109 protein-coding genes, 3 tRNA genes and 2 pseudogenes (2 of these 114 running past the window's edge) are annotated in these 114,609 nt (G+C 54.7%); 47 read left to right on the top strand and 67 right to left on the bottom strand.

Going from position 1 to position 114,609, the window contains the following annotated elements:
• Positions 1–865 carry the 3' portion of a L,D-transpeptidase family protein gene (locus tag P2R09_RS13495; RefSeq protein ID WP_275770385.1) on the top strand. Its footprint begins 161 nt before the window's first position, so only the last 865 of its 1,026 coding nucleotides appear in the window; its start codon lies off the left edge, out of view; its stop codon occupies positions 863–865.
• Between the two features lie 74 nt (positions 866–939).
• Here the strand turns inward: P2R09_RS13495 and P2R09_RS13490 are convergent, their stop codons facing one another.
• The 6 genes from P2R09_RS13490 to P2R09_RS13465 form a co-directional block, all read right to left on the bottom strand.
• Entirely contained in the window at positions 940–1,176 is a 237-nt protein-coding gene (locus P2R09_RS13490; protein ID WP_003853216.1) for a major outer membrane lipoprotein, read from the bottom strand.
• A 303-nt stretch (positions 1,177–1,479) separates the two neighbouring features.
• Complete coding sequence (pykF, locus tag P2R09_RS13485; protein ID WP_275770377.1) at positions 1,480–2,892, bottom strand: pyruvate kinase PykF; 1,413 nt, start codon at positions 2,890–2,892, stop codon at positions 1,480–1,482.
• 345 nt (positions 2,893–3,237) lie between these two features.
• Positions 3,238–3,314, bottom strand: a tRNA-Val gene (locus P2R09_RS13480).
• An 11-nt stretch (positions 3,315–3,325) separates the two neighbouring features.
• Positions 3,326–3,402 (bottom strand) — tRNA-Val (locus P2R09_RS13475).
• Between the two features lie 3 nt (positions 3,403–3,405).
• Positions 3,406–3,482 (bottom strand) — tRNA-Val (locus tag P2R09_RS13470).
• 152 nt (positions 3,483–3,634) lie between these two features.
• Positions 3,635–5,008, bottom strand: a complete 1,374-nt coding sequence (locus tag P2R09_RS13465; RefSeq protein ID WP_275770375.1) for an MATE family efflux transporter — start codon at positions 5,006–5,008, stop codon at positions 3,635–3,637.
• 203 nt (positions 5,009–5,211) lie between these two features.
• Between P2R09_RS13465 and P2R09_RS13460 the strand changes: the two genes are divergently transcribed.
• Positions 5,212–5,871: a riboflavin synthase subunit alpha gene (locus P2R09_RS13460; protein ID WP_275770373.1), complete on the top strand. Its 660-nt coding sequence runs from the start codon at positions 5,212–5,214 to the stop codon at positions 5,869–5,871.
• 217 nt (positions 5,872–6,088) lie between these two features.
• On the opposite strand, the gene cfa is transcribed toward P2R09_RS13460, so the two are convergent.
• On the bottom strand, positions 6,089–7,237 hold the full coding sequence (gene cfa / locus P2R09_RS13455) for a cyclopropane fatty acyl phospholipid synthase (protein WP_275770371.1): 1,149 nt from the start codon (positions 7,235–7,237) through the stop codon (positions 6,089–6,091).
• A gap of 309 nt (positions 7,238–7,546) precedes the next feature.
• The gene (punC, locus tag P2R09_RS13450; protein WP_275770369.1) at positions 7,547–8,749 is read right to left on the bottom strand and encodes a purine nucleoside transporter PunC; all 1,203 of its coding nucleotides are present in this window, start codon (positions 8,747–8,749) and stop codon (positions 7,547–7,549) included.
• Positions 8,750–8,856: 107 nt separating this feature from the next.
• Between punC and punR the strand changes: the two genes are divergently transcribed.
• Positions 8,857–9,762 (top strand): DNA-binding transcriptional activator PunR, encoded by a 906-nt coding sequence (punR, locus tag P2R09_RS13445; RefSeq protein WP_003850292.1) that lies wholly within the window; start codon positions 8,857–8,859, stop codon positions 9,760–9,762.
• Here the strand turns inward: punR and purR are convergent.
• A complete protein-coding gene (purR, locus tag P2R09_RS13440) occupies positions 9,759–10,784 on the bottom strand; it encodes an HTH-type transcriptional repressor PurR (RefSeq protein WP_003850290.1) in 1,026 nt (341 codons plus the stop codon). The genes punR and purR overlap by 4 nt on opposite strands.
• A 281-nt stretch (positions 10,785–11,065) precedes the next feature.
• On the opposite strand from purR, the gene P2R09_RS13435 reads away from it, so the two are divergent.
• Complete coding sequence (locus tag P2R09_RS13435) at positions 11,066–11,155, top strand: YnhF family membrane protein (protein ID WP_010245592.1); 90 nt, start codon at positions 11,066–11,068, stop codon at positions 11,153–11,155.
• Between the two features lie 44 nt (positions 11,156–11,199).
• On the opposite strand, the gene P2R09_RS13430 is transcribed toward P2R09_RS13435, so the two are convergent.
• Positions 11,200–12,009, bottom strand: coding sequence for a C40 family peptidase (locus P2R09_RS13430; protein ID WP_275770711.1), 810 nt, complete (start codon positions 12,007–12,009; stop codon positions 11,200–11,202).
• Between the two features lie 364 nt (positions 12,010–12,373).
• Between P2R09_RS13430 and P2R09_RS13425 the strand changes: the two genes are divergently transcribed.
• Positions 12,374–12,709, top strand: coding sequence for a Grx4 family monothiol glutaredoxin (locus P2R09_RS13425; protein ID WP_170933470.1), 336 nt, complete (start codon positions 12,374–12,376; stop codon positions 12,707–12,709).
• A gap of 43 nt (positions 12,710–12,752) precedes the next feature.
• On the opposite strand, the gene rnt is transcribed toward P2R09_RS13425, so the two are convergent.
• The 4 genes from rnt to P2R09_RS13405 form a co-directional block, all read right to left on the bottom strand.
• Positions 12,753–13,421 carry a ribonuclease T gene (gene rnt / locus P2R09_RS13420; protein WP_275770363.1) on the bottom strand — a complete coding sequence of 223 codons (669 nt, stop codon included), beginning with the start codon at positions 13,419–13,421 and terminating at the stop codon, positions 12,753–12,755.
• A gap of 120 nt (positions 13,422–13,541) precedes the next feature.
• The gene (gene gloA, locus P2R09_RS13415) at positions 13,542–13,949 is read right to left on the bottom strand and encodes a lactoylglutathione lyase (protein ID WP_008926200.1); all 408 of its coding nucleotides are present in this window, start codon (positions 13,947–13,949) and stop codon (positions 13,542–13,544) included.
• A gap of 116 nt (positions 13,950–14,065) precedes the next feature.
• Positions 14,066–15,163 (bottom strand): alkene reductase, encoded by a 1,098-nt coding sequence (locus tag P2R09_RS13410; RefSeq protein WP_003850277.1) that lies wholly within the window; start codon positions 15,161–15,163, stop codon positions 14,066–14,068.
• Between the two features lie 50 nt (positions 15,164–15,213).
• On the bottom strand, positions 15,214–15,810 hold the full coding sequence (locus P2R09_RS13405; RefSeq protein ID WP_003850276.1) for a TetR/AcrR family transcriptional regulator: 597 nt from the start codon (positions 15,808–15,810) through the stop codon (positions 15,214–15,216).
• Between the two features lie 183 nt (positions 15,811–15,993).
• On the opposite strand from P2R09_RS13405, the gene P2R09_RS13400 reads away from it, so the two are divergent.
• From P2R09_RS13400 to P2R09_RS13385, 4 genes are all read left to right on the top strand, one after another.
• Positions 15,994–16,233: a DUF1289 domain-containing protein gene (locus P2R09_RS13400; RefSeq protein ID WP_003850275.1), complete on the top strand. Its 240-nt coding sequence runs from the start codon at positions 15,994–15,996 to the stop codon at positions 16,231–16,233.
• 68 nt (positions 16,234–16,301) lie between these two features.
• Positions 16,302–17,198 (top strand): aldo/keto reductase family oxidoreductase, encoded by an 897-nt coding sequence (locus P2R09_RS13395; RefSeq protein WP_003850274.1) that lies wholly within the window; start codon positions 16,302–16,304, stop codon positions 17,196–17,198.
• An 84-nt stretch (positions 17,199–17,282) separates the two neighbouring features.
• Positions 17,283–17,801 (top strand): superoxide dismutase [Cu-Zn] SodC, encoded by a 519-nt coding sequence (sodC, locus tag P2R09_RS13390; RefSeq protein ID WP_275770357.1) that lies wholly within the window; start codon positions 17,283–17,285, stop codon positions 17,799–17,801.
• A 130-nt stretch (positions 17,802–17,931) separates the two neighbouring features.
• Positions 17,932–18,399: a hypothetical protein gene (locus P2R09_RS13385; protein WP_275770355.1), complete on the top strand. Its 468-nt coding sequence runs from the start codon at positions 17,932–17,934 to the stop codon at positions 18,397–18,399.
• On the opposite strand, the gene P2R09_RS13380 is transcribed toward P2R09_RS13385, so the two are convergent.
• Genes P2R09_RS13380 through P2R09_RS13370 form a run of 3 tightly spaced genes read right to left on the bottom strand, consistent with a single transcriptional unit; the run spans position 18,400 to position 21,496 of the window.
• Entirely contained in the window at positions 18,400–20,400 is a 2,001-nt protein-coding gene (locus tag P2R09_RS13380; RefSeq protein ID WP_275770353.1) for an FUSC family protein, read from the bottom strand. It abuts the gene before it with no gap.
• Positions 20,397–21,254 carry an HlyD family secretion protein gene (locus P2R09_RS13375; protein WP_275770351.1) on the bottom strand — a complete coding sequence of 286 codons (858 nt, stop codon included), beginning with the start codon at positions 21,252–21,254 and terminating at the stop codon, positions 20,397–20,399. Before P2R09_RS13375 ends, P2R09_RS13380 begins: the two co-directional genes overlap by 4 nt.
• A gap of 5 nt (positions 21,255–21,259) precedes the next feature.
• Positions 21,260–21,496, bottom strand: coding sequence for a DUF1656 domain-containing protein (locus P2R09_RS13370; RefSeq protein WP_003850269.1), 237 nt, complete (start codon positions 21,494–21,496; stop codon positions 21,260–21,262).
• A gap of 150 nt (positions 21,497–21,646) precedes the next feature.
• Between P2R09_RS13370 and slyA the strand changes: the two genes are divergently transcribed.
• A complete protein-coding gene (gene slyA / locus P2R09_RS13365; protein ID WP_003850268.1) occupies positions 21,647–22,084 on the top strand; it encodes a transcriptional regulator SlyA in 438 nt (145 codons plus the stop codon).
• 40 nt (positions 22,085–22,124) lie between these two features.
• Here the strand turns inward: slyA and slyB are convergent, their stop codons facing one another.
• Entirely contained in the window at positions 22,125–22,592 is a 468-nt protein-coding gene (gene slyB, locus P2R09_RS13360; protein WP_003850267.1) for an outer membrane lipoprotein SlyB, read from the bottom strand.
• 282 nt (positions 22,593–22,874) lie between these two features.
• Here slyB and anmK point away from each other — a divergent pair, with 282 nt between their 5' ends.
• On the top strand, positions 22,875–23,996 hold the full coding sequence (anmK, locus tag P2R09_RS13355) for an anhydro-N-acetylmuramic acid kinase (RefSeq protein WP_275770347.1): 1,122 nt from the start codon (positions 22,875–22,877) through the stop codon (positions 23,994–23,996).
• Between the two features lie 47 nt (positions 23,997–24,043).
• Here anmK and P2R09_RS13350 read toward each other — a convergent pair whose 3' ends face one another.
• The 5 genes from P2R09_RS13350 to P2R09_RS13330 all read right to left on the bottom strand — a co-directional run bounded on the left by P2R09_RS13350 (position 24,044) and on the right by P2R09_RS13330 (position 28,707).
• On the bottom strand, positions 24,044–24,277 hold the full coding sequence (locus P2R09_RS13350) for a DUF4060 family protein (RefSeq protein ID WP_003850264.1): 234 nt from the start codon (positions 24,275–24,277) through the stop codon (positions 24,044–24,046).
• Between the two features lie 228 nt (positions 24,278–24,505).
• On the bottom strand, positions 24,506–25,717 hold the full coding sequence (locus P2R09_RS13345; RefSeq protein ID WP_275770344.1) for a diguanylate phosphodiesterase: 1,212 nt from the start codon (positions 25,715–25,717) through the stop codon (positions 24,506–24,508).
• Positions 25,718–25,815: 98 nt separating this feature from the next.
• Positions 25,816–26,340: a GNAT family N-acetyltransferase gene (locus P2R09_RS13340; protein WP_275770342.1), complete on the bottom strand. Its 525-nt coding sequence runs from the start codon at positions 26,338–26,340 to the stop codon at positions 25,816–25,818.
• 673 nt (positions 26,341–27,013) lie between these two features.
• Positions 27,014–28,162: an MFS transporter gene (locus P2R09_RS13335; protein ID WP_275770340.1), complete on the bottom strand. Its 1,149-nt coding sequence runs from the start codon at positions 28,160–28,162 to the stop codon at positions 27,014–27,016.
• A complete protein-coding gene (locus P2R09_RS13330) occupies positions 28,159–28,707 on the bottom strand; it encodes a TetR/AcrR family transcriptional regulator (RefSeq protein WP_275770338.1) in 549 nt (182 codons plus the stop codon). Before P2R09_RS13330 ends, P2R09_RS13335 begins: the two co-directional genes overlap by 4 nt.
• A 542-nt stretch (positions 28,708–29,249) precedes the next feature.
• On the opposite strand from P2R09_RS13330, the gene P2R09_RS13325 reads away from it, so the two are divergent.
• Positions 29,250–29,525, top strand: a complete 276-nt coding sequence (locus P2R09_RS13325; protein WP_275770336.1) for a hypothetical protein — start codon at positions 29,250–29,252, stop codon at positions 29,523–29,525.
• A 100-nt stretch (positions 29,526–29,625) separates the two neighbouring features.
• Here the strand turns inward: P2R09_RS13325 and P2R09_RS13320 are convergent, their stop codons facing one another.
• The 4 genes from P2R09_RS13320 to treZ form a co-directional block, all read right to left on the bottom strand.
• Positions 29,626–30,390, bottom strand: a complete 765-nt coding sequence (locus P2R09_RS13320) for an SDR family oxidoreductase (RefSeq protein WP_275770334.1) — start codon at positions 30,388–30,390, stop codon at positions 29,626–29,628.
• Between the two features lie 127 nt (positions 30,391–30,517).
• Positions 30,518–32,593, bottom strand: coding sequence for a glycogen debranching protein GlgX (glgX, locus tag P2R09_RS13315; protein WP_275770332.1), 2,076 nt, complete (start codon positions 32,591–32,593; stop codon positions 30,518–30,520).
• A 56-nt stretch (positions 32,594–32,649) separates the two neighbouring features.
• Positions 32,650–35,178 carry a malto-oligosyltrehalose synthase gene (gene treY / locus P2R09_RS13310; RefSeq protein ID WP_275770330.1) on the bottom strand — a complete coding sequence of 843 codons (2,529 nt, stop codon included), beginning with the start codon at positions 35,176–35,178 and terminating at the stop codon, positions 32,650–32,652.
• Positions 35,175–36,959 carry a malto-oligosyltrehalose trehalohydrolase gene (gene treZ, locus P2R09_RS13305; RefSeq protein ID WP_275770328.1) on the bottom strand — a complete coding sequence of 595 codons (1,785 nt, stop codon included), beginning with the start codon at positions 36,957–36,959 and terminating at the stop codon, positions 35,175–35,177. Before treZ ends, treY begins: the two co-directional genes overlap by 4 nt.
• Before the next feature lie 425 nt (positions 36,960–37,384).
• On the opposite strand from treZ, the gene P2R09_RS13300 reads away from it, so the two are divergent.
• Entirely contained in the window at positions 37,385–37,678 is a 294-nt protein-coding gene (locus tag P2R09_RS13300) for a hypothetical protein (RefSeq protein WP_275770326.1), read from the top strand.
• Between the two features lie 55 nt (positions 37,679–37,733).
• On the opposite strand, the gene P2R09_RS13295 is transcribed toward P2R09_RS13300, so the two are convergent.
• The gene (locus P2R09_RS13295; RefSeq protein ID WP_003850244.1) at positions 37,734–38,990 is read right to left on the bottom strand and encodes a mechanosensitive ion channel domain-containing protein; all 1,257 of its coding nucleotides are present in this window, start codon (positions 38,988–38,990) and stop codon (positions 37,734–37,736) included.
• Positions 38,991–39,212: 222 nt separating this feature from the next.
• Here P2R09_RS13295 and P2R09_RS13290 point away from each other — a divergent pair, with 222 nt between their 5' ends.
• Positions 39,213–40,871 (top strand): methyl-accepting chemotaxis protein, encoded by a 1,659-nt coding sequence (locus P2R09_RS13290; protein WP_275770324.1) that lies wholly within the window; start codon positions 39,213–39,215, stop codon positions 40,869–40,871.
• Positions 40,872–40,968: 97 nt separating this feature from the next.
• On the opposite strand, the gene katE is transcribed toward P2R09_RS13290, so the two are convergent.
• Positions 40,969–43,233, bottom strand: coding sequence for a catalase HPII (gene katE, locus P2R09_RS13285; RefSeq protein WP_275770322.1), 2,265 nt, complete (start codon positions 43,231–43,233; stop codon positions 40,969–40,971).
• A 411-nt stretch (positions 43,234–43,644) separates the two neighbouring features.
• On the opposite strand from katE, the gene zinT reads away from it, so the two are divergent.
• A complete protein-coding gene (zinT, locus tag P2R09_RS13280; RefSeq protein WP_275770707.1) occupies positions 43,645–44,271 on the top strand; it encodes a metal-binding protein ZinT in 627 nt (208 codons plus the stop codon).
• A gap of 59 nt (positions 44,272–44,330) precedes the next feature.
• On the opposite strand, the gene P2R09_RS13275 is transcribed toward zinT, so the two are convergent.
• Positions 44,331–44,714, bottom strand: a complete 384-nt coding sequence (locus tag P2R09_RS13275; protein WP_275770320.1) for an MmcQ/YjbR family DNA-binding protein — start codon at positions 44,712–44,714, stop codon at positions 44,331–44,333.
• An 84-nt stretch (positions 44,715–44,798) separates the two neighbouring features.
• Here P2R09_RS13275 and P2R09_RS13270 point away from each other — a divergent pair, with 84 nt between their 5' ends.
• Positions 44,799–45,809 (top strand): UV damage endonuclease UvsE, encoded by a 1,011-nt coding sequence (locus P2R09_RS13270; RefSeq protein ID WP_275770318.1) that lies wholly within the window; start codon positions 44,799–44,801, stop codon positions 45,807–45,809.
• Between the two features lie 253 nt (positions 45,810–46,062).
• Here P2R09_RS13270 and P2R09_RS13265 read toward each other — a convergent pair whose 3' ends face one another.
• Complete coding sequence (locus P2R09_RS13265; protein ID WP_275770316.1) at positions 46,063–46,299, bottom strand: hypothetical protein; 237 nt, start codon at positions 46,297–46,299, stop codon at positions 46,063–46,065.
• Positions 46,300–46,360: 61 nt separating this feature from the next.
• On the opposite strand from P2R09_RS13265, the pseudogene P2R09_RS13260 reads away from it, so the two are divergent.
• The 3 genes and pseudogenes from P2R09_RS13260 to tssD all read left to right on the top strand — a co-directional run bounded on the left by P2R09_RS13260 (position 46,361) and on the right by tssD (position 47,617).
• Positions 46,361–46,881, top strand: a pseudogene (locus P2R09_RS13260) (DUF2778 domain-containing protein).
• On the top strand, positions 46,856–47,122 hold the full coding sequence (locus P2R09_RS13255) for a hypothetical protein (RefSeq protein ID WP_275770314.1): 267 nt from the start codon (positions 46,856–46,858) through the stop codon (positions 47,120–47,122). The pseudogene P2R09_RS13260 and the gene P2R09_RS13255 overlap by 26 nt, the downstream one beginning before the upstream one ends.
• Positions 47,123–47,125: 3 nt before the next feature.
• A complete protein-coding gene (gene tssD / locus P2R09_RS13250) occupies positions 47,126–47,617 on the top strand; it encodes a type VI secretion system tube protein TssD (protein WP_275770312.1) in 492 nt (163 codons plus the stop codon).
• A gap of 171 nt (positions 47,618–47,788) precedes the next feature.
• Here tssD and P2R09_RS13245 read toward each other — a convergent pair whose 3' ends face one another.
• Positions 47,789–47,983, bottom strand: a complete 195-nt coding sequence (locus P2R09_RS13245; RefSeq protein WP_223296455.1) for a biofilm development regulator YmgB/AriR family protein — start codon at positions 47,981–47,983, stop codon at positions 47,789–47,791.
• 609 nt (positions 47,984–48,592) lie between these two features.
• On the opposite strand from P2R09_RS13245, the gene P2R09_RS13240 reads away from it, so the two are divergent.
• Positions 48,593–48,817, top strand: a complete 225-nt coding sequence (locus P2R09_RS13240) for a hypothetical protein (RefSeq protein ID WP_003848959.1) — start codon at positions 48,593–48,595, stop codon at positions 48,815–48,817.
• 107 nt (positions 48,818–48,924) lie between these two features.
• Here P2R09_RS13240 and P2R09_RS13235 read toward each other — a convergent pair whose 3' ends face one another.
• On the bottom strand, positions 48,925–49,176 hold the full coding sequence (locus P2R09_RS13235) for a hypothetical protein (protein ID WP_003848961.1): 252 nt from the start codon (positions 49,174–49,176) through the stop codon (positions 48,925–48,927).
• A 337-nt stretch (positions 49,177–49,513) separates the two neighbouring features.
• Here P2R09_RS13235 and umuD point away from each other — a divergent pair, with 337 nt between their 5' ends.
• The 3 genes from umuD to P2R09_RS13220 all read left to right on the top strand — a co-directional run bounded on the left by umuD (position 49,514) and on the right by P2R09_RS13220 (position 52,221).
• A complete protein-coding gene (gene umuD, locus P2R09_RS13230; protein WP_003848963.1) occupies positions 49,514–49,933 on the top strand; it encodes a translesion error-prone DNA polymerase V autoproteolytic subunit in 420 nt (139 codons plus the stop codon).
• A 2-nt stretch (positions 49,934–49,935) separates the two neighbouring features.
• Positions 49,936–51,204, top strand: a complete 1,269-nt coding sequence (gene umuC, locus P2R09_RS13225; RefSeq protein WP_275770705.1) for a translesion error-prone DNA polymerase V subunit UmuC — start codon at positions 49,936–49,938, stop codon at positions 51,202–51,204.
• Positions 51,205–51,606: 402 nt separating this feature from the next.
• The gene (locus P2R09_RS13220; RefSeq protein WP_275770309.1) at positions 51,607–52,221 is read left to right on the top strand and encodes a TetR/AcrR family transcriptional regulator; all 615 of its coding nucleotides are present in this window, start codon (positions 51,607–51,609) and stop codon (positions 52,219–52,221) included.
• 317 nt (positions 52,222–52,538) lie between these two features.
• On the opposite strand, the gene ycgZ is transcribed toward P2R09_RS13220, so the two are convergent.
• The 5 genes from ycgZ to P2R09_RS13195 all read right to left on the bottom strand — a co-directional run bounded on the left by ycgZ (position 52,539) and on the right by P2R09_RS13195 (position 54,780).
• Complete coding sequence (gene ycgZ / locus P2R09_RS13215; RefSeq protein ID WP_275770307.1) at positions 52,539–52,778, bottom strand: regulatory protein YcgZ; 240 nt, start codon at positions 52,776–52,778, stop codon at positions 52,539–52,541.
• Between the two features lie 228 nt (positions 52,779–53,006).
• The gene (locus tag P2R09_RS13210; RefSeq protein ID WP_003848983.1) at positions 53,007–53,279 is read right to left on the bottom strand and encodes a hypothetical protein; all 273 of its coding nucleotides are present in this window, start codon (positions 53,277–53,279) and stop codon (positions 53,007–53,009) included.
• Between the two features lie 465 nt (positions 53,280–53,744).
• On the bottom strand, positions 53,745–53,975 hold the full coding sequence (locus P2R09_RS13205; protein ID WP_003848985.1) for a YgdI/YgdR family lipoprotein: 231 nt from the start codon (positions 53,973–53,975) through the stop codon (positions 53,745–53,747).
• A 15-nt stretch (positions 53,976–53,990) separates the two neighbouring features.
• Positions 53,991–54,224: a YgdI/YgdR family lipoprotein gene (locus tag P2R09_RS13200; protein ID WP_010245442.1), complete on the bottom strand. Its 234-nt coding sequence runs from the start codon at positions 54,222–54,224 to the stop codon at positions 53,991–53,993.
• A gap of 352 nt (positions 54,225–54,576) precedes the next feature.
• Entirely contained in the window at positions 54,577–54,780 is a 204-nt protein-coding gene (locus P2R09_RS13195; protein WP_003848989.1) for a hypothetical protein, read from the bottom strand.
• Positions 54,781–54,969: 189 nt separating this feature from the next.
• Between P2R09_RS13195 and P2R09_RS13190 the strand changes: the two genes are divergently transcribed.
• The 4 genes from P2R09_RS13190 (at position 54,970) to pdxY (ending at position 58,298) form a co-directional block, all read left to right on the top strand.
• Entirely contained in the window at positions 54,970–55,284 is a 315-nt protein-coding gene (locus tag P2R09_RS13190) for an MliC family protein (RefSeq protein ID WP_003848990.1), read from the top strand.
• A 26-nt stretch (positions 55,285–55,310) separates the two neighbouring features.
• The gene (pdxH, locus tag P2R09_RS13185) at positions 55,311–55,967 is read left to right on the top strand and encodes a pyridoxamine 5'-phosphate oxidase (RefSeq protein WP_003848991.1); all 657 of its coding nucleotides are present in this window, start codon (positions 55,311–55,313) and stop codon (positions 55,965–55,967) included.
• A gap of 140 nt (positions 55,968–56,107) precedes the next feature.
• The gene (gene tyrS / locus P2R09_RS13180) at positions 56,108–57,382 is read left to right on the top strand and encodes a tyrosine--tRNA ligase (protein WP_008926220.1); all 1,275 of its coding nucleotides are present in this window, start codon (positions 56,108–56,110) and stop codon (positions 57,380–57,382) included.
• A gap of 55 nt (positions 57,383–57,437) precedes the next feature.
• On the top strand, positions 57,438–58,298 hold the full coding sequence (gene pdxY, locus P2R09_RS13175) for a pyridoxal kinase PdxY (protein ID WP_003848993.1): 861 nt from the start codon (positions 57,438–57,440) through the stop codon (positions 58,296–58,298).
• A 32-nt stretch (positions 58,299–58,330) separates the two neighbouring features.
• On the opposite strand, the gene gstA is transcribed toward pdxY, so the two are convergent.
• Together gstA and dtpA are read right to left on the bottom strand one after the other, a co-directional pair.
• Entirely contained in the window at positions 58,331–58,936 is a 606-nt protein-coding gene (gene gstA, locus P2R09_RS13170; protein ID WP_275770296.1) for a glutathione transferase GstA, read from the bottom strand.
• A 150-nt stretch (positions 58,937–59,086) separates the two neighbouring features.
• Positions 59,087–60,589 (bottom strand): dipeptide/tripeptide permease DtpA, encoded by a 1,503-nt coding sequence (gene dtpA, locus P2R09_RS13165; protein ID WP_275770294.1) that lies wholly within the window; start codon positions 60,587–60,589, stop codon positions 59,087–59,089.
• A gap of 668 nt (positions 60,590–61,257) precedes the next feature.
• On the opposite strand from dtpA, the gene P2R09_RS13160 reads away from it, so the two are divergent.
• Positions 61,258–61,953 (top strand): CTP synthase, encoded by a 696-nt coding sequence (locus tag P2R09_RS13160; RefSeq protein ID WP_275770292.1) that lies wholly within the window; start codon positions 61,258–61,260, stop codon positions 61,951–61,953.
• A gap of 39 nt (positions 61,954–61,992) precedes the next feature.
• On the opposite strand, the gene P2R09_RS13155 is transcribed toward P2R09_RS13160, so the two are convergent.
• The 13 genes from P2R09_RS13155 to P2R09_RS13095 form a co-directional block, all read right to left on the bottom strand.
• Entirely contained in the window at positions 61,993–63,336 is a 1,344-nt protein-coding gene (locus P2R09_RS13155) for an enolase C-terminal domain-like protein (RefSeq protein WP_008926222.1), read from the bottom strand.
• The gene (locus P2R09_RS13150; RefSeq protein WP_275770290.1) at positions 63,314–64,657 is read right to left on the bottom strand and encodes an MFS transporter; all 1,344 of its coding nucleotides are present in this window, start codon (positions 64,655–64,657) and stop codon (positions 63,314–63,316) included. The genes P2R09_RS13155 and P2R09_RS13150 overlap by 23 nt, the downstream gene beginning before the upstream one ends.
• A 233-nt stretch (positions 64,658–64,890) precedes the next feature.
• The gene (locus P2R09_RS13145) at positions 64,891–65,610 is read right to left on the bottom strand and encodes an HPP family protein (protein ID WP_275770288.1); all 720 of its coding nucleotides are present in this window, start codon (positions 65,608–65,610) and stop codon (positions 64,891–64,893) included.
• Between the two features lie 205 nt (positions 65,611–65,815).
• Positions 65,816–66,448 carry an endonuclease III gene (gene nth, locus P2R09_RS13140; protein WP_003849001.1) on the bottom strand — a complete coding sequence of 211 codons (633 nt, stop codon included), beginning with the start codon at positions 66,446–66,448 and terminating at the stop codon, positions 65,816–65,818.
• Positions 66,445–67,149, bottom strand: a complete 705-nt coding sequence (locus P2R09_RS13135) for an electron transport complex subunit E (protein WP_003849003.1) — start codon at positions 67,147–67,149, stop codon at positions 66,445–66,447. The genes nth and P2R09_RS13135 overlap by 4 nt, the downstream gene beginning before the upstream one ends.
• Positions 67,142–67,774 carry an electron transport complex subunit RsxG gene (rsxG, locus tag P2R09_RS13130; RefSeq protein ID WP_275770285.1) on the bottom strand — a complete coding sequence of 211 codons (633 nt, stop codon included), beginning with the start codon at positions 67,772–67,774 and terminating at the stop codon, positions 67,142–67,144. The genes P2R09_RS13135 and rsxG overlap by 8 nt, the downstream gene beginning before the upstream one ends.
• A gap of 3 nt (positions 67,775–67,777) precedes the next feature.
• The gene (rsxD, locus tag P2R09_RS13125) at positions 67,778–68,836 is read right to left on the bottom strand and encodes an electron transport complex subunit RsxD (RefSeq protein ID WP_275770283.1); all 1,059 of its coding nucleotides are present in this window, start codon (positions 68,834–68,836) and stop codon (positions 67,778–67,780) included.
• Positions 68,837–71,416 carry an electron transport complex subunit RsxC gene (gene rsxC / locus P2R09_RS13120; RefSeq protein WP_275770281.1) on the bottom strand — a complete coding sequence of 860 codons (2,580 nt, stop codon included), beginning with the start codon at positions 71,414–71,416 and terminating at the stop codon, positions 68,837–68,839.
• Positions 71,409–71,987, bottom strand: a complete 579-nt coding sequence (gene rsxB, locus P2R09_RS13115; protein WP_275770279.1) for an electron transport complex subunit RsxB — start codon at positions 71,985–71,987, stop codon at positions 71,409–71,411. Before rsxB ends, rsxC begins: the two co-directional genes overlap by 8 nt.
• Positions 71,987–72,568, bottom strand: a complete 582-nt coding sequence (rsxA, locus tag P2R09_RS13110) for an electron transport complex subunit RsxA (protein ID WP_003853423.1) — start codon at positions 72,566–72,568, stop codon at positions 71,987–71,989. Before rsxA ends, rsxB begins: the two co-directional genes overlap by 1 nt.
• A 123-nt stretch (positions 72,569–72,691) precedes the next feature.
• Positions 72,692–73,135: a DUF2569 domain-containing protein gene (locus P2R09_RS13105; protein ID WP_275770274.1), complete on the bottom strand. Its 444-nt coding sequence runs from the start codon at positions 73,133–73,135 to the stop codon at positions 72,692–72,694.
• 110 nt (positions 73,136–73,245) lie between these two features.
• The gene (gene ydgT / locus P2R09_RS13100; RefSeq protein WP_003853427.1) at positions 73,246–73,461 is read right to left on the bottom strand and encodes a transcription modulator YdgT; all 216 of its coding nucleotides are present in this window, start codon (positions 73,459–73,461) and stop codon (positions 73,246–73,248) included.
• Between the two features lie 290 nt (positions 73,462–73,751).
• Positions 73,752–73,931 carry a hypothetical protein gene (locus P2R09_RS13095; RefSeq protein ID WP_275770272.1) on the bottom strand — a complete coding sequence of 60 codons (180 nt, stop codon included), beginning with the start codon at positions 73,929–73,931 and terminating at the stop codon, positions 73,752–73,754.
• Positions 73,932–74,147: 216 nt separating this feature from the next.
• On the opposite strand from P2R09_RS13095, the gene ytfQ reads away from it, so the two are divergent.
• The 4 genes from ytfQ to yjfF all read left to right on the top strand — a co-directional run bounded on the left by ytfQ (position 74,148) and on the right by yjfF (position 78,693).
• Positions 74,148–75,104 (top strand): galactofuranose ABC transporter, galactofuranose-binding protein YtfQ, encoded by a 957-nt coding sequence (gene ytfQ / locus P2R09_RS13090; RefSeq protein WP_008926228.1) that lies wholly within the window; start codon positions 74,148–74,150, stop codon positions 75,102–75,104.
• Between the two features lie 76 nt (positions 75,105–75,180).
• Positions 75,181–76,701 carry a sugar ABC transporter ATP-binding protein gene (locus P2R09_RS13085; protein ID WP_275770269.1) on the top strand — a complete coding sequence of 507 codons (1,521 nt, stop codon included), beginning with the start codon at positions 75,181–75,183 and terminating at the stop codon, positions 76,699–76,701.
• Positions 76,694–77,710, top strand: a complete 1,017-nt coding sequence (gene ytfT / locus P2R09_RS13080; protein ID WP_008926230.1) for a galactofuranose ABC transporter, ATP-binding protein YtfT — start codon at positions 76,694–76,696, stop codon at positions 77,708–77,710. The genes P2R09_RS13085 and ytfT overlap by 8 nt, the downstream gene beginning before the upstream one ends.
• The gene (yjfF, locus tag P2R09_RS13075) at positions 77,707–78,693 is read left to right on the top strand and encodes a galactofuranose ABC transporter, permease protein YjfF (protein ID WP_003853433.1); all 987 of its coding nucleotides are present in this window, start codon (positions 77,707–77,709) and stop codon (positions 78,691–78,693) included. The genes ytfT and yjfF overlap by 4 nt, the downstream gene beginning before the upstream one ends.
• 43 nt (positions 78,694–78,736) lie before the next feature.
• On the opposite strand, the gene P2R09_RS13070 is transcribed toward yjfF, so the two are convergent.
• The 3 genes from P2R09_RS13070 to P2R09_RS13060 all read right to left on the bottom strand — a co-directional run bounded on the left by P2R09_RS13070 (position 78,737) and on the right by P2R09_RS13060 (position 83,057).
• Positions 78,737–79,204 carry a GNAT family N-acetyltransferase gene (locus P2R09_RS13070; protein ID WP_275770266.1) on the bottom strand — a complete coding sequence of 156 codons (468 nt, stop codon included), beginning with the start codon at positions 79,202–79,204 and terminating at the stop codon, positions 78,737–78,739.
• A 446-nt stretch (positions 79,205–79,650) separates the two neighbouring features.
• The gene (araA, locus tag P2R09_RS13065; protein WP_275770264.1) at positions 79,651–81,150 is read right to left on the bottom strand and encodes an L-arabinose isomerase; all 1,500 of its coding nucleotides are present in this window, start codon (positions 81,148–81,150) and stop codon (positions 79,651–79,653) included.
• Between the two features lie 203 nt (positions 81,151–81,353).
• Complete coding sequence (locus P2R09_RS13060; protein WP_275770262.1) at positions 81,354–83,057, bottom strand: ribulokinase; 1,704 nt, start codon at positions 83,055–83,057, stop codon at positions 81,354–81,356.
• 365 nt (positions 83,058–83,422) lie between these two features.
• Between P2R09_RS13060 and P2R09_RS13055 the strand changes: the two genes are divergently transcribed.
• The 5 genes from P2R09_RS13055 to P2R09_RS13035 all read left to right on the top strand — a co-directional run bounded on the left by P2R09_RS13055 (position 83,423) and on the right by P2R09_RS13035 (position 89,348).
• The gene (locus P2R09_RS13055) at positions 83,423–84,406 is read left to right on the top strand and encodes an arabinose ABC transporter substrate-binding protein (protein WP_003853437.1); all 984 of its coding nucleotides are present in this window, start codon (positions 83,423–83,425) and stop codon (positions 84,404–84,406) included.
• A gap of 99 nt (positions 84,407–84,505) precedes the next feature.
• A complete protein-coding gene (gene araG / locus P2R09_RS13050; protein WP_003853438.1) occupies positions 84,506–86,026 on the top strand; it encodes an L-arabinose ABC transporter ATP-binding protein AraG in 1,521 nt (506 codons plus the stop codon).
• A 12-nt stretch (positions 86,027–86,038) separates the two neighbouring features.
• Complete coding sequence (gene araH, locus P2R09_RS13045) at positions 86,039–87,022, top strand: L-arabinose ABC transporter permease AraH (protein WP_003853439.1); 984 nt, start codon at positions 86,039–86,041, stop codon at positions 87,020–87,022.
• Positions 87,023–87,098: 76 nt separating this feature from the next.
• Positions 87,099–88,016 (top strand): arabinose operon transcriptional regulator AraC, encoded by a 918-nt coding sequence (gene araC / locus P2R09_RS13040; protein WP_003853440.1) that lies wholly within the window; start codon positions 87,099–87,101, stop codon positions 88,014–88,016.
• A 285-nt stretch (positions 88,017–88,301) separates the two neighbouring features.
• Complete coding sequence (locus P2R09_RS13035; RefSeq protein WP_275770252.1) at positions 88,302–89,348, top strand: oxidoreductase; 1,047 nt, start codon at positions 88,302–88,304, stop codon at positions 89,346–89,348.
• Positions 89,349–89,546: 198 nt separating this feature from the next.
• On the opposite strand, the gene P2R09_RS13030 is transcribed toward P2R09_RS13035, so the two are convergent.
• Positions 89,547–90,092: a hypothetical protein gene (locus P2R09_RS13030; protein ID WP_275770250.1), complete on the bottom strand. Its 546-nt coding sequence runs from the start codon at positions 90,090–90,092 to the stop codon at positions 89,547–89,549.
• A 1,171-nt stretch (positions 90,093–91,263) separates the two neighbouring features.
• Here P2R09_RS13030 and P2R09_RS13025 point away from each other — a divergent pair.
• Positions 91,264–92,040 carry a hypothetical protein gene (locus tag P2R09_RS13025; protein WP_275770248.1) on the top strand — a complete coding sequence of 259 codons (777 nt, stop codon included), beginning with the start codon at positions 91,264–91,266 and terminating at the stop codon, positions 92,038–92,040.
• Between the two features lie 82 nt (positions 92,041–92,122).
• Here the strand turns inward: P2R09_RS13025 and P2R09_RS13020 are convergent.
• A pseudogene (locus P2R09_RS13020) lies at positions 92,123–92,227 on the bottom strand (IS6 family transposase); the annotation flags it as partial.
• A gap of 154 nt (positions 92,228–92,381) precedes the next feature.
• Here P2R09_RS13020 and P2R09_RS13015 point away from each other — a divergent pair.
• Complete coding sequence (locus P2R09_RS13015) at positions 92,382–92,921, top strand: hypothetical protein (RefSeq protein WP_275770246.1); 540 nt, start codon at positions 92,382–92,384, stop codon at positions 92,919–92,921.
• Between the two features lie 207 nt (positions 92,922–93,128).
• Here P2R09_RS13015 and add read toward each other — a convergent pair whose 3' ends face one another.
• From add to manA, 3 genes are all read right to left on the bottom strand, one after another.
• The gene (gene add, locus P2R09_RS13010) at positions 93,129–94,124 is read right to left on the bottom strand and encodes an adenosine deaminase (protein WP_275770244.1); all 996 of its coding nucleotides are present in this window, start codon (positions 94,122–94,124) and stop codon (positions 93,129–93,131) included.
• Positions 94,125–94,315: 191 nt separating this feature from the next.
• Positions 94,316–95,815, bottom strand: a complete 1,500-nt coding sequence (locus tag P2R09_RS13005) for a YdgA family protein (RefSeq protein WP_275770242.1) — start codon at positions 95,813–95,815, stop codon at positions 94,316–94,318.
• A 132-nt stretch (positions 95,816–95,947) separates the two neighbouring features.
• The gene (gene manA, locus P2R09_RS13000; RefSeq protein ID WP_003853447.1) at positions 95,948–97,123 is read right to left on the bottom strand and encodes a mannose-6-phosphate isomerase; all 1,176 of its coding nucleotides are present in this window, start codon (positions 97,121–97,123) and stop codon (positions 95,948–95,950) included.
• A gap of 197 nt (positions 97,124–97,320) precedes the next feature.
• On the opposite strand from manA, the gene fumC reads away from it, so the two are divergent.
• On the top strand, positions 97,321–98,718 hold the full coding sequence (gene fumC, locus P2R09_RS12995) for a class II fumarate hydratase (RefSeq protein WP_003853448.1): 1,398 nt from the start codon (positions 97,321–97,323) through the stop codon (positions 98,716–98,718).
• A gap of 44 nt (positions 98,719–98,762) precedes the next feature.
• On the opposite strand, the gene tus is transcribed toward fumC, so the two are convergent.
• Positions 98,763–99,692, bottom strand: a complete 930-nt coding sequence (gene tus, locus P2R09_RS12990; RefSeq protein WP_275770239.1) for a DNA replication terminus site-binding protein — start codon at positions 99,690–99,692, stop codon at positions 98,763–98,765.
• A gap of 201 nt (positions 99,693–99,893) precedes the next feature.
• Here tus and P2R09_RS12985 point away from each other — a divergent pair, with 201 nt between their 5' ends.
• The 4 genes from P2R09_RS12985 to P2R09_RS12970 all read left to right on the top strand — a co-directional run bounded on the left by P2R09_RS12985 (position 99,894) and on the right by P2R09_RS12970 (position 102,560).
• A complete protein-coding gene (locus P2R09_RS12985; RefSeq protein WP_003853453.1) occupies positions 99,894–101,081 on the top strand; it encodes an MFS transporter in 1,188 nt (395 codons plus the stop codon).
• A 204-nt stretch (positions 101,082–101,285) separates the two neighbouring features.
• Positions 101,286–101,780, top strand: a complete 495-nt coding sequence (locus P2R09_RS12980) for an Rrf2 family transcriptional regulator (protein ID WP_003853455.1) — start codon at positions 101,286–101,288, stop codon at positions 101,778–101,780.
• A gap of 170 nt (positions 101,781–101,950) precedes the next feature.
• Positions 101,951–102,211 carry a type II toxin-antitoxin system HicA family toxin gene (locus P2R09_RS12975; protein ID WP_085980568.1) on the top strand — a complete coding sequence of 87 codons (261 nt, stop codon included), beginning with the start codon at positions 101,951–101,953 and terminating at the stop codon, positions 102,209–102,211.
• Positions 102,204–102,560, top strand: a complete 357-nt coding sequence (locus tag P2R09_RS12970; protein WP_008926241.1) for a type II toxin-antitoxin system HicB family antitoxin — start codon at positions 102,204–102,206, stop codon at positions 102,558–102,560. The genes P2R09_RS12975 and P2R09_RS12970 overlap by 8 nt, the downstream gene beginning before the upstream one ends.
• Before the next feature lie 85 nt (positions 102,561–102,645).
• On the opposite strand, the gene oqxB is transcribed toward P2R09_RS12970, so the two are convergent.
• Both oqxB and P2R09_RS12960 read right to left on the bottom strand, forming a co-directional pair.
• A complete protein-coding gene (gene oqxB / locus P2R09_RS12965; protein ID WP_003853459.1) occupies positions 102,646–105,798 on the bottom strand; it encodes a multidrug efflux RND transporter permease subunit OqxB in 3,153 nt (1,050 codons plus the stop codon).
• 12 nt (positions 105,799–105,810) lie between these two features.
• A complete protein-coding gene (locus P2R09_RS12960; RefSeq protein ID WP_003853461.1) occupies positions 105,811–106,965 on the bottom strand; it encodes an efflux RND transporter periplasmic adaptor subunit in 1,155 nt (384 codons plus the stop codon).
• Positions 106,966–107,267: 302 nt separating this feature from the next.
• Here P2R09_RS12960 and P2R09_RS12955 point away from each other — a divergent pair, with 302 nt between their 5' ends.
• The 3 genes from P2R09_RS12955 (at position 107,268) to P2R09_RS12945 (ending at position 108,396) form a co-directional block, all read left to right on the top strand.
• Positions 107,268–107,609 carry a helix-turn-helix domain-containing protein gene (locus P2R09_RS12955; protein WP_003853463.1) on the top strand — a complete coding sequence of 114 codons (342 nt, stop codon included), beginning with the start codon at positions 107,268–107,270 and terminating at the stop codon, positions 107,607–107,609.
• An 86-nt stretch (positions 107,610–107,695) separates the two neighbouring features.
• Positions 107,696–108,130, top strand: coding sequence for a ribonuclease domain-containing protein (locus P2R09_RS12950; protein ID WP_003853465.1), 435 nt, complete (start codon positions 107,696–107,698; stop codon positions 108,128–108,130).
• A gap of 2 nt (positions 108,131–108,132) precedes the next feature.
• Positions 108,133–108,396, top strand: a complete 264-nt coding sequence (locus P2R09_RS12945) for a barstar family protein (protein WP_275770233.1) — start codon at positions 108,133–108,135, stop codon at positions 108,394–108,396.
• Here P2R09_RS12945 and P2R09_RS12940 read toward each other — a convergent pair.
• The 3 genes in view from P2R09_RS12940 to P2R09_RS12930 are tightly spaced (at most 2 nt apart) and all read right to left on the bottom strand, a layout consistent with a single transcriptional unit that may run on beyond the window.
• A complete protein-coding gene (locus tag P2R09_RS12940) occupies positions 108,393–110,759 on the bottom strand; it encodes a virulence factor SrfC family protein (protein WP_275770230.1) in 2,367 nt (788 codons plus the stop codon). The genes P2R09_RS12945 and P2R09_RS12940 overlap by 4 nt on opposite strands.
• On the bottom strand, positions 110,756–113,719 hold the full coding sequence (locus P2R09_RS12935; RefSeq protein WP_275770228.1) for a virulence factor SrfB: 2,964 nt from the start codon (positions 113,717–113,719) through the stop codon (positions 110,756–110,758). Before P2R09_RS12935 ends, P2R09_RS12940 begins: the two co-directional genes overlap by 4 nt.
• A 2-nt stretch (positions 113,720–113,721) precedes the next feature.
• Positions 113,722–114,609, bottom strand: partial view of an SrfA family protein gene (locus P2R09_RS12930; protein ID WP_275770226.1) — the 3' portion only. The gene runs 507 nt beyond the window's last position; the window shows 888 of its 1,395 coding nt (coding positions 508–1,395); its start codon lies off the right edge, out of view — the gene reads right to left on this strand; the stop codon is at positions 113,722–113,724.

Genomic DNA, 114,609 nt, shown 5'->3' with positions numbered 1-114,609 from the left:
GATCGCGTCCCGTTACCAGGTCGGCCTGCTGGGTCTGCTGGAGGCAAATCCCGGTACCGATCCCTGGCTGCCCAAAGCGGGTACCCAGCTGACGGTGCCGCTGCAGATGATCCTGCCCGATACGCCGCGCGAAGGGATTGTAGTGAATCTCGCCGAGCTTCGCCTTTACTACTATCCCAAAGGGGAAGATAAAGTCATCGTCTATCCCATCGGCATTGGCCAACTGGGCGCGGCAACACCCGTCATGGTGACGCAAATCAGCCAGAAAATCCCTAATCCTACCTGGACGCCCACTCCGAACATCCGCAAGCGTTACGCCAAAGAGGGCATTACGCTACCTGGCGTGGTCCCAGCCGGACCGGATAATCCGATGGGACAGTTTGCCATGCGTCTGGCGCGCGGCACTGGCCAGTACCTGATTCACGGCACCAATGCGAAGTTTGGCATCGGCATGCGCGTCAGTTCAGGCTGCATCCGCCTGCGCTCAGAGGATATTGAAGCACTGTTTAACGCTGCGCCAAAAGGCACGCGTGTTCAGATTATCAACCAGCCGGTGAAGTACGCCGTGGAGCCGGATGGGAAACGCTACGTGGAAGTGCACCAGCCGCTATCGCATAACGACAAAGACGATCCGCAGACCATGCCGATTGCGATCACCGGTGACCTGAAGAAGTTCATGAAAAATGAGAAGAGTGATAATGCGCTGATTAAAGCCAGCTTAACGCGCCGCTCAGGCATGCCTGTGCTGGTGAGCAGTGGAGATCCGGTACAGAGTGATACCGTGCCGCCTGCGGGGCTGGAGAGTGCCTCTGCGAGCGCGGAGAACCCGGTTTCACAGACTGAAGGTAAAGCCGTTCAACCCTGAGCAACATGTACCCGAAAGGGGGAATTCAGGCAAAAAAATGGCGCCATAAAGGCGCCATTTTTAAACCAGAACTCTTACTTACGGTAAGAGTGAGCCTGGTTGTCCAGACGCTGGTTAGCGCGAGCTGCGTCATCTTTAGCAGCCTGAACGTCTGAACGCACTGCGTTCACGTCGTTGCTCAGCTGGTCAACTTTAGCGTTCAGAGTCTGAACGTCTGAAGACAGCTGGTCGATTTTAGCGTTGCTTGAGCAACCAGCCAGCATAGTTGAAGCCAGAACTACCGCGCCCAGTACCAGTTTAGTACGATTCATTATTTATACCCTCTAGATTGAGTTAATCTCCATGTAGCGTTACAAGTATTACACAAAGCTTTTTAAGTTGAGAATAAATTTTTGATGAGAAGATGCTTAAATTTGATCGTTCGCTCAAAGAAGCAGCGGATCACAGAATATGATAAAAAAATTAAGGGAAAACAGAGAGATTTAATCGGATTAACCTTAATATTAAGAGTATTTGAATAGTTATTTTCGATTGGAATTTTCTGGTATTTGGTTTAAGTAGAAATAAAAAAAGCGCCTGGCTCAGGCGCTTCAAAATAATGGCTTAAGAAAGTTTTACAGGACGTGAACGGAAGCAGTGTTGGTAGTTCCGCTTGGTACTAATGCACCTGACACCAGAACCACGACATCACCTTTCTGGCCATAGCCACTTTCCAGCGCCGCTTCTTTACCCAGACGATAGAAATCGTCAGTTGATGCGATCTCAGTCACCAGACGCGTCTCAATGCCTTTACTCAGGATTAGCTGACGTGCAGTGGTCGGATTGGTGGTCAGCGCCAGAATAGTTGCGTTCGGGAAATATTTACGTACAGATTTCGCCGACTTACCGCCTTCGGTAGCCACCACAATCAGTGGAGCTTCCAGCTTCTCAGCGGTCTCAACAGCACCACGGCAGACGGCTTCAGTGATACGCATCTTGCGGTTATCACTCTGGCTATCAATACGGGACTTCATCACACGATCGGTACGTTCGCAGATGGTCGCCATAATGGTGACTGACTCCAGCGGATAACGGCCTTTGGCGCTCTCACCTGACAGCATAACTGCATCAGTACCATCAAGGATGGCGTTGGCGACGTCACCGGCTTCTGCGCGGGTAGGGCGCGGGTTCTTGATCATGGAATCAAGCATCTGGGTAGCTGTGATAACCACTTTGCGTGCTTTATTACATTTTTTGATCATCATCTTCTGCGCGAAGATCACTTCTTCAACCGGGATCTCAACGCCCAGGTCACCACGTGCAACCATGATGCCGTCTGACGCTTCGAGGATTTCGTCGAAGTTGTTCAGACCTTCCTGGTTTTCAATTTTGGAGATGATCTGGATGTGTTCGCCACCGTTCTGTTTCAGGTGCTCACGAATTTCCAGCACGTCTGAACGTTTACGGATGAAAGAGGCAGCGACAAAGTCAACGCCCTGCTCACAACCAAAAATCAGATCGCGCTTATCTTTTTCAGCCAGAGCGGGCAGCTGGATAGAAACACCTGGCAGGTTAACGCCTTTGTTCTCACCCAGATCGCCATTGTTCAGGACTTTACACACCACGGTATTTTCAGTGACTTCGGTGACTTCCATGCCGATCAGGCCATCATCGACCAGCACTGTGTTGCCGATTTTCAGGTCAGCCGTGAAGCCTGGATAGGTAACTGCAACGCGTTCGCTGTTACCGATCACGCTCTGATCAGTCGTAAAGGTAAATGTCTGGCCAGCTTTCAACGCCGCATCGTTACCGCCTTCCAGCTTCATGGTGCGGATTTCAGGGCCTTTGGTATCCAGCAGAATCGCGGCCTGACGACCGGTTTTTTGCATAACGGCACGCATATTGGTGATGCGCTGACCATGCTCGGCATAGTCGCCGTGAGAGAAGTTAAGACGCATGACATTCATGCCAGCTTCAAGGAGCTGAGTCAGCATCTCTTCGGATTCGGTTTTCGGGCCGATTGTACAAACGATTTTAGTCTTTTTCATGACGGATTTTCTGTAAGTTGTGATGGATGAATAAGGGCGGAATTCGATGGCAGCGCATCGAAGTGAAATTTCTGATTGAGACTGAAAAGGGCAGTACTGAGTAAGAATAGGTGACGAAGGCCAGGCGTGCAGGGAAGTTGTGCGGTTACGGTTGGTAACCACCACGCTGTTGTTGCGCAAATCATTTGAGTTATCGCAGTAAGCACGTGATCGCTGAAACCTTTCAAGTAAGCAACGCGGGACAGTATAGACGCTAAGTATGCGAAAACCAATCAAAAAGCAGAGGGGAGAAGCGATGCAGATCAATAAAAGGAGGCGTTGCGCAAACTGAAGGAATTCTGAAAGTGGTGCGCTCTAATGGACTCGAACCATCGACCCCCACCATGTCAAGGTGGTGCTCTAACCAACTGAGCTAAGAGCGCATACTAAATATTGGTGCGTCCGAGTGGACTCGAACCACCGACCCCCACCATGTCAAGGTGGTGCTCTAACCAACTGAGCTACGGACGCACTTGGTGCGCTCTAATGGACTCGAACCATCGACCCCCACCATGTCAAGGTGGTGCTCTAACCAACTGAGCTAAGAGCGCAACATGCTGTCAGGGCGACAGCGGGGACGAATATTAACGGCAGTGTGTAAGCCTGGCAAGGGGAAAATAGTTTTTTCGCCATGACTGAGCAGCAACTGTGCTAACCGTCGTTTTTTTCGACATTGCGGGCCACGAATGACCCGCGTTTAAAGCTATCGCGCTGCACGCGTCAGGATAATGTCCGCCGGTAACTGCTGTAACCGCCTGATACGCCAGAGCATCATCAGCGCCGCTGAGGTCAGACCGATAATAAAACCGCACCAGAAACCCGCCGGACCCATCCGCGGCACAATCCAGTCGGTCAGTGCCAGCAGGTAGCCCGCGGGCAGTCCCAGCAGCCAGTAAGCGATAAAGGTAATAAAGAAAATCGACCGCGTATCTTTATAGCCGCGCAGGATCCCGCTGCCAATCACCTGTATTGAGTCCGAAAACTGATAAATGGCCGCCAGCAGCATCAGCTGTGCCGCCAGTGTCACCACCTCGGGATTATCGTTATAGAGCAGAGCGATCTGATGACGAAACGTGACGGTAAAAATCGCGGTCAGCGCGGCCATGCTGATGCCCACGCCCTGGGCGGTCCAGGCCGCGACCCGTGCCTGCTCGGTGGAACCCTGACCCAGACGATAACCGACGCGAATGGTGGTCGCGACACCCAGCGACAGCGGCAACACAAACATCAGTGAACTGAAGTTCAGCGCAATCTGGTGACCCGCCACATTGACGATACCCAGTGGCGAGACCAGCAGAGCAACAACGGCAAACAAGGTGACCTCAAAAAAGAGTGCCAATGCCACTGGCAATCCCAGCGTCATCAGGCGGCTCAGAATCGGACGCGAAGGAGGCGACCAGCGGCTCTCAAGCCGGATATCACGCATGCTGCCCATCCGGCGCACCCAGAAGCGCATACAGATAAATATCACCCAGTAAACAGAGGCGGTCGCTACACCACAGCCGACACCCCCCAGGGCAGGCATGCCGAAGTGCCCATAAATAAAGACATAGTTGAGCGGGATGTTGAACATCAAGCCCAGAAAGCCCAGCACCATGCCGGGTTTGGTTTTCGACAGCCCCTCGCACTGATTGCGCAGCACCTGGAAGAAGAGGTAGCCAGGCGCGCCAAACAGCAGGGCATGCAAATAGCCTTCTGCTTTCAGCGCCAGCGCAGGATCGATGTCATGCATCGCCCGGATGAGATAGCCTGCATGCCATAACAGCACCATAATCAGCAGCGAGACGAAGAAAGCGAGCCAGTATCCCTGGCGAATCTGTTCGCCGATGCGTTCGCGGCGACCTGAACCGTTGAGTTGCGCAACGGTGGGCGTCAATGCAAGCAGAAGACCATGACCAAACAGGATGGCCGGAAGCCAGACAGAGGTGCCGACAGCAACGGCGGCCATATCCGTGGCGCTGACTGCACCGGCCATAATGGTATCCACAAATCCCATTGCGGTTTGCGCCACCTGAGCAAGGATGACTGGAATCGCAAGGGCCAGCAATTGACGCGCTTCTGTTAAATACTTCTGCACGTTAACACCTGACTTGTTGAAAGAATTAAAAGGGCAGAAAAGCCCAGGAAATTGCGCGGGCTAGTGTAACTGGCGCAATAGCATTCGCCAATCTTTGTCACACAATGCGTTTTACGCCGTCATTAAATAGAGGGCGTCGGCTGAAATCTAACACCTGACCTGAGCTGTGATAAACTAGCGCAAACTTCGCAGAGGCAAAGACTATGTTTACCGGTATTGTGCAGGGCACCGCAGAAATCGTGTCCATTGAAGAGAAAGAACTGTTTCGTACCCACACTGTCCGACTGCCGGAAGCGCTTTTACCGGGTCTGGCGCTGGGCGCATCTGTCGCGCACAACGGTTGCTGTTTAACCGTGACGGCAATTGACGGCGACTGCGTCAGTTTTGATTTAATTAAAGAGACCTTGCGGGTAACTAACCTGGGTGATTTACGTCAGGGTGATGTGGTCAATATTGAGCGTGCAGCCCGATTCAGCGATGAAATAGGCGGTCATCTGATGTCAGGTCATATTATGACCACCGCTGAGATCTGCAAGATTATCCAGTCAGAACATAACCGCGAAGTCTGGTTTAAAATCCAGGACCCGACGCAGATGAAATATATTCTGCATAAAGGTTTTGTCGGCATCGACGGTATCAGCCTGACAGTCGGCGATGTGACGAAGACCAAATTCTGCGTCTATCTGATCCCGGAAACGCTGGAGCGCACCACGCTGGGCGCGAAGACGTTTGGCGATCGGGTTAATATTGAGATCGATCCGCACACGCAGGCAATCGTAGAGACCGTTGAGCGGGTATTAGCACAGCGCGATGCCGCGGCAGCGATGAGCATGCTGACCGGCCAGACTGCCTCTGAGAGTTAATAAGCGGCAAAGATTGCTCGAGAGCCAATCCGGGTGAATCTGGCAGCGATATAATAGCCTTAAGCACAGGGAACACAGTCAGAAGAGGAAAGCATCCCCCGCCACGGATAACGGGTTTTGTCTCTTTCAAATCTTTCTGTGTTCCTGTGCTGTTACACGCTCAAAACTGAACAGGCCCTTATTTTAAAGCCTTTAGCGCGGCAGCATCTTTATGACCCTACCGCGCCACCCGTAATCCGCCCTCAACACCGCGACTGAACACAATCTGCCACAGCTGAATATCACGCGCCCGGAAGGCACCGGCACAGGCATTGAGATAATAAGAGAACATCCGTTTAAAGCGTTCACCATATTTATCAGCCAGCTCTGGCCAGGCCTGCACAAAGCGTTCATGCCAGGCCATCAATGTTTTGTCGTAATCGGCACCAAAGTTATGCCAGTCTTCCAGAATAAAGTGGGGCTCGCTGGCATCCGCCACATGACGCACTGAAGGCAGACAACCATTGGGGAAGATATATTTATCGATCCAGGGATCGACGCTCATATCGGTCCTGATTGCACCAATAGTGTGAAGCAGGAAAATACCGTCAGGTTTTAAATTACGATCGACCACATCGAAATAGGTGGCGTAATTTTTTGGCCCGACATGTTCAAACATCCCCACTGAAACAATACGATCAAACTGCTCATTCAGATCGCGATAATCCTGTAACAGAATCGTGACGTCTAATCCGTTACAGCGCTGCTGCGCCAGTTTTTGCTGTTCGGCGGAAATCGTCACGCCATGCACTTTGACGCCGTAATGACGTGCAGCAAATTCCGCCAGCCCGCCCCAGCCACAGCCAATATCCAGCAGCGACATCCCGGGTTCCAGCGCTAATTTCCGGCAGATCATATCCAGCTTGGCTTCCTGTGCTGTCGCCAGCGTCGTGGCCTCTTTCCAGTAGCCACAGGAATATTGCATATAAGGATCAAGCATCAGTGAAAAAAGATCGTTGCCGAGATCGTAATGTTCTTTACCGACAATCCAGGCCCGTTTTTTTGATTGCAGATTCGTTAAGCGAGCGGCGGCAATGCGCAACGTATCTTTAAAGTGATGAGGCAATTGCTGATCGAGTTTATGTTTAAGTACGTGATGGAAGAACATATCCAGCCGGTCACACTCCCACCATCCATCCATATAGCTCTCACCGAGCCCAAGTGAACCCTCCTGCAGAACACGTTTAAAAAAACCTGGATGCGTGACATGAATATCCCATGGACGTGAACCATTGATTTCGACATCCGCTGATTCCAGCAGTTCATGAACGATGCGATACCAATGGTTCTCTTCCGGGCTCACTACTTCAGCATAAGATGAACTCATAGCTTTTCCACCACCTGTCCAATCTGAACCTGAACAAAGAGTAGCCAATTTCGTCAGGCATTGAGAAACGTTACGGATGACTCCGCACACCGGTTATTGTGTGATACAGAGGACTGGAATAGCCTGCAGCTGGACGGGCAAGATGAGAATAACGCGCGCGAATACCGTCCCGGCAACAGGGTGCCAATCAGATTATTACGTTATTATATTGTTGATTTATTACAGATTTGTTGACCCGAATGAGTATATTCTCACGCGGGTCAATATTCAATGACTTATTGTTAGGATGCTAACTAAGAAGTCAGTATGTCAGTGATTATCCTGGCAGGCAGGTTGCGCTGAGGCAACAACACTTTGTGCGCTGGCGGCACGCTGCATGGCGAAGCCGAACAGCGCGAGCACAATGGTCGCCGTCATCGTGAGTGTGGTGGTAAACAGAGCCTGAGTTAATCCGGCTGATACCGCCAGGCTTGCGGCGAAGCACAGCCCCAACTGCAGTGTGTTCTGCAATGCGGCCGCTTTGCCGGTGGCATTCGGGAAGGGCATTAATGCACTGGACACCACAATTGGATAGATCGCGCCGTTAGCCAGCGCCATGCCGCAGAATGGAACCATGAGGCTCACCAGCGTGCTGTTGCCGGCAAGCGCAACAGCAAACAGCGCCAGAATGCTCAGGCTGTAGATACCCAGTAACCAGGGCAGCAATTGTGCGCCGTTAAAGCGGTTGAGCAGGGTGCGACAGCCGAAGCCACCTATCAGAAACGCGAGGGTCTGTGGCACATAACTCAGGCCGATGTCGGCAGGCGAGAGACCCAAATCCGCCAGAATAAACGGCGAGCCCGTCAGCCAGGCAAAGAAGCTGGCAGAACAGGCAGAGTAAATCAGCACGTTGCCACTATAAACCCGCGATTTGAGCAGAGTAAAGAAACCCGGCTGTGCCTTTTTTTCACCTGCGACTTTGCGAACAGTGGGCAGACGCAACGTGGTCAGGATTAGCGCTACCGCAATCAGGGTCAGCACCAGGAAGATTGAACGCCAGTGGAAATGACCAATCAGCCAGGCGCCCAGCAACGGGGCCAGTGCCGGAGAGAGTGCAACCAGCGGCATAATGGTGGCGAAAACTTTGTTGGCACGTGCGGCAGGGTAGCGATCCACGACCAGTGCCTGCCAGCTAACGGCAGCAGCACAGACGCCAATCGCCTGAACAAAACGCAGCGCCAGCATCAGATAGATATCATTGACCCACAGCATGCCTGCACAACCCACCCCAAACATGGCCAGCCCGGTCAGCAGCACAGGTTTACGGCCGATGCGATCGGAGAGGGGTCCCCAGAAGAGCTGACCCACAGCGAAGCCTCCCAGAAAGAGACTCATACTGGCGCTAATCAGGCCGGGTGAGGTGTTAAACGTTTGCTGCATCGCGCCAAAGGCGGGCAGGTACATATCGGTGGCTAAAAAGCCGAGCATGCTCAGCAGGGCAAGGTAAGGCATAAATCCTTTATTCGACAACATCTCATTCTCATTTTTGCAGGATAAACGCGGCAGAGTGTAAAAGGTGCGTTTGCTGCTGTGAAACGGTAATATTTGCCGCTTGCTGTTAAAAATTTTGAAGGCAGATTATGTGGTCAGAATATGCATTAGAAGTGGTTGACGCGGTCGCCCGTGGAGGCAGCTTTAGCGCTGCCGCGCAGGAGTTACATCGGGTGCCCTCTGCCATCAGTTACACGGTGCGGCAGCTGGAGAGCTGGCTGGCCGTGCCGCTGTTTGAGCGTCAGCACCGTGAAGTGGTACTGACTCCGGCAGGCGAGCATTTTGTCCGTGAAGGGCGCAGCGTCATCAAAAAAATGCTAGCCACACGACGACAGTGTCAGCAGCTGGCCAACGGCTGGCGCGGTCAGCTCAGCATCGCGGTTGACCGTATCGCTAAACCTCAGCGCACCCGGCAACTGGTTAAAGATTTCTATCGCCATTTCCCCGATATGGAGCTGATCATCAGCTATGAAGTTTTTAACGGTGTCTGGGATGCGCTGGCCGATGGCCGGGTAGAAGTGGCCATTGGGGCTACCCAGGCGATCCCGGTGGGCGGACGTTTTGCGTTTCGCGATATGGGCACGCTCAACTGGCGCTGCGTGGTCGCGCCCGATCATCCCCTGACGCAGGCGAGCCAGATCGATGACGACACGCTGCGTAGCTGGCCGTCACTGGTGCTGGAAGATACTTCACGCGCACTGCCGCGCCGAATGACATGGACGCTGGATAACCAGCGCAGGCTGGTGGTGCCGGAATGGCAAACCGGGCTGGAGTGCGTGCAGGCGGGATTGTGTGTGGCGATGGTGCCGGGTCATCTTGCCAGGCCACTGCTCGACAGCGGCGATCTGGTTGAACTGACCCTGCCGGTGGCGTTTCCGGACAGTCCCTGCTGTGTCAGCTGGGCTGAGGATCGCGCATCACCGGCGACTGGCTGGTTGCTCAGCTACCTGGGTGATGCGCAAACGCTTAATCAGGAGTGGTTAAGCGAGGATTAACGGCGATAGTCGCGGAATGGACCGTCGGCCACCGAGCGCCGCTCAATCAGCGTAGGGTGGACTTCAATCGTCTGTGACACTTCACGCTTACTGGTGATGCGGTCCAGCAGCATATCCAGCGCTTTTTCACCTAACTGGGCTTTAGGCTGATGCACGGTGGTCAGCGCCGGTGCGAAATAGCGGGCGTTGCGCACATTATCATAACCGATCACCGAAATATCCTGCGGTACGCGCAAACCCATTTCGTCGGCGGCGCAAATTGCACCCATTGCCATGATATCACCACCGCAGAACACCGCCGTCGGGCGCTGTTTCTGTGACAGGATCTGCTGCATCGCCTGATAGCCCGATTCCGGCTCAAAGTCACCCTGGACAATCCACTCGGCGCGCGGCTGAATGCTGGCTTCTTCCAGCGCCTTCAGGAAACCGGCGTGACGTCCGCCACCGGTATTGCGCTCCATCTGACCGGGGATAGCACCAATGTCGCGGTGACCGCGTTCAATCAGATAGCGACCTGCCAGATATCCACCCTGGAACGCATTATCCAGAACCGTGTCGGTGAAGTCGGCGCGCGATTCGCCCCAGTCCATTACCACCATCGGGATGTTACGGTTCTCTTCCAGCATCTGCAGCAGGTCGTCTGGATATTCTGAGCACATCACCAGCAGACCATCGACACGCTTCTGCGCCATCATGCTGAGATAGGCGCGCTGTTTTTGCAGATCGTTATGCGAATTCCCCAGAATCAGCGTATAGCCTTTGTCAAAACAGTGATTTTCAATCGCTTCAATAATCTCTGCGAAATAGGGGGCTTCGCTGGAGGTCGCCAGCAGGCCCAGCGTTCTGGTGTGGTTCACTTTCAGGCTGCGCGCCACGGCGCTTGGCGAATAGTGCAGTTCTTTTATCGCCTGCCAGACCGCGTTGCGCGTCTCTTCTGCGACAAAGCGGGTTTTATTGATGACGTGCGAAACCGTCGTCGTTGAGACGCCAGCGCGTTTCGCCACATCTTTAATTGTTGCCATGAAAATCGGACTCCAGTGCTTATCTAACTCTATGATAAGCGTAGTGTTAAACGTTTGCGTCTGCTCAGGGTTTTTTCCGCAAAAATGCCGCGTTTCTGGCCGGTTTACAGGCCGCTGGCGAAAATAAAACGCCTGAAAACCGGCGCAAACGGAATCAGGATTGCGCGCGTTGCGCAACAAAGGCGGGATTCTAACAAGGCTGAACGGATAAAACGAGATTTTTACCGGGCCCTGTGGGAAAATGCGATATCCCCACAAATTGTGTGACTAAGGAGCAAGCAATGAGTACCGATCTTAAACTGGCTTTAATGACGACTGCGGGCTGTCTGCTGATGATTGTAGCCTTTAGTTTTACCGCCATTCTGCACTAATAAAAAAGCCGGGAATCTCCCGGCTTTTTACGACGGTTTTCTGATTAGCGTATGGTTTTCGGCGTCATCACACGACGGGCACCAATGTAATGGCGCTGCCAGTAATCTTCCCCTAATGCGCTTATCTGAATGTCTTTTCCGGTACGCGGTGACTGGATAAACTTGCCATCTCCCAGGTACACGCCAACGTGATCCGCTGTACCACGACCATTAATACGGAAGAAGACCAGATCGCCTTTCTCCAGCGACTCACGCTTGATGGGTGCGGCGTCACGCAGGTGATACATCTCATTAGCGGTACGCGGAATCTTAAACTTCACCAGATCTTTATAGGCGTACCAGACCAGGCCGCTGCAATCGAAGCCGGTATGCGGCGAAGTGCCGCCCCACTGATAAGGTTTACCCAGCTGGCCCATCAGTTTGGTCATCGCGGTTTCGCGAGCCTTCTGATAACGCTGACGGTGGGATTTGCTCATTTTAATTGTGCCCGGTTCGCTGGTGGTGACCTCAGCGGTTTTTAGCAGGCGCTGATGGCCATAGCGTTTCTTCTCTTTGTTCTTTTCCAGGCTTTTGCTTATACGGGCGGTTTTAAGCGAGGTCTTCTTAGCAGGCGTCTGTTTGGCAGTGAGTTCGACTTTTTTCTGTTTTTTCGTTTTGAGTTTTTGAACAGGGCTGAGGCGAGTCTTTTTCGTCACCGTTTTTACCTGGCGACGTTTGCGGCGTTCATCGTCGCGCGCACTCTTTTTTTCTGCTTTATGCGTACTGACGTTCACCGGCGTGTGCGGTGAAGCAGCAGCGACGTTGAAAAACAGTTGCGCAATGGCCAGCATGAAAAGCGTAATGATTAAACGCATAGTCCGTTGATTAGTTAAGTTGTCAGGGCCACTACGCACCGCGACAAAGTTGAGATTAATCTGATCCAGGATCAGTGCCCAGGCCATTCTAGTCCAGTTCGTTTAAAAACTGTAATGCCTTTTAATATTAATCTGTGCAACCCACGTAATCGCGCTGAAAATGAACATTTTCAGCGTCTTATATCAGCGAAATTATTACGAATTATTAAACTGTTACCCGCTGTTAATAATCAGAGGGTCGTGCATCCCGCTGCAGGACTTAACAATGATGGCGGTATAATCGGTAGCGGACAAAATCTCGTTTTCAGTCACGCTGCGAAGTCGCTACAATAAACAAACACGAAGTCACGATTTAAGGAAGGCAATTATGAGTACTGTAGAAAAAATTCAGCGCCAGATCGCAGAAAATCCGATCCTGCTGTACATGAAAGGTTCCCCGAAACTGCCTAGCTGCGGTTTCTCTGCACAGGCGGTACAGGCGCTGTCAGCCTGTGGTGAGCGTTTTGCTTACGTGGATATTCTGCAGAACCCGGACATTCGTGCCGAGATGCCGAAATTCGCTAACTGGCCAACCTTTCCGCAGTTGTGGGTTGATGGCGAGCTGGTCGGTGGCTGCGACATCATCGTTGAGATGTTACAGCGTGGTGAACTGCAGACGCTGATCAAAGAGACTGCAGAAAAATTTAAAGAAGCAGAATAAAAAAAGGCCGACATCACGTCGGCCTTTTCCATTGCAGCATCCCTTATGCGGATGCACTGGCTTCTGTATCGCCTTCCGCGAAGGGCAGTGGCCAGCCACCTAAGCGTTTCCAGCGGTTCACCAGCTCGCAGAACAGTGTTGCTGTCTGCTGCGTGTCATAAAGCGCCGAATGCGCCTGGGTACTGTCAAACTCCATTCCCGCCGCAATGCAGGCTTTCGCCAGTACCGTCTGACCCAGCACCAGTCCGCTGAGTGCCGCGGTATCAAAGGTGGCAAAGGGGTGAAACGGATTGCGCTTCAGGCTGGCACGTTCCGCCGCCGCTGACATAAAGTTCAGGTCAAAAGTAGCATTGTGCGCCACCATAATGGCGCGATTGCAGCCACTGTCCTTAATGCCCTTGCGCACCATTTTAAAAATGGCGTGCAGCGCTTCATATTCACTGACTGCTCCGCGCAGCGGATTGCTGGGATCGATACCGGTAAACGCCAGCGCTTCAGGATGCAGCAGCGAACCGACAAAAGGTTCGACGTTGAAATGCAGCGTCTGGTCAATCTGAATCCAGCCCTCTTCATCCATTTTCAGCGTGATGGCGGCAATCTCCAGTAACGCATCGGTTTGCGCGTTGAAACCTGCGGTTTCAACGTCGATCACCACCGGATAGAAGCCACGGAAACGTTGATTGAGTGCATTAGGGGAGTTCGATTCAGACATCAGGATCTCGTTGCAGAAAAAGGGCAGCGCGTATTATGGCAAAAAACGGGGCCGGGTGCAGCAGATGAAGCGCAGAGAAGGGGATTCAGCCCACCCGAACGGGCAGGCTGAGGGGCAGGTTTAGTTGCCCAGGCCGTTGCCGGCATCTTTGTTTTCAATCAGCTCGATTTTGTAACCATCGGGATCTTCAACAAAGGCAATAATGGTAGAGCCGCCTTTGACCGGGCCAGCCTCACGCGTCACGTTGCCGCCATCTTTACGGATGCGTTCGCAGGCAGCTGCCGCGTCATCCACGCCCAGTGCAATGTGGCCATACGCATTACCGAGGTCATACTTATCGACGCCCCAGTTATAGGTCAGTTCGATTACCGCACCTTCGCTCTCGTCGGTGTAGCCCACAAAGGCCAGGGTATATTTATATTCGGTGTTTTCGCTCTGACGCAGCACGCGCATGCCAAGCACACGAGTGTAGAAATCGATTGAACGTTGCAGATCGCCAACGCGCAGCATGGTATGAAGTAAACGCATAACATCCTCTTTTAAATAAAACGCCATCGCTGGATGACCCAGGCGATAAGTATAGCGATGAAAATCGCCATTGAATAATGGCTGCTGTCATCGTCCCGGACGGCAGCCCAAAACGATTACAGCGTCGGGTAGTCGATATAGCCTTCAGCGCCGCCGCCGTAGAAGCTTTCCGGGCGCTGTGGATTGAGTGGCGCATCCTGCTGCAGACGCTCAACCAGGTCCGGGTTAGCAATGTAATCGCGACCAAAGGCAACGGCATCGATCAGACCACGACCAATCAGGTCATCCGCTTTCTCAACGGTGTAGGCACCCGCACCAATGATGGCACCCGGGAAGAGATCACGCACTTTCTGGCGGAAAGCGTCGGTGTAAGGCTGACCACCAGCCCAGTCTGGCTCAGAGAGGTGCAGATAGGCGATATTGCGTTTTGCCAGCTCGCCGATGTACCACAGTGCCGCTTCTTCTTCGTCCGGACCGTTATCCAGATTCTGGAAGCTACCGATAGGTGATACGCGAATACCAATGCGATCGGCAGACCAGTTAGCAATCACCGCATCAACCACTTCAAGCGCAAAGCGACCGCGTTTTTCAATGCTGCCACCATATTCATCGGTACGCTGGTTGGAGTCTGGTGCCAGGAACTGGTGAATCAGATAACCGTGCGCCGAGTGCAGCTCAAGCAGATCAAAGTCCGCTTCACGTGCGTTGGCCGCAGCCTGACCAAAATCGGCCACGATCTGCTTGATCTCCGGCACGGTCAGTTCACGCGGCGTTGAGGTATCTTCGCGATAAACGCTGCCATCTTCCGCACGCAGTGAAGTACGGGTGCCTGCAGCTATCGCCGAGGGAGCCACCGGTGCTTTGCCTTCCGGCTGCACGCTGTTATGAGAGATACGACCGGTATGCCAAAGCTGCACGGCGGTATGGCCGCCAGCCTGATGCACGCCTTCGTTAATCGCTTTCCACGCTGCAATCTGTGGCTGCGTATGTAAGCCTGGTGCACCGGCATAGCCTTTCGCCTGGAAAGAGATCTGGGTCGCTTCAGTGATGATCAGACCGGCGCTGGCGCGCTGACGGTAATATTCCGCCATCATCGGGGTAGGGATGTCGCCAGGCTCAATGCTGCGCAGACGGGTCAGCGGTGCCATGAATACGCGGTTTGGGACGGTAATTGCGCCGACTTTCAGCGGATTAAACAGCTGGGTACTCGCCATAATAGCTCCTGATTAGTAGACCAGTCGTCTACAAATGCGTTTTTTAAAAATCAGTGGCTCTTAAGCCACTGTTCGATGGTACTCAATGCCAGACGCAGTGGCTGCGCCTCGCGGGAAATTTTGCTCTGCAGACTGGCGCCAAGCCACAGCAACGACAGTAATTCGGCCATCTGCGCGGGAGGCTGTGGCAGGTTCATCGACTCCTGCTGCTCTGCAGCGATCAGCGTCCGGGCGTAGAGGGCCGTGATTTTCGCTGCGCCCTGCTGCAGTGCATCACGCATTGGCTCTGAAAGATCGCATACCTCAGCGGAGACCTTAACGCCCAGACAACCCATAATGTGACCCTGCTGCACAAACAGCTCAACGGCCGCACGAAAGTGGTTCAGCAGACGCTCACGCGGGGTGCCGCTGGTCTGGTTGAGCTGCAGCTCAACATCCTGCAGGAAACGCGCAAAGTAACGTTCCAGTAACGCCACGCCAAACGCTTCTTTAGAGCGGAAATAGTAGTAGAAGGAGCCTTTCGGCACCGCCGCCTGCGTCAGCAGCTCACTGAGGCCCATTCCGGCAAAGCCGCGCTGGAGACAGAGTGTCTCCCCTGTCTGGAGCAGGTGTTCACGGGTTTCATTACGTTGCAGCGTCTTATTCATGGCTCTGAGATTAGTAGACCAGTCGGTCTAACGCAACTCACTCTGTTGCATTTGGCACAGAGTGTTCACCCCAGAGAGAAAGAAAAGGATAATTCTGACCGGTCAGGATTTTCTTCCTGCGCAACCAGGCTACGCTTTTGAGTGGACTGATTTTGCTTTTTAGTTAATGAATCTGGAGTCGTGGTGGCCGAGCAGCTTGAGTTTTTTCCGGTTCCCAGCCCCTGTCGCGGCATCTGCCAGACGGATGCACGCGGTTACTGCCTGGGATGTTTACGCAGCCGCGATGAGCGGTTCAACTGGCTGCGCTTTAGTGATGCGCAAAAGCGTGAGGTGATACGCCTTTGTCAGCAGCGTCGACAGCGTCTGCAGCGTCAACAGAAAGGCGACGAGCCACCCGAGCCACAACAGCCAGAGTTATTCTGACGACTTTGCGCTTTCCGTTATACTCTCTGACACACTAATTACAGCCCATGCGCAACAGGGAGAACGTCATGTTAGAACCGCAAGCCATCGCTTCACAGGGGCCCGAATTTTCACCGCTGGTTATGGGGTACTGGCGCCTGATGGAGTGGGGCATGTCACCTCAGGAGCGCGTCGCGTTTATTGAGCACCATCTGCGGCTTGGCATTACCACCGTTGACCATGCCGACATCTACGGTGACTACCAGTGTGAAGCGGCATTTGGCGAGGCGCTGAAACTGGCACCCGGACTGCGCGACCAGCTGCAGATTGTGACCAAATGCGGTATTGCTACCCGCGCCCGGCCTGAGCATCAGATTGGCCACTACATCACCGATAAAAACCATATCCTGCAGAGCGCTGAAAACTCGCTGCGCCATCTCCACACCGATCGCCTTGATTTGCTCCTGATCCATCGGCCCGATCCGCTGATGGCGGCTGACGACGTGGCTGAAGCCTTTATGGCATTGCATCAGAGCGGCAAGGTTCTGCATTTTGGCGTCTCAAACTTCACACCTTCTCAGTTCTCCCTGCTGCAATCCCGCCTGCCGTTCTCGCTGGTCACCAATCAGCTGGAGATTTCACCGGTTCAGCAAAGCGTGCTGCTGGATGGATCGCTGGATCAATGCCAGCAACTGCGCATTCGTCCGATGGCCTGGTCCTGTCTGGGAGGAGGCCGCCTGTTTAACGATCCGCACTATCAGCCACTGCGTAACGAACTGGAAGCTGTGCGGCAGGAAACGGGCGCCACCAGCCTGGATCAGGTCGTTTATGCCTGGATACTGATGCTGCCGTCGCGCCCGCTGCCAATTATCGGTTCAGGTAAAACATCCCGGGTCAGCGAAGCCGCTGGCGCACTGAATGTCATGCTGACACGTCAGCAGTGGTTCCGCATTCGTAAGGCGGCGCTGGGATTTGATGTGCCCTGAAGCGTAAAAGTGCGTCAATCTTCAGCAAAATAGCGCAACAGCGACCAGACTTACCTCAATCCCTGGGATGCAAAAGGAGTCATCATGAAAATGAAAGCTGTTGCGCTATTCGCCCTGATCGCCTGCGGTGCAGCACAGGCTGCCAGCGAGCAGGTTACGGTCCATCAGGTTACCGCTGAAGGCATCGGGAAATCGGTTGGCACGGTAAAAATTGACGAGACACAGTATGGTCTGCAGTTCACGCCAGATCTGAAGAGCCTTCAGCCAGGCATTCATGGTTTCCATGTCCATGCTAAAGGCAGCTGTGAGCCGGGCGAGTCAGAAGGCAAAGTGGTCGCCGCCGGTGCGGCGGGCGGTCACCTTGATCCTGCCAACAGTGGCAAACATCTGGGGCCTTACGCTGAGGGACATCTCGGGGATTTGCCTGCGATTTATGTCGATGACAAAGGCAATGCAACCTATCCGGTGCTGGCACCTCGTCTGAAATCCTTAAACGAGATCAAAGGAAAAGCGCTGATGGTGCATGCTGGCGGGGATAACCACGCCGATCATCCTAAACCGCTGGGCGGCGGCGGGGCGCGTTATGCCTGCGGTGTAATCTGAGTGTCAGGGCGGCAGATAATGGCCGCCCGATTTTCTCCTGACTGTTTATGAAATGTTGTACCATCCCTGACATTTCCCCCCTATGATGTTGATTCAGGTAAGAAAGCGTGATGGGGAAAGGAGCAGGATAATGAAATTCAAGGGCGCATTACTGCTATGTCTGCTGCTGGTGGGATGCGATAAACCCAACGATACGCAGCTGGTGACCGAAACCGGTCGTGAACTTCAGCGCACCATTGATACCAGCCCGATGCGTACCACCTGTGAAAAGATTGCTCAGGGTCGTGAATGGCTGAGCCGCAGCAGGGTGCGTAAGCTGGAAGCGCAGGGTTGTGATCAGGTTTTTCGTAGCGCAACCGAAACCAATTTTACGGATACCACCATTTATCGTCACACTATGACGATGGTGTGTGGTGGCATTCATGGTCAAAGTTTTACCGGCACTGAACTGACACGCCGTTTCATCTTTTCACCCGACGAGAAAGCGCTGGTCATTGAACCGATGACCGAAATGGATAAAACCCGATTTGAAGGCCATAAAACGCTGCAGCAGTTGCAGGAAGATTTTAACCGGCAGCAACAGCAATATTGCCAGTAATCACGCCGGCACCGCCTGTTTCAGTTGTGCGAGCGAACAGCGCAGACGCCAGATAATGCCAGCCAGTTCGCTGGCTTCGTTGTTTTCCAGCGCCAGTAATGCGGTGATACTCTCCTCCAGTTCCCTTAGCATCTGATCCAGCGAGCTGTGGCGCACGCCACGGCTGCTGATGATCTGCTGCAGATTGTGCAGACTGCTATCACGAAAACCTGTCAGGGCCGCCGAACCGGCGCGCCATTCACGCAGTTGCCAGACAATATGTGAGCAGTTGAGTAGCACTACGCCCCAGCGAAGTAGCCAGGTGCGCGCCTGCTCATCCCGGCTATGGCTGAGCTGGCTGATGCGGTGGTAAATCTGCGATTCGAAGCGACTCTCACTGAGTCGTGGCCGCTGCCGCAGCTGATCGAGGAATTCCAGCCGCAGCGCGCGGATATGGCGTCGGCTGCGCCGCGCATCAGAGCTGGGCCGCAGAATCTGGAACGCCAGCCAGGCGAGCAATACCCCGCACACCTTGGCAATGTTATCGTTGAAAAAGTCCTGGTAATCCCAGGTGGGTGGGTTTGTCACCGCGATAAACGAGCCCATAAAGACGATGAACTGTCCCCACATCCCGGCGCGCTGTTTCTGCTGCAGCTTGAAGAGTTGTAGCGTCACCAGCAGCGGAAACAGAAACAGTAAAAATTGCCACAGCTGACTGATCTGCACCATCAGGCCAAACTTCATCACAAAGCTAAACGCAAACAGCCATAACAGGGTTTTCAGCAGCAATGTGACGCTACCACCGGGTGAGGGCACGGAGGCGTAAAGCACGCAGGCAATGGCGGTCAGGGTGAGCGCGGAAGCACCGGAAGACCATTGCGTATTGATCCAGAAGGCGCAGCCCAGCACGATCACACAGAAGGTGCGCAGGGCGCTCCAGCCCGCTTCGGCACTGTCACTGTCGCGCGCCAGCGCCGGAACCGGCGGGGGTTGAAAACGGGTATCGGCATCGGCACGATCCAGCAGACGAATCCAGCGCAGCACGTTGAGGTACATCCAGCAGAAGTAGCGCAGCCGCTGACAAAACGCGCGCTGCCGGTAGTCACCGTCCGCGGCAGGCGTCACGCTGCGCAGGATTTGCGCAAGACGATATTTATCACACGCCGGTTTCGCCAGCTCAGCCAGCAGGCACTGCAAGGCGTCAAACAGCGGCTCTGGCGCGTCGGGCCAGTTCAGCAACATGCGCCGCAGGCTCGAAAGCACACTGGTGAGTCGCAGCTGCTGATGCAGCACATAGTTCAGGACGTTGTTCTGTCGGCGAAAGCGGTAGTGGCTCCAGAACGCCTGAATCCGCAGCAGATTCATGGTCAGGATCTGGCTGATGACGTTTTCATGCGCGACACGAATGGTATCACTGGCCGAGGGCTGCAGCAGTAACACCGCATGCTCCAGCAAACGGGCATGCATCTGCTTCAGTGAGGTAATCAGCGCCTCGCCATCCGAGGTGCTCGGCAGCACCATCATCATCAATCCGGCGCAGAGAATGCCGGAGATCACCTCGCAGACGCGTGCCTGCGCAATCGTCCACAGCGTGGTGATATCGGTGATATTCACGCTGCTGAAAGCGATGATGGCAGCGGTGTAACCCGCCAGTGAAAACGCGTAAGCGACGTTGTTCTGGTAGTGGTTCGAAATGCCGGTGCAGAGCGCCAGCCAGCCGGCAATGGCAAAGGTAAACAGCCAGGGCTCGTTCAGGGTGTGGCCGGCGATCAGCAGTGCGGCGGTGGCCCCCAGCAGGCTGCCGACAATGCGGCCAAGACTTTTACTGATCGCGCCGCCAACGGTGGGAAAGCTGATCACGGCGGCAGAGGTCATCGCCCAGTAGGGTTCATCGAGATCCAGTCCATAGGCGATGCTCAGTGCCAGACACATCGCGATCGCGTTACGTAACGCATAGCGCCACTGGCCTCTGTTCGCTTTAATCCAGGGCAGTTGATCCCAGGCCAGCCACTGAACATTCATGGCTGGATGGTGATGGTGCAGCTGGTGCCGGCCACCAGATCAGCATTGGCCGGAAGCGAATCGAGACGAATGCGTACCGGTACCCGCTGCGCCAGCCGCACCCAGGGCACGTTTGGCTTGATATCGGGCAACAGGCCGCTGTCAGTCTCAATGCTCTGGTCATAGATGGCGCGGCCAATGCTGTCCACCTGGCCCTGCAACCGCATGCTACTGCTGTAAAGCACCACCTGTGCCGTTGCGCCCGGATGAATATGGCGCAGCTTGGTCTCTTCGAAATAGCCCATGACGTAGTAAGAGTGGCTGTCGACCAGGGCAAACAGAGGCGAACCCGCAGTGGCGTAGCTGCCGGGCCGAAGCGTGAGATTAGTGATCCAGCCATCCGCCGGTGCGGTCAGCGTTGTCTGTTGCAGATTCCAGCGTGCCCGTTCCCACTCCGCCTGCGCGGCTTTAGTGCTGGCCGCCGCAGCTCCGGCGCTTAAGCGTGCCGCATCGAGATCCTCGGCGGAGATGATGTTGCGCGGCAGGCTGCTGCGCCGGTTAAATTCATGCTGCGCTTTCGCCAGGTCCGCCTGCGCTTTGCTGAGCTGAGCGGCGGCGTTGTCGAGCGCAATCTGCCACGGCACCGGGTCCAGCGTGACCAGCAGCTCGCCCTTGTGCACAAATTGATTGTCTTTGACCTTCAGTTCCGTAACCCGGCCCGAGACCTGAGGCGTGATATCCACCAGCTCTGCCCGCACTTTCCCGTCACGGGTCCAGGGCGACTGCATGTAGTAGTTCCATAGCCAGCCGCCGGCCAGTAACGCCAGTGCAAAGACAATGAGCGTTGAAAAATATTTTACCGCGTTAAATTTCATATCGATTATCCATGACCGATGAGCCAGAGAGCGGCGGTGACGCACAGCACAAACAGGGAGAGATCAAACAGGGTGGGATGCCAGATATCACCGGAGTAGATCCAGCCGCGCACCAGCGGGTGAATCAGCAGCCAGAAAAAGAAACCGAGGATCACCGCCTTGAACATAGGCGGGAAAAAGAGTGAGGCGCCAACCACCAGATCGGTCAGCGGGTTCTCACCTGAAAAAGCAGGAGTGAGCACGTGATAACATCCTTCGTTAACCCAAACAGCAGACGGGATGCGCTGCCGCGTTATCGTGGCCTGGCCCGGGATTTGTAATTTGTCCTGTAAACTCGCAGAATAGTGTAAAATCTGGCTTGATAGCTAGCAAGCTAATTATAAGGAGATGAAATGGATACGCCCCTCGGAACGGATTTATCTCGCCTGGTGCGCATCTGGCGCGCGTTGATTGATCAGCGGCTGAAACCGCTTGAGCTGACTCAGACACACTGGGTGACGTTGCACAATATTCATCAACTGCCGCCAGAACAGTCGCAGATTCAGTTAGCCAAAGCAATTGGGATTGAACAACCTTCGCTGGTTCGCACGCTGGATCAGCTGGAAGAGAAAGGACTTATAACCCGTTCGACCTGCGCTAACGATCGTCGTGCCAAGCGCATTAAGCTGACGCAGCAGGCTGAGCCGATTATCGAACAGGTTGAGACGGTAATTGATGAGACGCGGGATGACATTCTTTCCGGCATCAGCCAGGAAGAGATCCGTCAGATGGTGACGCTGATCGCCCGGCTTGAGAAAAATATTCTCGAACTTCAGAACAAAGAGAAATAAAAAAACCGACGCCCAGGCGTCGGTTTTTTGTTTCACAACATCAGCGAGGTGAAACCGTCACCTGGCTGCCGTTGGATGCCATTGCAACACGCTGGCCAACAGAATACCGCGAGGCAGCCTGTTTCTGAACCACCATGATGGTGTTGCCATCATCCTTGCGGATTTCCAGCTCTACGCCATCCGTTTTATTCACTGCGCCCTGAACGCCCTGGCCCGCAACGCCACCCAGAACGGCACCACCGGCTGTCGCCAGGCTACGTCCGGTGCCGCCACCAATGGTATTACCCAGGAAGCCACCCAACACCGCACCACCAATGGCACCGATGACATTGCTCTCATCGCCGCCCTGGATCTTCACAGGACGAACGGAGACTAAGGTACCGTACGAAACGCTCTGGATTTGCTTTGCTTCACTGGCACTGTAGGTATCACCCGACAGCGTACTGGTATTGCTACAACCTGCGAGCATAGCACCGGTCAGAGCGACCACAATTACACGCTTAATCATTTGAAACTCCTTTAGTCGAGAAGGCGCCACGTTTACCGCTGTATCCTGCACACAGTATAAGACACAAACCTGGCAAATTAATCCCTGTCCGAATAAAACACGGTTGAACGAAGCATAGACTATGCAGGATTAACAATAATTCAATCGTGGTCTAAAAATAGTCCCCTTACGTTATCAGTGAGCACGATTGGATAAAAACAATTTAATCATAGAATTAGCGATCATTATTTGTCAGGCTAGCCGCAGACGAATTGCACTTCCTGCCGGAAGTAAGGAATAGCTATGAAATCAGGACGCTATATCGGTGTGATGTCAGGCACCAGCCTGGATGGGGTGGATGTGGTGCTGGCTGCCATTGATGAAAATATGGTGGCACAGCAGGCAAGCTACTGCCATCCGATGCCAGCCGCGCTGCGTCAGGCGATTCTGGGAGTGTGTCAGGGGCAAACTCTGACGCTGTCACAGCTTGGCCAGCTCGATACCCGCCTCGGCCAGCTCTTTGCTGATGCCGTGGTGACATTGATGAAACGCGAAGCGCTGGAGGCCAGTGACATCACGGCGATTGGCTGTCATGGTCAGACCGTCTGGCATGAGCCCCAGAGTGACGCGCCGAATACGCTGCAGATAGGTGACAATAATCAGATTGTCGCGGCGACCGGCGTGACGGTGGTGGGTGACTTCCGCCGCCGTGACATGGCGCTGGGTGGGCAGGGTGCGCCGCTGGTGCCTGCCTTTCATCAGGCGCTGCTGATGGATGCCACTGAACGCCGCATGGTGCTGAATATTGGTGGCATTGCCAATCTCTCTCTGCTCATCCCGGGTCAGCCGGTGCGCGGCTTTGATACCGGCCCGGGGAATATGCTGCTGGATGCCTGGATCTGGCGCAATCAGGGGCAGCCCTATGACAAAGATGCGCAGTGGGCGCGCAGCGGAACCGTGATTCAGCCACTGCTGGAGGCGCTGTTGCGTGAGCCATGGTTTGCGTTGCCGCCGCCGAAAAGCACCGGGCGCGAACACTTTAACCTTGGCTGGCTTGAACAGCATCTGCGCTATTTTCCGGGGCTGGCCCCACAGGATGTACAGGCCACACTGGTTGAGCTCAGCGCCATCACTATCACGCAGCAGGTGTTACTCAATGATGGCTGCGACCGTCTGCTGGTGTGTGGCGGCGGGAGTCGTAATCCCCAGCTGATGGCGCGCCTGGCGGCGCATCTTCCCGGAACGGAAGTCACCCCTACTGATGCGGCGGGAATCAGTGGCGATGACATGGAAGCGCTGGCATTTGCGTGGCTGGCGTTTCGCACACTCTCCGGCCTGCCGGGCAATCTGCCTGCGGTTACAGGCGCACGGGAAAAGAGCGTGATTGGCGCAATCTATCCTGCCAATTCTCTCTATCGCCGTTAAGCGGGAATGGCGGGGGCACTTTGCCCCCGCGCTATGACAAGCGGCCGTCAGGCGGCGCCGGAGAGGTGTGTCAGATTGCGGACCCCGGTAATGACCGTAGCAACCATGGTTTCGCGTCGGGTAATCACCTCAACCTGGTAAAACCGGCTGCGGTAGGCGATGGAATAGATAATGGGATGGTACTTATTACCTTCTCCGTAGCGTGAGTAGTGCGCTTCAAGCGCACGGGTCGCTGCCAGGATATGGGAGGGCTCTTTATCACCGCGGATGATTTGCTTCATTCAGTTCCTCAAATGCTGTCCCTGGAGTCACGTCGCACGCATGGCGCGTAGCGCTGGCCTAAACACTGAACATCTGACTGCTAAACATTTAATCACTGATTGGGTAATGTCTGACTGTGACGCGGGAAGATGACAGAAAGATGATCCCCCGGCGCTGTTAATTATTTAGCAGCCGCCGGGAAATCCAGCAAGGCAGGGGATTGAAAATTCATCCAAATCGCAGTGGGATTAAACCAGCTCCGGCCAGGCGACGGCTGCAAGGCCATTAAGTTGCGGTTGTGAGAACAGGAAACCCTGGAACTGAGTCACGCCTGCCGCTTCAAGCCACATCCACTCTTCTGGCTTTTCAATGCCCTCGGCGATAACGCCGATCTCCAGCGAGGAGCAGCATTTCAGAATGGCATGAATGATCGCCTGCTTGGGCCCGCTTTTATGCACATCCGAAATGATGGCACGATCAATCTTAATCTTGTCGGGCTGAATGCGGGTCAGCAGCGAAAGCCCGGCAAAGCCGGCACCAAAATCATCCAGCGCCAGGCTGATGCCGGCTGCTTTCAGCTGCCTGATAGCGGCTTCAAATGCCTCAGGTTGCGAGATGATTTCATTCTCGGTGAATTCCACCATGATCTGCTCCGGTACCAGCCCCTGGGCAGCAATCTCAGCCAGCAAAAACGGCACCGCGTCGGGCATTTCCACCAGTGTCATCGGCAGCAGATTGATCGACAGGGTCATCCCCTCGATTCCCAACTGCTTTGCCTGGGCAAACGCGACCTTTTTAGACGTCAGATCAACCTGATAGAGCTGCTCCCGTGACAATCGGGAAAAATAGGCCAGCGGGGATTCACCCTTAGGGCCACGCAGCAGGGCCTCAAGCGAGACAATTTCGCAGGCAAAAGGGTCGACGATAGGCTGAAAAGCAAAACTGACGGCATTCTCTGCCAACAGTGCCGCGTCGCCTTCGCGCTGTTCTGATTCGTTACGGATAAACGTCCAGCCGCTGGCGGCTGGAATTTCAAAATAGTTCTCTTTTTCCCGCGCTTCGACAAAAGTACGCAGGAACTGCAGGGCACGATCAGCGTAGGTCAGCTGATATTTCGTGGTGCATTTTGCCAGCACCGCTTCCAGCACCGTCTCTTTATCATGCAGCCGCAGATCGAACAGCTCCATTCCGACGTGACCAAAACGACGCGCAGGGGCGTAGTCGCGCAGCAGTTCGACCAGATTATGATGGCGCGGGTCCTGGCAAATCCGGCTGTAGACCGACTTAACCGCCGCCTCTGGACCTTCGAGCAGTTGGAAAAAGTGCGTGCCATTGAACAGCAAAATTCCGGTGACATTGGATGATTTATTGATTTTATTCGCTTTTAACGCCAGATCATTCAGGGTTTTCAGCGGCACATTCTCTGTAATGTGGCTGCGATAAATGATTGTCGACAACATAAAGTTTTCCGGAATTTTTAATTTTTGTTAACGCACTTTACCAGAAGGTTCTCCACGGGAGAACGTGGGGCCGTGTGCCTTTCTCGCCAGCGCAATATTTAGTCTGTAATCGGTAGCGCTGAATTGCCCGCGCCCAGAGTGCGCTGCATAAAAACGGTATCCAGCCAGCGGCCCTGTTTAAAACCCACCGATCGCAGAATGCCGGTCATTTCAAAGCCCGCTGCGCGATGCAGGGCAAGCGAACCCTGATTCTCGCTGTCACCAATGTTAGCGATCAACTGGCGATATCCTGCCTGCTCAGCCCATCTGATGGCATGTGCTAACAGATGTGAACCGGCTCCTCGCTTTTGAAATCCGGGATCGACATAAATGGAGTCTTCCAGCGTATGCCTGTAGGCGTGCCGTGGACGATAGGGAGCCAGATAGCAAAATCCACGGACGTCACCCTCACTGACAGCGACGAACCACGGCAGGCCCGCCTGCTGGATCTTACCGATCCGCTCGCCAATCGCGACAGCGTCGGGCGGCACGGTCTCAAAGGAGCCGGTACCGTTAATGACATGCCAGGCGTAGATTTGCTGAATCGCTGTGATGTGGCGCTCATCAGCCTCAAAAATTTCCATTATCTGGTTTTACCCCAACAATCTGCACCTGATGAAAAACAACGGTATAGCGAGAGGTAAGAGGTCGCAATATAAATATTTCGCCTTTCAATGATTTTTTATAGCGCCGTTCTCCAGGAAAAGTCCTGGCAGGTATAGTTAAATAAAACAGGTGGATTTAGTGCCACGACTCAATGGCGGTTAAGCCTATTCTGAAAACGGTGTTCGTCAGATGATCCGGACCAGAGTTAACGTTATTATCTTTGCAATCAGGGCAGGGGCGATTATTTATCTGGAGGCGTGGCGTGATGCGATTTGTGGATTTTCTGAATAGTAAGCAGGGGCTGCATGCAGCCAGAAATCACTGCTTTGAATTAAATGGCGTGGTGCTGGGCCATTTCACGGCGCTATTTCTGCACGACAATCAGATTATTTTCACTAAAGACGGTAGACAGTGCGCTGTGCCTTATTACCTGGGTCCTGAAGACGATTTGCTCCAGCAGCAAATTAATCCTCGCGTTAAAAATATCCGCGCTATCTGATTAGCGTGGGTGATTGTTATCACGCGATAGCCCGCCACGTAAAATTATTACGCCTCATTATTCGGATACCTATTTTCGGGCTGTCTGGCATGGCACGTTAGCGACTATTAATTACGTTTACCGGCGATTTTATCCCTTTCATTTGAATCTGCTTATTTAACCGCCTCACCGCTGTTCTCTGCCGGTACAACAAACAGCAACAGCAGGGCAACGATCGCAAAGAGCGTTAAGGCCGTAGTGGCACCCCAGCAGGCGTAGAGCTGCCCAAACAGCAGCGATCCCACAACCTGACCTACCGCCAGCATAAAAAACAGGATGCCGACGCCAGTCGCCGGATCTTCGGCGGTGGCGCGCGCGCCCCAGACCAACAGCACGCCCGACAGGGTAACGTAACCTGCGCCGCAACAGGCAACCGCGATACCTAAGCCGATAGATTCACCATGACTCAGGGCCAGCACCAGCAGCGGCAGTGCCATACCACACAATGACAGCCGGTAAACGCCATTTAGCCCTATACGGGCAGCGGCCAGGCCGGTTGCCGCACCCACAATGCCTGCACTTCCCGCAATCAGCCAGAGCAAGCGGGCGGTTTCTGCATCAACACTGACATGCTGACGCAGAAGCGCCGACCCAAAGCTCCACCAGGCTGCACTGACCAGGCCCGACGTCAGCGCGATACCCATCAGCTGGCGCATAGCGCGGCGATACAATCGCTGCTGCCAGTGACGCACTCTGGAGGTGCGTTCCGCCGCTTGATCCTTTAACACGCGCATTACCGGCAGCACACAGAATAGTGATAGCAGGGCAAACAGCAGGCAGGCCGCGCGCCAGCCGCCTGGCAGCATGCTCAGGATCACTACCGTCAGGATAATGCCCGCGCTGGTACCTGCATTAATCAGGGTATTTATGCGCGGCTGACGTGCTGCAGGAATTCTGTGACTGACCACCGCAGCCAGTGCGGGTGAAGCCAGACCAGAACTCAATCCGGCGATAAACAGTCCGGCCGCCAGCATCAGTACTGACGAGGCACTGGCGAGCAGAAGAAGACCTGCTGTTGCACTGAGTGAGGCCAGCAGCGCGGTCACGCGTGTGCCATAGCGATCTGTCAGCGCGGCAGAAGTGAGAATAGTGAAGCAGTAAGCCGCAAAGCTGCATGCCGACAGCAACCCCGCCTGCTGTGGGGTAAACGGGATATCTGACGAGATAGCGGGCAGCATCAATCCCCATGAGAAGCGGGCCATGCCATAAGTCGCGGCGATCAGACTGAAGCCGGTGAGTGCCAGAGCGGTAGTCGATCTCATCCGGTCACGCCGTTTTGACGCAGTAACTGACGGGCGACCTGAGCCGCCTGTCGGGCTGCGGCGGGACCGGTGAGCAGCGCCGTGGTAATCGCACCTTCGAAGAGAATCCAGATGGCATCACTCAGTTGCCGATCTTCAGCACCGTACAGATGCGTCACACACTGTGTTATGTAGTGGCGCATTGTGGCACGGAAGGCCAGTGCCTGAGCGGCCAGCTCACTGTCACGCTCAGCGTATTCCCCCCAGGCTTTCAGGAAAAAGCAGCCGTGGGCACCGTTCGCCTTTGTCCAGTCGCCCAGCACCACAAACAGCTGCTCTATCGCCTCTGGCTGTTGCGGTGGCAGCAATTCAGCCATAAAACGCTGCTCGCGCGCACTCAGCACGGCAGAGGTCAGTGCTTCGCGTGAAGCGAAATGATGATAAAGCGTACGCGTAGAGACGCCGGCTTCCCGACAGAGTTGATCGGTGCTGGTGGCGTGAAAGCCATGTGTGTAGAAGAGCCGCTCGGCAGCCTGAATGATAATGATATCGTTTCTCTTTTTCATTACTCAAAAGTAAACCGATCGTTTTACTTTTTCAAGCCCATTCCTATTCTTTGCACACGGCGGTATTGATAAATCCCCGACGGCGGGCACACTGGCGCTTCGCTTAAAGGGGCACTGGAGGCTGCTTTTTTTCTTTTTCAGTCTCTGTTTACCAATACTCATACTTACCCCGGCGGGGGTTAACTTTGTTAGTTGTGACTCTAATCATAACGGTGGGTACTTACAGGGAATGCTTGCCGGTTTAATCATTAGCCTGTTGTTTTTAATGCATTATTTTAAGTTTTGCTGATTTATTGATGCATTAGCATTACAAATACAATCGGGGGTGTAAAACGGGTAGGTATGTTTCAGTGCGTCGAATGCCTGAAGCGATGCAAACGGCAAAAAAGGGCATATTCTCAAAGTCAGTTTGAGTTACGCAATAAAGTGGTTTTAGGGATAATTCTCAGTTAGTTTAATAACACTTCAGATTACAACAAAAACCTCTTACGAATTTTGGTTCGTTTTTTAAGATACATACAGCAACTATCAGGATGACTACCATGCTCAAAGCCAGCTATTATTATCTGTGCCCGCGCCCCATGGGTGGATGGATTTTACACAAAGAAGGTTGCGTTAATCTGTCAAAGAACGACAAACGCATTTTTATTGGTTCACTTTATACCCGGCAGCAGGCGCTGGCCGTGGCAAAAGTTCATCACGCAAATGCCATGCTCTGTAATGCCTGCCTGAGCACGTTTATTTGCCCGACCAGTAGCAGTACGGCCATTAAAACGACGCGTGCGGCAACGCCAACCCGCCATACGCCAAGACATTAATGTATTCACATTAATTTGCTGTATAAAAAAGAGAATAAAGCGAATTAATCAGGCCAGGTGCTCAGAATAAACAGGCAGCGTAATAACGCTGCCCTGATATTTATGCCTGCTTAGGCTGACCATTTGATGCGGTAATTCCGCCATCGACCGGCAAATTAACACCTGTAATATAACTGGCTTCTTCGCTGGCAATAAACAGAATAGCATGGGCGATATCATCGGCTTTCCCGGCGCGCTGCAGCGGAATACGATCGTAAAAGCGTTCCATCAACTCCTGGTCCTGACTGGCATCTTCAGTCAGATCGGTTAAGGTAAAGCCAGGACAGATTGCATTGACCCTTACGCCATCTGCACCGTAGTCCATAGCCAGCGCACGGGTGAAGTTTGTAATCGCCCCTTTTGCTGCGTTATAGATGCTCATGCCCCAGTCGCCGCCTAAGCCGGAAACGGAAGAGATGTTGACCACGTTGCCTTTGCTTTTTAGCAGGGCAGGCATGAAATAGTGAACACCATGGAAAACGCCATCAAGGTCGGTTTTCATCAGGGTTTTCCATGCGTCGAGTCCGACTTCATGAACGCGGCCCTGCACGATAACGCCTGCATTATTGACCAGCACGTCAACACGGCCATATTTCTTCAGCACGGTTTCTGACAGCTGTTTAACCTGTTCGGCTTCTGAGACGTCGCATGCTGCCACCAGGTGGTCACCCGGTGTCATCCCAGCCAGCGTCTCTTCCAGTTTCTGTGCGGTACGTCCCACCAGCACCACTGACGCCCCTTCTTCAGCGAAGCGCTTCGCGGTGGCTTCGCCAATGCCGGACCCGGCACCTGTCACAACCACAACTTTCTGCGTAAATCTGGACATTATGCCTCCTTATCAGCATCAATTCTTACTATTAACAACCGGTTAAGCCTGGCACCCATTGGCAGAAACACAAGCGCAGCGCGAAATGCGCTGCGCCAGATGACTGCTTTTTAACCGGAGTTAACGGCTAGGGACGTCTGAACAGGGCGAAACTGCGTCCTTCCAGTTCGAAATCCTTCTCTTTGGTGATCACCAGACCGCGCTTCGCGGTGTCGCTGGTGGTCAGCTCCAGCACCCAGCCGCCTTCACCGAACTGCGGAATGCGGAACGGCACATTGCCTTCAAACGGGTTAAGCAGCATCAGTACATCATGCCAGATGCCTTCCTCGGTCTGCAGATCCGGCCGGCCGATATAAACCCCCAGCGTTGAGCCTTCATCCCACTGCTCAGACTGCTGGAAGCCGCCACCGGCGTTAAACCATTTGATGTCCATACCGTCGCGCCAGTTTTCGCGGCGCAGCAACGGCTGTTGAGCACGCAGTGTCAGGATCTGACGGGTGAACTCGCGCAGCGCCTCAGCGGACTCAGGCAGGTTATCCCAGTGTACCCAGGAGATTTCGCTGTCCTGACAGTAGCCGTTGTTGTTGCCCATCTGGCTGCGACCAAACTCGTCGCCTGCCAGCAGCATCGGCGTGCCGTGAGAGAAGATCAGCGTAGCAAGGAAGTTACGTTTCTGACGCTCACGCACCGCGTTAATGCCTTCGTCATCGGTCGGGCCTTCAACGCCGTAGTTGTATGAGCGGTTGTCGTTGTGACCGTCGTTATTATCTTCGCCATTCTCATCGTTATGTTTGTCGTTGTACGACACCAGATCGTTAAGGGTGAAGCCATCGTGTGCGGTAATGAAATTGACGCTGGCCCACGGACGACGTCCGTGCTGATCGTAAAGGTCGCCAGACCCCAGCAGGCGGGCGGCAAAGTCGGTAGAGACGTTGTTGCCTTTCCAGTAATCACGCACGGTATCGCGGTACTGATCGTTCCATTCTGCCCAGCCAGGCGGGAAGCTGCCCACCTGATAGCCGCCCGGACCGATATCCCAGGGTTCGCCAATCAGCTTTTTCTGCGACAGGATTGGGTCCTGCATTATGGCATCGAAGAAGCCGCCGCGCGGGTCGAATCCATCGGGCTCACGACCGAGAATGGTGCCGAGGTCGAAACGGAAACCGTCGATATGCATCGACTCTGACCAGTAACGCAGCGAGTCGAGCACCATCTGCAGCACGCGCGGATGTGAGGTGTTGACGGTATTGCCGGTGCCGGTGTCGTTGATGTAGTAACGATGCTGGTCTGGCATCGTACGGTAATAGGAGAAGTTATCGATGCCCTTAAACGACAGCGTCGGGCCCAGCTCATTGCCTTCGGCGGTGTGGTTGTAGACCACGTCGAGGATCACTTCGATACCGGCATCATGGAAGGCGCGCACCATGTCACGGAAGCCCTGAATACCGCGCGGCCCGAAATAGCGGGTCGCGGGCGCAAAGAAGCCCAGCGTGTTGTAACCCCAGAAGTTTTTCAGCCCTTTATCCAGCAGATGCTGATCATCCGGGAACCAGTGCACCGGCAGCAGTTCAACCGAGGTAATGCCCAGACTTTTGATATAGTCGACGGTCGATTTGTGGCTCATGCCGTCAAAGGTGCCGCGCATTTCCGGCGGCAGCGCGGTATTGAGCTGCGTGAAGCCTTTGACGTGGGTTTCATAGATGACGGTTTTCGGCCATGGCACGTTCGGGCGGTTTTGATCGTGCCAGTCGAATTCATTAGGATCGATAACCCGGCACTTTGGTGTAAACGGTGCGCTGTCGCGGGTGTCGAACGTCAGATCTTTATCGTCGTGGTAGAGATCGTACGCGAAGTGTGCCTCGTTCCAGGCGATATCACCCGCCAGTTCACGCGCGTACGGGTCGAGCAGTAACTTGTTCGGGTTAAAGCGATGACCATTTTCCGGATCATAAGGGCCATAGACGCGATAGCCATAGAGCGCGCCGGGTTTCAGCCCCGGAATGTAGCCGTGCCATACTTCGTGGGTATATTCCGGCAGTTCCAGCCGGGCAATTTCCGTTTTACCGCTGGGATCGTACAGACAGAGTTCAACCCGCTCGGCGTGGGCGCTGAACAGGGCGAAGTTCACGCCCTGACCATCAAAGTTTGCCCCCAGTAAATGGCTGTAACCCGCCGTAATTTCAAAACGCTGACTGTTTGACATTTATGCCTCGTTATTCAATGAACAGATTGACGCGTATAAAACTTCGGTGCCGGTTTTCATTTTGCGACCAGCACAGCGCACCACTGTGCCGCCAGCTCTGTAAGCGGCAGCGGGTCGCCTGCATCAAGCGTTTTACCGCTCAGGACATCCTGATACTCACGCTGGCCCAGTGCCGCAGGCAGGGCGATGACCGTATCAGCCCAGCGCGCGGCGGGTGGCTGATCGAGATTCTCTGGCAGCGCGTTAAACACCCGGCGTGACACAATTACAATCACCGCCTGATCCTGAAGCGTGCGGGCAAAAGCCAGCACCTTATCCTGCTGCTCGCCCTCCGCCGACAGCGCCAGATAATCGCCGCGACGGAACAGCTCAGGCTGCTGCTGACGCAGCGCCAGCAGCTTCACAATCGCCTGTTGATTGACCTGACCACGCAGCCAGTGCGCTTCACTGCCGTCGTGCTGTGGCGCGGTAAGCATCGCCGCCAGGGCGTCGAAATCGGGCTCGCGGCGGTTATCGGGATCGACCAGGCTGAAGTCCAGCGCCTCGCTGCCCTGGTAAATATCGGGTACGCCAGGTGCGGTAAGTTTCACCACGGTCTGGGTCAGACTGTTAACCAGTCCGGCACGCATAAAGGGTTGAAGTGACTGGCAGAAGTCACTGAGGAATGCGCTGTTAGCGGGCGCGAGCAGGTGACGGGCATAGCCCAGCACCGCCTCTTCATAGGCGTCGTTGTTGTCGGCCCAGTCAGTGCGGAGTTTGGCTTCGCGCAGTGCTTTCTCCACATAGACCACAAAGCGGGCTTCCAGCGCCGCCAGGCCGTCAGCATCCTGCGGCTGAAGCGTCGTAGGCCAGACCCCGGCCAGTGCTTCATACAGCATCCACTCGACGGCCGGCTCCGGTGCCGGACCATCTTTCAGGCGAACGACATGATCCTGATTCATCTCCCGCCAGCGGCTGACGCACTCCGCCCAGCGCTGCGGCGCTTCGGTCAGCGTATAGAGACGCGCACGGGCATCTTCACCGCGCTTGGTATCGTGCGTTGAGGTGCCTGACAGCGCATCGGGTTGATGTTCGCGCCGCGCCTGCATCTCGGCATGAAACTGATCCAGCGAGAAGTGACGTGCCAGCGGTTCAGCGCCGACTTCATTCAGCGCCAGCGCCATATGCTGACGGAAGAAGAGGGTGTCCTCGACTGATTTCGCCATCAGCGGCCCGGTCAGCTGCTGGAAGCGGGTGCGGAACTGCGTGGCATCGTCGCGAGCAGCGTCGGCAACGTCAGCGCGCAGAATACGCGTCAGGAAGTCGAGCGCCTGGGTGTCTGGCGCGTGGTCGCTGGCTTTGACCTCGCTGACCACCTGTTGCAGCAGCGCAGTGTCGGCGGATGTCAGGCCTTCTGGCGTGCCGTAGGTGCGATAAACCGGGAAGGCAACCAGCAGCTCACGCAGCGCATTTTTCAGTTCCGCCTCCGGCTGTGGTTCGCCCTCTGCACCGGCAATCTTCAGTGCCAGTTGTTGTAACCGGTTAAATTCACCGGCGAAGTTGCGGTTCGCCATCAGCAGTTTGGCAGCACGCAGCTCCGCTTTCATATCGACGGTTTTGCCGATAACGGCCTGATACGCCTTGCGCAGGCCGCTCAGGCGGTCGCTGTCGACCAGCAGATTGGCGAGAGCAGCCATAAACTCATACCCGGTGGTGCCGGAAACCGGCCACTCGTCAGGCAGCTGTTCATTGTCGCCGAGGATTTTCTCCACGGTAAGATAGCAGTCGGGACCGGCAGCCTGGCGTAACTGCTCCAGATAGCCGCGCGGGTCGGCCAGACCATCCACGTGGTCAACGCGCAATCCCTGCACCGCGCCGCTGTGGACCAGTTCGAGGATCAGCTGATGTGCGGCATCAAAGACCGTTTTATCTTCCACACGCACGCCCACCAGACCGGTCACTTCGAAGAAGCGACGGTAGGAGAGATCGTTGGGCGCATCGCGCCAGGAGATCAGGCGCCACGGCTGCTGGTCATGCAGTTCAGCAATCTGTGCAGCATCACGCAGGGCCAGTACGGCCTCTTCCCGATCCTGCCAGGTTTCCGGCTTCAGCGGATAGAAATTATCGAAGTAGGCCAGCGCCGGTTTGCCGGTTTGCGGATCGCGCTGCACACTGATCTCACCTTTTTCCAGCACAGCCTCAAAAGTGTCACCGAGGAACGGCAGCGTCAGGCGGCGCGACCAGTCGATGTCGAAATAACGGGCATAGCGACTCTGTTCGCCATGCTCAATAACGTCGCGCCACCAGGTGTTCTCCAGCGAGGCGGCCATATGGTTAGGGACGATATCGAGAATCAGCCCCAGACCGGCGGCTTTCAGCGCGGCAGCCATGCGATCAAAGCCTTCACGGCCGCCAATCGACGGCTCGATCTGGTTAACGTCGGTCACGTCATAGCCGTGAGTCGACTCTGCGGTCGCGCTGAAGATCGGCGACGCATAGAGATGGCTGATACCCAGCTGTTTCAGGTAGGGCACCAGCGCCGCCGCACGGTCAAAGGTCATGCCGTTGCGGAACTGAATGCGGTACGTTGCGGTTGGAATATTCATTCTGCTTCTCTCTTTTCCAGACGCACGACAATCGCGTTGGGAATCAGTTCGGTGGCGGTCTGCGGCCAGGCAAACAGGGTTTCGCCCGGCAAATCCGGGATCGGCTGCGTGCTGTCGCCGACGTTCAGCGCCAGTGACAGTGTGCCCAGCGGGAAGTCCCAGCGTACTGCCAGGAAACCTTCTGACGTTTCCACCATCTGACCGGCATCACCCCCGGCCGTCTGCAGCAGTGGCACGATATGTTCCTGACGCAGCGCCAGCAGATGACGCGTCAGCGCCAGCCACTGCTGACCCTCCGGCGTTTCTGTGCGCGGCCAGTTAAGCTTCGACTGTTCAAAGGTGGTGACATCATTGGGATCCGGCACCGTTTCGCCGTGACCGGCATGGCCTTCAAACTCGCGGGCACGGCCTTCGCGCACCGCTTTGGCCAGATCACCGTGGAAATCGGTAAAGAACAGGAAAGGCCGGGTTTCACCATACTCTTCACCCATAAACAGCAGCGGGATGTGCGGCGAGACCAGTAACATGGCCAGCAGCACCTGCGTCCGCTCTGCACCTGCCAGCGAGACCAGCCTTTCGCCCTGTGCACGGTTACCCGTCTGATCATGGTTCTGGATAAAGTCGACAAAGGCGACAGGCGGCTGACCGCTGCTTTTCACGCCGCGTGGCTCGCCCGACTGCGGTGAAACCTCGCCCTGATAGACAAAGCCTTCGGCCAGCGCCCGCGCGACACGCTGTTCCGGCTGGTCGGCGAAATCCTGGTAATAAGCGTGCGTTTCACCGGTTGCCAGCACATGCACGGCGTTATGGAAGTCATCGTTCCATTCGCCGGTGAACAGCGGCGCTTCTCCGTTTTCATCACGCGGATGCAGGAAGGTAACGTTACGGCAGTCTTCGGTAGTGAGATGAACAGGGCGGTCGGTAATAGTGGCGCGGATGCGCTCAGCAATCTCAATCAGCACATGTTTTTCGCTCGGGTCATCAATCTGATCGATGGCGTCAAAGCGCAGGCCATCCAGATTAAACTCCTGCAGCCAGTAGAGCGGCGCTTCCACGATATAGCGGCGTACCGCATCCACGTCATAGGCGATACCCGCGCCCCACGGCGTCTGGCGCTCTTTGTGGAAGAAGTCTGGCGCGAGCAGCGGCAGATAGTTACCTTCCGGGCCGAAGTGGTTCAACACGATATCCAGCACAACAGACAGACCATGGCCGTGCGCCGCATCGATAAAGGCTTTGAAATCATCGGGCGAACCGTAGGCAGCATGGGGTGCATAGAGCAGCACGCCATCGTAGCCCCAGCCGCGATTACCGCCAAACTGCGACACCGGCAGCACTTCAATCATGGTGATGCCGGTTTCAGCCAGCATCGGCAGTTTTTCAATTGCCGCCCGGAAGGTGCCTTCAGGCGTAAAGGTGCCGATGTGCAGTTCATACACTACCGACTCCTGCCACGGACGGCCCTTCCAGCCTGTGTTTTGCCACTGATACGCATCAGGATCGATCACCAGCGACGGGCCGTTAACTTCCGCTTTCTGAGCGCGGGCGGCGGGATCGGGCACGGTCGTGCCATCCGCCAGCACAAAATCATATTCGGCATTCGCTGCCACACCCGCGACCTGGGTTTCAAACCAGCCATCTGCCTGCGGTGTCATTTCAATGTCTTTGCCGGAGAGACGCAGCGTCACGCGTTGCTGACCGGTTGCCCAGAGGCGGAAACGCACCTCATCAATGGCAACCCGTTCAGCGCCCCAACTTTTAAAAAAAGATTTGGATTCCATTCAGTTGCCTCATTTAGCCTGGAAATACGCGATGGCGACCACCGCGTGAAAAGGATGTCGATGACGTAAGCGTCAGAAATCATAAACCGTGCAGCGAGACCAGGATGCCAGGTGGGCTGGCGCGTCTCTTCAGCCAGAACGCAGGACTGATGTTCAGCGTTATGCGGCGGGAAGGGGGAGTGAGACCGCTTCCACGCGGCATACAGAAAGTAATCATAGACTAAGATGTTGCAATCGCAGGGCGGCGAGGTGTCTGGTGGCATTAATTTGCGTTAATTACCCTGAATCGGCCTCTGCCTGGGGAAAGGAGACGGCGCAGGCGCAGAAAACCCTGCCGGATAGCGCGGATTCGCTATAAGCTTAAGCGCGATCGCGCAGGTCGTACTGGATGACCTGCGGCGCTGAACACTTCAAAAGGATGTTACGTGAGGAAACGCGTTCTGTTAGCCACGCTCTTACTGCTCGCCGCCTGTTCTAATCGGGTCGGACATCGGCTGGACAACAGTAATCTGCAGCACATTCATGCCGGTCAGACCACCAAAGCTCAGTTGATTGCGCTGTTTGGTCAGCCTGACAGTGAAACGCCTTACCCGGACGGGCAGCGGCTGCTGAAATGGACCTACAGCGAGGCGCGCACCCTGAACACCACCGAGGGGCAGACGCTGACCGTGCAGATGAAAAATGACAAAGTGCTGAACTATGCGCTCAGCAAGAGCTAAGGCTTAGCAACGTTTACTACGGCGGTGGCAGGAGATTGCCACCGCGCATCATCGGTTACTGTATGCCGCTCTGCTGCGCATCCCGGCTCTCGGGCCGTGGCTGAGCCAGTCGGGCGAAATCGGAACCTGCCGGATGCTGGTAGATCTGCAGTTCAAACACGCGGGCTATTGCATAGATATACTCAAAAATCGCCGCCTGAGTATTTTCATAATCCGCCCAGAAAATCGATGAGGTGAAGCAGTAGATCTCCACCGGCAGCCCATCCGGCGACGGCTTCAGCGGCCGCACCACGATATACATCTCTTTCATAATGTCATCGCGTTGGGCCAGCCAGGCAGACAGGTATTTACGGAACACCATCAGATTAGTAATGCCGTTCTCCATAAACCAGCGTTCGCCGACGGCATTGATATCGCGTCCATCCAGCAGCTCAGTGATCGTTTCACCTGCAAGGCGGATCTGGCTCATCGATTGCAGCATCTCCTGATTCACAAAAGTGATCGACTTCTGATCCAGATGAAAGCTGCGCATGATGCGGCGCGCACCCGACGAGAACATCGCCTGCCAGTTGGTGTAGGTTTCGGTCAGGAAGTTCTTGGTCGGAATACGTGAAATAGTGTTATCCCAGTTGCGGATGGTGATGGTATGCAGCGCAATGTCGATCACTTCGCCGCTGATGTTTCTGTCCGGCATCTCAATCCAGTCGCCCAGTTGCAGCACATCGTTGGAGGAGAGCTGAATGTTCGCCACCAGCGACAGCAGCGTATGCTGGAAGATCAGCATCAGCACCGCGGCAACCGCACCCAGCGAGGAGATAATAATGGCAGGTGACTTATTGGACATAATCGCCAGAATCATGATTGCGGCGATGATATGCACCAGGATTTTGCCAATCTGGATATAGCCCTTGATCGAGTGATTCTTGCGCTTGGATTTGCGCGTATAGGAGTTGTTAACAATCTCCAGCACTTCGTTGAAAAAGATCGACAGATAGACAAAAAACAGGATGCCGCAGATGGTCTGAATCGCCACTTTCAGGTTTTCAGGCAGGCCTGGCATAAATTGCAGAAAGTTGTAGACCACAATCACTGGCACAAAATTTGACAGCTTCTGAGAGAGGCGAATGTCCTTATCCAGTGGCACACCCTTTTTATGGCTGCTGAAAAAGACCTTCCTGATCACTTTGACGATGAAGAATTTGCAGATCAGGTGAGTGACCAGCCCGGCCACGATCAGCAGCAACAGGCTAAAGCTGATCGACAGCACTCTGTTTCCCTCTATAAAACTCATCAGACTCTGAATGTAATGCATGTTAACCACGTGCGAAAAAGTAAGGGGCGAATTCAACCACAGCACAGGGTCGGTTGTTAAGCGTCAAATGCGTTCAGGCAGAGCCGCAACTTTATTATGTCCTGAGCGGCGCGCTGGCTGCGCCCGGCAGGTGGCGTCTTGTTAACTTCTTGGTTCGCAGACTCAGATAAATCTCAAGCCAGCCGATAACCACTCTAACTTCTCTGATATGAGCCTGCAGACATGCTTAAAAATCTTAAAATAACCCACGGTATTCTGGCGGTGCTTGCCGTCTTTATTACGTTACTGACCCTGACCGGATTTCTGTTTTACAACGGCGTCTCAAACGCCGACAAAAACTTCGTGGCAGCAGAACAGCTGACACTGCAGCAGCAGCACCTGAGCGATGCGGTGAAAACGCTGATTAAAACCCGCGTGACCATCAACCGCGTCGCTATCCGTTTCCTGAAAAACCAGCAGGATCCTAAATCACTGGCCGCCATCGCCACGCTGCTGGAGCAGGCGGGCCAGTCTGCGGACAGAGCCGATGCCGACTTTAAAGCCTGGCAGGCGATGCCGCGCAAAGAGGGGCAGAGCGAAGCGCAGTCGGCGCAGGTTCAGACCGCCTATCAGCAGATGCATGAGACTATGCTGGCCTCAATTACCTTTTTAAAGCAGGGTAATTACGCGGCCTACGGCAACCTCGAAGCACAGGCGGCGCAGGACCAGCTCGACAGTGCCTATGAGGCCTGGCGTGCGGTGAACATCCAGCTGATGAAGGATACCTCAGAACATAACCAGCGTAGTCTGACAGATGCGCTCTGGGCGCTGCTGACGATTGGCCTGATCACTGGCGTGATTGGCGTGGCGGTCTGGATGGGACTGCAAAAATTGCTGATTAGTCCGCTGGCCAGGCTGACAGGTCATATGCGCACCATTTCGGCAGGTGATTTAACCTCTGATATTCAGCACGAAGGCCGCAATGAGATGGGCCTGCTGATTCAGGAACTGCAACAGATGCGCGATGCGCTGGTGGTGACCATTACTTCGGTCGATGATGCGACCCGTTCTATTTTTACCGGTGCAGCGGAAATTTCCGCTGGCAGCATCGATCTCTCTTCCCGTACTGAACAGCAGGCTGCCGCACTGGAACAGACCGCCGCCAGCATGGAGCAGCTCACCTCAACGGTGAAGCTCAACGCAGACAATGCGCAGCAGGCGACAACGGTGTCGAAAGAGGCGTCAGCCACCGCCCTGCAGGGCGGCGAAACCGTTGCCCGCGTTATCGCCAACATGGATCAGATCAGCGAAAGCTCGAATCAGATCGCCGGTATTATCGCCATTATCGACAGCATCGCCTTCCAGACCAATATTCTGGCGCTGAACGCCGCGGTTGAAGCCGCGCGTGCCGGTGAGCAGGGGCGTGGATTTGCCGTTGTCGCAGGTGAAGTACGCTCGCTGGCCGGACGCAGCGCCAGTGCCGCGCAGGAGATTCGTGGATTGATTGACCGTTCAGTGGAGCGCATTAAAACCGGTGCCGGTCACGCTTCCCAGGCGGGTATCGCCATGGAGAGCATCGTGAAGTCGGTGAGCCGGGTGACGCAGCTGATCGAAGAGATCGCTGCCTCCTCGACTGAACAGACCCGTGGCATTGAGCAGGTCTGCATTGCGGTTTCTGAGATGGATGGTGTGACGCAGCAGAACGCCGCGCTGGTGGAGGAGTCTGCGACTGCTGCTGCCTCACTGGAAGAGCAGGCGAGCTACCTGCGTAAAACGGTATCGGTCTTTAAAACCGGCAGCCTGCACGCCGCGTTCTCCGCCGCACCGGTTGCGAAGGTGGTTGCCGTGCCCAAACGCCAGCCTGTCGCGGTGACAGACAATGAGAACTGGCAGACTTTCTGATAACGGAATATCTGACGGATCACTGCGCACGCGGCCGTGCTACAGTTTCAGCATAAAAAAACCGCCCCCAGGGGCGGTTTTTTATTCACTTAACGCATCAGGCAGGAACGGACTGTGCCTTCTGGCTGCGTGACCAAACGCGGTGCGCCTTCATTGCCTGCGTAAAATCAGACATCAGTGCGTCCTCCGCCGAGTCGCCCTGCACAATGCCTTCTTCCTGCTCGGCATCTTCCAGACCGAACTGCGCTTTAAAGCGACGCGCGTCGCCCACCAGACCAATCACCTTGAGGTGCTTGTAGGCTTCCAGCAGGAAGTAGCGGGCATCGCCGCTTAACAGCAGGGCATCAATATTACCATTCGGCACCATCACCGCATCAAAAGTCAGAGACGGCAGGCCGGCGAAGGTGGCATCGATCGGCAGCACAGAACCGTCATCCGCGCGCACCTGGCCCATATGCGGCGCCAGCAGTTTTGTGTGCACACCTTCCGCTTTCAGCGCCTGTAAAATCGCCAGCACATCCGCTGCTTTCACACCATCGCTCAGCAGCAGCGCCACCTGACGGCCTTTAATCTCACCATCCGGGATAGCGTAGAGGCTCAGGCTGTCATCTTTCGTCAGGCCATTCACCGTCGCAGGAGGCTGGATATTGCGCTGCTCATCGGTCAGGGCGAGGCCCAGATTATCCGCTACGCCCTGTGCCAGTTTAGTATCGATGCGTGCCAGAAGATCCACCACGCGCTCACGGATGTAGGCACGGCCCACTTTACTCAGTTCAAATGAGTAGGCACCAATGATGTGCTGCTGTTCAACTTCCGTCTGGCTGTTCCAGAACAGGCGCGGCTGGGAATAATATTCACCGAATGACGGGCTGCGCTCGCGCACTTTGTGGCCCTCAACCCGCTCCTGATAGCTCTCGAAACCGCCGCCTTTCGCAGCCGGTGGCGTTTCGCGCGGCCAGTTGTCGTTGATCGAGTTCGGCTCGTAGTTCGCCGGGTTGGTGTCGATGTCCTGACGATGCATGCCCTGACGCTGGAAGTTATGGTACGGGCAGGTCGGACGGTTAATCGGGATCTCATGGAAGTTCGGTCCGCCCAGACGACTGATCTGCGTGTCGGTATAGGAGAACAGACGGCCCTGCAGCAGTGGATCGTTGGAGAAGTCCAGGCCCGGCACGATATGGCCAGGGTGGAACGCCACCTGCTCGGTTTCCGCAAAGAAGTTATCCGGGTTACGGTTCAGCACCATCTTGCCGACAATTTCCACCGGCACCAGCGCTTCCGGGATCAGCTTGGTGGCATCCAGAATATCGAAGTCGAATTTGAATTCATCCTCTTCCGGGATCAGCTGCAGACCCAGTTCATATTCCGGGAAATCACCAGCTTCAATCGCTTCCCACAGATCGCGGCGATGGAAGTCGGGATCGCGACCGGTCAGTTTCTGCGACTCATCCCACAGCAGCGAAGCTTTACCGGCCACCGGCTTCCAGTGGAAGCGGACAAAGGTCGCTTTGCCTTCGGCGTTGATCAGGCGGAAGGTGTGAATGCCAAAACCTTCCATGGTGCGATAGCTGCGCGGAATACCCCGGTCAGACATCGCCCAGATGACGTTGTGCATGGTTTCTGGCTGCAGAGAGACGTAATCCCAGAAGGTGTCATGGGCACTCTGACCCTGCGGGATTTCATTATGCGGCTCCGGCTTAACGGCGTGCACAAAGTCAGGGAATTTATGGGCATCCTGAATAAAGAACACCGGCGTGTTGTTACCGACCAGGTCAAAGACACCTTCTTCGGTGTAGAACTTGGCGGCGAAACCGCGGATATCACGTACGGTATCCGCAGAGCCAGCGCCACCCTGAACCGTGGAGAAACGCACGAACACCGGCGTGGTCTGCTCGGGGTCGCTCAGGAACTGCGCTTTGGTCAGATCTTTCAGTGAGCGGTAAGGCTGAAAATAGCCGTGTGCGGCAGAACCACGGGCGTGAACGATACGCTCCGGGATACGTTCATGGTCAAAATGCGTGATTTTCTCACGCAGTATAAAGTCTTCCAGCAGCGTCGGACCTCGCGAACCCGCGAGCAATGAGCTTTGGTCATTGGCGATGCGCGTGCCCTGGTTCGTGGTGAGAGCCTGATGAGTGCCGTTTTTACGGCTGGCTTCAAGCTGGTCAAGTTTGGCGCTGTGTGTCTGCGGCGCTTTCAGGCTGCCCGGGGCGGTGGGCTGTTTGCCTGGCGGGGTCGGTTCGGCTGGGGGCTGATGCGAACCATCTTTCGGTGCCAGCGATCCCAGACCCGGTTCTGATGATTCCGGACCAGTGGTGGGGGCGTGTTCGCTCAGTGGTTTCTTCTCTGTTTCTTTCGACATGAATCCATGCTCCAGCTGTTATTTTACTTTCGACGACACTAAATATAGAACAACCTGAACAATACTGAGGGTAAATCGGTCATTTAACCGCTGTCACTGTCCCTTTTTTGTCCGGCAGAATAACCAGGCTTACGTCTGAGTGCCTGTTATCGCTTCGCTTATCCACGCCCTGTGCCGTCTGGCTTAGCGGCGTGTCAGCCCGCACCCGCTATGCTGGCTACCTGCTTTGTAACCCTGTCAGATTCGCCTGCAGCCGGACTGCGTGATATTCCGTGAGAGGGTGAAAATCTATAAATAAAATTAATAGGGAGAGATGTCATTCCTGATTGAGTATGGAAATGTTATATCATAACATTTAATTTTGTGATTTTGACTGAGGATCAGGCTTTGACGAATCATGCAGGTAAATGGATGGGGATCATGGGCGCGCTGCTCATCAGCCAGCAGGCGCTGGCACATGGCACGCATACACATGGCAAACCGCTATCAGTAATGGAGCAGAAAGCAGCCGAAGGGGTTTTTGCTGACAGCGACGTGAAAGATCGCCCACTCTCTGACTGGGACGGAATCTGGCAGTCAGTTTATCCGCTGCTGCAAAGCGGTGAGCTGGATCCGGTCTGGCAGAAGAAAGCGCAGCAGGACAAGAGCAAAACGGCAGAGGAGATTAAAGCTTATTATCGCAAAGGCTACGCCACCGACGTCGATACTATCGGTATTGAAGACGGGGTAATGGAGTTCCATGTCGGTGATCGGGTCAGCGCCTGCCACTATCGCTATGCAGGCCACAAAATCCTGACCTATACCTCGGGTAAAAAAGGGGTGCGTTACCTGTTTGAGTGTCAGGACGCCAGCAGCAACGCCCCGAAATATGTGCAGTTCAGCGATCATACCATCGGCCCACGCAAGTCTGCTCACTTCCACATCTTTATGGGTAATCAGTCTCAGCAGACGTTGCTGACTGAAATGGACAACTGGCCAACTTATTACCCTTACCAGATGACAAATCCACAGGTCGTGGAAGAGATGCTGCATCATTAAGTGAAGGGCGAAAGACCCGCTGATGACAGCGGGGTTTCTGTGACGCGCTGTCACTGCCTTTATCCCACCCAGGCCGGACGGCGTGAGGCGGGGATGCCGCGCACCACTCGCTGATACGACTCTTCAACCAGTTGCTGAATCAGGCCGGGTGAGAGGCCGTCACCCGGATACACCGTAATCCAGTGACGTTTATTCATATGATAACCGGCGGTGATCGAGGGATAGATCACCCTGTGCAGCTCTGCCTGCTGCGGTTCACACTTCAGGGTGATAATCGGCACGTCCCGCAGTTCCGTCAGCAGTAAAAACACTTTTCCACACACTTTATAAACCTGATGTTCCGGCCCGAAGGGATAGCCTGATTCGGCGGCGGGCAGCCGTTCAGCCACGTCGATAGCGGTGCGCTGGATCTTGTGACCCTGCATAGTGATTCTCCCAGTCATGGTTAACCCCGATCTCTGTGGCCCGCGACTGGCTGGTCGCCAGAGGCCTGTTACACTTCTGATAAGCATAAATCAGGAGCAGACATGAAATTAGGTTTTGCATGTAAGTATCTCAATAGCGACGGTAAACAGTTTTTCCCGTTTCGCGCCACCACCCGTAAACGATTTCTGAGTTTACCTCAGGCTGAACGTCATCAGCTGATTCATGAGATTACCGTTACTAACCTTAATAATCTCTACCTGACACTGGAGCATCTGGCTACGTTACCGGCGCCACTCAGAATGATGCGTATCGGCAGCGACCTGCTGCCACTCTATACGGTTCCCGAAGCCACGCCGCTCTTTGCGGAATTTCTGCCTGAGCTTTATCCACTCTTTGCCCGCTGTGGCGAGCTGGCGCGGGCGCATCAAATCCGGCTCTCATTCCATCCCGGACAATATACGGTACTGGCTTCCGATAATCCGGATGTGGTAACGCGCGCACTGGAAGATGTGGAGTATCACGCGCTTTGTGCCTGTCTCATGGGCTACGGTAAGACCTTCCAGGATTTTAAAATCAACATTCATATGAATGGCAGGGCGGGATTCGACGGTTTTAAACGCGCGTTTAATCAGCTCAGCCCGGAAGCCCGGCGGATGCTGACGGTTGAAAATGATGAGATTTCCTGCTCGCTGGATGATGTGCTGCAGGCGGCACCCCTCTGTCCGGTGGTGCTGGATATTCACCATCACTGGGTAAAAGAGAGTGAGTTTATTCAGCCGGATGACGCGCGTGTTGCCAGCGTCATCGACTCATGGCGGGGTGTACGGCCGGTGCTGCACTATTCGATTTCTCAGGAGGGGATTATTCCGCAGGAGGGCTGGCCCGATCAGCAGCAGCTGGGTGTGAGCAAAAGCAAACTGCGGGCGCACTCCGACTACTTCTTTAATCCGACGCTGAATGCGTGGGCACTGTCGTTCCAGGATTTCGATATCATGTGCGAAGTGAAAATGAAGAATCTGGCGCGGGAACCGCTTTATCAGTGGGCCATAGCACAGCAGCTGATGCGTGATCCTCAGACCAAAGGCGCCAGAGAATCGGTGAGCGTTAAATAATGACCCGCCATCTGCGAAGGAAAGGGTAGCCCTCTTAAATGTCGCTGGCTTGATTACTGGCCAGCGTCGCGCAAACTGATGACAGCCCGTCACGCTATCAGGCAGGGCAGGCAATATCAGCAATAAAAAGAGCATGCGGCTCTATTCAGAAGAAATAAAAAAGTCCCTGACAGTAAACTGCACCCCAAAAGTTGGACACCCGGCTGATTAAGGTGCAGTTCAGTGAGCGGTCCTGAGTTTTCCCTCGAATTAATTACGGCTCGCCGATGTCATTTATTATCTCAGCATCCACGATGGCAGAAAGCTTTTCGGCACGCTCAAATCTGAATACTTCTCTCTGGAATAATTCAGCAGCATTCCTGCGCTGAGAGAAGCCACCAACGTCTGTATCCACGACTACAACGATGAGCAAATCAGCCTGCGGGTGCGTGGTCTCTGCCCTGTTGAGTTTTGGTTGCAGCAGAGACAGATAGCATAAAGCAAGGAGCATTGTGCCCTGTTATTTTTCTGTTAAATATCAGTAGCAGCTTAAGGATATCGGTAAATTTATTATGGCATTACAAGGAAAGATGATTCTGAACGGTGCGGATTATGCACCATTCAATCTATATGGCGTTGGCGTTTTTATGGCCTTCTCTGGCAGCGGTATTTATCGAAATAAAAGTGCATGTGGAGCGATTAAAGGTGATGGACCACTACCACCAGGTAAATACTGGATTGTAGAACGCGGCGCTGGCGGCTTCTTTTCAAAAAAAAGGCAAAGATTCAGGATACCTGGAACAAGTACCGACATGGCGCAGCGTTTGGTCGTGATGAATGGTTTGCTCTTTATAAAGACGGCTGGACTATTGAGGATGGTATTTGGATTGATGGTGTATATAGAGGATTGTTCCGTCTGCATCCCGGTACACTTTCAGAAGGTTGCATAACAATTGCGCATAATTCCGATTACGCATTAATTCGAAATGCGCTTTTGAGAACAACACCCATGCAAGTACCTTGCATGAAGTCACTTATGGCGCGTGGTTGGATTGAGGTGGTTGCAGGTGGCACTAACAATACTTGCCCGTAAAGCCACGAAAATCATTTTTTTTATCATGATTATGTTAGTGGTGGGCCGTACGCTCGGCGATCCAGAGAGTTATGTTGATCACGAATTAGCAAAAAAAATAGCTCAACTTATCGGCGGTGACATCAATTCTGAATCACTTTATGACGCTTATTTTTACATCGATTTTTTTACAGTGATCACGACAACTACTGCAATTTACATATTTTCTATGAAGTTAATTAAAAAAATAAGGAGTAAGTGAAAAATGCCAATTCCTCCCTATATGTGGCTTAAAGATGATGGCGGTTCGGAAATTAAAGGTTCCGTAGACGTTCAGGATCGTGAGGGAAGTATAGAAATTATCGGGTTAAGTCACGGTATCAACCTGCCAGTAGACAGTGCGAACGGTAAAATTACCGGAACGCGTCAGCATTCATCCATGATGATTGAGAAAGAAGTAGATAGTTCCACGCCCTATCTTTATAAGGCCGCTGCCACGGGGCAGACGCTGAAGAGCGCAGAAATCCGCTTCTATCACATCAGTGACGCGGGGCAGGAGGTGTGCTACTACACCGTATTTATGGAAAATGTGAAAATCACTGGCGTAAACTGCGGCGTACCGAACGTGAAGCTGGCAGGGAACGACAAAATGAACCATGTTGAAAGCGTCAGTCTTCAGTATGAAAAAATCACCTGGCGTATTGTGGATGGAAACATCCAGTACACCGACGCCTGGAATGAGCGCCCAACCGCCTAAATGAAAGTGGGTGGGATTCTGGCCCATCCACGACATGTGGTGATTTGCGAAGATAGCTTTCATACCTCAACCGGGCGTGTCCAACTTTCGGAGGTCACTTCAGAAGAGGGACTAATTCCATAATGGAAAACATCCGTACCGATTCGCGGTCCCGCTTAACAGGCAGCGGTTTTAGCTTTCGCTGGTGGCCGTTGCACGCTGCAAAACGTGTTCCAGAGCCTGACGGTAAATATCCTGCTTAACTACGTCACGTTCGCTTTCCAGGCGATGAATCAGGCCCAGCACAATGTCTTTATCTGAGACATGGGCTTTTGAATGGGCGAGTTCAGCGTGAACCGCAGCGATAACCTGTTTTTCTGTGGTCATCGCGGCGCCAGAGTTCATAAAATAATCAGAAATCTGAGACTCTGTATTCATTGTTGTTTGCATGTCAGGCCTCATAAAGAATTGGGGAGTGTGCGTCGGTTGATCGCCGGTTGCCGGCTGACGCAAAAAAATTGCATCTGAAGGTGGAAATCCACAACACCTTCAGATGCGGTGCAAAGCACCTCGTTACAAGTGATTTAACATCACGAGATAAAGTTATACAGGAATTTAAAAGTTGTACAAGAAACTTTGACAGAATATTTCATTTTTTTTAGCCTGGTATAAGCCGTGGTGAAGTTCGTTGACTGCGATTTTTTCTTTTAAATCAATAAATACAATAAGTTATGGTTTTTTTGTGTCAGGCGGGGTTTTTCGAGGTGACCGTCTCTGCGTTTTTTACCCGGATCGTCTGGCGGGGTGAAAACGGTTTTTCAGGAGAATTTTAGCAAAAGCTGTACAGCTTTTTACGCCACAAATGGAGAGCAGTGTCAGGATGCGGTGGCAGGCAGCTGCAATCTTGTGCTTCTGACGGCACAGGCTGCATAATTCACTTCCCACGCCTGATGCAGAAAGCTAAGGTGGCCTCTTATTCATCACAAGGAAATGATCATGGTTCACGACTATTTTGCGATTCCGCCTGCGGGCGTGACTCAGGAACAACATAAGCGTTCAGTTGCTGTGGCGGCCGCGCTGTCAGTGGCAAAGGAGTCCGTCAGCGCTTCTACGTCGGCAACCGGCTCAAAAACCTCCTGGGACCTGCAGGCTGTGGCGAATGAAATTGGTAATCTGGCCGATGCGATTCAGGATGCGCTGGAGAGTGACAGCCAGCCTTAATCTCTGACCGCTTCGCCTGAAACGGCTGCTGAAGCAGGCCGATCAGGGAAGGGCAGCGTTCAGGAGCCGATAACGTCGTCGGCAAGCGGACGTTGCCCAACGTTCGGTTATTCCATTGCGGGCGGTTCATATTTAATATATTCACGCAGGGCATCATGGATGGCCTGATTATTACCTTCCTCCAGACCGCGTTCGGCATATTCTTTCGCCAGCGCCGCCAGTACATCGTCAAACTTCCCTTTGTAATTAAGATTATTCAGTGCAATTTGCTGACCGAGTATCGCTTTTAATACTGTCGTCTCAACGGTTAACTGTGCGACTGCCTCTTCCAGATGTTTAATGCGATCGTCGTCTGCCATAACCCCTCCATGCTTTAAAAAGGCAGAATAACCAGCCCGCGCTGAATATTCAAACCTCACCCCATGCCAGAGAGTCGTTGTCGGATTTTCCTTAAGTCAAAATAATCAGCGGATGAATTTATAAGAGGAGTGACTGTAAGTAAAAAGCGAGACTATTACCGCAGTGCGGCGAAAGTGACCTGTTTTCGTTTATTCTCACACCAGCAAGAGAAAAACGGTTAAAAAAAAGTGCATTACCATCAATCTCTTCGCGTAAAAAGGGTCCACGTCACTTGATTAAAAGGGGGATTAGCTATTACTGTATTTATATACAGTAATCTGAAAAAGGAGTGAAATTGTGGAATTCATTAAACCTGCGGACGTCCGCGCCGTCATGTCTTTACCGCTTTATATCGAACGTGTGCCATGTGGATTTCCCTCACCGGCGCAGGATTATGTCGAACAACGTATCGATCTCAATGCGCTCATGGTTCAGCATCCCAGCGCCACCTATTTTGTGCGGGTCAGCGGTGAATCAATGATTGAGGCGGGCATCAATGATGGTGACATGCTGGTCGTCGACAGCTCGCTCACCGCCTCACACGGCGATATCGTGGTCGCTGCCGTCGATGGTGAATTCACCGTTAAACGTCTTCAGCTTCATCCCTGCCTGCAACTGATGCCGATGAACACCAAATTTAAACCGATCGCTATCCAGACCGAAGATGCGCTGGAGGTGTTTGGCGTAGTGACTTTTGTGATTAAAGCGACACATTGATCATGTTCGCGCTGGTCGATGTGAACTGCTTTTATGCGTCGTGCGAAACCGTTTTCCGGCCTGACCTTAAAGGCAAACCTGTAGTCGTGCTGTCGAACAACGACGGCTGTGTGATTGCGCGCAGCGCCGAGGCGAAGAAAGCCGGCATCAAAATGGGCGCGCCCTATTTCAAAATGCGCGAAGCGCTGACTCATCACGATGTACAGGTTTTCAGCTCAAATTATGCGCTTTACGCCGACATGAGCCTTCGGGTGATGACGATTCTGGAAGAGATGGCGCCGTCGGTGGAGATCTACTCGATCGATGAGGCCTTTATGGATCTCACCGGCGTGCAGAACTGTATGGCGCTGGAGACCTTTGGTCACCAGGTCAGAGAGCGGATACGCAAAGAGACCCATCTGACGGTGGGCGTTGGCATTGCACAGACCAAAACGCTGGCCAAACTGGCGAATTTTGCGGCCAAAAAGTGGAGCAAAACCGGCGGCATTGTCGATCTGTCCGATCCCGAACGGCAGAAAAAGCTGCTGGCACTCGTCGATGTGGCTGAGGTCTGGGGTGTCGGTTACCGTATCGGCAAGCGGCTCAACGCCATGGGCATTACGACGGCGAAAGATCTGGCCTGCCAAAGCACCGAGTCTATTCGCAAACAGTTCAGCGTGGTGCTGGAGCGTACCGTCAGAGAGCTGCGTGGTGAATCCTGCCTGGAGCTGGAGTCGGTGATACCGGATAAACAGCAGATCATGTGTTCACGTTCGTTCGGCAGCCGTATTTCCAGCTACGACCAGATGCGCGAAGCCGTCTGCGCCTATGCTGAACGTGCGGCAGAGAAACTACGCCGTGACAATCAATATTGCCGTCAGGTAGGGGTCTTTGTGCGTACCAGCCCCCATGCTACGGATGAACCCTTTTATGGCAATCAGTCTACCGGTCAGTTGCTGATCCCGACGCAGGACACGCGCGACATTGTCGGCGTTGCAATGGCGTGTCTGGATAACATCTGGATTGAGGGGCATCGCTACATGAAAGCGGGCATCGTACTGGGTGATTTTTTCAGCCATGGCGTGGCCCAGCTTGATCTGTTTGACGAACATCAGCCACGCCGCAATAGCGAAGAGCTGATGACGCTGATCGATAAGATTAACAAAAGCGGCAGCGGCAAACTCTGGTTTGCCGGGCAGGGGATCAACAAGGCCTGGGCGATGAAGCGCGAGATGCTGTCACCTGCCTATACCACGCGGGTAACGGATTTGCCGGTGGTTGTGCTGAAGTAGATGCTGGCCCGCCATCATCATGAATATGAGCTTTACGCGGTCGACGGTAACAGCGATATAAAAAACCGACTCTTTTTATATTTTGCTGACAATGAGAACCACGCCAGGCTGTTAATTAAGCCGCTCAGATTATGGCTGACCATAATAAACACACAGCAACGGGCAGATTGCCGCAAAAAAAACGCGTTACTACCTGAGTGAATCATGAGCGGTTTGTCCTGTAACCTGAGCCGGATTGCAGGTCACAACCGGTTACACCCCCTCTGCCATTCAGCGACAGGAACAGACATCTGTCCGAATGTATGCTGCGGGCTGATCGCCGCCAGCTATACTTGTTACCCGAGCCTGGGATAGAATCCCTGTTGATTCTGACAGGAACGCACTTCTTCAGGCCGGTAATTAATGAGCACGACAGCGACAGCGCATAAAAACAAAGAGCGGGGACGGCCCAGGGAGTTCGACATTGAACAGGCTCTGGATCGTGCCATGATCGTTTTCCGGCAAAAAGGCTATCACGCGTCATCAATAGGCGATCTGGGGGAGGCGATGAACCTCTCCGCAGGCAGCATCTATAAAGCGTTTAAAGATAAACGCTCCCTCTTTCTGCTGGTATTCGAACGTTATCTGTTGCTGAGAAATACCGAACTGTGCCGCCGTCTGGCACCCTGTGTCAGCGGACGGGATAAAATCACGGAGTTGTTACAGTTCTACCTGGATTCGGCGCGTGCCATTGAGGGGCGATGCGGCTGTCTGGTTGTGTCCAGCGCCATTGCGATGCAGACGATGGATGAAGACCTTGCGCAGCGCATTGATGATGTCATCAAGCGTAGTCAGCGCTTCCTGGTTTCATTGCTGGAGTTGGGACAACAGGATGGCTCTATCAATCGCACGCTGGACAGTGAAGCGGCAGCCGGTTTAATTCTCTGCATCGCATACGGTATGCGCGTGTCGGGCAAAGTCAGTGATGTGATCCATGAAGAGCAGACGCTGGCGCTGGCATTGAAAATACTGGGATAAGAGTTCTGAGTCGGGATAGCAGCATCCGTAAACAGGCGCTTCTCTGATATACGCTCTCCGGACAGAAAAATTCTTCCGCTTCCTTTCCCCGGGTCTGATTATGTGCCAGGCTTTTACGCTTTATTCTATTGCGTGGAAAATTAAGGCCCGTTTCGTGAAAACTTCAATCTTATTGACACTCGTGGCAGCCATTGGCTGTTCTGTTTTTGCCGCCCGTGGTGGGTTTGAAACCCAGACAGCGAAACATCCTCAGGCACAGCGGGTGACGGAGAGTGGGGAGCCACTGACGCGCTGACCGGGGCGAAGCGTGGGGATGATTAACGACCAAACAGCAAACTGATGAGCGTGCGATAGTGGCGCTCTTCTTCTTCAGTGGACGCTGTTTCGAGGCGAAGCAGGAGTTTGGTACAGATCGACTTACGGTTCACATTCCCGCCGGCATGCAAAATTTCCACGACTACCTGTCCCAGTGTCTCCTGCTGTGAAGGCAGGCTTGCCGCATTGAAATAACGGGCAATATCGTCTGCCGTCCGCGGCAGTCTCTGGTTCGGGTACATGGTGCGTTTCCTGGCTGTTGATGTAAAAACGATCGAATAGCCGCGAAGTTATACGCAAAAAGTGAATCTGTACAGTTATTTCAGCGTGATGATTAATGACATTTTTGGTCAGGATACCGGGGTAGCGCGAGAGCGGCCGTAAAGAGAAGCAAAGGGACAGCAGTATGAAGCGCATGGGAGCCGGAAGGGCGTCCGCTCCCATGAGAAATGAACGACGAAGCCTTATGACTACCGATAATCTTTCAGGGAAACCGGTGCCTGCCCGGTCTCGACCAGCCAGTTCAATTCGGCGCGGTCACGAGGCGAATCTTCAATGAAACCTTTGAGCCAGTGTCGTGCATCAGCAATCTGCTCTACACGTTCATCGCTGCGCTCCTTTTCGGCCATTTCGCCCAACTGACGAATCAGCGATACCAGCGTAATATCCTGTTCTTCAAATGCCAGATTAATTGCTGCTTCACCAAGAATCATATGACCAGTCGTTGTATCGTGATAAATCATTTATAGCCTCCTGATTGATAGCGATATAAATAGTCTAGTTAAAGAGGCGCGGGACTAAAAGGTTACAATTTACAGATGGCATCAGATAATTTTGTTAAAAATAAAGGGAACCTTTATGTCATGGTATAACTTCATGATAGTAAAGAATAAAAAACAACAGATTATTTTTGAAGTGAACAGGTTGAACTATTGTTCTGGTTAAAGAAGCGGACGTTTGCCTGAAATTCAGATAAGTGATGTGGCCTGTGCGCAACAGCATTTTCCAGTCAGTTTTTTACGCCTGTATAAACGATAAATTGCACAGTTCCTTGTAATGCTCTGCAATATTATTGCCATATCGCATCGGATATTTCTGCTTTAAAAAAGCCCGCTCTGAGAGTGGGGCTATATCAGGTAAAAGGCGAAAAACAGGCAAAAATAAAGCCGCTCTTAAGCGGCTTTATTAACGCGAGAACAGCATTGCGATTATTTGTGCGGAACTTCAGAGACGGCTTTAACGTCTGCTTTATTAATCTGCTGCTTCACACCATTGGCATCGGTATAGGCCAGCAGGCCAGCGTCCGATTCAGAAGGCTTGCCATCACTAATAATGGTGCGTCCATCGTTAGTCTGAATCGCATAACTGGTACGGGTGCAGCCAGTTAATACGGTCATACCAATCAATGCGGCGAGAGGTAAAATCAGCGCTTTTTTCATCGTCTTCACCTTATATTAGTTGTCGAGTTCACTCATATTACTGATTTCATTACGATTGATCTGCTCAGTTTTTCCTGTCTGAGCATCACGGTAAGAAACAAGACCGGTATCTGAATCAATTTGCGGTTTGCCGTCAGTCACAATCGTGCGGCCATCGGTCGTCTTAATCGACTGATTCGAGGCGCAACCTGCAAGCGTACCTAAAGAGAGTGCCAGCAGCGCGATGGCTGACAGGGATTTCATTTTCATTTTTCTGCTCCATGAAGTATATCCAGACGTTTACAGCATAGACGGCTTTATAAATTTTGCTGGCTCTGCCGCGCGTCGATGCCTGTTTTTTATACAAAAACAGAGTGTATTGCGTTAATTAACAGGCATGGCGCCGGCGAATAGCATTTATTGCAAATGCATACGACTGTTTATGCATTCAGCTGAGCCCTGACCGCATCGAAATAAAAAACGGAGCAAAAGCGGGAAATAGAGAGCGCAGATAATTCCGTTAATGCGGAATAATCGCATGCAGGATGCCACATCGATGGCTGCACCTGGCGCTATTCACGGGTCCGACGCCTGAATGGCTATCGGACCCGTGAAAAAAGGATCAGAGAATAGAGTCTTCGCCCGCTTTGGCGGCCGCTTTTTCCGCTTTCATGGCGCTGACCGGGTCAGATGCACTCAGCCAGCGGTCAAACTTCTGGTAGGTGTCGATAAAGGTTTTAAAGTAGCTGCTGGCGATGGTGGCATTCTCTTTATGGTTCATAAACGCCACGGCCAGCTTAAATGCATCTTCGTTATCAAATTTCATGTTTGTCTTCCTCGCTTAAGATCTATAGAGCGTAGCCTGATAACACGGCCTGTGCATTCAGACAACCGTCTGAAAAGGCGCAATAATTCAGCCTGGCTGACAGCATCCTCCAGATTGGCGCGGATTCCCACTTACTTCGCGGCAAATCCTTCTTATAATGCCAGCTTCACTCGTGAAGGAGACCCGCTTATGTTGAAAGGATTAACCGTTGTCGCGGTGCTGCTATTGTCAGGCTGTAGCCTGATGCATAAACAGCCGGCATCGCCACAGACCCTGCACTATCGCTGCGGAACAATGCCCCTGACCGTGACGCTGGACGAGGCGCAGGAGCAGGTAAGTTTCATTATGGATGGCAAGCCTTTAACGTTGAAGCAGACCGTCTCCGCCTCCGGCGCGCGCTACAGCGATGACACTTATGTTTTCTGGTCCAAAGGAAACGGCGCATTTATCGAACGTAACGATAAAATTGTCGTGAATGATTGTGAGCTGCAACCTGCCAGCTGACTTTATCTCTGAATAGGCGAGCATTAATGAGCGACAGCGAAACGCTACACACCATTGCCCATCTGCGGCGTGAATATACCCGCGGCGGATTGCGTCGTAAGGATCTGCCGGACAATCCGATCGCGCTGTTTGAACAGTGGCTGAGCCAGGCCTGTGAGGCTAAACTGCCCGATCCGACTGCCATGACCGTGGCCACCGTGGATGAGCAGGGTCAGCCGTGGCAGCGTATCGTGCTGCTGAAACACTTTGATGCGCAGGGCATGGTGTTTTACACCAACCTCGGCAGCCGTAAGGCGTTACAGCTGGCGCACAATCCGCGCATTTGCCTGCATTTCCCGTGGCACTTTCTGGAACGTCAGGTGATGGTGCTGGGCGAAGTGGAAAAACTGTCGCCGCTGGAGGTGCTGAAATATTTCCACAGCCGCCCGCGAGACAGTCAGATTGGTGCCTGGGTGTCGAAGCAGTCGAGCCGGATTTCGGCGCGCGGGATTCTGGAAGGGAAGTTCCTTGAGCTTAAGCAGAAGTTTCAGCAGGGCGAGGTGCCGCTGCCCAGCTTCTGGGGCGGTTACCGGGTGAAATTTCACACAATGGAGTTCTGGCAGGGGGGCGAACATCGTCTGCACGATCGTTTCATCTACCAGCGCGATAATGACGGCTGGAAAATCGACCGTCTGGCTCCCTGAATCTGCACGATTTCTCCCTATCAGCGCTGGCACAGAAAGCGCCAGCGCTTTATGCTATAGCCCTGATTTTTTTCGATTCCGCAAGTCAGCGGAAAGCTGTGTACCAGCATAGGTGCAGTCTGATCAATTTGGAGTCAGTAATGACCAGCAGTAACCTGATACAACAATTGCAGGAGAGGGGCCTTATCGCCCAGGTGACGGATGAAGCCGCGTTAACAGAGAAACTGGCACAGGGGCCAATTTCGCTCTATTGCGGCTTCGACCCCACTGCTGACAGCTTGCATTTGGGTCATCTGGTACCGCTGCTCTGCCTGAAGCGTTTTCAGGATGCCGGCCACAAGCCGGTAGCCCTGGTCGGGGGTGCAACCGGCCTGATTGGCGATCCAAGCTTTAAAGCCGCAGAGCGTAAACTTAATACCAGTGACACCGTCAACGAATGGGTTGAAAAGATCCGCCAGCAGGTGGCGCCATTCCTCGACTTCGATTGCGGCAGCAACAGCGCCATCGCCGCCAACAACTACGACTGGTTTGGCAGCATGAACGTGCTGACCTTCCTGCGTGATATCGGCAAGCACTTCTCTGTTAACCAGATGATTAACAAAGAAGCGGTGAAGCAGCGTCTGAACCGTGACGATCAGGGCATCTCCTTTACCGAGTTCTCCTACAACCTGCTGCAGGGTTATGACTTTGCCTGCCTGAATGAACTGCACGGCGTATCGCTGCAGATCGGCGGCTCCGATCAGTGGGGTAACATCACCTCTGGTATCGATCTGACCCGTCGTCTGCATCAGAACCAGGTCTTTGGCCTGACCGTTCCGCTGATCACCAAGTCTGACGGCACCAAATTCGGTAAAACGGAAGGCGGCGCAGTCTGGCTGGATGCGAAGAAAACCAGTCCATACAAGTTCTATCAGTTCTGGATCAACACCGCGGATGCTGACGTCTATCGTTTCCTGAAGTTCTTCACCTTCCTGAGCATAGAAGAGATCAACGCGCTGGAAGAAGAGGACAAAAACAGCGGTACCGCGCCACGCGCGCAGTATGTGCTGGCTGAGCAGGTCACGCGTCTGGTGCATGGCGAAGCGGGCCTGACGGCGGCGAAACGCATCACTGCCAGCCTCTTCTCCGGTTCTGTAAGCGAAATGACGGAAGCCGATTTTGAGCAACTGGCGCAGGATGGTATGCCAACTATCGCGCTGGGCGCAGACGATGACCTGCAGCAGGCGCTGGTGAAAGCGGAGCTCGTGCCGTCTCGCGGCCAGGCTCGCACCATGATCGGGTCGAATGCCGTCTCACTGAACGGTGAAAAACAGTCCGATGCGGAATACCGCTTCAGCGACAGCGACAAACTGTTTAACCGCTACACGCTGCTGCGTCGCGGTAAGAAACATTACTGCCTGATTAACTGGCAGTAAGATTTAGGGCCGGTTTCCGGCCCTTTTTTATGGCAAGGCAGGACAGGGCAAACAAGTGAAAAATATCTTAGCGATTCAGTCGCACGTTGTATTTGGTCATGCAGGTAACGCGGCAGCTGAATTTCCGATGCGTCGCCTGGGTGCAAACGTCTGGCCGCTGAACACCGTGCAGTTTTCCAACCATACGCAGTATGGCCACTGGACCGGCACGGTCATGCCTGCAACGCATTTAACCGACATCGTTAAAGGCATTGCGGATATTGACCGCCTGAAGACCTGTGACGCGGTGCTGAGCGGCTATCTGGGCTCGGCGGAGCAGGGCGAGCAGATTTTGCAGATTGTTCGTCAGGTCAAAGCGGCTAACCCACAGGCCTGGTATTTCTGCGACCCGGTGATGGGTCATCCGGAAAAAGGCTGCATCGTGGCACCGGGTGTGGCGGAGTTCCACTGCAAGATGGCGATGCCAGCCAGCGACATTATCGCCCCGAACCTGCTTGAGCTGGAGATGCTAAGTGAACGTACAATCACTGACGTCGACGCGGCGGTAGACGCTGCGCGGGCACTGATTGCCCAGGGACCACGTGTGGTGCTGGTGAAGCATCTGGCACGCGCAGGGCGTCGCAGCGACCGTTTTGAGATGCTGCTGGTAACAGCAGAAGACGCGTGGCACATCAGCCGTCCGCTGGTCGATTTCGGTGTCCGTCAGCCCGTCGGCGTGGGCGATCTTACCAGTGGTTTGCTGCTGGTTAATCTGCTGCACGGCAAATCACTGCAGGATGCGCTGGAGCACGTCACTGCAGCGGTGTATGAGGTGATGCTGAAAACTCATGAGATGGGCGAGTATGAGCTGCAGCTGGTGGCGGCACAGGATGCCATTGCCCGTCCGACGCAGCACTTCACGGCAGAAAAGCTGTAACGCATCAGGGCCGGTTAACCGGCCCTGTTCTCTCAGGCTAAGCCTTCCGCTTTAAGCGCCGCCTGCACCGCAGGACGTTCCGCGACACGATCAAACCATGCCCCAAGTGCCGTAAAGCCGGACAAATCCAGCCCCAGCGCTTTTGCCCAGCGCGTCACCACAAACAGATAAGCATCTGCGACGCTGAAATGCATCCCCATCAGCCACTGCCTGTCACGTAATGACTCATCGACATAGCGGAATTTCGCTTCCAGCTGGTTACGGGTCTGCGCTTTCACCTCATCGGAGTATCCTGGGCGAAACAGCGGCCCAAAGCTTTTGTGCAGCTCGCTGCCGATGTAGCTCAGCCACTCCAGGGTGTGATAACGCGTCAGGCTGCCAACCGGCGCCAGAAGATGACGATCGGGTTTGAGGTCTGCCAGATACTGCACAATCGCGGGGCCTTCCGTCAGCACGGTACCATCGCTGAGCTGCAGCGCGGGCACCTGACCTTTAGGGTTGATTTGGCGAAAATCGTCGCCCCGTTCGGTGAGTTTGGTTGCCAGATCAACATTCACCTGCGTAAAGTCCAGCCCGCATTCGCGCATAACAATGTGGGGAGAGAGAGAGCAGGCTCCTGCTTTGCAAAACAGTTTCATGACCATGTACTCCTTGTTGCAATGGGATCACAGCATAGTAAAGACTCAGGGTGGAAATACCAGTGATAAGGATCAGGGATCTGTTAAGGGGGAGATGTGAGCCATAAAAAAAGCCGGGCAGAGCCCGGCTGATTTGTCACGTGGCAGCGATTACGCTTTCACATCGTTTAATCTGGCGTCGCTATCCTGCGCCTGTGTCATGCGGTTCAGCAACGGCGCCGTAATCAGCATCAGCAGAGCAATCACCGCCGTCACGATACCAATCTGCTGGAATACGCGACTGTAGGTTGCCAGCGAAATCAGCGGATCGGTTACGTTTTCAGGCACGGCCATCAGGTTTGCTACTTTACCTGCAATCACAGCTGCACCTGCCGTGGTCAGGAACCAGGAGCCCATAATGAAGCCCATCAGGCGCTGTGGCACCAGCTGCGCGACCATCGCCAGGCCGAGGCCGGAGATCATCAGCTCACCAATACTCTGCAGCGCATAGCTCAGGATCAGCCAGTTTACAGAAACGATGCCTGCATCACTGGCGAACTTTGCACCCACCGGCAGCACCAGGAACGCAGCGGAGCAGAGCACCATACCAAAGGCAAACTTGTGCGGCATGGGCAGTTTATCACCCAGCTTGTTATAGAGCGCCGCCAGCAGCGGACTGGCCAGCATGATCCAGAACGGGTTCAGTGCCTGGAACTGCTCTGGCGCAAACGTAATACCAAGAATGGTGTGTTCAACGTTACGGATAGCGAAGAAGTTGAGCGATGTTGGCATCTGCATATAGAGGACGAAGAACAGAATCGCTTCGACCATCAGCAGGAAGGCCACAATCATCTTACGACGCGCCGCGCCGTGCAGCGCAAAGGCTTCTTTGGCAAACACCAGCAAAATACCCAGCGCAATCACCGCCAGCACCAGTCGTGCGATAACCTGATGATGCAGCATCCAGTTGGCCAGCGCGATCAGCACAACGACGCCCACAAGAGTCATCAGCAGTTTACCGACCTGCAACGGCGCAAAGTCTGGCTTAGAGCCGTAATCCTTGACCATATGTTTACAGAACAGGAAGTTAAACAGGGTAATAACCAGGCCAATGACGCACAGTGAAAAGGCGACGCTGTAGCCATATTTCGCGGCTAACCACGGTGTCAGCATCATCGAAAACAGGGAACCGATGTTGATCGACATATAGAACATGGTGAACGCACCGTCGAGACGCGGATCATCTTTGTCGTAACAGGTCGAGAGCAGCGAAGAGGGGTTTGCCTTGAACAGGCCGCTACCGACCGCGATGGTCGCCATGCCAATATAGACAATGCTGACGTTATGACCGGAGAACGCTACCAGCGCATAACCCAATGCCAGCACCAGCACGCCCAACACGATGACGCGTTTGGTGCCCAGCACTTTATCACCGAGCCAGCCGCCAATCGCGACCAGCCCATAAACCAGCGCACTGAATGAAGAGAACAGGGTAATGGAGTCTGATTCAGACAATCCCAGTTGCTTCACCAGGTAAACCGCCATAATGGCCTGCAGGCCATAGAATCCAAAACGTTCCCATAATTCGATCGAGAAGATTAAATAGAACGCCTTCGGCTGTTTAAACGCATTGAGACTGACAGCCTCATCAGTGTGTTTGTTTGCAGTTGACACATGTACCTCAGTTTTTTCATACCCTGTTTCGGGACAGGAATTAAGTCCGCGTCATGTGAGTTTTCCATGCGCAAGATTGTTATTAGAAGGGAAAAGCGGCGACTAATTTGGCTGATTACGGGCGTCAGGGCAAGAATTTTCTGGCAACCCGTTGAATCCAGGAATGTTGGGTTAAAAAACTTATAACAAATCGTTAATTGGTTTTAAATGTTGAAGCAGCGAACAATATTAGTACAGATACTCTGAATGAGCACCTTGCACTAGCGAGTAATGATATTAACTGCTAAATCGAAGCTAACCAGATAAATCGGTTGGTGAATAATAATCAAACAGTGCTAATGACAGGTTACTGGCTGAATCGCAGTCAATCTGACGAATTATCAGACATTACCTGCCCGGCATTGGCGAAAAAAGAGTCAAAAGGCGATCCGGCGCACAATCAGATGATTTATTTCAGAAAGCAAAAAAAGAAACCGATTGCGTCGTGAGATCGAGAGGGGAAGTGGAGGCCAGAAGGCAGCCAGCAGGAAATTAAAATGACCCCAGACCGCCGGTGAAAAACCGCTCAGTCATATTAAAATCTTATCAATGCGCGGATGCGCAATGTCACCCTCGACAGAAAATTAACATTACTGTAACCTCTCAATTTCTCCAGGAAGGATCAGTTCATGTCGTCTCCACTGCATTTATCTCTCGTCGGTGACTACCGCGCCGATGCGGTTGCCCATCAGGCTATCCCCCTTGCTATTGAACGTGCTGCACGCCGGCTAAATCTTATCGTTGAAACGAACTGGATCGCTACCGACCACCTCGAACAGACAGACCTGACGCGCAGTGATGCGGTCTGGGTTGTTCCTGGCAGTCCTTATCTCAACGATAATGGCGTATTTGAAACTCTGCGCTGGGCGCGGGAGAGCGGTAAACCTTTACTGGGTTCCTGTGGGGGATTTCAGTATGCGGTGATCGAGTATGCGCGCAACGTACTGGGCTGGCAAGATGCCAGTCATGCTGAAACGGATACCGGCGGACGGATGGTCATTGCCCCGCTGAGTTGCTCTTTGGTGGAGCAGCGCGGCAGGGTGAGGTTTGAAGCGGGTTCCCGTATTGCTCTGGCTTACGGGACGCTGGAAAGCGACGAGGGCTACCACTGTAACTTTGGTGTTAACCCGGAATTCAGTGACGCGCTGGGCGATAATACGCTGCGCATTACCGCCTGGGATGAAGCTGGTGACGTACGCGGCGTGGAGTTACCGGATCATCCTTTCTATGTGGCCACGCTGTTCCAGTCTGAGCGCGCGGCACTGCAGGAAAAGGACTCTCCGCTGGTAATTGCCTGGATGCAGGCGGCACTGGCGCAACGCTAAACATAGTCATCCTGTGACACTGTCACAGGACGACGGTCATCAGCGCAACAGGGCCGGTCGTTTCGCGTTGAACGTCCAGTTATCAATCAGAAACTGCATGCCCAACGCGTCGTTTCGGTTTTTATCAGGTAGCGAATGGTAGAGTTCATGGGCTGCTTCGACCCGCGCCATATCCAGGGTAATACCCAGTCCTGGCCCCTCAGGTAGTTCCAGAAAGCCATCCCGAATCTGCGGAGCATGCTGCGTCAGCTGCTGACCATCCTGCCAGATCCAGTGGGTATCAAACGCAGTCAGTCTATCGCCCGGTGCCGCGGCTCCCAGATGCGCCACCATTGCCAGTGATACATCAAAATGGTTGTTTGAGTGGCAGCCGGTTGTCAGACCCCATTCATGGCACAACTGCGCCACAGTATGTGCATTACGCATCGTCCAGAAATGCGGATCGGCCAGGGGGATGTCGATGGCATTAAGCTGTAAGGCATGCTGCAACTGTCGCCAGTCATTGGCGATCATATTGGTGGCGACCGGGATACCCGTGGCTCGCTTAAACTCCGCCAGCGTTTCCCTGCCGGAATAGCCCTGCTCCGCGCCGCAGGGATCTTCCAGATAGGGAATACGGCCCGCCAGCTGTTTACCATAATAAATGGCCTCATCCAGCGACCAGCTGGCATTGGGATCAACCGTTACCCGTGCCTGAGGAAAACGTGTCAGCAGGGCGTTAACCGTCTCCACTTCCACTTCGGCATGATGAACGCCGCCCTTCAGTTTAAAATCCCGGAAGCCATAGCGATCGGCTGCCGCCTCCGCCAGCCGCACCACGCTATCCGCATCCATCGCTTTCTCATGACGCAGTTGCAGCCAGGCATCACCGCCAGCGTGGCCCGCCTGATAGTCCATGCTGGTGAGGTTACGGTCGGCGATATAGAACAGATAGCCAAGTACCGGCACGCGATCGCGCTGCTTGCCGCTGGCAAGTAACTCGGCAACCGGCAGATTCAGGTGCTGGCCCAGCAGGTCAAGCAGCGCAGCTTCAATGGCTGCGGTGGCGTTGTAAAACTTCTCCGGATTCATCTGCGGAATATGAATGTCGTCGGTATGCGCGGTCTGCTGGTGTCGTGCGTCGCTGGCAAACAGCGTCGCGACGGTGGCATTCAGCCGCAGCAGATCGCTGCCCTCAATCTGCGGACGAAAGCGCGCCAGCAGCGCCAGTGTTGAGGCGTGGCAGGGACTTTCGCCGACGCCGGTACGGCCAGCGGAATCGGTCAGGATCACCAGGATGCGGGTAAAATAGCAGTTGTGCGCGCCGCCAATGTTCAGCAGCATGCTGTCATATCCGGCGACAGGCACCACCCGCATTGTTTTAATGACTGGACTGTCTGACATTGTGATTCTCCATAGGATCAAGGGACGGCGGGGAGGGCTTGCGGCGCAGCAGCAGCCACAGCCCGGTCAGCAGCGAGACGCTGGTCAGGGCATAGAGACCGCCGGTGGTGGAGCCGGTCTTCATCTCCAGATAGCCAAACACCGTCGGTGCGAAGAAGCCGCCAAGGTTGCCAACAGAGTTCACCAGCGCAATCCCAGGCGCGACAATTGAGGCGGGCAGTTCTCCCTGCGGCATCGGCCAGAAAAAGGTGGCGCTGACTTTCGAGCCGATACAGGCCACGATCATCGCCAGGAAGCCAAACCATGGAGAACCCAGTGTAGCCATAAAGGTGCCGCAGGCCGCGACCAGCATGGCGACGCCCAGCGCTTTATCGAGTTTGTCGCGGTGGCGGTCTGAAAAGCGACTCAGCAGGTTGATGGCAATAATGGCGCAAAGCCAGGGTACGGCGGTGAGAATGCCGATGCCAAAACTGCTGAAGCCCTGAATACGCTGAATAATCTGCGGCAGCCAGAACACCAGGGTATAGCCTGTCATGGTCATGGTGAAGAAGATGGCGCAGAAGAACAGCAGGCTGCGATTACGTAACAGCGACATTTTATCGGGCGCGCGGTTAAGCTCGTCACGCTGTGCCTCTTCACTATTCAGCTGCTGTATCAGGGCCTGTTTCTCCGCATCGCTCAGCCAGCGTGCGTCGCCGGGGCGTGACACCAGTACCCATGCGGCGAGAATACCGACCAGCACGGAAGCACCGCCTTCAAGAAACATCACCCATTTCCAGCCGGCAATGCCTAAAAAATCGTGCATCATCAGAATGGCGCCAGTGATTGGCCCGGAGAAGAGGAAGGCGCCCGCGGTTGCACTGAGCACCATCGCAGTGGCCCGGCCGCGCCAGGCATTCGGGACCCACTGACGGAAATAGAACAGTACGCCGGGAAAGAAACCTGCTTCAGCCACGCCGAGTAAAAAACGCAGCAGGTAAAACTGGATGGGTGAGGTGACGAAACCCGTCATGACCACCACCAGTCCCCAGGTAATCATAATGCGTGTCAGCCAGACGCGGGCGCCGAAACGCTTCATCATCAGGTTACTGGGTACCTCAAACAGCGCATAGCCGATAAAAAACAGGCCCGCACCCAGACCAAAGGCCGCCGCGCTGATCCCGGCATCGGTGCGCAGTTCCGCCTTGATAAAGCCAATATTGGCGCGGTCAATCTGGTTAATGATCAACATCACCACCAGCATGGGGATGATATGGGTGAAGAATTTTTTGATGGCGGAGGCGATCAGCTCATCTTGCTGCGGGGACAAGGCGCTATCCATCGGTCTTCCTCGTAAGAAACGTAAAGAAGAGCAAAGTGTAGGGCGCGCAAAAGGGCAGCTCTATGGGCATTCGCCCAGGACCCGATGGGCGTCCGGCCTGGGTGGCTGTGTTATCAATATGTTATTAGATATGGCTGGCGCAGCGGCTAAGCAAAAGTGTGGCAGCGATCAATGTCGGCATCCCCGCCTCCGCAAGGAGAAGAGCGAGCACCGACAGTCACAACAGGCAGGTTTCAACCGTTAACCTGACGGCGCCCGGCAATCTCTTCGGCTCGCAGCAGCAATTCCTGCAGATCGTCCTCATCAATATCCAGCAGTTCACCGCCCTGTAAGGCCTGATGCAGATCGGCGCGCGTCAGCGAGACCGGCATCGCGATCGGCTCCGGTTTAACTTCCTGTGGCGCCAGCGGGTGTGGATAGCGGCGACCGGCCAGATTATTAAACAGCAATGCAAGCAGCGCCAGTGTCAGAGAATTGAGCAGGATCGGCGTCAGGACAAACTGATAACCCAGCTGCTCCACGGAAGGTCCGCCCAGAATAGCGGTCAGCGCGACTGCGCCGCCGGGCGGATGCAGACAGCGCAGTTGAAACATCAACAGGATCGCTACGCAGGCCGCGACGCCGCAGGCAATCGCCGGATCGGGGATGAGCTGGCTGACGGTGACGCCCGCCAGCGCAGACAGGGTGTTGCCGCCGACGATGGCCCACGGCTGCGCCAGCGGACTGGCGGGCAGACCAAAGAGTAAAACGGCCGAAGCACCCACCGGGGCAACAAACCACAGATTCAGCTCCCCCAGCATCCAGTGACTCAGCAGACTGGTGAGTACCAGGCCAATGCCCGCACCCAGTCCGGCAATCACCACATGCTTTTTACTTACTGTCAGCGGATGTGGCCAGAATCGTGCCAGAAACAGGCGCAGCGGAAGTCTCTCTGCAGAAGAACCTTTGATCATTACTTTACTCACCGTGTCATAACATTTTCTTATCGTCAGGGGCGGCGATTTTCCATCATCAACATCAATGTAACAACCCGACAAACTGTGGAGGTATTCAGACGAGCCAGAGCGTGCGGTGAAAAGGGTAACCGGACTGGAAAGAAGGTTGCAGAGGGTTTAACCAGACAATAAAAAACCCGCCACAGCGGGTTAGTCAGGCGAATCACTCAACTTTGTCGGGATACTCGCAGAGGTCTTCAATCAGGCATGAGCCGCAACGGGGCTTGCGCGCCACGCAGGTGTAACGGCCATGCAGAATCAGCCAGTGGTGGCAGTCAACCTTATAGGCGGCCGGAACCACCTTCAGCAGCTTCTGCTCCACCTCTTCCACATTCTTACCCGGCGCAAATTTTGTCCGGTTGCTGACGCGGAAGATGTGAGTATCAACGGCAATTGTTGGCCAGCCAAAGGCGGTATTCAGCACCACATTGGCTGTTTTACGGCCAACACCAGGCAGGGCCTCCAGCGCCGCACGATCTTCCGGCACTTCTCCGTTGTGCTGCTCAAGCAGAATGCGGCAGGTCTTAATCACATTTTCCGCTTTGCTGTTAAACAGGCCGATAGTCTTGATGTATTCCTTTACGCCATCCACGCCCAGCGCGAGCATCGCGGCAGGGGTATTCGCCACCGGATAGAGTTTTGCGGTGGCTTTGTTGACGCTGACATCGGTCGCCTGCGCCGACAGCAGTACCGCAATCAGGAGCTCAAACGGCGAGCTGAAGTTCAGCTCGGTGGTGGGATGCGGATTGTTCTGCTGCAGGCGATGAAGAATCTCGGTGCGTTTAGTCTGGTTCACACCGGCTTCCCGACGGCGTTCTGAGGTGCCGCGTTTTCAGCTGCCTGAGCACGCAGAGCTGCCCGCTGTTTCATCTTCTGATCGATCAGGTATTTACCCGCCAGCATCATGCCGAGGCCGATAAACGCGCCCGGCGGCAGCATTGCCAGCAGCATCGGTGAATCGAAATGGACCACTTCGATACGCAGCGATTTCGCCCATGGGCCGAGCAGCTGATCGGCACCGTTAAACAGTGTGCCACTGCCGATAATTTCACGCAGCGAACCCAGCACCACCATGGCGCAGGTCGCGCCCATGCCGATGGCAAAGCCATCCAGCGCGGCAAGCGGGATGCTGCTTTTAGAGGCGACCGCTTCAGCACGACCGACCACAATGCAGTTGGTGACAATGAGTGGGATAAAAATTCCCAGCGACTGATAGAGACCATAGGCGTAGGCGTTGATCAGCATCTGCACGCAGCTCACCACGGAGGCGATGATCATCACATAAATCGGGATACGAATTTCCGACGGCACCCAACGGCGCGAGGCTGAAATAAAACTGTTGGTCAGGGTCAGCACCAGCGTGGTGGCCAGACCTAAACCCAGCGCATTCGTTGCCGTCGCCGTAACCGCCAGCAGTGGGCACAGGCCCAGTAACTGCACCAGTGCCGAGTTGTTTTTCCACAGTCCACCCACCAGCAGACTTTTAGCTTCACTCATTTGCGTCTCCACATGCCGGTAACGAAGAGAGTTTCTCCGGAAGCGTTTTCATCAACAGCGCGGTGCGTTTGGTCGCATTGACCACCGCGCGTGGGGTAATGGTGGCGCCGGTGAACTGATCGAAGTCGCCGCCATCTTTCTTAACCGCAAACGCTTTATCCGCCGGACCATGAATCACTTTGCCATTAAAGCTGTTGATCCAGTCAGAAATGCGTAATTCAATCTTATCGCCCAGACCAGGCGTCTCATGGTGTTCGATCACCCGCACGCCCAGTACTTTACCCTGGAAATCAGCACCGACCAGCATCTGTATCGCACCAGAGTAGCCGTCAGGTGCAGTTGTCTCCAGTGCGGCAGCGACCGGCTGGCCGCCTTTACGCGCCAGGAAGAGGTGGTGCGGGGCGCTATTCCCCAGTGCAGCATCTGTGACAACGTAACAATCCTGCTGAATATTGTTGTCATAAAGGTCTTCAGGCACCACCTGGTCCAGCAAATTTTTCTGCTGCAGCAGGGTCTGATGTTCCACTGTCGGTTTGGTGACCGTATTGACTACTGCAGTAGCAGCCGTGGTAATTGCGGCGAAAATCGCCAGCGTCACACCATTTTTGCGAATCGTCTCCAGCATCGCTTAATCCTTCTGATGGCCGTAAACGCGCGGCTGGGTGTAGTAATCGATGAGCGGCACGCAGATGTTTGCCAGCAGCACAGCAAATGCCACGCCATCAGGATAGCCGCCAAAGCTGCGAATCAGCCAGACCAGCAATCCAATCAGCGCACCATAGATCAGGCGACCCCGGTTGGTAGTAGAGGCGGTCACCGGATCGGTGGCAATAAAGAACGCCCCCAGCATAGTGGCGCCGGAGAACAGGTGAATCAGCGGGCTGTTGAGCGATTCCGGTGAGAAGAACCAGCCCAGCGTGGCGCAGAACGCCAGTGACAGCAGCATGGCAGCAGGAATATGCCAGCGAATCGCACTTTTCCACAGCAGGAACAGGCCGCCAAGCAAATATCCGACATTGACCCACTGCCAGCCCAGGCCCGCCAGCACGCCGCTGTAAATCGGCTGGGCCAGCAAGTGCTCTGCGCTGTGACCGGCGCGTAAACCGGTTTTAAAGGTATCAAGCGGCGTCGCCTGGCTGATGCCATCCACACCCATCTGCAACTGCTGCATGGTTTCGCCCGCCAGCGTATGGCCACTGAACACCATGCTAAGACTGTCCATCAGCCCCGGTTTGATCGCCTGCAGGGTGTCAGGCGGCAGCCAGCTGGTCATTTGCACCGGGAAGGAGATCAGCAGAACCACATAGCCGACCATCGCCGGGTTAAACGGGTTCTGTCCCAGACCGCCATAAAGCTGTTTAGCAATGACCACAGCAAACAGCGTACCAATCACCACCAGCCACCAGGGCGCCAGCGGGGGCAGGCTGATACCGATTAGCACAGCAGTCAGTAACGCGGAGTTATCCGCCAGGGTGCTGCCAACGGGCGCTTTACGCAGCCGCAGAATGGCCGCCTCGGTCAGCCAGGCGGTGAGCGTCGCAAGCAGGACCTGCAAAAAGGTGCCGTAACCAAAGAAATAACATTGTGCAGCAAAACCCGGCACTGCAGCCAGCACCACCAGCAGCATGATGTTGCCTGTGCTGCGGCGGTTATGGGTGTAAGGAGAACTTGCGATACGAAAAGCCATTTAATCCTCAAGCGTCGTAGACGACTGCGCTTTACGCGCTTTGGCACGGGCGATGGCGGCAGCAATAGCGGCCTTGCGCGCATCATCGGGTTGATTCAGTTCAGGTGCCTGTTCAGGTTCAGCGTTGGCGTTATTAGCCTGCTCCTGCGCCTCTTCCGCTTTCTCCACCGCAAAATGCGCGGCAGTAGCGACTGCTGCGGCATCGCGTGAAGCCGTCTCCGCGTCATTTTCAGCCTGTGCAGCTTTCTTCGCTTTGGCGCGGGCAATCGCGGCCTGAATGGCAGCTTTGCGCGGATCGGTTTCGGCAGCGGCGTCTGGCGCGGCCTCAGTAACGCTTGCCGTGCCAGCCGGAGTCGCCGCATCCGTGCTTTCAGCCTGCGCGGCTTTCTTCGCTTTGGCGCGGGCAATCGCGGCCTGCACCGCAGCTTTGCGCGGGTCAGTTTCGGCAGCGGCGTCTGACGCGGCTTCAGAAACGCTCGCCGTGTCAGCCGCATCCGCATTTTCAGCCTGAGCAGCTTTTTTCGCTTTGGCACGGGCAATCGCCGCCTGAATGGCAGCTTTGCGCGGGTCAGTTTCGGCAGCGGCGTCTGGCGCGGCCTCAGTAACGCTCGCCGTGTCAGCCGGAGCCGCCGCATCCGTGCCTTCAGCCTGCGCGGCTTTCTTCGCTTTGGCGCGGGCAATCGCGGCCTGCACCGCAGCTTTGCGCGGGTCAGTTTCGGCAGCGGCGTCTGACGCGGCTTCAGAAACGCTCGCCGTGTCATCCGGAGTCGCCGCATCCGCGGCTTCAGCCTGCGCGGCTTTCTTCGCCTTAGCGCGGGCTACCGCCGCTTCGACAGCGGCTTTGCGCGGATCGACGCTGGCTTCAGCCACGGTCTCCACCGCATCAACCGGTGACACTTTCTTCGCTTTAGCTCGGGCAATGGCCGCTTCAACCGCTGCTTTACGCGGATCGACAGTCTGACGCGTTACCGGTTGGGTTTCCGCCTGAGCCTCGGCCTGACGCAGACGCGCCTGCGCATGACGGGCTTCACGTTGCGCTTCAAGCGTCGCTTCATCCGGCTCAGCGGCCTGGCGGGCTTTCACGCGCGCTTTCGCAGCCGCCAGTTCACTGGTATCGGTACGGGCTACACGCTGTTTCGCCTGCTCATGACGCGCTTCACGGGCCTGTTTCTCGCGCTCCAGCCTTGCCTGACGGGCTTCGAAGCGAGCTTTGGCTTCCAGCGTGCGTTTCGCTTCCAGATCGATGGCGCGCAGTTCCGCTTTTTCCTGACGATAATATTGCACCAGCGGAATATTGCTCGGGCAGACATAGGCGCAGGCGCCACATTCAATACAGTCATCAATGTGGTGTGAGCGCGCTTTATCGTGATCGCCGCCCTGGCTGAACCAGTAAAGCTGCTGAGGCAGCAGCTTAGCCGGACAGGCATCGGCGCAGGCGGAACAGCGAATGCAGGACTGCTCTTCATCGTTGTTACCCATCTCACTGGGAGAGGGGGCGAGAATACAGTTGGTGATCTTCACCACCGGCACATCCAGCGACGGCAGGGTAAAGCCCATCAGCGGGCCGCCCATGATCACCATCTGACGCGGTGCTGGTGTAAAACCGACATGGTGCAAGAGATGGCTGATTGGGGTGCCCAGACGACTCCAGACGTTGCGCGGCTGAGCAATTGACTCGCCAGTCAGCGTCACGACACGTTCGGTAATCGGCTCACCATTAATAATGGCGCGTTTAACCGCCCAGGCGGTGCCAACGTTTTGCATCAGCACACCGATATCGGTGGAACGTCCGCCGTGTGGCACTTCCATGCCGGTCAGAATACGGGTCAGCTGCTTTGCGCCGCCAGAAGGGTATTTAGTCGGGATGACGCGAATGTGCAGATCGCGTTCGTTACCCAATGCCTGTTTCAGCGCGGCAATCGCCTCTGGTTTATTATCTTCAATACCAATCAAAACCCGCTCGGCCTGCAACACCCATGCGAGAATGCGACTGCCTTCCAGCACTTCAGCGGCGTAATCCTGCATCAGACGATCGTCCGCGGTGATGTAAGGCTCGCACTCGGCCGCATTAATAATCAGGGTTTTCACCCCGCGCAGGCCGCCTTTGAGTTTGGTGGCGGTAGGGAAGCCCGCGCCACCCAGGCCCGCAATGCCGGCGTCGTGAATACGTTGCACAATATCGGCGCGCGGATGCTGACGGTAGTCAGGCAGCGGATCAAGCGGTATCCAGCGGTCGTCGCCGTCGGGCGTCATAAAAATACACAGTTCTGACAACCCCGAAGGATGCGCGGTCATATGCTGACCAATATCATCAATGACACCAGAAGTGGGTGCATGGACCGGCAGCATACGGCCTGTGCCAAACGTCAGGGGCTGACCGCGCAATACCTTGTCGCCAGGTGCAACGCAGATCTCACCTTCATGTCCGATATGCTGTTTCAGCGGGATAATAAAACGGTGTGGCAACGGCAGTTCGCTGAGTGGCGTACCGTTAGACTGGGTTTTCATTTCCGGCGGATGAATACCGCCCTGAAAATCCCAGACTTTCTCTTTTTTCAGGAAGTTAAACAGATTAAGCATGAGTATCTACCGGAATCACCCGTACAGGAATGGTATTCAAATCCCACTTCCAGTTAGCTGGTGTGGTGGCAACCGGGCGCATTTCAATACAGTCTGTCGGGCAGGGTGCGACGCAGAGATCGCAGCCGGTACAGACATCGCTCAGCACGGTGTGCATGGCGCGGGTTGCCCCGACAATTGCATCCACCGGACAGGCCTGAATACATTTGGTGCAGCCAATACAGTTGGCTTCGTCAATGAACGCCACCGTGCGCACCGGCTCTTTCGCCAATTCATCGCCATCAATCGGCTGCGGTTCAACGTTAAGTAGCGCAGCCAGCTTGAGCATGGTCTGCTCGCCGCCTGGCGCGCATTTATTGATCGCTTCACCGTTATTGCCGACCGCATCCGCATAGGGACGGCAGCCTGGATAGCCACACTGACCACACTGGCTCTGCGGCAGAATGGCATCAATCTGCTCAACGATAGGATCTTCTTCGACTTCAAAGCGGCGCGAGGCGTAACCCAGCAGCGCGCCGAACACCAGGCTCAGCGCACTTAATACGGCAACAGCAATCCAGATCGCGGTCATCAGAATTTCACCAGACCGCTGAAGCCCATAAATGCCAGCGCCATCAGGCCCGCAGTGATCAGGGCGATGGAGTTGCCTTTAAACGGGGCCGGAACATTCGCCAGCACCAGGCGCTCACGCATACCGGCGAACAGGACCATCACCAGCGAAAAGCCGATGGAAGCACTGAAACCATACAGCGCGGCCTGCATAAAGGTGTGGTTGAGGTTAACACTCAGCAGCGGCACGCCCAGCACCGCACAGTTGGTGGTAATTAGCGGCAGAAAAATACCCAGCAGGCGATAGAGCGACGGGCTGGTCTTACGTACTACCATCTCGGTGAACTGCACGACAACGGCGATCACCAGGATATACGCCATGGTGCGCAGATAGACCAGATCCAGCGGCAGCAGGATCAGATGATTGACCAGCCAGGCGCAGATCGACGCCAGCGTTATGACGAATGTCGTGGCGAGGCCCATGCCAATCGCCGTTTCCAGTTTTTTGGAAACGCCCATAAAAGGACAAAGGCCGAGAAACTTCACTAATACGAAGTTATTCACCAGCACTGTGCCAACAAAGAGAAGCAGATAATCGGTCATTTTTTCGCCTGGGAGCCAGAAAGCGGCTTATTATCATTGATAGCGCGACGTATCTCAACACCCGCGCCACCCGCAAGGCGGCAGACCGCACTCAGAATTAAATTCCTGACACAACTCACCGCGTTACGGCGCGATAAAGGTCTTTTTTACCCGTTCTGAGCGTTTGAAATAGGGCACAAACACCGCAGCGGCCAGCAGCGACAGCAGTAATGTCTGAAGGGCTCGGCTATCAGCGACGGGTGTGAAAGCAAAGGTTTTCAGCGCCAGTAGCACGGTAATCAGCAGCCAGAGCAGATAATGGCGCGGCAGGCGTCGGGATCGCTTCAGGAACAGCCAGCTGATCCAAAGACTATAGGCCCAGACCGCCACGGCGGTAAGCAGGGAAATGGCCCAGTAAGAGAAGAGGGTGCTGCCGTGAGAAAACAACGCCACACGCCACTCCGGATTAAACAGGGGAGTCAGATACATCGCCAGCACCAGAACGGTGGTTAACAGGGTCATTATCAGCCAGGCCAGAGGCAGCAAAAGCCAGCCACCAATGCGCGGCGCAGCAACCTGTTCATTCATCGTAGTTATTCCTGTCTCGGAGAGTCAAAGCGCAGCAGAATAACATGTCCAGAGAGGCACGCCCATCCGGACAACGTTAGCAGTAAACGAAGCGATAAATCAGTGAGAAATCAGACCACGTAGCGCCACACCGTTTTTGGTACGCAGCCCAGATCATATAACCGTCCGCCCGAGACCAGTTCAGCGCGTCGATGGTCGGCAGCCCGGTACATATTGATAATTTCCAGATCATTGGTCAGGGAGTAATTAAGATGATCGAAAAGCTTTTCCAGACTGTCTGAATTATTTACTTTGCGGAATTTAAGCAGGTAATCGTGCGCAGTCATCATTGCCATAATAGATAGAAGTAACAAAGGAGTGCTCAGTATAGGGGGCGGGCTTTGTCTGTCCAGATCATGCAGGTGAAAAAAGCCGAAAATCAGACAAAATCACCTTATTAGTCACTAAAAGTCCATATTCCTCGTTCTGACTATGCACGATGCTGGTAAGTCAGCGCCTTAGTTTACTACGTCAGCCTGACTGGTTCGGGTTACTGCGGCAATTAAACGTAAAAATAAGCAGCACAATATTATTTTTTATTCCATTTGGTCCTGACAGCACATGAATACCTTATTTATTACAATTTAACCGCAGGAAATTTAACCGTTAAATAACGAATGCCATAGAAACGTTTCGCCCCTGATTCGTCTTCACCATCGATTGTGCGGACAATCACAAATCCCATTTTTTGTTCACCGCAAGCCGGATAACCCGTTTTGTACGCCTGCCTGTAATCGTTTCCAGTGGCATTAAACATAAGCGATTCTGTTTATTACATTTATTTAACCGGCATTGTAATTTTATTCAGCGATTTTATCCATAACACCCCTGTTTGAAAACTGCTCGCTCTGCACGTAACCCCTTTAAATTGCTCTGTTTTGTGAAGTGTGTCGCCATTATGCACGCTTTTTTAGTCCAGTCTAAGCAGGCTCTCTACCCTAAACAGCAAACGCCTTTCAGAGGATTAAAAACTATGTGGAAACGTTTACTTCTGACCACGCTGGTCAGCGCCGCGTTAACCGGCCCGGTACTCGCTGCTGATATGACGGTCGGCTTCTCGCAGGTCGGTTCAGAATCTGGCTGGCGCTCAGCGGAAACTAACGTAGCGAAAAGCGAAGCCAAAAAACGCGGAATCACCCTGAAAATCGCCGACGGACAGCAGAAACAAGAGAATCAGATCAAAGCCGTGCGTTCGTTCATTGCTCAGGGCGTTGATGCCATCTTTATCGCGCCTGTGGTACAGACCGGCTGGGAGCCGGTACTGGAAGAAGCCAAAGATGCCAAAATACCGGTTTACCTGCTGGATCGCGCCATCGTGGTGAAAGACAAATCGCTCTATCAGGCGGTGGTGACGGCTGACAACGTGCTGGAAGGCAAGCTGATTGGCGACTGGCTGGTAAAAACCGTAGGCGACAAAAAATGTAACGTGGTCGAACTGCAAGGCACGGTCGGCGCCAGCGTGGCAATCGATCGCAAGAAAGGCTTTGCCGAGGCAATCAGCAACCACCCTAATATTAAAGTGATCCGTTCTCAGTCCGGTGACTTTACCCGCAGTAAAGGTAAAGAGGTGATGGAGAGCTTTATCAAGGCGGAAAACAACGGCAAAAACATCTGCATGGTTTACGCGCATAACGATGACATGGCGATCGGTGCCATTCAGGCAATTAAGGAAGCAGGTCTGAAACCGGGCAAAGATATTCTGACCGGCTCAATTGATGGGGTACCGGATATCTACAAAGCGATGCTGGCGGGTGAGGCTAACGCCAACGTGGAACTGACGCCAAATATGGCGGGTCCGGCGTTTGATGCGCTGGAAAAATTCAAAAAAGATGGCACGCTGCCGCCAAAAGTGATCAAAACCGAATCGAAGCTGTTCCTGCCTGCTGATGCACAGGCGGAGCTGGATAAGAAAAACGGTATGGGTTACTGATTCACCGACCCGTCACAGACCAGCCGCAGACCGCCCTACGGGGCGGTTTTTCATGACGTAAGGCGGAGTGAGCAGAATGACCACGCAAAATGAAACACCGCTGCTATCCATCAGCGGCATTAGCAAAGGTTTTCCCGGCGTCAAAGCGCTGAATAATGTTTCCTTTGATATACGCAAAGGGGAGATCATGGCGCTGCTGGGCGAGAACGGTGCCGGTAAATCCACGCTGATTAAAGTGCTGACCGGTGTTTACAGCCGCGACGCCGGCACCATTACCCTGAACGGCGAGCCGATTACACCGCACAATACGGCGCAGGCTCAGGAGATGGGCATCGGCACCGTTTATCAGGAAGTGAATATGCTGCCGAACATGTCGGTGGCGGATAACCTCTATATAGGGCGTGAGCCGCGTCGTTTTGGCATGATTGACCGTCGCCGCATGGTGCGTGATGCCGATGCGCTGATGCGGAATTACGGTTTTTCCCTTGATGTCACGCGTCCGCTGGGACACTACTCGGTGGCAATGCAGCAGATTATTGCCATCTGTCGCGCGGTCGACCTTTCTGCTCAGGTGCTGATCCTCGACGAGCCAACAGCCAGTCTGGATGCCAGTGAAGTCGAGATGCTGTTTACCCTGATGGCGCAGTTAAAAGCCAAAGGGATGAGCCTGATTTTTGTGACCCATTTTCTTGACCAGGTGTACCGAATTACTGACCGGATTACCGTGCTGCGTAACGGGCAATTTATCGCGACTCGTGAGACCGCCACGCTGCCACAGATTGAACTGATTAAGCTGATGTTAGGACGTGAACTGCTTGAGACGGCGTTACAGCGTCAGGGCAGCACGCTGCGCAGCAATCAGCCGGTGGTTTCATTTGAAGATTACGGCAGAAAGGGCACCATTGAGCCTTTTAACCTGGCCGTGCGTCCCGGTGAGGTGGTGGGACTGGCGGGTCTGCTGGGCTCAGGCCGCACCGAAACCGCAGAAGTGTTGTTTGGTATTCGTCGCGCCGATCGCGGAACCGCGAAGATCAAAGGTAAAGTGCAGCGTATTACCAACCCGGCGAAAGCCTCACAGCTTGGCATGGGTTTTTGCCCGGAAGATCGTAAGACGGACGGAATTATTGGCGCGGCCTCCGTGCGCGAAAATATTATTCTGGCATTGCAGGCGCAGCGCGGCTGGTTACGGCCCATTAAAAAACGCGAGCAGCAGGCGATTGCCGAGCGTTTCATCAAAAGTCTGGGCATTCGCACGCCCCACGCTGAGCAGCCGGTAGAGCTGTTATCGGGTGGCAATCAGCAGAAGGTGTTGCTGTCGCGCTGGCTGGTGACCAAGCCGCAGTTTTTGATTCTCGACGAACCGACGCGCGGTATTGATGTGGGTGCGCACGCCGAGATTATCCGTTTAATCGAATCCCTGTGCGCCGATGGTCTGGCGCTGCTGGTGATCTCCTCTGAACTCGAAGAGCTGGTCGGTTATGCCGATCGGGTGCTGATCATGCGCGATCTGAAGCAGGTGGCAGAAATTCCGCTGGAGCAGCTTTCGGTGGCGTCGATCGTGAATGCTATCGCGGACGGAGGGGCAAAACATGCTTGAGTCACCTATGACATCTGAAAAAACGCCACGTCGTAAGCTGAAACTCCCGCCGGGGATGCCGCAAATCGCCGCGCTGCTGTTGGTGCTGTTGATCGACAGTCTGGTGGCCAATAACTTTTTTGCGGTGCATCTGCAGGATGGCCGCCTGTTCGGCAGTCCGATCGATATTCTTAACCGTGCGGCACCGGTTGCCCTGCTGGCGATAGGGATGACGCTGGTGATCGCGACCGGCGGCATCGATCTTTCTGTCGGGGCGGTGATGGCGATAGCGGGCGCAACGGCCGCCACACTGACCGTCGCCGGGCACGGTGTGCCGTTTATTATTCTCTGCACGCTGGCAACCGGTTTAGCCTGTGGTTTGTGGAACGGGGTGCTGGTGGCGCTGCTGCGTATTCAGCCGTTTGTTGCGACGCTGATTCTGATGGTTGCCGGGCGCGGTATTGCTCAGCTGATTACCCAGGGGCAGATTGTGACGTTCGACAGTGACAGTCTTGGCTGGTTTGGTAACGGCTCGCTGTGGATGTTGCCGGTGCCGGTCTGGATCACGCTGGTGGTCGCGCTGGCCGTCTGGCTGCTGACGCGCAAAACCGCGCTGGGTCTGTTTATCGAAGCGGTGGGGATTAACCTGCGCGCTGCCCGCAATGCGGGTGTGACGGGGTGGCTGGTGGTGATGTCCACCTACGCGATCAGTGGCGTCTGTGCGGCAGTGGCCGGGCTGATCGTCGCGGCGGATATTCGCGGTGCAGATGCCAACAACGCCGGTTTGTGGCTGGAGCTGGATGCGATTCTCGCCGTGGTGATAGGCGGTGCATCCCTGATGGGTGGCCGTTTTAATCTGGTGCTGTCGCTGATTGGTGCGCTGATTATTCAGTCGATGAATACCGGGATTCTGCTCTCCGGCTTCCCGCCTGAGCTGAATCAGGTGGTGAAAGCGGTGGTGGTGATGTGCGTGTTGTTACTGCAGTCACCGCGATTTATTGCGATGTTAAAACGGAGGCGTCCGACATGATTAAACGTCATCTTCCGCTGATGATTACCTTGCTGGTGTTTGTAGCGGGTTATCTGTTTTGTCTGAGTCAGTTTCCGGGTTTTGCTTCTACCCGGGTAATTTGCAATATCCTGACCGATAACGCGTTCCTTGGCATTATCGCCGTCGGCATGACTTTTGTGATTTTATCAGGCGGTATCGATCTGTCGGTCGGCGCAGTGATTGCTTTTACCGGTGTGTTTCTGGCGCGGGCAATTGGTGATTTCCATGTCGATCCGCTGCTGGCCTTTGCGTTGATTCTGTCAATGGGCGCGCTGTTTGGTGCCATGATGGGCTGGCTGATCGATGCCCTTAAGATCCCGGCGTTTATTATTACGCTGGCAGGAATGTTTTTCCTGCGTGGCTGTTCTTATCTGGTGTCTGAGAACTCGATTCCTATTGATCATCCGCTTTATACCATGCTTTCCAGTCTGGCGTGGAAAGTGCCGGGTGGTGGGCGTCTGAGCCTGCTGGCAGTGATTATGCTGGTGGTGGTGATTGGCGGGATTATTCTGGCGCACCGCACGCGCTTTGGTAATCGGGTTTATGCTATTGGCGGGAATCTGACTTCCGCTCAGCTGATGGGTGTTTCAACCCGTGCGACCACCATTAAGATTTATATGCTTTCCACCACGCTGGCGACGCTGGCTGGCATCGTGTTCTCGATCTATACCTCGGCAGGTTATGCGCTGGCCGGGTTGGGTGTGGAGCTGGATGCGATTGCATCGGTGGTGATTGGCGGCACGTTGTTGTCGGGTGGTGTCGGTACGGTGCTGGGTACGCTGTTTGGTGTGTTGATTCAGGGGCTGATTCAGACCTGGATTAACTTTGACGGCACGCTGAGTTCGTGGTGGACCAAGATCGCCATCGGGATTCTGCTGTTTGCGTTTATCGCGCTGCAGCGGTTACTGACGGTGATCTGGGATCGTCAGCAGAACGCACCGGTTAAACGCATCCCAACCTGAGTATTGCGTATCCCGGTTAATGGCGGCTCTCAGGAGCCGCCTTTTATTGCGCCAGATGCAGCACCATCACCGTGACTTCTTCTCCCGCTATGTGCCGCTGTTCCACTGCCTGCCATCCTGAACGCTGATAGTACGCCTGCTGATCGGGAGTATAGAGCCAGAGTTCACTAATTCGCTTTTGTCTGGCCCGCGCAATTACCTGCTGGATCAACGCGTTTGCTACGCCCTGACCGCGAAATTTTTTGTCCGTCACCACTTCACCCATCCAGTATTCTCTTGCCGGGATGTCGTCCAGTTCATAGCGGATGACGCTACAGGTCGCGATGACCGTTTCGCCATCCGGCGTGGCAACAAGGGTAAATTCCGCCGAGCCTGTCTGATTCCTTTGGTGTAAACGCGCAAGGATGGTGGGTTGATGTGACCAGGCTGGATGATGTGACCATTCAGTGTGCAGCAGTTTTGCTGTTTGTTGGGCGTAGTCGGGATGTTGGTTCAGGTCGACAACTTGCATGGCGCTGGCTACCTTCGTTTTGTCAGGCTACAAGCAATACAGGCTGGTGGGGGAAAGTGCAAGATGATGAAAGAGTTGAGTTTTAGCAAAGAGACCGGTGCTCTTATGTATTACCGGGAAAACAATCGCTATTGGATGTTGATGCAAGGTCAGGAAAGGACTGCCTGATCGCAAAGGATTCCCGCATCCCTGCGGATCGGCCGCGCCATCCCTGGCGCAGACGCTTTGCTCTTCAGGCAGTTCTTTCCTTCCCGGTTCGGCTTGATCATTGCTGTAATGGACAGTGCGAAATTGAAAGAATGGAGTGCACAGTTGCAGTGAAAGGAAACTTCCGCTGCGGGAGCTTTTATGACCGACGGAATAGCACGAATCTGCAAACAAACGGCGCTTTATCGATCCTGAATCGATTTCTTTTCAGAACCCCTAAAGCGCCGTTTAATCACTTATTAACGTTTCAGACGGTAGTACGCTTCATTCCAGCGCAGCGCATCTTTAAACGCAGGCAAGGTGGTGTGCTCATCAATCACCAGCACTTCAATATCGTTCATCTCACCGTACAGATACATATCCTCCAGCGTCAGCGCCTGGCTGAACACCGTATGGTGTGCACCGCCGCCCAGAATCCACGCTTCAGAGGCAGTCGCCAGTGATGGCTGCGCTTTCCACAGTGCGCGCGCAACCGGCAACTTCGGCAGCGGTTTCGGCTGTTCGATAGCATCCACCACGTTAACCAGCAGACGGAAACGGTCGCCCATATCAATCACGCTGGCGTTAACCGCACGGCCAGCTGGGGTGGAGAAAATCATACGCGCTGGATCGGCTTTATCACCAATGCCCAGGAACTGCACATCGATCAATGGTTTCTCTTCAATGGCAATCGACGGGCAGACTTCCAGCATGTGCGAGCCAAGCACTAAATCGTTGCCTGGTGAGAAGTGATAGGTGTAATCCTCCATAAAGGAGGTGCCACCTTTGCGGTCACCGGCCAGCACTTTGAAGATGCGTAGCAGGGCAGCGGTTTTCCAGTCACCTTCGCCGGCGAAGCCATAACCCTGACCCATCAGACGCTGAACTGCCAGACCTGGCAACTGCGTCATGCCGTGCAGCGTCTGGAAGTTAGTGGTAAAGGCGTGGCAGCCTTCTGCTTCAAGGAAACGCTTCAGACCGAGTTCGATGCGTGCAGCATCCAGCACGTTATGACGTTTTTCACCGCCAGACGCAGCGACATCGGTAAAGCGATAAAGACTTTCATATTCGTCGATCAGCGCATTCACGTCGCCATCGCTAACGCCATTGATCACCTCAACCAGATCGCCAACGCCCCAGCCATTCACTGAATAGCCGAACTGAATCTGCGCGGCGACTTTATCGCCTTCGGTCACGGCCACTTCACGCATGTTGTCGCCAAAGCGAGCGACTTTCAGCTGCTGGCTGGCCTGTTTAGCCAGTGCCGCACGCATCCAGTTGCCCAGGCGCTGCTGGCTGGCGCTGTCTTTCCAGTGACCCGTCACCACGCTGTGCTGCAGGCCCATGCGCGCGCCGATGAAACCGAACTCACGGCCGCCATGTGCGGTCTGGTTCAGGTTCATAAAGTCCATGTCCATGCTGTCCCACGGGATCTCGGCATTGAACTGGGTATGGAATTGCAGCAGCGGCTTATTCAGCACGCTCAGGCCGCCGATCCACATTTTGGCCGGGGAGAAAGTGTGCAGCCAGGTAATGATCCCAACGCACTGCTTGTCATAATTAGCATCGCGACACAGGGCCAGCGCTTCATCCGGTGACTTCACCAGCGGTTTCAGCTCCAGACGCAGTGGTAAACCGGCCTGATTTAAACCCTCGACGACCTGACGTGCATTCTGTTCAACCTGGCGTAACGTCTCCGCCCCATAGAGATGCTGCGTGCCGATAACAAACCATACGCTGTAGCTGTTTGACTGTTGCATAAAACCACTCCTTTACTTAGCGCCTACCTGATAGGCTATTTTATTTGTCATTCCGAACCTGGGCAGCGCTCACACAGGCTGCTTTAGCAACCTGAACGCCCGTCAGGGCGGCCCTGAACGGGCGAGCGCAGCGAGTAATCCTCACGTACGCCCTCTACGCTCCGTTTGCTCCGCACTGTCCGTGTCCAGACTGCCTGCAACAATTACGCCTCTTGGGAGAGGCTCGTCGCGGAAGCGGGGCGGGCGGCGTATTGCGGTTCAGCCGTCACGCACCATTGTTGATAGCGTTGATACAGTTGTTGATAGCGGGCGACGCGCGCCGGATCGGGCTGCAGCGTCACGGCAATCGGACTGGCCATGACCTGCTGAGCATCCGGAACGCTGGCGTGAACACCTGCGGCAACGGCGGCGAAAATGGCCGCACCCAATGCACAGCACTCGTCAGAGGCGACGATATCCAGTGGCCGGTTCATCACATCGCAGCAGGCCTGCATAATCGCCGGAGACTTTCGCGCGATGCCGCCGAGAGTCAGAATGCTCTCGACCGGGATCTGTTGCTGCTCGAAGCACTCCATAATGGCGCGCGCGCCAAACGCGGTTGCCGCGACCAGACCACCAAACAATGCAGGGGCATCAGTGCCCAGATTCAGATCGGTAATCACCCCTTTCAGACGCTGATTCGCATTCGGTGTGCGGCGTCCGTTAAACCAGTCCAGTACCACCGGCAGGTGATCGAGCTGCGGATTGGCAGCCCAGGCCTCGGTCAAATCCTTAATCAGCGTTTTTTGCATCTCAGCCAGCTGAGGCTTCAGTTCCGGATGCTGCTGCGCCGCCAGCTGTAATGGCCAGCCCAGCAAACGGCTGAACCAGGCGTAGATATCACCAAAGGCAGACTGACCCGCCTCCAGTCCGATAGCGCCAGGTACCACGCTGCCATCAACCTGACCACAGATGCCCTTGATATCGCGATCGCCGACTTTTTCCGCGTCAGCAATCAGGATGTCGCAGGTTGAGGTGCCGATCACTTTCACCAGGGTATAAGGTTTAGCCCCGCCGCCGACGGCGCCCATGTGACAGTCAAACGCGCCACCGGAAAGTGTCACGGTCTGCGTCAGACCAAGACGCTGCGACCATTCCGGGCTGAGGGTGCCCACCGGCAGGTCCGCAGTCCAGGTGTCTGTAAACAGAGGAGAGTCGAGCTGCTGCGTTAACAGCGGGTCGAGCGCATTCAGGAAATCGACATCGGGCAGGCCGTTCCAGTCGCCGTGCCACAACGCTTTATGTCCGGCGGCACAACGGCCGCGACGCAGCTTATCTGGTGCGGTGGTGCCGCTTAACAGGGCGGGCACCCAGTCGCACAGCTCCACCCAGGAGACGGCGGCTTCGCGCACAGCCGAATCTTCACGCGACACGTGCAAAATTTTCGCCCAGAACCACTCCGAAGAATAAATGCCGCCGATATAGCGGCTGTAATCCTGGAAGCGACCACTGTGGCAAAGCTGATTAATCTCTTCCGCTTCTTCTATAGCCGTGTGATCTTTCCACAACACGAACATCGCGTTGGGGTTCTCAGCGAACTCCGGACGCAGCGCCAGCACGTTGCCGTCGCGGTCAATAGGTGCCGGGGTAGAACCGGTGCTGTCAACGCCAATGCCGACCACGGCGTTGCGCTGATCTTCACTCAGTGCATTCAGAACGCCGAGCAGCGCCTGCTCCATAGCGTCAATATAATCCTGTGGATGGTGGCGAAAACGGTTGGTGTGCGGATCGCTGTATAAGCCCTGTTGCCAGCGCGGATAGCTGAACACCGCACTCTGCAGCTCTTTGCCGCTATGACAATCCACGGCCAGCGCACGCACCGAATCACTACCAAAGTCCAGCCCAAGGGTGATGGCTCCAGCACGCATCGGAATCTCCTGTAGTTAGTTAACGCCTTTATCCTGGGTTCGGTGCGCCAAATCAGTTAGTCATGGCTGGCTGACAATATGCACTTTTCTGTCATCGGCAGTGATTTTGTGATCCATTGCATAAGTTAAGGGCCGGTTAAATTTGCTGAATATATGGATGATTTTGCCGTGATTTTAAGATGTGATACCGCTCTACATTTTTCTTCGCTAATACCGCTAATACTAGCCCAGCGTCTGGACACTCTGTCAGCACATGCCAGCCTAAAGCACTGATTTATGGCTGTACCCACAAAACAAAACTTACTGGTAGCGTTTACACCGATTCGTTATTAGCAGCGAAAAATAACCTGGTACCGGAGAGCATCATGCATAAATTCACTAAAGCATTCGCGGCCATCGGCCTGGCAGCGGTTATGTCACAATCCGCTATCGCCGAGACCATGAAGCTGGGTTTTTTAGTCAAGCAACCAGAAGAACCCTGGTTCCAGACTGAATGGAAATTCGCCGATAAAGCGGGCAAAGATCTTGGCTTTGATGTCATTAAAATTGCCGTGCCGGATGGTGAAAAAACCCTGAATGCCATCGACAGCCTGGCGGCGAACGGCGCAAAAGGTTTTGTCATCTGTACGCCCGATCCAAAACTCGGTTCCGCCATCATGGCAAAAGCGCGCGGCTACGGCCTGAAAGTCATCGCAGTGGATGATCAGTTCGTCACCGCCAAAGGCAAGCCAATGGATACCGTGCCACTAGTGATGATGGCGGCCACTAAAATTGGTGAGCGTCAGGGTCAGGAACTTTATAAAGAGATGCAGAAACGCGGCTGGGATGTGAAAACCACCGGCGTGATGGCCATTACCGCGAACGAACTCGACACCGCTCGTCGTCGTACTGGCGGCTCAATGGACGCGATCAAAGCCGCTGGCTTCCCGGCAGCCCAGATCTACCAGGTCCCAACCAAATCTAACGATATCCCTGGCGCGTTTGATGCCGGTAACTCCCTGCTGGTGCAGCATCCTGAAGTCAAACACTGGCTGATTGTCGGCATGAACGACAACACCGTGCTGGGCGGCGTACGTGCGACTGAAGGTCAGGGCTTTAAAGCGGCTGACGTCATCGGTATCGGCATCAACGGCGTCGATGCCATCAGCGAACTGTCAAAAGACAAGGCGACCGGCTTCTATGGTTCGCTGCTGCCAAGCCCGGATATCCACGGCTACAAAAGCAGCCAGATGCTCTACAACTGGGTCAGCAAAGGTGAAGAACCACCGAAATTCACCGAAGTTACAGATGTGGTGCTGATCACCCGTGACAACTTCAAAACTGAACTGGCGAAAAAAGGACTGATGTAACTCTGAGCCTGCCGGGCTGCTCGCAGCCCGGCATCCTTAATAGCCCATTTCGCGTCGCCCGCCATCACCGGCCGGTGGCGCGAAAGAGTGAGGATTAACATGAACACTGATTCAGCATTTCTGTCGTTTCATGGCATCAGTAAAACTTTCCCTGGCGTGAAAGCGTTGCAGGATATCTCCTTCGACTGCCGTGGCGGTGAAGTTCACGCTCTGATGGGCGAGAACGGCGCAGGCAAATCGACGCTGTTAAAAATACTCAGCGGCAGTTATCAGCCGAGCGGCGGTGAGATTCGTATTAAAGGCAAGCCGATGAGTTTTCAGCGCACGACGGATGCACTGGACGCGGGCGTTGCCATTATTTACCAGGAACTGCATCTGGTGCCGGAAATGAGCGTGGCGGAGAACATCTATCTCGGCCAGATTCCGCACAAACATGGACTGGTCAACCGTAAGCTGATGCGTTTTGAGGCGGGCGTACAGTTGAAAAATCTCGGCATGGATATCGATCCCGATATGCCGCTGAAATACCTGTCGCTGGGCCAGTGGCAGATGGTGGAGATTGCCAAAGCGCTGGCGCGCAACGCGCGTATTATCGCTTTTGATGAGCCAACCAGCTCCCTGTCGGCGCGTGAAATCGACAACCTGTTCCGCGTCATTCGCCAGCTCCGCGAGGAGGGCCGGGTGGTGCTTTACGTCTCTCACCGTATGGAAGAGATCTTCGCCCTTAGCGATGCCATCACCGTGTTTAAAGATGGCCGCTACGTGCGGACATTTACTGATATGGCGAACACCCATCACGACGATCTGGTGCAGGCGATGGTAGGGCGCAACCTGGGTGATATCTATGGCTACTCACCGCGTCCCAAAGGGGAAGTGCGGCTGGAGCTGGACAAGGTTGAAGCGAAGGGCGTGCGTACGCCAATTTCGCTGAAAGTCCATGCCGGTGAAATCGTTGGACTGTTTGGACTGGTCGGTGCCGGACGCAGTGAACTGCTGAAGGGCCTGTTCGGCGGCACGCGTTTGCGTGGCGGTCAGGTCATCCTGGACGGCAAGCCACTGCCGCTGCGTGAGCCGATCGATGCCATTCGTGCCGGTATCATGCTCTGCCCGGAAGATCGTAAAGCTGAGGGCATTATTCCGGTGCACTCGGTGCGCGACAACATCAACATCAGCGCCCGCCGTCACAACCTGACTGCCGGTTGCCTGATAAAAAACGGCTGGGAAAACAAGAACGCCGACAGCCATATCCGCTCGCTGAATATTAAAACGCCCAGCGCCGATCAGCTCATCATGAACCTTTCTGGCGGTAATCAGCAGAAGGCGATCCTGGGACGCTGGCTCTCTGAGGATATGAAAGTGATCCTGCTGGATGAGCCAACGCGCGGCATCGATGTCGGTGCCAAACATGAAATTTATAACCTGATTTATCAGCTGGCGAACCGGGGCATTGCGGTGCTGTTCGCCTCGAGCGATTTACCGGAAGTGATGGGCCTGGCCGATCGCATCGTTGTGATGCGTGAAGGTGCCATTGCCGGTGAACTGCTGCACGACGACGCCACGGAGCAGCAGACGCTGAGCCTGGCGATGCCCAAAACTACTCAAGCGGCCGCCGTGGCCTGACAGGAGATCATCATGGCTTCATCTACGACCTCAAATACACCGCAGCCCGCTTCACGCGGCGGCCTGCAGTTAGGTCGCATCTGGGACAACTTCGGCATGCTGGTGGTATTTGCACTGCTGTTTATTGTCTGTGCGATTTTTGTGCCGAACTTCGGCTCGTTTATCAATATGAAAGGCTTAGGGCTGGCGATGTCGATGTCCGGCATGGTCGCCTGCGGCATGCTGTTCTGTCTGGCTTCCGGTGACTTTGACCTGTCGGTCGCTTCCGTCATCGCCTGTGCGGGTGTCGTCACCGCCGTGGTCATCAATATGACGGAAAGCCTGTGGATTGGTGTGGGTGCCGGACTGGTGCTCGGCATGATCACCGGCTTTATCAACGGCTTTGTGATTGCGCGACTGAAGATCAATGCCCTGATCACCACGCTGGCGACGATGCAGATCGTACGCGGCCTGGCTTATATCTTCTCTGATGGTAAAGCAGTAGGTATCGAAGATGAGCGCTTCTTTGAGCTGGGCTTTGCCAACTGGTTGGGTGTGCCCGCGCCGATCTGGCTGACCCTGGCCACCATGGTGATCTTCGGCTTCCTGCTCAACAAAACCACCTTTGGTCGTAATACGCTCGCGATTGGCGGCAATGAAGAGGCGGCGCGCCTGGCGGGTGTACCGGTAGTACGCACCCGTATCATCATCTTTATCCTCTCCGGCCTGGTCTCTGCGGCAGCGGGCATTATCCTGGCGTCACGTATGACCAGCGGCCAGCCGATGACCTCCATCGGCTATGAACTGGTGGTGATTTCTGCCTGCGTACTGGGTGGTGTTTCACTGAAGGGCGGCATCGGCAAGATCTCTTACGTGGTGGCAGGGGTATTGATCCTCGGCACGGTAGAGAATGCGATGAATTTATTGAATATCTCGCCATTCTCACAGTATGTGGTGCGCGGTCTGATACTGTTAGCTGCGGTGATTTTTGACCGTTACAAACAGAAAAAAGCCTGATTGAGCGAGCCGTTGGCCTGCGGACGCAGAGGTGTCTGCAGGCTATCCGAACAATAACAGACTGAGTGAGGACGCTATGTATCACCGCGAATTACCGGCTGAGCAGCAAAACCCCTTGTTGCCGGGCTATTCATTCAATGCCTGGCTGGTGGCAGGGCTGACGCCCATCACTGCCGATGGTCCGCTCGATTTTTTTATCGACCGCCCGCACGGCATGAAAGGTTACATTCTGAATCTCACCATTAAAGGCAAAGGGCGGGTATTCGACGGCGAGCGGGCATTTGACTGCGAGCCTGGCGAAATGCTGCTGTTTCAGCCAAAAACCGCCCACTACTATGGTCGCGCGCCGGACAGTCCGCAGTGGTTCCACCGCTGGGTCTATTTCCGTCCGCGCGCCTACTGGCACGACTGGCTGCGCTGGCAGGATGAGCAGGAGGGTGTGGGACGACTGCTGTTACCTGAGTCACTGCGTGGCGAGTTTGACCGCCTGTTTGCCAGTATTGAGCAGACGCATAACTCGGGTCGCCGCTTTGCGGAAGAGCTGGCGATGAACCTGCTGGAACGGCTGCTGCTGCGGGCCGTTGAAGAAGATCCGCGCAGTCATCAGCTCATCCGCGATCCGCGTGTGATTGAAGCCTGCCAGTATGTGACCAACCATCTCGCCAGCGAGGTCAAGATTGAAGAGGTGGCGCGCCACGTCTGCCTGTCACCGTCGCGACTGGCGCATCTGTTCCGGGAGCAGATGGGGGTCAACCTGCTGCGCTGGCGTGAAGATCAGCGGGTCATCCGCGCCAAACTGCTGCTGCAGACCACTCAGGAACCGATCGCCTCGGTAGGGCGCGAAGTGGGTTACGACGACCAGCTCTACTTCTCACGGGTGTTCCGCAAGCGTGTCGGCGTGAGTCCCAGTGATTTCCGCCGTCGCAACCAGGACGCGCACGACAGCCTGGCGGCGCAGACGGCCTGGCCCCTGGCGCGAAGTGCTATCTCTTAGTTTTTTCGGGGGATTCCTCCTTGTCCTCACCTGGTTAATAGTCTTAAATCAATCGGGTTATCAACGAAGATTCTACCCATCAGGCTATTTTTAGTCAGTCTGAACCTGGACAGTGCTCACACAGGCTGCTTTAGCAACCTGAACGCCCGTCAGGGCGGCCCTGAAGGGGCGAGCGCAGCGAGTAATCCTCACGTAGTACGTGTACGTCTGGTCGTTCCGCGCTGTCTGTGTTCAGTCTGTCTGCGACGATGACGCCTGATGGATCAGAATCCATGAGGAATCCAAATGAGCGATAAATTACGTGTTGGTCTGATCGGCTACGGTTTTGCCAGTAAAACGTTTCATGCCCCGCTGATTGCAGGGACGCCGGACGTTGAGCTTGCAGCCATTTCCAGTAGCGATGCCAGCAAAGTCCACGCCGACTGGCCTGCTGTTGAGGTGGTGGCCGACCCTCAGGCGCTGCTGGACGACCCGACCCTGCAACTGATTGTTATTCCTACTCCTAACGACACCCATTTCCCGCTGGCCAAAGCCGCGCTAAACGCCGGTAAACATGTGGTCGTCGATAAGCCGTTTACCGTGACGCTGTCACAGGCTCGCGAGCTGGATGCGCTGGCAAAAGCCAAAGGTTTGCTGCTATCGGTGTTCCATAACCGCCGCTGGGACAGCGACTTCCTGACGCTGAAATCCCTGCTTGAAACGGGCTCGCTGGGTGAGGTGCGTTACTTCGAATCTCACTTTGATCGCTTCCGTCTGGAAGTGCGTAATCGCTGGCGTGAAATGAAGGGCGCAGGCAGCGGAATCTGGTATGACCTGGGTCCGCATCTGCTGGATCAGGCGCTACAGCTGTTTGGCCCGCCGGTCGCCATCAATGTCGATCTGGCTGAGATGCGTCCGGGCGCGCAGACCACCGACTACTTCCACGCCACGCTGACTTATCCGCAGCGCCGCGTAGTGCTGCATGCCAGCATGCTGGTGGCGGCGGAATCTGCCCGTTATACCGTGCACGGCACACGCGGCAGTTACGTTAAATATGGTCTTGACCCGCAGGAAGATCGCCTGAAGTCGGGTGATTTCCCGCCGCAGGCGGACTGGGGTTATGACATGCGCGACGGTACGCTGACGCTGGTCGACGGTGATTCACTGACGGAAACCACGCAGCTGACGCAGCCGGGCAACTATCCCGCTTACTATGCGGGCATCCGCGATGCGATAGCCGGACGTGGCAACAATCCGGTGACGGCAGAAGAGGCGATTCAGGTGATGGAGTTGATTGAGCTGGGTCTGCAATCCGCCGAGAAACGCCAGACGATGTCGCTGAAACGCGTTTAATGGGTGAGTGTTTAACGCAGTAAGCAAAAAACGAAACGGGCCGGATAGCCGGCCCGTCACTCTGTTGCCACAACCCACTCAGAACGATGCTTAAAACAGCGCAAACCGCGTTGTATATTTTAGGTTTTGGGGAGCAGCGAAACCTGCATCCCAGTTAACTGGCCAATTAAATTAACCCGTTACTTAAGACGAAAATTGTCAATATAAGCGCGTGATATCCAGCATTTTTGCATGGGTAAGCGAATATTGGGAGGGACTGAGTCTGATTCTTTGTCTCGCCAGATTCATCGCCTGCTGACTAGCGCCTGAGAAATCTCGTGGATTTTGACCTTCTGTTATGACACAACCGTTTCGGTAGTGAAAATTAAACGTTTTAGGGAAAAAACCAGAATAATAAGAATTGGAATAGTGTGCTGAAGCGCCCTGTGATTTCATATAATTGACAATTTGATTGCCAATATAACTGCTGGGAGGAGAGCAGCGCAAATAACTTTGTTTTCCATCTCCACCAAAAACAGTGGCTTTAAGCGAACTCATCCTTATGCCATCAATCTCAAGGGAACGTTTAATATCCTGTAAGTTTTCTCTTAATCCCAAGTATGTATCGAAATGTGCACAGAGAAGATAATCATGTTGATCTGATAAAGCATAAAGCCCTATGCAAGTTTGTATCGCAGGCATTGACAGGTCTAACCCATTTCTTTTAAAGATACCGTATTGGCCTTGAAATACCACAACTCTCATAATATTCATATCCTGGTTGTATTGGATTTATTTTGAGCTCAGCCTTATGTATTGAGCGTGTCAGGAATCAGGTTTGATCGGTAGCCAAAAATCAACCAACTTATTTACATCGCAGATTTTCATTTTTAGCCATCTCGTATACGACTGCCAGATTGTCGATTTCAATTTTAGGGATCTGAATACAGCATTCATTTCTCAAGCCTGTATAAGCAGCCCTTTTTACATTGCTCTGATTATTCGACAAAAAAATCATTGTGGATATATATGGTGTAAAAAATCGCGTATATAGATTTATAATCGATGCTTAAAGGTTTTTTTGGTTATTGATCCCGGCTTTCACGATGTCAGCGGGTGGCAGCATAACGCGAGGCTTCTGCAAGCGCTTAAACATGTCAGGCCTGTCTGTTAATCCCGCGTTTGTAGCATCACGACTAATCCCTCAAATTATCTTTCATTTGCTTTTCTATGTTTCATAATGCTCCTGATGTTAAACATTCGAATGCCATTACGCCTTAAAAGATCTGACGGAGAGATGTTAGGGTTGAGTTGTCATGTGATGTTTAATATGTAAAAAGGAGGCTGGTGAGAGAGAAGGGGATTAATCTGTTATTCATCAGGGATGTTCATATTTCATAAATCAGATAAATAGTTACATTCAATCCGTTCCTCGCGCCTGCGCGACTTGTTCGGAACGGGCGATAAAATTTAATTAATTGCCACTCACTACGGGACGCGTTAAATTGATCGTTATTGACGTTCAGTTTTCCTTGTGAATAATTGCATTCAGTCATGATGCGGGTGTTTTAATGTTTCCTCTTTTATTGATTTAACTTTGGGTTCCATTTTGTCATCGTCATCAGAATTATGTCTGTTGATTTATGCCGGGGTAGCCACTTAGAATTAACGGACAATGATTGATTGTATCTGACCTGATGGGCAGTGAATGCTATTAGTGTATTCGTGTCAATACTGCAAAGTTTAAATGTTTTTTCTTCGGGAGAAGAAAAATAAAAAAATATTCTGGCTTCGTTATTGCTGTATTGATGGCAGGATCGTTCTCCACTATTACTGACGTAACGCCTGAGTCGGTTAACGTTGATGTAATACAGCTCGCAGATGCGGCATGACGATAACGTTGCCTCATAGGCTAAATCAACGAAAAGGGGACCTGATGTTAAATAGACGTGTTGTAATGAAATTACAGCAAATAATAACGACGTTCGTAATATCTGCATCGGTCTTATCTGCGCATGGTCAGGATATGGGCGCCTTTGCGCCACGCACGATAAACGTACCTGCCGTCCAGGCAGGGTTAACGGGCCCTTGGGTGGAGAGCTCCTACGCCCTGCAACTCATGTTGTGGCGGCAGGAACCAAACTGGAGCCAGACTGGCTGGTTTGTTGCGGACGAGCTATTTCCGTTTATACGCGCCAATGTTTCAATAGAATGCGTGGACCTCTTCGGAACTCGTTACGCTCATACGTTTACGTGGTGGCGCGGCGAGCCCTGGGACCTCGGCATCGCGTTACCCCGACCACCAACATGTACCATTACAGGCGGGACTATCACAAACACAACGTCAACGACCTATAATAACCTCTTCATTGGCTTTGCCTCCAGGATGGGCGGCAACTTTTGGCGAGGAGGCGGCGCAACGCGGATAGATATACCGGGTGGTACAGAGTGTGTCGCCAGCATTAATGACTTAAACCTGGGAACCTTATACGCCAGGGATTCAAAAAACGTGCAGTGGCCTTACACAACCACGAATGGAAAGATCGAACTGACAGGAAACGATATTTCGCAGAGTGGAATAATGAGGCTGGGAGGGGCCGACATTGAAATTCGCCCGGATAACGACGTGTACATCAAATATGATGGAAATGCGACACGTTGGGTCGCACCCAATAATACGAGTGGGAGCGGTGTGATTCCTCTGTCGGTGTAAAGTTAGCCCAACCCAGTCAGGAGGTCATTTCAGGTCCACTTTGACGGCCAGACTGACCTGTGAATAATGTTCGCCAGTCTGATTCAGTTTCAGGTGAATAACGCTGATCCCAGCGGTAAACCGCGGAGTGATCAACGCTGACACCGCGTTCAGCCAGGATCGCCTGACATTCACGATAGCTGTTGCCGTTAAGCGAAAGAACCTTCGGACCCAGCTTGTGTATTATCGATTTATCATACAATTAATATGCTTATGATATATCCGGCTACATCTACAACAACAGGATTTGTTAATGCCGACCGCAATGTCCATTGCGTTATGGCTGATGGAGAACTATAGCAATGAAATGTCTGATAAAAAGCCGCGGGCGAGTGAGCATAACGAAAAAAAGATTGAAGCATGAGATATCCTCGCCAGTGGATCTGTTTTATAACGATAAGCGATGTTACAAAAATCAGTATCCGGATAAATTGTTAAGCGAAAATTTAAATATCAATAAAATAAAACCTAAAGTCGCTGAAATAAATAATTTATACCAATTAAAGGAATATTTAAAAGCTGTTGGGATGAGCCTGATATCTGACGTTGCGCTGAAGTTTGTTATAACTAAGCAAAGGAAGTTGCTCCTTGGTGAATTTATTAAACGTTCCAGAAACGAGTATGTCACCCATCCTGCAATAATAAATTCTCTCGGATACAACGCTGCTGAAGAGGTTCTTGCCGCAGGAAGAATAGTGGGTTTTTCTGATTACAGCGGTAATTTACAGATTTTCGCAACCAATGAATCAGGGCACTTTAAACCGGGAAATGAATCAATAAAACATCTTGATGCTTTAATTCGGCGTTGGGGAGGATATGGCGCTTTCGATGATGACGATTGATAAGTCTGGCGACTCGCATTCGAAATCCGGTGATGCCTCTGATTGGTTAAATCGGATGTATGATGCGAGCTTTTGCGTCTTTCCGATCTGACTGTGTTCCCTTCGCATTAAGCTGGTTAGTTTCGGCCAGAATCGTTTGGAATTCGTTGTGGCAGTAGAGTGACGGGCCGGTAATCCGGCCCGTTTTTTATGGCTGACGCCAGCAGATTACTGCACGCGGGCCCGAATAGCCGCTTTCTCTGCGTCGCTGAGGAAGGCAATCGTCAGGCCATTTTCCTGCGCCTGACGAATCTGCGCTGCGCTTAGACCGGCGGCCGGTGCGGCGTGCTGATACTCATGTGCCAGCTCAATGCCCTGAACGGCCGGATCGTCGGTGTTGATCGTCGCCAGAATGCCATGCTCAAGGAAGGTCTTCAGCGGATGCTGCGCCAGTGAGGGCACCGTGCTGGTCTGGATATTAGATGTCAGGCAGGATTCAATACCGATACGGTGCTCCGCCAGGAAATCCATCAGCGCGCGATCTTCAATCGCTTTCACGCCGTGACCGATACGCTCAGCACCCAGCTCCCGAATTGCCTGCCAGATGCTTTCCGGACCGGCGGCTTCGCCCGCATGCACGGTCACGCGGAAACCGGCATCGCGTGCCTGGGTAAAGTGGCTCAGAAACTCGCTGCCCGGGAAGCCCAGCTCATCACCCGCCAGATCGACTGCGGTGATGTGATCGCGATGAGCCAGCAAACCTTCCAGCTCGCTCAGGCAGGCATCTTCGCCAAAGGTACGGCTCATAATACCAATCAGACGTACATCGATATCGTGCTGCTGACGGCCTGCACGCACGCCGTCGATAACGGCTTCGACCACACCGGCAATCGGCAGGTTGTGGGTCATGGCCATATAACCTGGGGAAAAACGCAGTTCAGCATAATGAATGCCTGCACGGGCGGCATCTTCGACATTCTCCTGCGCGATCCGGCGGCAGGCATCCAGATCACCCAGCACTTTCACGCCCCAGTCGAGCTTCTGCAGAAAGCTCACAAGGTCAGGTTCATTCTCGCCGACCTGTACATGCGGAAGCAGCGTCTCAAGCGTGGTAGCGGGCATTGCGAGATTAAACTGGCGACCTAAATCGAGAATGGTTTGTGCACGGATGTTGCCATCAAGGTGGCGGTGAATATCAGTCAGAGGAATTTTAGAATCGATCATGGCGCACTCGCTCAGTTGTCGGTGAAGTGCAGAGCATTATAAAAATATCTTGCGCAACCGCGCCAGCTATTTGCGCAACAGCCGCGCCGGATGCTGCTTAATTACCCATAACCGGTGGAAAAAGAGCGGTTCGCGACGGACAGACATGAAAAAAGCGACCCGAAGGTCGCTTTTCCTGGAAGCCAGCTCGATTACTGCGGCATGCCTTCGCTGGTGGGCATACCCAGCATATAGCGTGACATAAACTGCTCCAGCGTCATCTTGTCGCCGTTCATGTTCACCTGACCGTTGGCATACTGCAGGCTGGTCACAATGTTATTATCCTGCTGCTGAGTCAGGCGGAACATCTGACCCATCGCCGCCAGACCTTTCACCTGCTGATCCGCCAGTTTTTGGGCGTCGTCGGCCTGATAACCTTCAGCCAGACCTACCTTACGCATGGTTTCGGTCGCCATCGGCATGTTGATGACCAGTTTGCTATCCAGGCTTTTCAGCACCCGATCAACCATGGCGCTGAGGGTCTGCGCTTCGCCGGTGACGGTGGACGGATCGTTGAAGCTGGCGGTCAGATTGAAGGTACTTTCACCTTTATCGTTTTTCCAGCTCAGCGGAGCGATGCTGATGGATGGCGAGCCTTTCAGCAGCATCGACAGGTTGTTCATCAGAATCTGATGAACGCCCGCCTGATAGCGAATAGGGTCTTCCGCAACGCCAGGCTGGCTCAGCAGTTCCTGCATCTGCGCGTTGTAACGATCGGAGAAGGCTTTGACTGCCTGGGCATCAAACTGGGACAGCTTCATTTTCAGGGCTGCCTGACCAAAATCCTGTTTCTGCAGCTGAACGCCTTCAACCTTGTAATCGATATTGCCGCCAATTTTACCGGCGCTGTTATCGAATGAGGAGGTGCCTTTCATTTTATTCAGCGTCAGGGCATCCTGGCCATTGATGCTGGCATTCACCTTCTCAATGTCGACCGACTGGTCGCCGATACGCACGCCTTCCGGGCTGAGATGGGTGTTACCGCTTAGCTTCAGACCATTAATGGTGAAGAGGACAGGCTGGCCCATCTCATTTTTGCTGGTCAGCGCGAGGCTATCAACGTCACCGTCCAGCGACACTTTATCGCCTTTGTTATCTGCACTGACGTTGAAGGTGCCGCCATTGGTGGCCAGGCGTTCGCCGGTTTGGGCATTCTGATAGTCAACCGGCAAGACGCGCAGCGCGGTATCCGTGGCGCCGCTGTAACCAATGCGGGTGTCTGCGTTAATCAGAGACTTGTTCCCGGTCAGTTCAAACAGTTTTTTCACCGCATCGGTGTTAGCCAGTTCGGTATGAACCGATGCCATGCTTGGAATCAGATTGAAATGCTTCAGCTGCGCGAACGGGAAAGGACCATGATCGATGGTCTCATTCAGGATGATGCTCTGACCCGGTTTCAGCAGCGGATTATCTTCCGTCTGTGAGCTGGCCTGAACCACCAGATTTACTTTGCTACTGAACATGCCGCGCTGATAGTCCTGATAGCTGATCTTCAGTCGGCTGTTTGGAGCATAAGCATTCAGCTGAGCGTTGGCATTTTGCACCAGCTCGTCCCTGTGGCTTTCAATCTGCTTGCCGGTGAACCATGCCGCGCCAGTCCAGACTACGCCCAGTGCGATGATCACACCTACGGCAACATTGGTCTTTTTCATTGCTGATTCGTCCTTATCCTTGAGTCCGCTTATGCCGCAGGTTTAGCCTGGCGACCGAAGAAAAACGCCCGCAGGCGTTTAAAAGCTAATAGGTTGAAATAATAGCAGTTAACAGGCATGCCGTCAGCCGCTTCACCCTAAGTCGTTAAACACCCGCGCCAGTCGGCCCGTGCCAGCCGCCGTAACCGGTGATTCGCTGGCGGCAATGAAGCAGGACTCGCCAGGCTTCAGCGTCACCTGCTGCTCGCCTTTGGCGATCACGGCCTGGCCTTCGATGCAGAACATTATCGCGGCGCTCTGCTGCGCCAGCGACTGGGGTTGTGCATTGAGACTGTGAATAGCAAAGGCAAAATCGTCGACCGGAATCGGGAAGCGCAGTGTGTTGCCCTGGTGCTCCGGCGCTGTCAGCAACGCATTAGCGGGCTTCTCATCGAACTTCAGATTAGCCATCAACTCGGCAATATCGATATATTTCGGGGTTAAACCGGCCCGCAGGACGTTATCGGAGTTTGCCATCACCTCCAGTGCCACGCCTTTCAGATAGGCGTGCGGGGTTTCCGCGTAGAGGAACATCGCCTCGCCAGGTTGCAGGGTAATGACATTCAGCAGCAGCGGTGAAAACAGGCCACTGTCGTCAGGATACTCTGCCGCAATCATACGGATGGTTTCCCATGGCTCGCCCTGTTGCACGTCAAGCGCAGATTTCAGCACGCCCAGCGCCAGCGATTTCGCCTCGCCCTCCAGTGACAGCAGGGTAGAGAACAGCGCGGCCAGCGTATCCTTTTCAGGGTGCTGCAAAAAATGCGCAATCTGTGGATGTGCGCCCGCCACCGGTTCCAGCAGTGAAACCATCTGCGTCAGTGTGCGAAAGCCATTCATCGCCTGAAACGCAGTCAGCGCGTAGACCAGCTCTGGCTTGTGGTTGGCATCTTTATAATTGCGCTCAGCCGCAGCCAGTGGAATACCCGCTGCATTCTCACGCGCAAAACCCACTTCGGCTGCATGCTTGCTGGGATGAACCTGAATCGACAGCGGTTGATCGGCACATAACACTTTGAACAGGAAAGGCAATTCACCAAAACGCTGCGCCACCGCATCGCCCAGCATCGCCGCAGGCGAAGCATCAATCACGTCACGCAAAGAACGCTCGCTGCCCTGATCAATAACGGTTGAAGGGCTTTTCGGATGTGCGCCCATCCAGAGTTCCGCCATCGGCAGCCCTTTGGGGTTCTCAACCCCATAAAGTTCAGTCAACGCAGTTTTGCTGCCCCACGCGTAGTTTTGCAGCGAATTGTTCATTTTTTGCATCGCATAATCCTTTATCACGGGAAATTATTGCGGCTATTAAAGCAGAAACTACCGGTAAAAATACATATCCAGCGCAAAAGGACGCTAAGCTCTGATAATGTTAAATTATTGTATATTACTATTCTGACTGCCTGGCAGCCGATCGTGATCACGGACCAGGCGGTCATTCTTTAAAACAAGGTGAAGGAGACGTATTCATGGCAGCCAACCGCATTGAGAAAGATTCAATGGGCCCCATCGACGTACCGGTAGACAAACTGTGGGGCGCGCAGACGCAGCGCTCACTGGAACACTTCCGCATCTCAACTGAAAAAATGCCGACCGCGCTGGTGCATGCACTGGCACTGACCAAGCGCGCCGCCGCCAGCGTGAACCGCGATCTGGGCCTGCTGCCCGCAGATCGCGCCGATGCGATTATCAGCGCGGCGGATGAAGTGCTGGCGGACAAGCATGCGGATGAATTCCCGCTGGCAATCTGGCAGACCGGTTCCGGCACGCAGACCAATATGAACATGAACGAAGTGCTGGCGAATCGCGCAAGTGAAATCCTCGGCGGCGAGCGCGGTATGTCGCGGCTGGTCCATCCCAACGACGATGTGAACAAGAGCCAGAGCTCCAACGATGTCTTCCCGACGGCGATGCATGTCGCCGCCGTGATTGCCCTGCGCGAACAGCTGATCCCACAAATTCAGGTACTGAAAAAGACGTTGAGCCAGAAGTCTGACGCCTTTAAAGATATCGTCAAAATTGGCCGTACTCACCTGCAGGATGCGACGCCGCTGACGCTGGGCCAGGAGATTTCCGGCTGGGTGGCGATGCTGGAGCATAATCTGAAGCATATCGAACAGAGCATTCCGCACGTGGCGGAACTGGCGCTGGGCGGAACCGCAGTTGGCACCGGCCTGAATACCCACCCGGAATATGCAGTGCGCGTGGCGAAGGCGCTGGCCGACCTCACGCAGCAACCGTTTGTCACTGCGCCTAACAAATTTGAAGCGCTGGCCACCTGTGATGCGCTGGTGCATGCGCATGGCGCGTTGAAAGGGCTGGCTGCTTCACTGATGAAGATCGCCAACGATGTGCGCTGGCTCTCATCCGGTCCGCGCTGCGGCATCGGCGAAATTGCTATTCCTGAAAATGAACCGGGTAGCTCCATCATGCCAGGCAAAGTGAATCCAACGCAGTGCGAAGCGATGACCATGCTCTGCTGCCAGGTGATGGGCAACGATGTCGCCATTAATATGGGCGGCGCGTCCGGTAACTTTGAGCTCAATGTGTTCCGTCCGATGGTGATCCATAACTTCCTGCAATCGATTCGTCTGCTGGCAGATGGCATGGACAGCTTTAATCATCATTGCGCTGTCGGCATTGAGCCGGTGCGCGAGCGTATCGACCAGCTGCTGAACGAGTCACTGATGCTGGTGACGGCGCTCAATACCCATATTGGCTATGACAAAGCGGCAGAAATTGCCAAGAAGGCGCACAAAGAGGGGCTGACGTTAAAAGGCTCCGCGCTGAAGCTGGGTTATCTTACCGAAGAAGAGTTTGATGCCTGGGTCCGGCCGGAAGAGATGGTCGGCAGCATGAAGTCCTGATATTCAGGATGAGTCAGAGGCCAGCAGATGCTGGCCTTTTTTATTCAGAGGGGGCAATCAACCCACAGATGCAGGCGGGGTATCAGCAGATTCAGTGGCTCAGCGGCCGGTTTATGACGATGCGTTATGTTATCGGCGTCGTAATTGAGTAACTCGCCCAGCACCGGAACCTGAGTGCGATCGCGACAGATCACCAGTATTGGCGACGGGCAGGCCAGTTGCGTTTGCTTTTGTTCATCCGCGCGCCAGACACGAGCCACCGGCTGAACTTTTACGGGACGCTTGATTTTAAGCCGTGCCGAAGCGGGCAGGGCGCGTACGCTTGCCAGCTCCTCCTGCACTTTTTCCGCCCACTGTTCCCGTGACCACGGTGTCTTCGCCCGTCCCGACTTCAGGCTTTTTTCCAGCTGGGCGATCACCTCTTCGCGCCTGAGATTCTTGATAATGTGCTTGTTGGCCCAGCCGAAACGCAGGCTGTCTGGCGCGCTCAGCAGGGTAATGGTGCGATAGGCATTCAGGGTAATCAGCCCGCGCAGGTGCTGGTGGACAAACTCAAAACGCGCTTCACTCGGCAGCCCTGAATCCACGGTAATCAGCTGCTCCAGCCTTGCTTTCAGCTGGTTGATAAGTTCGACCAGCGAGACGATTTCCGCTTCCTGTTGCGCATCACATTCAATACAAAGTGCGCCGGGTAAGCGTACGGCTGCTTTCGTGCTCAGCTGTTCAGACTGGTGCTGCATAAAAAGGCGGCAGTAGTGGTCAAGCGCCATCTTTAACGCGCGCTCACCAAGATGCTGCTCAACGGCAATCCGGGTAATCGCCTCATGTTCGCGGCCTTTAACCACGGGCGGCAGGCTGAAGACACGGGCGATCAGCAAGGGTGTCGCTTCAATCTGCTGACGCAATTCACCCAGTGCCAGTTCCAGATCGTTAACACACTGATGCATATCAGCCACTAAGTCATAGCGCGTCATGTTGTGCCTCCATAGTTACAACGTCCACAATGTGGCAGAAGCGTCGGAAGGATGCAAGCGCCATATAGTTACAACATACTATAAGGTTTAATCAAAAAACCGTGCGGTCTGTCTGGCCTGCCAGCGAAAAGGAGATCACGCATTTTGGCTTATCGCAGAACATGTTATAAAACGGTTCGCCTGCTAATGGAGAGACCCCTTGTGAATCAGAACATCAAACCCGGCATCGCCGCCATTTTTACCCTTGGCTGGGTACAGATACTTTCCTGGGGCGGGTCGTTCTACCTGATGGCGGTAATGGCGAATCCGATTGCCGCAGAGACCGGCTGGTCACAGCAGTGGATTTACGGCGCGCTATCAACCGGCATTCTGGTGTCGGGCCTGCTGTCACCGCTGGCGGGCAGAATTATCGCCCGAACCGGTGGCCGCCTGCTGCTGGCACTGAGTGGCGTCGTGATGGCGGTGGGGCTGGTGATAATGGCTTACAGCGTCACGCTGCCGCTGTTTCTGTTCGCATGGGTAATTATTGGCATCGGAATGGCGATGGGCCTCTATGATGCGCTGTTTGCCACCCTCGGCACCTGCTATGGCGGTAAGGCGCGTTCCGCGATTACCAGCATTACACTGATTTCGGGCTTCTGCACCACGCTGGTCTGGCCAGGCACGGCGTTGTTAATTCACGGCTTTGGCTGGCGGGATGCCACGTTGATTATTGCAGCCATGATGGTGGTCTGCGTTTTGCCTGCTTATCTGTTTGCCATACCGGCAAACCACGCGAAGCAGCCTGTGAAAAGACGGAGCAGGGAGCCTGCCTCAGCGGAGATCGAACCTGCGCTGTTCTGGCTACTGTGCGCCATTTTTACGCTGGCGTCCGTGATCATGACAGCGATTTCGGTCCAGCTCATCGCTTTGTTGCAGGCGACGGGCCATACGCTGACCTCGGCGCTGGCGATCAGTGCTGTGATGGGTCCGTGTCAGGTGGGATCCCGACTCGTCGACATCGCCTTTAAGCGCAGTCATCCCATTCGAACCACCTTTTTCTCCGTCGGACTGGTCGCCGCAGGCTTGCTGTTGCTGGCGATCTTTCCACAGATGGCGATACTGAGCATGGTGTTGTATGGCGCAGGAAATGGCTTACGTGCCATCGTGCGCGGAACTTTGCCGCTGGTGATGGTCAAACCAGAGTCTTACGCAATCGTGGTGGGCAAAATGGCCCGCCCGGCATTAATGGGACAGGCGCTGACACCGCTGATTGGTGGATATGTGTTTGAAAGAATGGGCGCGCCGGCGACGCTGTGGTTGCTTTGCACCTTAGCAATCTTTAACGTGGTACTGGTTATGGCGCTGAAGCAGCGATTACCGGCGGTATCGGTCACCACCGCCCGATAGCAGGGGCCATTAAGTTTTGAGAGAAGCGTGCCGTTAGCAGGCTAAGCACCTTGTGCTATCGGGCCTCCGCCTTTGGTGAATACGTGCCTTGTCACCGCTGGCTTGCTTCAAAAAAGCAACAGTGTTTGTTATATTTATTGCTCATTGATTGTTCACTTATGCGGCAATAAAACAATAAGATCCACCGCAACTCAGGATAAAGAAATGCTTGATTATCGCTTCCCGACAGCTTTGCAAATGGTTCTGAGCGTAGCGATGGCGGAGCAAATGGGTAAACGCTCTACCAGCGCGATTCTGGCCTACGGGCTTGAAGCGAATCCCAGTTTCATACGAAAATTAATGGTTCCGCTGACCCGTGACGGCATTATCGTCTCGACGCTGGGCCGTACAGGCTCCATTCACCTGGGCCGTCCTGCTGCGGAAATTACCCTGCGGGATATCTATGTCTCCGTCATCGAAGACAAAAAAATCTGGGCCGCGCGTCCTGATGTCGCACCGCGTTGTCTGGTCAGTGCCAACCTCTGCTGGTACTTTAAGTCGATAGCTGATGAAGCCGAGCAGGCGTCGCTGGATGTGCTGGCAAAACGCACCGTGGCAGACGCGCTGAATGAGCTGAAGGTACGCGATACCAGCAACTGCACTGCCGTGCCAGAGCCTGAACCCGAAGAGATTGATGACCTCTGCAAAAAGAGCCGCTGATAGCGGCTTTTTTTATGCCTGCTGAACGTCCATTTCTGAGCCACTTCTTTGCCAAACCTGCAATGCAGGCCTTCTTTCCGAAAATTCCATCTTGAACTCTTACCGCGTAGCAATAGAATGACTTCACAGGATGAAGTCACGGAGGTCAGGGTGAACGCCGTTGTCAGGGAATTACGGAAAAACAGCGTGAAATACTGGCGCAGATTTTTCAAATGCCCCCACCGTGCGGACTGAAATGGCTGGCAGTTGAGTCAATAATCAGGGCGCTGGGTGGTGAGATTAAAGAAGGCAGGGGTTCAAGGGCCCGCTTTCTTCTCAGAGGAAAAATAGCGCGTTTTCACCGGCCGCATCCTTCGCCAGACACCGACAGAGGTGCTGTTGTTAATCTGCGCGAATGGCTGGAAAGTATTGGAGTTGATCCCTATGAATAATCGTTCAAATTCATCAATCACCGTCGCCGGGCAACCCGCGGTGATCACCTATGTCCCCGAACTCAATATGTTCCGTGGACGCTTTACTGGCCTGTCAGGTTACTGTGATTTTGTCTCTGACAGCGTACAGGGCCTCTACAAAGAGGGCGACATTTCGCTGCGCGAATACCTGGAAGATTGTGCAGCCTCCGGCATCAATCCTTACGCTGAGCAGGAAAAAATCAAAACCTTCACGCTGCGATACCCTGAATCGCTGGGAGAGCGCCTGACTCAGGCGGCAGCTGAAAATGAAACCTCACTCAATGCGTTTATCATTGAAACGCTGAATGAAAAATTAAGTCAGCGTTAACCCGCGAAGCCGGATTGACAGGCAATCAGTGAATCACAAATAAAAAAAGGGCGATCAGTTGATCGCCCTGATTAACTTCTGTGGTTTACACCGTCACTGACTCTGCATTGCCAGACCGGCGCGTCACCAGTTTGCGCAGGGCGACATAGAACACCGGCGTCAGGAACAGGCCGAACAAGGTCACGCCGAGCATACCGGAGAAGACGGTGATGCCGGTCACGCCGCGCACTTCTGCACCTGCGCCTTCACCCAGAATCAGCGGGATGGTGCCGGCGATAAAGGCGATGGAGGTCATCACAATCGGACGCAGACGCAGGCGACACGCTTCCAGCGCCGCTTCCACAATGCCTTTGCCCTGAATCTCCAGCTCCCGTGCAAACTCCACGATAAGAATCGCGTTCTTACAGGCCAGCCCCATCAGCACCACCAGTCCGACCTGCACGAAGACGTTGTTGTCACCGCCGGTCAGCCAGACGCCAAACAGCGCAGAGAGCATCGTCATAGGGACAATCAGGATCACCGCCAGCGGCAGCGTCCAGCTCTCATAAAGCGCCGCCAGCACCAGGAACGCCAGCAGGACAGCCATCGGGAAGACAATCAGCGCGGTATTGCCCTGAGTTGACTGCTGATAACTCAGGTCAGTCCACTCGATGTTCATGCCGTTCGGCAACAGCTGACCGGACATCGCCTCAAGCTGGCTCATTGCCTGCGCTGAAGAGAGCACGCGCGGGTCGGCATCACCAATCAAATCCGCCGCCGGATAGCCGTTATAGCGGATCACCGGGTCGGGGCCATAGGTGGTGGTGATGTTAACCATGCTGCCAATCGGCACCATCTCACCGCGGTCGTTTCGGGTGCGCAGGTTAGCAATATCTTCCACGCTGTCGCGGAAATCGCCATCCGCCTGCGCCATTACACGCCAGGTGCGGCCAAAGCGGTTGAAGTCATTCACATACGACGAGCCAAGATAGGTCTGCAACGTGCTGAACAGGGCAGTCAGCGACACGCCCTGTGCCTTGGCTTTATCCCGATCAACCTTCACATCAAGCTGCGGAACGTTGGCCTGATAGGAGGAGATAGGGAAGTGCATCCCTGGGGTCTGCATGATGCTACCTGACAGCGTATTGATTGCCGTCTGCAATGCGCCATATCCCAGACCCGCACGGTCCTGTACATAGAGCGAATAACCGGAACCCTGACCCAGCCCCAGAATCGGTGGTGGCATAATTGAGAAGCCAAACCCCTGCTGGATTTGCGAGATCTTCGCATTGATCTCCGCGTTGATCTCCGCTGCCGTATGTTTGCGCTCATTAAACGGTTTCAGGCCGAAGAAGACCGTTCCGCTGTTTGGCGTATTAGTAAACTGCAGCGCATTCAGGCCGGGGAACGCCACCGCATAGGCGACGCCTTCGGTCTGCATACCGATTTCACTCATCTTACGAATCACTTCATCGGTGCGCGCCAGTGACGAGCCTTCCGGCATCTTCACGCCGCCAATCAGGTAGAGCTTATCCTGTGTTGGGATAAATCCACCTGGCACGGTGTGGAACATAAAACCGGCACCGGCCAGCAGCAGCACATACACACCAAACACCGCACCACGGCGACGCAGCGTGCGACCAACCAGTGATTCATAGCCATGCGCACTGCGCTGGAAGAAGCGGTTAAATGGACGGAACAGCCAGCCAAACAGCGCGTCAATGATCCGCGTTAACCGATCTTTCGGCGCATCATGACCTTTCAGCAGCATCGCTGCCAGCGCAGGCGAGAGCGTCAGCGAGTTAATGGCGGAGATCACCGTGGAGATCGCAATGGTGGTGGCAAACTGCTTGTAGAACTGCCCGGTAACGCCCGACAGAAACGCCATCGGCACAAACACCGCGCACAGCACCAGCGCAATCGCAATGATCGGCCCGGAAACCTCTCGCATTGCCTGATGCGCCGCAGCACGTGGCGAAAGTCCCATCTCAATATTACGTTCGACGTTCTCCACCACCACAATGGCGTCATCCACCACGATACCTATCGCCAGCACCAGCCCAAACAGGCTCAGGGTGTTCAGCGAGAAGCCGAGCAGATAGAGCACGCTAAACGTACCGACAATGGAAACTGGCACCGCCAGCAATGGAATGATCGAGGCGCGCCAGGTCTGCAGGAACAGAATCACTACCAGCACGACCAGGATCACCGCTTCAAGCAGAGTCTGAACCACCGCTTTAATAGAGTCCCGGACAAACACCGTCGGGTCATAAGGCGCGGCCCATTTCACATCGTTGGGGAAGCGGGTCGCCAGCTCATCCATTTTGGCGCGAACCGCATTGGAGAGGTCAATGGCGTTAGCACCAGGCGCCTGGAAGATACCGATACCCACTGCGTCTTTGTTATTCAGCTGCGAACGCAGGGCATAACTGCCTGAACCCATCTCAATCCGCGCCACATCACGCAGGCGCACCAGCGAACCATCTTCTGAGGTTTTCAGGATGATATCGCCGAATTCCTGCTCGCTCTCCAGACGTCCCTGCGTGTTAATCGACAGCAGGAAATCGCTCTGCTTTTTCAGCGGCTCGGCACCCAGCTGACCGGCAGAGACCTGCACGTTCTGCTCCTGCATCGCCGTCACCACATCAGAAGCGGTCAGACCACGCGCCGCGACTTTGTTGGGATCAAGCCAGACGCGCATCGCATATTCGCCTGCGCCGAAAATCTGGATCTGACCGACGCCCGGCAGACGCGCAAGCTCATCTTTCACCTTCAGCGTGGCGTAGTTACGCAGGTAGAGCGAATCATAGGTATTGTTGGGTGAGAACATGTGAACGACCAGCGTCAGGGTCGGCGACATCTTCTGGGTTGTCACACCCAGACGACGCACATCTTCCGGCAGACGGGCTTCCGCCTGTGCCACGCGGTTCTGCACCTGCACCTGTGCCTGATCGGGATCGGTGCCTGGACGGAAGGTGACGGTAGTCACCAGCACGCCGTCCGAACCGGCCACAGACTTCATGTACATCATGTTCTCGACGCCGTTAATCGCCTCTTCCAGTGGCGTCGCCACGGAGTCTGCAATCACCTTCGGGTTAGCGCCAGGATACTCAGCACGCACCTGCACGCTGGGTGGCACGACGTCGGGATATTCACTGATTGGCAGTAACGGGATGGAAATGACGCCGGTGACAAAAATCAGGATCGACAGCACCGCAGCAAAAATTGGCCGGTCGATAAAAAAGCGGGAAAAGTCCATAGCGGCCTCGAATTATTGAGCGGCTGCCGCACGCATGGCGACCTGCTGAGCAGTGACCGGCATGCCGGGCATAAACACTTTTTGCAGACCGGCGATGATTACCTTGTCACCGGCGTGCAGACCCGACTTAACAATACGCAGGCCATCTATCATCGCGCCGGGCTGGATATCGCGCCGCTGCGCTTTGCCTTCTCCATCCACCACGTAGACATATTTGCGATCCTGGTCGGTTAACACCGCTTTATCATCGATCAGCACCGCCTCGAACTGCGCGCTGCCTGGCAGACGCACGCGGGCAAACAGACCCGGCGTAAACTGACGCTGTTGATTGTCGAGCAGGGCGCGCATCCGAATGGTGCCCGTGCTGGCGGTCAGCTGGTTATCCGTGAAATCGATTTTGCCCTGATGCGGAAAACCCTGTTCACCAACCAGCGCAATCTCGACAGGCAGCGCATGACGCTGCTGGCCCTGACGCGCCATCGCCTGATAGTTGAGGAACGTGTTCTCATCGACATCGAAGTAGACATACATCTGCTGCTGCGACACCAGCGTGGTCAGTACGCTGGCGCTGTCGCCAGCGGTGACCAGGTTACCTGCGGTGATCTGCGCGCGGCTGGCGCGACCATCAATCGGTGCGGTGACGCGGGTAAAGTCCAGGTTGAGTTGCGCCATATCGACCGCGGCTTCTGCGGCCAGCACATCGGCCTGCGCCTGACTGGCAGCAGAACGACGCTGTTCCCACGCCTCGCGGGAAATCGCCTGGGTGCCGATCAGCTTCTCGCTGCGGCCGGACTCACTGCGGGCCAGACTCGCCTGGCTGCGCGCACGGGCCAGTTCCGCTTTGGCCTGCTCCAGCGCCGCGCGGTAACTCCGGTCATCAATGGTAAACAACACCTGACCTTTTTTGACCTCATCGCCTTCCCGATAGTTAACCGAGTCGATGTAGCCCGAGACGCGCGGACGCAACTGCACGCTTTGCACTGCTTCCACCCGTCCATTGAAGTTGTCCCACTGACTGACTGGCTTGATCAGCACGGGTGCGGCGCTCACTTCAGGCGGTGGCGGCGGGGCGTTTTGCGCCACACCCTTGTCGCAGCCGCTCAGTTGAGTGATGAGCAGTACCATCCCTAAGAGGGTTAAACCCTGACGAACCCGGTTCGTAATCATTGTTGTTATTCCGCGATAGATATAAACAGGCGGCCTGCAGGCCAATATTTGCAACTTTTAAGATTGCAATTAATCGCGGTGAGTGTAGGCTTGCGGGGCTGGCAACTGCAAGAATAACAGATACACTTTATGTGCGGTTTAGGGCAGGGCGATGAAGACCTGAACAGATCAGCATAAACCCTACAAAGAGTGCGGCATTTAATGTACTAATAAAACTTGCATTAAATGGCATAGTCAGCCACCCTTAAGTGTAACTGCAACTGATACTAATACTTTTCGCCACGGCGACAGGAGAGACTGGAATGATGAGTGATGCCTTTATTCACGATTTAATCGACTGGATTGATAACAACATCGAAGCACGTCTGGATCTGGATACCGTCTCAGAGCGCGCGGGTTACTCCAAATGGCACCTGCAGCGTATGTTCAAAGAGCACACCGGTTATCCATTGGGTGAATATATCCGCGTTAAGAAGCTCAAAAAATCAGCCGATCGCCTGACCACCACCGATGAGCCGATTCTCAATGTGGCGATCTCGTTAGGTTTCGACTCGCAGCAATCCTTTAACCGCAGCTTCAAACGTCAGTATGGTGTCGCGCCGGGTGCATGGCGTCGTCACAGCGGGGAATCGCACGCAGCTTAACCTCGCCAGGGCCAGCTTGTCTGGCCCGCGCTTTTCTCTGTGCATAAAACTGGTATCATCTGCGTCCTGTTGTCTCGGATGCCATCATGTCAAAAAAACTCTGGATTGGACTTTTCCTTGTCCTCGCGGCCTGTTTCTACGGCCTCAAACCTTATCTGAACACGGGTTCAACGCCTGCCCAGGCGGATATCGCCACCCTGACCGATGCCCATACCGTGGCCCGCTGGGTGCTGCAGCATCAGCAATTGCCGGACTACTACCTCACTAAAAGCGATGCGCGTAAGCGTGGCTGGAATCCAGCCAAAGGCAATCTGTGCGAAGTTCTGCCAGGCAAAGCTATCGGCGGCGATCGATTTACCAACCGTGAAAAACGTCTGCCATCGCGTGCAGGTCGTCAGTGGTATGAAGCGGATGTGAATTATCGCTGTGGTCATCGCGACGCCGATCGTCTGGTCTACTCCTCTGACGGGCTGGTGTTTCTCTCAACCGATCACTACCGTAGCTTCAGACAGGTACCCTGATCATGCTTAATGTGACCTTTGACCTGCGTCAGCTCACCACGCGCGCGGCCTTTTATCAGGCGCTTGCTGATCAGAGCGGCTGTCCGCAGACGTTCGGACATAATCTGGATGCGTTATGGGACTGGCTGACGGGTGGGATGGCGCTGCCAGCCACGGTCTGGCTCCAGCACTATGCTGCGCATCAGGCCGATTTAGCGCCAGTGCTGGCGCTGCTGGAAGAGGCGGCGCAGTCACTGGAGGGCGAACTGCGCCTGATTATTGATTAAGCGCGCAGTGGCTTGAGCAGGGCAACCAGCGCTTCACGAGCTGCCTGTGGCAGATCGCCGCCGCCGGTATAACCATTGTTCTCAATGATGACCTGATTCAGCCCCACCAGCCAGTCGTAGATATAATAGGCAGTATGGTTAGCCGGGGCCGCTGAGAGTTTGGTCAGACGCTGACCGGCACTGAAGCTGACGCTGGGCGCCGGAGGACGTGAGAATATCACCTGACCCCGGTTAACGCGGCTGTCGGGGCGTTCGCTTTCAGGGCGCTGTAAAAAGCCGAGCCAGGCAACAAAATCCCCCAGCACCGTCATCGCCCGCGTCACCTGACGATCGGCGCGTGATTCATGGCTGACGCTCTGCGAATCGGGCTCATGCAGCGCCTGCTGCAGTTTCTGCGCGATATCGGTACGGAAACCAGCCGTGATTAACTCTTCAACCAGCCACTCCATCGTCGCCTTGTCCACGTTGAGCAACGCCAGCAGGCTGCGGTTTTCCGGCAGCTGACGCAGATGATCCAGCCACAGCAGCAGCACCTGACGCGGGAACTGCTGAGCGCTTTGCAGGCTCTGACGCGGCTGAACCGGTGCTTCGGCAGGGCTTTCACTGAACAGGTCAAATTCAAACCCGATGCCGAACTGATTTTCCGGCGCCTGGCTGTTCGTGGGTTTGCTGCCCTGTAATGCTGACTGATTAAGCCAGAGCTGGCGCAGCGCCTCACGTGGCGGCTGCAGGCGTTCCAGAAGTTCGCCATGCAGGCCAGTACGATGCTGCAAACACTTCAGCAACGTGTCGGCGATGTTCTGTTTGCGTGCCGCCTGTTCCGGACTGGCACCCGCTTCGGTCCAGGGCAATAAACGCCGCTCTACCACGGTGTGCTGAATCTGCGCCAGCTGAGCCAGCAGCAGGTCGCGGCGGGCTTCCGGCTGCATCTCATCCTGTAACCAGCTTGCCATGCGGTCGACGCCCGCGCGATCCAGTGCCAGCATCGATCCCCAGTGCTGACCCGGTTGTCCCATCTGACGCTGCACCGCTTCATCCACATTGACCAGCTGATGACGGGCATCGAACGGGGTAATCGCCCAGATCAGGCGCGGTTTCTCTGCCGATTCCTGAGCGGGCTGCTGACGCTGCCATTCGCGCAGCGTTTCGCTGGCGAGATCCACATCCTGACGGTGACTGGCTGCGGTGCAAACCAGCAGCAGGTCAATCGCCTGACGCGCGGCATAAAGACCAGGCAGCAAGGCGCGTTTTTGCGCCAGCAGCTGCGCACGCAGGGGATCCTGCTGCTGCAGACGCTGACGATCTTCCTGGGTGGCCGCATCACCGGACTGACCCGGCGCGGGCAGCTCCAGCATGTCGGCATCATCATAAAGCGCAGTGCGCGGTGTGGAGCTCAGCGGCACCAGCACTTCCAGCGTCAGCAACGCCAGTAATCCCAGCGGCACGTTCTGCGCCTTGCCGATGCGGTTACCGTTCAGCGGGCAGACTTCGACCAGCTGCTGCTGATCCTGCTCGCTGGCTGGCACAATCAGCTGCTCAGCTGGCAGCAGCGAGGCGTCGGTCAGCAGGCTCAGTGGCGCGATTACGCGGGTGCTGTTACGCAGCTGATGACGCAGATGCAGCAGGCTGCGCAGCATCTCGTTCAGTTCCGGCTTAGCAGGCCACAGCAGAGAAAAGAGCTGCACCCGGTCGTCAACGCTGAGCCACGGCGCCAGCTCAACGGCCTGCGGCCAGAAGTGACGGTCCAGCCGCACATCGTGGTGTGAACGACGACGGCACCAGGACCAGAGCGTGACCAGTGCATCACCGTCAAGACCGGCCAGCGGCGTAGCGAGGCGATGACGCTGCAGGCGCTGCAGTGCGCTGTCAATCTGTGCGGTGTCAGGCGTCGTCTCTCCGGCACACGCGACCATCAGCCGCACAATCTCCGCTTCGCTGAGCAGCGTCAGTTCAACCGGCCACTCATTTGAGAGCGGCTCGCGCTGATGGCTGAAGCGGGTCGCGGTAGCAAAGTCGAGGTTGCCGGGATTGATGTGCTGAAACCAGTTCAGCTGTTTATCGCCCATGCGGGTCACGAGCTGGCCCTGCGCATCAGCCACCATTTCGTTCAGCAGCCAGGCTTTGCCCGCCTGTGACTGTCCAAACAGTGCCAGCGTCACCGGACGTGCAACCTGCTGCGCCAGTGCCTGCGCCTGCACGCGCGCCTGACGCAGCTGCAGCGTCAGGGTTTCGGCTTCCAGCGCCAGACGTGGCGACTGCTCACGGGTAGTTTCAATCCACGTCAGGCTGTTATTCAGGGCGTCCTGCAGCAGGCTAAGGCGTTTTGCCAGCGTTTGCGGCTGACGAGGTTTCAAAGCTTTCATCGTTTACACACGCTCCCGCTGTCAATCCAGTATTGCGCATTGGCATTGCCGGTCGCCGACAGGGTATTCAACTTCAGACTTAACTGCTCCAGCGGCACGCGGGTGCCATCATCGAGGCGCGCATCGCTCAGCACCAGGGTTTCCGGGCCGGAGGCATCGGGGCCTGCTTTTACGGCCAGTTTGATGCGCAGCACGCTCTCACCGGCCACTTTACGCGCCAGCGTGGTGTCGTTCAGCGTCAGGCTATAGAGCGGCGAGGCGGGCCAGCGCTCGTTATCAAGCTGACGGAAGCCGAGACAGACGTTACCACGAATACGGAAACTGCTTTTTTTATCCAGCGCATAGCCAGGATTGTCGAGGTCAATTTCGCTGTAGCACAGATTCTCGTCCGTTAGCGCCTGGTTTTCGTCAAGCATGCCAAGATAGCGAATCGTCGAATAGGGCTCAAAATCGCCTGCGCGGAACCAGAAGCTGCTGAGGCGGAGATCCAGCGCCAGCAGACAGAGCATCGCGCCGACTGCCGCTGTGGATTTCGGGTTGTCGATGCGGCCATGTTTGTTAAACGGATACCAGTCGCTGGTGTGATAGCCTTCCAGCGACAGAATACGGCTGCCCGGCAGCGGCTGCAGATGACGGACCAGCGCCTGAATACCCGGGAAGCGCGACGGGCGACCGGTCAGCAGCAGCACGTCGCACTGATAGAGCGACACCACTTCACACATTGAGCGCAGCGCCGGAATAATCGCCATCCGGTGCTGCATAAATTCGCCATGCAACTGGGCCAGACTGACCACCAGCGGCACCTGCAGCAGGTCAAAGCGGCTATTGCCACCCAGTTCGCGTTGAATCTCACCATTAACAAACGCCAGCACCGCGTCGCCCGGAGGCTGATCGACCAGCTCGCCAAACAGCGCGTTGATCTCGGCGTGACTTTCCAGCGGATCCCAGTTTTCGTAACGCTCCAGCACTGCCTGCGCCAGCGGAATAAACAGCTGTAAGGTGACCTGCTGACGCAGTGTCGCCTGACCGTCCATGCGGCTGTCGTGACCAAACAGCTTGTTCATCAGCGGTTCTGCCAGCGTCAGACCTGCTTTCTGCAGATGCTGCTGCAGCGCCGGTAAAATCCACAGCTGAATCACATCCAGCAGGATATCGTCGCCTGCCACTTTAAAGCCTTCGCGGAACAGCAGGCGCGGGGTGATTTTGACATTGTTGCCCTGACCATCGTCCAGACGATACTGGGTGATGGCGAGGTCAGTGGTGCCGCCGCCGATATCAATCGAGGCGATACGCAGGCTTTTTCCTGGCAGTTCGTCGGCCTCACGCGGACGGTCCGGACGCGCCATGCTGCTGAAGAAGTCTTCGGCACGACCGGCAAAGTTGACCTGGGTTTCATTGAACAGCCAGACCATCTGACCACAGGTCGCTTCATCCCACTCCATCTGCACATCCGGCAGCGGTTTCGGGGTCTGACGCGGCAGCGAGGGTGTAAATTCATCTTCGTCCGCCAGCCAGCCTTCCGCTTTCCAGACCAGCGCCAGCGCTTCCTGCATCCGGCGGCGGAAAATTTCACGCTCCGGCTTTGGCATCGCCGATGGCAGCGTCAGGATTACATGGCGCAACTGACGCGGCGCGTGGCTCTGTGGCATGCGCTGACGCTGTGCCGCGCTGTTCATCTGCATCAGCGCCTGAGCCAGCAGCTCACACAGCATAAAGGTCATTAGCGAACTGCGGCTGTAGTGCGGCGAAAAGACCGGCAGACGATCGTCCGGTGCCAGCGTAGAGAGCGGCTGGCCTTCGTCGTTCAGCAGGGTGGTAAAGGGTGCGGCGTAGGCCAGCGGTTCAGCCTGATCGCCAGGGGTGTTAAAGCGCCAGCCTGGCTGATAGCGCGCTTCATCCCAGAGATAACGGCGCGGGCTGGAGAGGCCAGTGCTGCCTTCCAGTCCCACTCGCTGCAGGGCCAGACGGCTTGCTTCGCGTCCGACGCGCGTCAGAGACGGCCACATAAAGGCCTGTTCACGACCGCTTTCCAGCGAGAAATTCGCTTTACCAAAACGGGTCTCGGCAAATTCCAGACGGCTGTCAAACAGCTCGTTATAAACCTGATGCGGCTCGGACAGATCGCGCAGCTGCAGCTCATAGGTCTGCTTCAGGCCGTTGCTCTCTTCAGGGTGATCTTCCACCAGAACGCCGCAGGTATGGGAGTTGCCGACATCCAGAATGATATCGACGTTGACCGCTGGGGTCTGCAGTGTGGCAGCCTGAATGTGAATCTCGCTGAGGTCGAGCTGTTCGCCCAGCAGCTCCAGCAGATTGAGGTAGTGCGCCTGATACTCAAACTCGCGCAGCGCCTGATTAATCGCCTGTTCGCGGCGATCGGACACGCGGTCGGTAAAGGATTCACGCAGCCAGCCGTCAACCCAGGTCAGATCAAGAAATTCGCCCAGCTCGTAGTTGTGCCAGGCGAGCGCAAAGGTCACGCCATTTTGTGCATCTGCAGGGCTCAGGCCGAGCTGCTCGCCACCGTCCTGTTCTGCCACGCAGCGGGTGTCGAAAGCCAGGCTGACGCGATGGGTATTGCCCGCCGCATCGGGTGCAGGCAGGGCAACCAGGCGCATCCGCGCCCAGTTTTCAGGGCCACCAATAAAGCGACGACCACTGGCACAGCGCAGCATCGGCAAGGGCAGCCAGCAGGCTGACAGCAGGGTCAGGGAGTCAGCCAGGGCGATATCGGACTCCGGGCGCACCACTTCAGCGGCACCCCCATCTTCTGGATAGAGCAGGAACTTACCGCTGTTGCCATCGACCTTCAGGCGCAGCAGCGGACCATTGGCGGTCTGGCGCACAAACTGGCGGCGAGCCGGGGTATCGGAGAGTTGCAGGCCAAAATCCAGAAACTGCACACCGCTGTTTTCAATCAGCGTAATTTTTTGTTTGTCATCGATCAGGGGAGCCAGCATCGTTATTTACTCTCACGCTTAATCGTCATCGGGAAAACCCGGTCTTCAGCATACTGCGCTTCGCACACGGCGGCGCCTATACTCGCATGGCAGACCAGCAGCGGCATACGATAGCGCGAATTGTTCTGGCACTTCGCCGTATAGCGGCTCTCGATAACCAGGTTACCGGCGCTGGTCATGGCGGCACTGACATCGGCTTTACAGGTGGTGTTACCCTGAGCGACCTGCACGCTGCCTTTGCCATTTTTAAACTGGAAGCGCATCACAGGCGGCTTACCGGTTGGCGTTTGCATCTGGTCGATAGTGACACGCCAGCGGCCATCAATCACCTGTACCTGACCTTCACGCACGGCGTCCGGCGTCACAACAAGATCATCAGCTTTAGCTGGCACCGGCGGCGTTACCACACTGGCAAGGGTAGCAGATGAGGCAGCAGGCGCGGCGTCGGTGGTGCCCGTGTTTGCCGGGATCTGAGGCAGCGACTCGGGTGGTTTCTCAGCCGTTACTGTCTCCGCAGGAGGCATGGCAGGCGTCGCGGCTGAAGGTGTTGCCGCAACCGGTGACTGACTCGCAACCGGTGTTGGGGTGGATACCGGTGCTGGCGTTGTGATCGGCGTTGCGGCTGGCTTCGTTGTCCCAACCGGTGTAACCACAGGCTCAGGACTATGCAGCAGCACGGCCACCGTCACGGCAGCGGCAATCGCCACGGGCGGTAACAGATACCAGATGCGGAAAGGGCGGCGAGCCGCTACAGGTGCGGCTGGCTGAGGTTCTGCAGGCACCACAATCGGCAGCGGTTCAGCCGCCGCTTCGGGTTCAGGTTCGGGCTCAGCGATAACGGTCGGCTCAGCGACCACGGGCGTGGCAGGTAGCTCAGGCAGCGGTTCAAC

The organism is Pantoea sp. Cr_R13 (genome assembly GCF_029222565.1).
Taxonomy (GTDB): domain Bacteria; phylum Pseudomonadota; class Gammaproteobacteria; order Enterobacterales; family Enterobacteriaceae; genus Pantoea; species Pantoea eucalypti.
The sequence above is the reverse complement of the archived record's forward strand: the minus strand, read 5'-3'. Positions and strand labels throughout refer to the sequence as shown.

Coding starts and splice junctions, on each gene's coding strand:
- P2R09_RS13490 (WP_003853216.1), bottom strand. CDS start 1,176: ATGAATCGTACTAAACTGGTACTGGGCGCGGTAGTTCTGGCTTCAACT.
- pykF (WP_275770377.1), bottom strand. CDS start 2,892: ATGAAAAAGACTAAAATCGTTTGTACAATCGGCCCGAAAACCGAATCC.
- P2R09_RS13460 (WP_275770373.1), top strand. CDS start 5,212: ATGTTTACCGGTATTGTGCAGGGCACCGCAGAAATCGTGTCCATTGAA.
- cfa (WP_275770371.1), bottom strand. CDS start 7,237: ATGAGTTCATCTTATGCTGAAGTAGTGAGCCCGGAAGAGAACCATTGG.
- punC (WP_275770369.1), bottom strand. CDS start 8,749: ATGTTGTCGAATAAAGGATTTATGCCTTACCTTGCCCTGCTGAGCATG.
- punR (WP_003850292.1), top strand. CDS start 8,857: ATGTGGTCAGAATATGCATTAGAAGTGGTTGACGCGGTCGCCCGTGGA.
- purR (WP_003850290.1), bottom strand. CDS start 10,784: ATGGCAACAATTAAAGATGTGGCGAAACGCGCTGGCGTCTCAACGACG.
- P2R09_RS13435 (WP_010245592.1), top strand. CDS start 11,066: ATGAGTACCGATCTTAAACTGGCTTTAATGACGACTGCGGGCTGTCTG.
- P2R09_RS13430 (WP_275770711.1), bottom strand. CDS start 12,009: ATGCGTTTAATCATTACGCTTTTCATGCTGGCCATTGCGCAACTGTTT.
- rnt (WP_275770363.1), bottom strand. CDS start 13,421: ATGTCTGAATCGAACTCCCCTAATGCACTCAATCAACGTTTCCGTGGC.
- gloA (WP_008926200.1), bottom strand. CDS start 13,949: ATGCGTTTACTTCATACCATGCTGCGCGTTGGCGATCTGCAACGTTCA.
- P2R09_RS13410 (WP_003850277.1), bottom strand. CDS start 15,163: ATGGCGAGTACCCAGCTGTTTAATCCGCTGAAAGTCGGCGCAATTACC.
- P2R09_RS13405 (WP_003850276.1), bottom strand. CDS start 15,810: ATGAATAAGACGCTGCAACGTAATGAAACCCGTGAACACCTGCTCCAG.
- P2R09_RS13395 (WP_003850274.1), top strand. CDS start 16,302: ATGTTAGAACCGCAAGCCATCGCTTCACAGGGGCCCGAATTTTCACCG.
- sodC (WP_275770357.1), top strand. CDS start 17,283: ATGAAAATGAAAGCTGTTGCGCTATTCGCCCTGATCGCCTGCGGTGCA.
- P2R09_RS13385 (WP_275770355.1), top strand. CDS start 17,932: ATGAAATTCAAGGGCGCATTACTGCTATGTCTGCTGCTGGTGGGATGC.
- P2R09_RS13380 (WP_275770353.1), bottom strand. CDS start 20,400: ATGAATGTTCAGTGGCTGGCCTGGGATCAACTGCCCTGGATTAAAGCG.
- P2R09_RS13375 (WP_275770351.1), bottom strand. CDS start 21,254: ATGAAATTTAACGCGGTAAAATATTTTTCAACGCTCATTGTCTTTGCA.
- slyA (WP_003850268.1), top strand. CDS start 21,647: ATGGATACGCCCCTCGGAACGGATTTATCTCGCCTGGTGCGCATCTGG.
- slyB (WP_003850267.1), bottom strand. CDS start 22,592: ATGATTAAGCGTGTAATTGTGGTCGCTCTGACCGGTGCTATGCTCGCA.
- anmK (WP_275770347.1), top strand. CDS start 22,875: ATGAAATCAGGACGCTATATCGGTGTGATGTCAGGCACCAGCCTGGAT.
- P2R09_RS13350 (WP_003850264.1), bottom strand. CDS start 24,277: ATGAAGCAAATCATCCGCGGTGATAAAGAGCCCTCCCATATCCTGGCA.
- P2R09_RS13345 (WP_275770344.1), bottom strand. CDS start 25,717: ATGTTGTCGACAATCATTTATCGCAGCCACATTACAGAGAATGTGCCG.
- P2R09_RS13340 (WP_275770342.1), bottom strand. CDS start 26,340: ATGGAAATTTTTGAGGCTGATGAGCGCCACATCACAGCGATTCAGCAA.
- P2R09_RS13335 (WP_275770340.1), bottom strand. CDS start 28,162: ATGAGATCGACTACCGCTCTGGCACTCACCGGCTTCAGTCTGATCGCC.
- P2R09_RS13330 (WP_275770338.1), bottom strand. CDS start 28,707: ATGAAAAAGAGAAACGATATCATTATCATTCAGGCTGCCGAGCGGCTC.
- P2R09_RS13325 (WP_275770336.1), top strand. CDS start 29,250: ATGCTCAAAGCCAGCTATTATTATCTGTGCCCGCGCCCCATGGGTGGA.
- P2R09_RS13320 (WP_275770334.1), bottom strand. CDS start 30,390: ATGTCCAGATTTACGCAGAAAGTTGTGGTTGTGACAGGTGCCGGGTCC.
- glgX (WP_275770332.1), bottom strand. CDS start 32,593: ATGTCAAACAGTCAGCGTTTTGAAATTACGGCGGGTTACAGCCATTTA.
- treY (WP_275770330.1), bottom strand. CDS start 35,178: ATGAATATTCCAACCGCAACGTACCGCATTCAGTTCCGCAACGGCATG.
- treZ (WP_275770328.1), bottom strand. CDS start 36,959: ATGGAATCCAAATCTTTTTTTAAAAGTTGGGGCGCTGAACGGGTTGCC.
- P2R09_RS13295 (WP_003850244.1), bottom strand. CDS start 38,990: ATGCATTACATTCAGAGTCTGATGAGTTTTATAGAGGGAAACAGAGTG.
- P2R09_RS13290 (WP_275770324.1), top strand. CDS start 39,213: ATGCTTAAAAATCTTAAAATAACCCACGGTATTCTGGCGGTGCTTGCC.
- katE (WP_275770322.1), bottom strand. CDS start 43,233: ATGTCGAAAGAAACAGAGAAGAAACCACTGAGCGAACACGCCCCCACC.
- zinT (WP_275770707.1), top strand. CDS start 43,645: ATGGGGATCATGGGCGCGCTGCTCATCAGCCAGCAGGCGCTGGCACAT.
- P2R09_RS13275 (WP_275770320.1), bottom strand. CDS start 44,714: ATGACTGGGAGAATCACTATGCAGGGTCACAAGATCCAGCGCACCGCT.
- P2R09_RS13270 (WP_275770318.1), top strand. CDS start 44,799: ATGAAATTAGGTTTTGCATGTAAGTATCTCAATAGCGACGGTAAACAG.
- P2R09_RS13265 (WP_275770316.1), bottom strand. CDS start 46,299: ATGCTCCTTGCTTTATGCTATCTGTCTCTGCTGCAACCAAAACTCAAC.
- tssD (WP_275770312.1), top strand. CDS start 47,126: ATGCCAATTCCTCCCTATATGTGGCTTAAAGATGATGGCGGTTCGGAA.
- P2R09_RS13245 (WP_223296455.1), bottom strand. CDS start 47,983: ATGACCACAGAAAAACAGGTTATCGCTGCGGTTCACGCTGAACTCGCC.
- P2R09_RS13240 (WP_003848959.1), top strand. CDS start 48,593: ATGGTTCACGACTATTTTGCGATTCCGCCTGCGGGCGTGACTCAGGAA.
- P2R09_RS13235 (WP_003848961.1), bottom strand. CDS start 49,176: ATGGCAGACGACGATCGCATTAAACATCTGGAAGAGGCAGTCGCACAG.
- umuC (WP_275770705.1), top strand. CDS start 49,936: ATGTTCGCGCTGGTCGATGTGAACTGCTTTTATGCGTCGTGCGAAACC.
- P2R09_RS13220 (WP_275770309.1), top strand. CDS start 51,607: ATGAGCACGACAGCGACAGCGCATAAAAACAAAGAGCGGGGACGGCCC.
- ycgZ (WP_275770307.1), bottom strand. CDS start 52,778: ATGTACCCGAACCAGAGACTGCCGCGGACGGCAGACGATATTGCCCGT.
- P2R09_RS13210 (WP_003848983.1), bottom strand. CDS start 53,279: ATGATTTATCACGATACAACGACTGGTCATATGATTCTTGGTGAAGCA.
- P2R09_RS13205 (WP_003848985.1), bottom strand. CDS start 53,975: ATGAAAAAAGCGCTGATTTTACCTCTCGCCGCATTGATTGGTATGACC.
- P2R09_RS13200 (WP_010245442.1), bottom strand. CDS start 54,224: ATGAAAATGAAATCCCTGTCAGCCATCGCGCTGCTGGCACTCTCTTTA.
- P2R09_RS13195 (WP_003848989.1), bottom strand. CDS start 54,780: ATGAAATTTGATAACGAAGATGCATTTAAGCTGGCCGTGGCGTTTATG.
- P2R09_RS13190 (WP_003848990.1), top strand. CDS start 54,970: ATGTTGAAAGGATTAACCGTTGTCGCGGTGCTGCTATTGTCAGGCTGT.
- pdxH (WP_003848991.1), top strand. CDS start 55,311: ATGAGCGACAGCGAAACGCTACACACCATTGCCCATCTGCGGCGTGAA.
- tyrS (WP_008926220.1), top strand. CDS start 56,108: ATGACCAGCAGTAACCTGATACAACAATTGCAGGAGAGGGGCCTTATC.
- gstA (WP_275770296.1), bottom strand. CDS start 58,936: ATGAAACTGTTTTGCAAAGCAGGAGCCTGCTCTCTCTCTCCCCACATT.
- P2R09_RS13160 (WP_275770292.1), top strand. CDS start 61,258: ATGTCGTCTCCACTGCATTTATCTCTCGTCGGTGACTACCGCGCCGAT.
- P2R09_RS13155 (WP_008926222.1), bottom strand. CDS start 63,336: ATGTCAGACAGTCCAGTCATTAAAACAATGCGGGTGGTGCCTGTCGCC.
- P2R09_RS13150 (WP_275770290.1), bottom strand. CDS start 64,657: ATGGATAGCGCCTTGTCCCCGCAGCAAGATGAGCTGATCGCCTCCGCC.
- P2R09_RS13145 (WP_275770288.1), bottom strand. CDS start 65,610: ATGATCAAAGGTTCTTCTGCAGAGAGACTTCCGCTGCGCCTGTTTCTG.
- P2R09_RS13135 (WP_003849003.1), bottom strand. CDS start 67,149: ATGAGTGAAGCTAAAAGTCTGCTGGTGGGTGGACTGTGGAAAAACAAC.
- rsxG (WP_275770285.1), bottom strand. CDS start 67,774: ATGCTGGAGACGATTCGCAAAAATGGTGTGACGCTGGCGATTTTCGCC.
- rsxD (WP_275770283.1), bottom strand. CDS start 68,836: ATGGCTTTTCGTATCGCAAGTTCTCCTTACACCCATAACCGCCGCAGC.
- rsxC (WP_275770281.1), bottom strand. CDS start 71,416: ATGCTTAATCTGTTTAACTTCCTGAAAAAAGAGAAAGTCTGGGATTTT.
- rsxB (WP_275770279.1), bottom strand. CDS start 71,987: ATGACCGCGATCTGGATTGCTGTTGCCGTATTAAGTGCGCTGAGCCTG.
- rsxA (WP_003853423.1), bottom strand. CDS start 72,568: ATGACCGATTATCTGCTTCTCTTTGTTGGCACAGTGCTGGTGAATAAC.
- P2R09_RS13105 (WP_275770274.1), bottom strand. CDS start 73,135: ATGAATGAACAGGTTGCTGCGCCGCGCATTGGTGGCTGGCTTTTGCTG.
- ydgT (WP_003853427.1), bottom strand. CDS start 73,461: ATGACTGCGCACGATTACCTGCTTAAATTCCGCAAAGTAAATAATTCA.
- P2R09_RS13095 (WP_275770272.1), bottom strand. CDS start 73,931: ATGTTTAATGCCACTGGAAACGATTACAGGCAGGCGTACAAAACGGGT.
- ytfQ (WP_008926228.1), top strand. CDS start 74,148: ATGTGGAAACGTTTACTTCTGACCACGCTGGTCAGCGCCGCGTTAACC.
- P2R09_RS13085 (WP_275770269.1), top strand. CDS start 75,181: ATGACCACGCAAAATGAAACACCGCTGCTATCCATCAGCGGCATTAGC.
- ytfT (WP_008926230.1), top strand. CDS start 76,694: ATGCTTGAGTCACCTATGACATCTGAAAAAACGCCACGTCGTAAGCTG.
- yjfF (WP_003853433.1), top strand. CDS start 77,707: ATGATTAAACGTCATCTTCCGCTGATGATTACCTTGCTGGTGTTTGTA.
- P2R09_RS13070 (WP_275770266.1), bottom strand. CDS start 79,204: ATGCAAGTTGTCGACCTGAACCAACATCCCGACTACGCCCAACAAACA.
- araA (WP_275770264.1), bottom strand. CDS start 81,150: ATGCAACAGTCAAACAGCTACAGCGTATGGTTTGTTATCGGCACGCAG.
- P2R09_RS13060 (WP_275770262.1), bottom strand. CDS start 83,057: ATGCGTGCTGGAGCCATCACCCTTGGGCTGGACTTTGGTAGTGATTCG.
- P2R09_RS13055 (WP_003853437.1), top strand. CDS start 83,423: ATGCATAAATTCACTAAAGCATTCGCGGCCATCGGCCTGGCAGCGGTT.
- araG (WP_003853438.1), top strand. CDS start 84,506: ATGAACACTGATTCAGCATTTCTGTCGTTTCATGGCATCAGTAAAACT.
- araH (WP_003853439.1), top strand. CDS start 86,039: ATGGCTTCATCTACGACCTCAAATACACCGCAGCCCGCTTCACGCGGC.
- araC (WP_003853440.1), top strand. CDS start 87,099: ATGTATCACCGCGAATTACCGGCTGAGCAGCAAAACCCCTTGTTGCCG.
- P2R09_RS13035 (WP_275770252.1), top strand. CDS start 88,302: ATGAGCGATAAATTACGTGTTGGTCTGATCGGCTACGGTTTTGCCAGT.
- P2R09_RS13030 (WP_275770250.1), bottom strand. CDS start 90,092: ATGAGAGTTGTGGTATTTCAAGGCCAATACGGTATCTTTAAAAGAAAT.
- P2R09_RS13025 (WP_275770248.1), top strand. CDS start 91,264: ATGTTAAATAGACGTGTTGTAATGAAATTACAGCAAATAATAACGACG.
- P2R09_RS13015 (WP_275770246.1), top strand. CDS start 92,382: ATGAAATGTCTGATAAAAAGCCGCGGGCGAGTGAGCATAACGAAAAAA.
- add (WP_275770244.1), bottom strand. CDS start 94,124: ATGATCGATTCTAAAATTCCTCTGACTGATATTCACCGCCACCTTGAT.
- P2R09_RS13005 (WP_275770242.1), bottom strand. CDS start 95,815: ATGAAAAAGACCAATGTTGCCGTAGGTGTGATCATCGCACTGGGCGTA.
- manA (WP_003853447.1), bottom strand. CDS start 97,123: ATGCAAAAAATGAACAATTCGCTGCAAAACTACGCGTGGGGCAGCAAA.
- fumC (WP_003853448.1), top strand. CDS start 97,321: ATGGCAGCCAACCGCATTGAGAAAGATTCAATGGGCCCCATCGACGTA.
- tus (WP_275770239.1), bottom strand. CDS start 99,692: ATGACGCGCTATGACTTAGTGGCTGATATGCATCAGTGTGTTAACGAT.
- P2R09_RS12980 (WP_003853455.1), top strand. CDS start 101,286: ATGCTTGATTATCGCTTCCCGACAGCTTTGCAAATGGTTCTGAGCGTA.
- P2R09_RS12970 (WP_008926241.1), top strand. CDS start 102,204: ATGAATAATCGTTCAAATTCATCAATCACCGTCGCCGGGCAACCCGCG.
- oqxB (WP_003853459.1), bottom strand. CDS start 105,798: ATGGACTTTTCCCGCTTTTTTATCGACCGGCCAATTTTTGCTGCGGTG.
- P2R09_RS12960 (WP_003853461.1), bottom strand. CDS start 106,965: ATGATTACGAACCGGGTTCGTCAGGGTTTAACCCTCTTAGGGATGGTA.
- P2R09_RS12955 (WP_003853463.1), top strand. CDS start 107,268: ATGATGAGTGATGCCTTTATTCACGATTTAATCGACTGGATTGATAAC.
- P2R09_RS12950 (WP_003853465.1), top strand. CDS start 107,696: ATGTCAAAAAAACTCTGGATTGGACTTTTCCTTGTCCTCGCGGCCTGT.
- P2R09_RS12945 (WP_275770233.1), top strand. CDS start 108,133: ATGCTTAATGTGACCTTTGACCTGCGTCAGCTCACCACGCGCGCGGCC.
- P2R09_RS12940 (WP_275770230.1), bottom strand. CDS start 110,759: ATGAAAGCTTTGAAACCTCGTCAGCCGCAAACGCTGGCAAAACGCCTT.
- P2R09_RS12935 (WP_275770228.1), bottom strand. CDS start 113,719: ATGCTGGCTCCCCTGATCGATGACAAACAAAAAATTACGCTGATTGAA.